Genomic DNA, 112151 nt, shown 5'->3' with positions numbered 1-112151 from the left:
GCTCATTCATGGCGGGCTGCGCTATCTCGAGCAGTATGAGTTCCGGCTGGTCGCCAAGGCCTTGGCGGAGCGGGAACGGCTGATGCGTGCGGCGCCGCACCTCATCCGCCCGCTCGAGTTCGTTTTGCCCCATGATCGCGGCATGCGGCCCATGTGGATGATGCGCATCGGCCTGTTCCTTTATGATCGGCTGGGCGGGCGCAGCAGCCTGCCCCGCTCGCGGGCGATCAGGCTGGCCGGGGATGGCTATGGCAGCGCCATTCAATCTCGGTTTGGCCACGGCTATGTCTATGCCGATTGCTGGGGCGACGACAGCCGCCTCGTCGTCGCCAATGCTCAGGATGCCGCCGAGCATGGTGCGACGATCCTCACCCACACAAAATGCCTCTCCGCGCAAAGGGATCAGCACGGCTGGCGCGTGTCCTTGCAGGGCACTGACGGCACGCCGTTCTCCGTGACGGCGCATGTGCTCATTAACGCCACCGGCTCCTGGGCCGCTGATTTCCTGCCCGAGCGGGCCGGCATCACGGGCGCCGGCACATTGCGGCTGATCAAGGGCAGCCACATCGTCACCCGCAAGCTGTATGAGGGCGACCATGCCTATATCCTGCAGAATCCGGACAAGCGCATCGTCTTTGCCATTCCTTATGAAAACGACTTCACGCTGATCGGCACGACGGATGTGGAGTGGCAGGGCGCGCCGGACGTCGTGACGATTGATGCGGCGGAAACGGATTATCTCTGCGACTCCGTGAACCGCTGGTTCGCCACGCAGATCACGCCGCAGGATGTGATGTGGAGTTTTGCCGGCGTGCGCCCGCTCTATGACGACGCGACGACCAACGCCTCGGAGATCAGTCGCGACTACGTCCTCTCGCTGGATCATGCCGGGGGCGCGGCGCCGGTGATGAGCGTTTTCGGCGGCAAGATCACCACGCACCGCGCGCTGGCCGAAGAGGTGATGGACAAGCTCGCCCGGCACCTTCCGAACCAGCGACCGGCCTGGACAGCCGCCGCTCCGCTGCCCGGCGGCGATCTGGGTACGGGAGGGCTGGATGGCCTCATTGCCGACCTGCGGGAAAAGTTTGCTTTTCTCGGCGAAACCACCATCCGCCGCCTGGCGGAGAGCTATGGCTCACGCATCTTCAAGCTGCTCGCAGGCGTGAAGACGGCCGACGATCTCGGGCAGCATTTCGGCGCCGGGCTCACCCAAGCCGAAGTGGATTATCTTCTCGCGCATGAATGGGCACGCTCGGTCGACGATATTGTCTGGCGTCGATCGAAACTTGGGCTGCATATGCGCAGGGAAGAGGTGGCGGTGCTGGAAGCCTATCTCGCGAACCATGCGAGGGTGGACGTCAACGCCGTCGGATAAATGACAATCGATAAACGTGGAGGGGCCAATGTCACCGGGGAAGGCATTTATTGGAGAACTGATCTCCGAATGCATTGCAGTGTTCATCATCATCACCATCGGCTGTTCTGCCGCCGCGATGTATTTTCTCTATGATCCAAGCCCTTACAGCACAGCCTATTTCGGGGTGTGCATCACCTGGGGCCTTGCCGTCACCATCGCCATCTATGTGACGGGCGCCGTCTCCGGCACGCACGCCAACCCGGCAGTCACCCTCGCGCTCATGATCTATCGCGGCTTCCCCGGGCGCAAGGTCGTGCCGTTCTGGCTGGCGCAAATCCTCGGCGCGTTTCTGGGTGCCGCCGTGGTCTACATGATGTTCTCGCCGGTGATCGATGCGTTCAACGCGACGCAGGGGGTGGAGCGGGCGGCCGGTGGCGGCGCCGGCGTGTTCTTCACCGCGCCGGGCGCGCACATCACACCGATCCGGGCGTTCTTCAACGAGATCGTGCTGACCGGCTTCCTGCTGCTCGGCATCTTCGCGATCACTGAGGAATATAACACGCAGGCGCCCGAGGCCAATTCGAGCGCGCTCATCATCGGCCTGCTGGTTGCCATGATCGGCGGCGGCGCGGGATATCTGGAAGGGTGGCCGATCAACCCCGCGCGCGACCTTGGCCCCCGCATTTTCGGCTATCTGGCGGGCTGGGGCGAATCCGCTTTTCCGGGGCCGGGCAATTACTGGTGGGTGCCCATCGCCGGCCCGTTCTGCGGCGGCGTGCTGGGCGCCAGCGTCTATCATTGGCTGATCCGGCCGTTCCTGCCCGCACGCCACAAGCGCGCCGTGCAGGAGACGATCCCCGCCGAGGCTGACGCGGCCAACTGACAATCGCGCCGCGCAGCCGGCGACCACAGGAGAGCAATCATGGCCCAGCCACCCTATATTCTCGCGATCGACCAGGGCACGACCTCGACGCGGTGCATCCTGTTCGATGCCGCCGCCAATCCAGTCGCCACGACGCAGCGCGAATTCAAGCAGCATTATCCCAATCTCGGCTGGGTAGAGCATGATCCCGAGGACATCTGGACCGACACCGTCGCCATGATGCAGGATGTGGTGGCCAAGGCCGACGTCGATGTCGCGGATGTCGCCGCGATCGGCATCACCAACCAGCGGGAGACCGTCGTGGTGTGGGATCGGGCGACCGGCAAGCCCATTCACAACGCGATCGTCTGGCAGGACCGGCGGACCGCCGATGAATGCGCGCGGCTGAAGGACAGCGGCGCCGAAGAGATGGTCACCGCCAAGACGGGGTTGCTGATCGACCCCTATTTCTCGGCGACCAAGGCCGCGTGGATATTGGACAATGTCGCGGGCGCCCGCGCTGCCGCCGAGCGCGGCGAACTGGCGTTCGGCACGATCGACAGCTTCCTGCTCTGGCGGCTGACCGGCGGCACGGTCCACGCAACCGACCCCACCAATGCGGGCCGCACGTTGCTGTTCAACATCATGGACCAGGCCTGGGACGACGAGTTGCTCAGCCTCTTCCGCGTGCCCGCCGCGATGCTGCCTGAGGTTCGGGACAATAGCTGCATCTTCGGCCAGTGCGATGCCGAGATTCTCGGGAAGGCCATCCCGGTCGCGGGGATGATCGGTGATCAGCAGTCCGCGCTCTTCGGGCAGGGCTGCTTCCGCACCGGCATGGCGAAATCGACCTATGGCACGGGCTGCTTCGCGCTCATGAACATCGGCACGGAGCCGGTGCTCTCGAAAACGCGCATGCTCACCACCCCGGCCTATCGCTTGGCCGGAACGACGACCTATGCGCTGGAAGGCTCGATCTTCGTCGCCGGCGCGGCGGTCAAATGGCTGCGCGACGGGCTCAAGATCATCACCCATGCCTCGGAAACGGACGGCATGGCCACCCGCGTGCCGGACAGTCATGGCGTCTATATGGTGCCCGCCTTTGTCGGCTTGGGCGCGCCTTATTGGGATCCGCACGCGCGCGGACTGATCTGCGGCCTCACGCTCGATGCGACCGACGCGCACCTGGCCCGCGCCGCGCTGGAATCCGTCGCCTATCAGACCATGGACCTGATCGACGCCATGAAGGCCGATGTCGGCGAAGGCGAAACTGCCTTGCGCGTCGATGGCGGCATGGCCGTCAACGACTGGCTCTGCCAGTTCCTCTCCGACGTGCTGGTCGCGCCGGTCGAGCGGCCCGCCATTGTCGAGACGACGGCATTGGGCGCGGCGTTCATGGCCGGGCTGGCGACCAGCGTGTGGAGCGGTCTGGATGACCTCGACCGGATCTGGACCCGCGAGCGGCGCTTCGAGCCCAAGATGCCGGAAGCAACCCGATCGGCCGCCGTCGATGGTTGGCGAAAGGCGGTCGAACGCGCCATTTCCTGAGTTGCGCTTTCGCCCCGCTGTTCCATGCCACGAAGGGCCGGCCGCGCAGCCATCACGGCCCCCCCGTGATGCCGTGCGCCCGGCTACAAGGACGCTTGCAACTCAAGGATCGAAGCGTCAGAACGCCGGCATGACGAGCGCATCCAACACCCGCCACCGCCAGATCCTGGATCTGGCGCGCCGCAACGGCAAGGTGACGGTGGAGGATCTCGTCGGCCGCATGAATGTGACGCCCCAGACCATTCGCAAGGATCTCAACGATCTGTGCGAGCGCGGTTATCTGTCGCGCGTGCATGGCGGCGCCATTCTCGGCTCTGGCGTCGAGAATCTGGAATATGAGGCCCGCCGCCGCCTGTCCGTGGCCGAGAAAAAGGCGATCGGCAAGGAGGCTGCGGCCCGCATTCCCGATGGCGCCTCCTTGTTCATCAATATCGGCACGACGACCGAGGAAGTCGCGCGGGCGCTCGCCGGCCGCAGCAATCTGATGGTCCTCACCAACAATCTGAACGTGGTCGATATCCTCTGCCGTAACAGCGCGATCGACCTGATCGTCGTCGGCGGCCGGGTGCGTCATGCCGATCGCGCTGCGGTCGGCCCCACTGCGGTCGATTTCATTCGAAACTTCAAGGTCGATTTCGCGGTCATCGGCGCGTCCGCCATCGATGAGGATGGCTCGTTGCTGGATTTCGACCTGAACGAGGTGCAGGTCTCGCACGCCATCGTCGAGAACTCGCGCTCCGTCATCCTCGTCGCGGACAGCAGCAAGCTTACCCGCAGCGCCCCGGTCCGCATCGGCCACATCAGCGCCGTCGACATATTGGTGACCGACTATCTCGACAGCCCGGAACTCGCCGCAGTCTGCGCCGAGCATAATGTCGAGGTCGTCAACGCAATGCCCGAAAGCGCCACGACGGAGTAAGGCGCAGCGCAGGAGGTTCGTGGGGTTGGCTCCCCTCCTCTTCCGAGGAGAGGCTCAAGATCCCGCCTAGGCCCTCACTGCCCGCGCGACGGCCGCTTCGACCACGGCGCGATGGGCTTCCACAACCGGTTCGAGCAGCGCGGCATCCACCTTGTCGATCGTATCGTCCTCGACATGGCACCAGCGATGGATGCCCAGGCCGGCGAAGGCATTCACATAGCCCCGGTCGATGATGGAGGACAGCTCACCCGCGCCGCCGACGACTTCGATCGGCCGCTCATACCCCACAAGCCCGCGAAACGCCTCAGTGGTCTCTGCCATCAAGCCCGGCGAGGTCATGAGGACGCGCTGCGGATCGGCGCAGGAGAGAAGCTGGTGATTGCGGCTCAGCACCTCATAGGCATCGCGGGTAGCGAGCCCGGCCCCCAGATGGGTCCAGATCTGTGTCTGGGCGGCTGGCGGCCCCTCGGAGAGAGAGTGGTGCGTGCCGGCGAAATCGAGCTCATGCCCGCCGGCGTTGATGGCGAAGAGCGAATGATCCGGGTAGCGGATCGCCGCCCAGCGGCACAGCTCGAGAAAGGCGGCAGTCCCGGGCGCCCGCTCGCCGACGCTGACGCCCCAGCCCGAGCGGGGCGTGGAGAAAGCCAGCCACTTGGGGCCCGCCTCGCGCCGCGCGATGATATTGCTGCTGTGGCCGGTCGCGCTTTTCCCCGTGAGAATGAGGGTCAGGGGTCGGCGCGCGGCAACGGCCTCGGCGATGATCGGAAGGTCGCGCGGCGCCATCAGCGCGATGGGCACGTCCGCGATGGGCTTCAACCGGGTGTTGAGCGCCACGATGCTGCCGGTCGGCCCGGTCGTCACGATGACGATCGCGGCCGGCTTGTTCGGAATGACCCGATCCAGCATCGGCTTAACCTCGCCCGAGAAAATCGCCGCGTGGCGACCATAAGGCAGGACGACGATGGCGATCTTCCCGGCGACGCCCTGCGCCTCGAACGCATCACGGACCAGAACGGCCGGGGCGGTAATGCCCTTCGCAGGCGTGGAGACGACGACCGGCTGCGCGGCCACCGCGACCCGCTTGTCCCCGGCGCGCAACTCCGTCACCGCCGGCTCGAATGTGGGGATCGGGAATTTAACCTCATCGACCTTGAAGCCGACCGTCGCGAGGCGCTTGCCGATCCACGCCGCGGTGGCAAGATCGCCCGCAGAGCCCGAGACCTTGCTGCCGAACGAGGCGTAGGTCTCCATGTCTTCGCGCAGCTGCTTTTGAAGCGGAGACGCGAAGGGCGCGGCGCCGGTGGGTGCCGGAGCGGATGCAGCCGAGGCCGGCGCTCCGCCAGCCCAGACGGCAACGCCCGCCAGCCCGACAGAAGCCTGAAGCATATCACGCCTGCTCTGCATCGATGTGTTCCTTCTATGGGTCGCCCGCAGGCGCTGGTTCAGTTGGCCGGGTCCGCCCGGTCCCAGGGCGCGACGGGCTGGGTGAAGGCGAGGAGATCTTCGATCAGCGCCTGCACCAGCGGCAGGCTCATTTTGACATTGGGAACCAGGGCTTTGAGCCAGAGAGATTTGACTGGAAAGTCCGGCAGCAATTGCACGAGCCGGCCAGCGCGCACGGCCTCCCGCGAGACGAACTCGCTCAGCATGACGATCCCCGCGCCCCTCAAAGCGGCATCGCGCAGGACGATGGCGGTGTTGACCGCAAAGCGCGAACTGACATCGACCGCCAGATCGCCTGACTCGCTTTCGAAAACCCAGGTTCCCCCAATCGACTGCGAGTTGAGGCAATCATGCTCGACCAGCTCGCGCGGATGCTTGGGGTGTCCCCGCCGGGCCAGATAGGACGGCGCGGCGCAGATCACCATCGGATGCTCGCACAAAGGGACATCCATCACACCGGCATAAGAGGCGGCCATGGCGCCGATCGCCAGATCGAAGCCCTCCTCGATGGGGTTCACGGAGCGATCGACCAGCATGAGATCGATGCTGACGCCGACATGGCTCTGCACGAAATCCGCGAAGAAGCGGCCGAAATAGCTGCTGGCCACCGTGGTCGGGCATTTGATCCGCAGATGCCCGTCCAGCGCCTGGCGGGATCGACGCGCGCCGGCGACGACATCGTCGGTCTGGCGCACCAGCGCGCGGATGCGCGGCAATTGGCGCTCGCCAAAGGCTGTCAGCTCGGCCTTGCGCGGGGTCCTGACGAACAGCACCGCGCCCAGTTCATCCTCCAGCCTCCCGATCCGCTTGGACATGACCGACGGCGCGATATTGAGCTTGCGCGCGGCAGCGGCGAGGCTGCCGCATTCAACCACGGCCAGAAAGGCGCGCATGTTGAGCAGCGTATCCATCAGGGCGCGCTCACGAATGGCCGCCCGCGCGTCATCATTTGAAAGTCACTCGCGCCACCGCAATCCCCTTCTCGCCGGAGACGGCATAATAGAGATAGATGCGGCCATCGTCGTTGAAAACGCCGGGATCACGCAAGGCATGCTCCGCGCCCGTCGCCATGCCCCCGCGCGAGGAGACCAAAGGCAGATTGGCGCCTTCATAGGCCTTTTCCGGGCGCATCACTTCCGTTGGCGTCGAGGCTGTCCACTCCGACCAGTCGGGCCGCAGATCGACGCTGGCATGGAGGATGCGTTCGGGCGAGTCCCCTACATTGGTGTAGAAGACATGCAGCGTATCGCCGATGCGCGTCACGCCGGCATGACGCATCTCATCGAGAATGCGCGGGCCGGCTTCGAACGGCGGCAGGAGCGATGCCGACCGGAAGAACTGGCCACTGCGCAGCCAGACCGGATAGGCGCTCGCCTTGTCGGCCATGCCCAGGCCGTAGCTGCTGCCCTTGTAACTGAACACGCGAATATAGGGCGCCCCGAACGCGCCGGACGCAGCGGTAAAGCTCAGACCATCTGGCGACGTCGCAACAAAGCTGCGCTGGGCGTAGGGCCGGCCGCCATAGTCGCCGCCGGGCATCTCGGTGGCGCCATGATAATAGAGCACGATCCGTTTATTCTCTTCATCCACGACGGCATCGGGAGACGAGATGTGGTGCAGCGCCGAGGTCTGCTCCAGCCGCAATGTGCCATCTTTATAGACGGTCCAGGGGCCTTCGGGCCGATCGGCATAAGCCAGGCGGATGTAACCGCCGCGGTGATGGCCGAAATACATATAATATTTGCCGAGCGGATTCTTGATCCAGCTCGGCACCCGGATCACCGAGGGGCCGTTGATATTGTTGCCCAGATCGCCTTCCAGCCCCGGCATGTCCGGATAGATGACGGGGCCTGAGCCGATGCGCTCCGCCACCACAGCCGAGACTTTGACGCTCTCGGTCGAGCGCGATGTCGGCGCCTGAGCCGTCGCGGGAGAGGTACTGGCGAGGATCGGAGAGATCAGGAGACCGGCCAGCAACCCGGCATATATTCGCTTCGTCCTGTTACCGCTGCGCATCTCTCTGATCCTCTCCATCGTCTCTATGGGCGCCTCAGGCCTGCCGGCTGGCTGCCTGCGCTGTCTGGCTCATCTCACCGGGCTGGTCATGCAGGAACACGCCCTGCCTGCGCAACTCTGCCTGCAGGCTGGTCACATCGAGCGCGCGGGGCTGGACGCCGGCGTTCACGCTGAGCGCGGCTGCGGCGCCAGCGGCCTGTCCGGTCAGCCAGCATTGCGGGATCTCGCGCATGAAGCCATGCGAGTTGGCATCGCAGCTGATGTGCTTGCCACCTGCGAGCAGGCCATCGAGCTTGCGCGGCACCAACGCACCATAGGGCACCGAGATCACCGGATATTTGAGGCTGACCGAGGGGCTGACCCCGACCTCGTCAGGCAGCGCAATGCCATCCGCCCACTGGCTGCGCAGGATCTTGCCCATGCCGGCCAGACGCCTTGTGTGCCGCACGCCAAGCTGCGAGCCGCTCTGCAGCATATAGCATTGCTCGAACCCCGGCGCATGGGCGAGGAAGAATTCGCAATGCGTCTGCATGAACCGGTGCGAGCGGATCTCCAGCTCGGTCTGGTCGTCGACATCCAGCGCCGACAGGCCGGACTGGCGTGGGCCGAGGAACAGCGCGATGTCGTTGCGCCAGGAGACATAAGGCGGCTGGAAGAAGCCGAGCCGCTCACGGCCGAGCTTGGCGAACTCGGCATATTGCTCGGGCTCATTGGCGCGGAACGCCAGCCAGCGGTCCATGTCCACACCGCCCAGCATGAAGCCGGTGTTGGCGCTGTGGTGGACGTCGCCTTCCTCGATATCGGTGTCGAACTCGGCGCCGGCGCGCGCGAAGATGTCGCCATCGCCGGTGGTATCGACCACCACCTTGGCCCGCAGCGCCTGACGCCCGGCCTTGGATTCGAACACCACGCCCTCGACCTTGCCGTCGGCGACCATCGGCACTGCTGCCCAGCTGTGGAACACCAGCCGCACGCCGGCCGCCAGCAGCATCTCCTGGCTGATCAGCTTCAACCGCTCGGGATCGAGCGTGGGCGACCAGCAGACCGTGCCGTGGAAGGCCGCAGTGCGCTGGCCCCAGTAGCTCGCCTTCTTGGGATCGCGCGAGCCCCAGTCGGCGCGCGGCGGCCCGGCGAGGCCCGCGGCGGGCAGGCGCCCGAGCACATCATTGGCAAAGCCCTGGATGACCTGGCGGCCGGTCCAATCGGTCATCCGGTCGATCCAGATGACGAGGCCGCCGGTGGAAAGGCCGCCCAGATGATTATAGCGCTCCATCAGCACCACATCGGCCCCGGCCTGCGCCGCCGCCCATGCCGCCGCCGTGCCCGAAGGCCCGCCGCCGACCACCAGCACGTCGCAGCTATGATACACCGGGATCTCGCGCGCGGGCTCGACCCAGGTCCCCGTGCCATTGGCCCGCGGCAGCACCCGGCCACCCGTCTCGAACACGTCAGAGGCCAGAAAACGATCCTCCGACTGGCGAACTTCCTGAACTTTAGGTCTGTCCATAATCGGCGAACCATATCCTTTCTGGGGAGGGATGGCGCTGCGGGCGCCATCCCATGAGTGTTGGTGAAGCGCGGGCGCCCTTACATCTTGAACCGCAGACCGACGCGGAATGCGCGCCCGACCTGATCGAACAAGGGCGATGCCTGATCCGGGAAGGGCGGCGCGACATTGAAGATGTTGTTCAGGCGAATGAACATCTCCCGGCTCCGATCGGCGTCCCGCGAGACATCGACCGTGAACGTCGCGTTGGTGTAGAAGGTGTTCTTCGTATCGTTGAAGTTGATGCTGTTCAGCGTGCCAGTCCCGACAACGAAATCATTGTCGATCTTGCCGCCCTGCAGCCAGCGCAGGTCCAGCGTGCTCGTCAGGCGGCCCAGTTCATGCGTGACGAGGCCGGACACGCGCCAGTGCGGCGTCACATATTCGCCTGCCCGTTCTTCCGTGCTGGCGGTGGACACGGCCGTGGTGGCCAATGTGTCCAGATATGTCCCCAGCAGGCGAATGGAGAGCGACCCGGCGCCCTGACCGAAGATGTTCTCCAGCGAGGAGCGATAGGCGGCTTCGAAGTCGACGCCCTTGGTCTTCAGGCGATCCAGATTCTCGAAGCGGACCGTCACACCGGTGATGTCGCCGGCCGGGGCACCGCCAGAGGTCGTGACGAGACTGCAGAAGTCGGAAATGCCGTCCACATAACAGCGCTCAAGCACCTCGTTCGCGGAGATCGTCCCGATCACGCCCTTGATGTCGATATCGTAATAATCGACCGAGAGACGCAGGCCGTCCAGCCAGCGGGGCTGATAGACGATGCCCGCCGTGAGCGTATCGGCTTTTTCAGGATCGAGATTGGGATTGCCCAGAGATGCGACCTCGACCGTGTAGTTGGTCGACCGGCGCGGATCGCGAATGTTCTGGCGCGCCACCGTCGTCGGCGCGAACAGCTCGGCAAAATTGCCCGCCCGGATGTCGCGGGACCGCGTGGCGCGAAGCCGCAGCTCGCTCGACAATTCCCACGTGCCGCCGACCTTCCAGGTCGTGACGCCACCCGATGTGCTGTAATCCGTGTAGCGCGCGGCGAGGTTGAGATCGAACGAGCGAATGAACGGCAGATCCTTCAACAGCGGGATCGCCAGTTCGCCGAACACTTCCTTCACATTGTAGCTGCCGGAGATCGGCTGGCGCGCGCCGCTCTGCCACTGGCCGGCCTGCGAAATGGCGTCCACCGTCGCATCGATCGACTCTTCGCGATACTCCGCGCCGAACGCGGCGTTGATCGGGCCGGCCCAGCCCTCGAACAGCGCACCATTAGCGCTGAACGCAGCGACTTGCTGCTTGGTGATGAGGTCGAAGCGCGACGTGCCTGTGATGTAGGCAATGGCTTCCTGCGAAGGCGATCCAAAGCCAAACAGATTGAGCGGCGCGCACGCCGGGTCGTCATTGAGCGGATTGGCATCGGCATTCACGCGACAAACGATGTTGCTGCCAGAGCGCACGGCGTCGATCGCCTTGCGATAATTGATCATGTTGATCTGGCCGACATACTCCTGGACGAAGTGATTGCGGCCATATTGGTAATAAGCATCGAACGACCAGTCCCCGAGCGTGCCTTCCACGCCGACGACCCCGCGATAGACCGACGGCGAACCGACATGTCCGCGCACGGCGCCCAGGCCCTGCTCACGCAGAGAGCGACCGAAGTTGAAGCAGGTGACGCCGGCGGCAAGCGCACGCGTGCGGAAGTCGTCGCTCAGATAGGGGTTGGTGATCGGCACCAGCACATTGCCGGTCTGCCCGCCGGGAATGGTGGTCGCCGAACAGGTGGGGTTGCCGGTGACGGAGCCCTGCTGGCGCGGCTCGGCGAAATAGCCATTGGTGATCGACCGCGCGAAGCTGCCTTCCGCAAACAGAGTGAGGTTGTCTACCACCTCATAGGAGACGCGGGCCATCGCCGAATAGCGCTCGACCGGCTGCTGGAGGTTGCCGCCCGGATTGATGATCTCGGTGTAGTTGCTCGTGCCGCCGATCATCCGGTTGCCGAAGACTTCGCCATAGCCGAACTGGCCGGTCTGCTGCCCCGGGAGGAAGGTCGTGCCACGCAGCGGACCGCTGGTGATCAGGCCACCTTCCCACAGGTCGGTGCGGCGCACGTCGTCCGCGTAGATGGTCGCAGGCAGGCCATTTTGCGCATAAGCCGAGTTGCCGGCGACGCCACGGCTCACCCAGGGGCGCGGACGATAGGGCGTCTGGCCGATCCCCTCATTCTTGGAATATTCGCCGCCGATCAGAATATGGCCGCGCCCGCCGCCAAAGCTGGTTCCGGCCGCCAGCCCTGCCAGCACGTTCTGGGCATCGCCATATTGCGAAATGCCGCTCTGAACCGTGCCCTCGACGCCTTGGAGTTTGGACTTGAGAATGAGGTTGATCACGCCGGACACGGCGTCCGACCCCCAGGACGCCGAGGCGCCGCCGGTGACGACTTCCGTGCGTTCGATGAGAATGGCCGGGATGACGCCGAGGTCGACCGTACCCTCCGGCGCAGTCGCGACATGGCGGCGGCCATCCACCAGCACCAGCGTGCGCTGCGCGCCGACATTGCGCAGATCGGCAACCACCGTCGCGGATGACAAGGCCCGCGCAACGCCGTTGCCCGTCGTCGAGAAGGCCGGGATGAGGCGGAGCGCGTCATCGACCCGCGTCGGCGCCACGGATTGAATTTGCGCGGTGCTGATGACCGAGGTCGGGGTCGGCGCCGTGAACCCGCTCGCCTGAATGCGTGAGCCGGTGACGACGATGTCCTGATCGGCCGCTGCGCCGGCAGAAGAGGCCGCACCGGTGCCTTCCGGCTGCGCGCTCGTAATCTGAGCCGTCGCCGGCTCGGCGGCATCGTCGCTCACCTGCGCCAAGGCGCCGCTGAGGGGGCATACCATGGCCGCAATGCAAACGCCCAAATGGAACCGCGAACGGGCTGCGCTGATAGCTTTCATCTGATCCTCTCCCTGCTCAAGCTCTTTTTGCGCATCGCCAGACCGAAGATTCGAACCAGTAGAGCTGGGTTCGACACGATTCCCGTCGGGGCTGAGCGCGATAGCATCTGCGGTACGCGCGAGAGGACCAGTTCAGAAGGCCATGTAGCTTTGGCGGTGCATTCTCGATTCGAGAATTGTCAGTGGCGCGTCGGCCTCCCGGGGCGGTCACCGCGAGCAAAAACATCTTCATGAAGCGAGCGGCCTGCCGTCTCCGGCATGAAGTGCAGGGCAACCAGCCCGACCAGACAGGCCAGCATCATATAGAAGGCCGGCATCAGCTCGTTCCCGGTCAGCGTGATCAGGCCGCTGCCGATGGCCGGCGCCGTGCCGCCGAAGATGGAGGTGGAGACATTATAGGCGATGGCGAAGCCCGCGAACCGCGCGGCGGTTGGGAACAGCGCCGGGAATGTCGCCGAAATCGTCGCCAGCTGGGGCACATAGAGGAGGCCGAGCAACACGAATGCAATCGTGGCGCCGAGGAAGCCCGTGCCCATGAGCAGATAGAGCGGCACAACACAGACCAGCAGGCCGATGAGCGAGAAGCGCCACATTGGTTTGCGCCCGATCCGATCCGAGAGCGACCCGGCGAAGGGCAGGAACAGCATCATGAACAGCATGCCGATAATCGGCACGATCAGCGCATGTTGCGCGGTGAGGCCGATGCGCCGCTCGAGATAGGTCGGCATGTAGCTGAGCAGCGTATAGTTGACGACATTGAGCGCGACGACCAGTCCGCCCACGACCAGCATCGGGCGCCAGTGGCTGTGCATGAGCTGGCGGAGCGAGACCGACGGCCGCTCTTCGCTCTCATGAGCGCGGAAGACCGGCGTGTCCTCCATGCGCGAGCGCAGATACATGCCGACAAGCCCCATCGGCCCCGCCACCAGGAACGGAATGCGCCAGCCCCATTCATACATTTGCGCCTCCCCCAGCAGCATCGAGAAGCTCAGCATGAGGATCGCGCCGAAGGAGAAGCCGGCCAGCGTGCCGAATTCGAGAAAGCTGCCGTAAAAGCCGCGCCTTTTGTCGGGCGCATATTCCGCCATGAAAGTCGCCGCGCCGCCATATTCGCCGCCCGTCGAGAAGCCCTGCACCATCCGCAGCAGGATGAGCAGCACCGGCGCCCAGAGGCCGATGCTGGCATAGGACGGGATGAGCCCGACCGCGAGGGTGGCGCCCGACATCAGCAGAATCGTGAACGCGAGGACCGACTTGCGCCCCAGCCGGTCGCCCAGCGGTCCCCAGAACAGCCCGCCGAGCGGACGCACCAGAAAGGAGATGGCGAAGGTCGCGAGCGCGAACAGCACCGCATCATCCAGATCGCCCGGGAAGAGCGCAGCCGAGATATAGGTCACCCCATAGGCATAGATGCCGTAATCGAACCATTCGGTGGCGTTGCCCAATGCCGAGGCCGCGATCGCGCGGCGCAGCGTGGCAGTCTCGACCGGCTGGTCGGGGGAGGCTGGCAGGGGGGATGCGGTCATTCGGTGTGTCCGTCGACAGTGTTGGGGTCCAGCAGCGAGGCCATGGGGGTGGTGCGCGGGACGATCTGGAAATCCTGCTGGTCGGGCGCCGGCACAGGCGGGGTCGATGCCTGCCGCCAGAGGCCGAAAGCGAGCGTCAGGCCCGCGCACAGCGCGATGAAGAAGAACAGGCCGCCCACGGGCGCCGCGCTCATCAGCAGCGCCGCACCCAGCGGACCGGCGGCAGCGCCGGCCGAGTAGAGCAGCACCAGCCGCCCGCTCGCCGCGACGCGCTCGGCCGCCAGCAACCGGTCGTTGCAGTGCGCGACGCAGAGCGGATACAGCGCAAAGCTCAGCCCACCGAATAAGGCGCCGAGCACCAGCAGGTCCAGCCCGCGCGATGCCAGCGTGGCGAGCATCAGGCTGACGACCAGCGTCGCGGTGAAGCAGCCGACGATGACGCGCCGCCGGTCCAGCCGGTCGGACAGGCGGCCCAGCGGCCATTGCAGGGCCACGCCGCCGAGGATCACGATCATCATGAACGTGGCCGTCGCGCTCAGGTCCAGCCCCAGCCGCCGTACATGGACTGCCGCCATGCCGTAAAAGGCGCCGAGCATCAGGCCGGTCGCCACCGCACCGACCGTGCCCAGCGGCGAGGCTGCGTAGAGTCCTCGTATCGTGAAGGCCTCCGCATCCACCGGCGCCGGCGCGCTGCTGCGGGTGAGGCAGAGCGGAATGATCGCCAGCGAAATGAGAATGGACGCGAGCAGAAACGGCGCGGCCGGCAGCGTACCACTGGCACCGAGCAGCAGCTGGCCCACTGCCTGCCCGAGATAGAGCGCGACCATATAAGCCGCGAGGATGCTGCCGCGCGTCTCCATCTCCGCCCGGTCGTTGAGCCAGCTTTCGAGGCAGATGAAGACCCCGGCCACGCACAGGCCGTCGATCAGGCGCAGGCCTGCCCAGAACGGCGCGGACTGGATGAGGGCATAAGAAAGCGTGCTCGCCGAAAGCAGCGAGACGAACACCGCAAAGGCGCGGATATGCCCCACCCGCCGGACGATCTCGCCGGCCCGCAGCGCGCCGACGACCAGCCCGGCGAAATAGGCCGTGGCCACCACGCCGATCACGATCGTGCCCGCCCCGGCCCGCTCCAGCCGCAGGCTGATCAGCGTCGACAAAAAGCCACTGCCCGCCATCAGCATGAAGATGGCGAGCAGGAGGCTGCGGACGGGCTGGATCGCGGTGAGCATCAGGAATGGAGCAGCGCGCGGATCAGGCCGCGCGCCGGCCCTCCGTCATGGCCGCGTCACCTTCCACCAGGGCACGGTGCAACGCGCCCACCGCCGTGTCATAATCCTCGACCGCGACGACGAACTGCACGTCGACATTGCGGATCTGGTGCTGCATCGCGATGATCGGCACGCCTTCATCCGCGAGCGCGCGCAAGGCATCGGCGAGCAGCCCCGCCCGCGAGATATCGCTGCCGATCACCGAGACGATCGCCACTGGCTGGGCCGAGATCGCCGCATCCGGGTAGCGCCCCTGCAGATCGGCGATCACGCGCTTCACCGTCGGCGCATCCGTCGAGAGATAATGGGTGATCGTGTTGGCATTGGAAGCCTTGCTGACGATCCACGCGCCATGGCGAGTCAACGCCTCGAGGATCGCGGCGTCATAGCCCTTCACCCCGACCATATCCTGCTCGAAGAACTGCAAAGCCTGCGCCTGGCGCACGCCGGTCACGATTTCGACGCGCGGCGTATCGGAGACATATTTGCCGCAGATGAGCGTGCCGCCATCCTCCCGGTCGAAGGTATTGCGCACGCGCAGCGGGATTTCCGTCTGGCGCAAGCCCCGCCCGGCGCCGGGGTGAATGGCCTCCATGCCCAGATTGGCGAGCTGATCGGCAACGTCATAATTGGTGCGGCCGATCTTGCGGGCCTTGTCCGTCCCGACGAGGCGCGGGTCGGCGCTCGAAAGGTGGAATTCCTTGTGGATCACGGCCTCCCGCGCGCCGGTCAGCACCGCGATGCGCGAGAAGGTCATTTCCGAATAGCCACGGGCATAGAGCCGCACCATGCCCTCGCTGCACCCCGCATAGCCGGTCACGATAGGCAGGGTGGTCGTGAGATCGATGGACGCGAAGGCCTGCAGGATGCGCTCGTCCAGTTCACGCATGTCCTGCTGGTCCCACAAGGTGAGGTCGACGAACGCGGCGTTGACGCCCCGGTCGCGCAGCAGCAGCGCCGTTGAATGCGCGCTGTGCGCCTCGCCGAGGCCCGCCAGCAGCTCGCGCACCGTCACCAGCTGCTCCTTGAGGCAGAAGCGGCCATGGCTGCGCAGCCGCGCCAGATCATCGAGGCAGGCTGAGACGGTGGCGATCCGCATCTCGACAAAGGCATCCGCTTCGGCGAGGCTTTCTTCGCGCACGAACATCCCGGCGTTGCGCGTCTTCATCGCGTCGCGCACCGCGTTCATCGCGTGGCGCCAGCCATCGGCATCGTCATCCGCGACGAAGCGGGCATAGACCCCCGGCTCGCCGCTCTTCTTGTGCTCCAGCAGCAGGTCGGTCATGCCGGCATAGGCCGAGACGACGAAGATGCGGTTGTAGAGATCGGCGCCCTTGCGGCCGGCGATCAGCACATTGTCGAACAACGTCGTCGTGGCGGCCATGGATGTGCCGCCGATCTTTTCCACACTATGGCTCATGCCAGCGCCTCCTCCATCAATGGTCCCTTCACAGGCGTGATCGCCTGCGGCTCGCCCCGCGCGGCAATGAAGGCCGGGCGCGGCGTCTCGACGCCGAACGGCGCGACCAGCCGGTTGCAGACGGCATTGTAGACCAGAAAGGCATTGGCCCTCGGGAAGGGCGTGATGTTGCCGTTCGACCCATGCATGATGTTGCAGTCGAAGATCACCACGGATCCGGGCTTGCCGGTCGGCGCGACGATACCGAACGTGTCGGCCAGCTCGGCGAGATTGTCCTCGTCCGGCACACCATATTCCTGCTTCTTGAGCGACTGGCGATAATGGTCCTGCGGCGTTTCGCCGACGCAGGTGAGGAACTGGCGATGCGATCCGGGGATCAGCATCAGCGGGCCGTTATGCGGCGTGTTTTCTGCCAGCAGCACGGACATGGACAGGGCCCGCATGCGCGGCATCCCGTCTTCCACATGCCAGGTCTCGAAATCGCTGTGCCAGTAGAATTCCTTGCCGCGAAAACCGGGCTTATAGTTGAGCCGGGACTGGTGGATGTACACCTCATCGCCCAGCAGGAAGCGGGCGACCTCGGCCAGGCGGGCATCGGCGGCCAGCCGCCCGAGCACCGGGCTTTGCGCATGGATGCGGAATATGGAGCGGATCTCGCGGCTGCCCGGCTCGCTGATCACCGTTTCGTCTTCCAGCGCATCGGGATCGGCCAGCAGCTTGCCGGCATGGCGCTGGAGGAACGCGACTTCCTCGTCGGAAAACAGGTCTTCCAGCACCAGATAGCCGTCGCGGTCGAAGCGCTCGGCCTGTGCGCGGCTGATGGGTGAGTCCTCGCTCCAGTCGCTGTGAACGACGGGGTCGAGGCGCGGCGAAAAGGCCGCCACGCTGTCATGGCGGGATGGGTAGAGGTCTTGCATGCTTCTCCCCCTTCTAATGGTTGAAAGCTGGTTCAGTCGGCGAGCGCGGGCTCGCGCGGGGCGCTGGGGTCGGCGGGATAGGCACCATGTTCGTCATGGACTTCCTTGCCGGTCACCGGCGGATTGAAGGTGCAGGCGCACAATATGTCCGTCTCCGGGCGCACGATGTGCCGGTCATGGTCGTTGAGGGCGTACATGACGCCGGGCGAAAGCTTGTGCGTAACGCCGGTGCCCAGATCCTCGATGGTGCCGGTGCCTTTGAGGACCAGCACCGCCTCCAGATGGTTCTGGTAGTGCATGTGCAGTTCCTCACCCGCGTGCATGGTGGTGACGTGGAAGGAAAAGCCCATATCGTCGTCCTTCAGGAGGAGGCGTGCGCTCTCCCAGCCCTTGGACTTCACGTTGCGGTCCGTCTTGCGGATGTCCTGCAGCTTACGAACGATCATAGTGCGTATCTCCTCTTACTCTGCGGCGACGCCATAAGGGACGCTGAGCGCGGACCGGATGCTCTCCTCGAGAATGTCGAGGCCGGCCGACAGCACGTCGTCGTCGATCACGAGAGGCGCGAGCACCTTCACGATCTCGTCATGCGCACCGCTGGTTTCGATGATGAGCCCCTGCGCAAAGCAGGCGGCGGTGATGGTTTCGGCGACCTCGCCCGATCCGACATCGATGCCGCGCATCATGCCGCGACCGCGGGTGGAGAGGCCGTGTTCGGCGGCCATCGCCTCCAGCCGCCGCTCCAGCAGCGCGCCGCGACGCGCGATGTCCCGCTGGAATGCATCGTCGCTCCAGAAATGGCGGATCGCGGCGGTGGCGGTCACGAAGGCATGGTTGTTGCCCCGGAAGGTGCCATTATGCTCGCCCGGCGACCATTGATCGAGCGCGGGGCTGAACAAAGTGAGCGCAAAGGGCAGGCCCATGCCGGAGAGCGATTTCGCCATCGTCACGATGTCCGGCGTGAAGCCCATGCCCTCGAAGCTGAAGAAGTTGCCGGTGCGGCCGCAGCCCGCCTGAATATCGTCGATAATCAGCAGCGCGCCGTGGCGCTTGGCGATCGCCGCGATCTTGCGCAGCCATTCCGGCGACGCGACATTGAGCCCGCCCTCGCCCTGCACCGTCTCGACGAGAATGGCAGCCGGCGCATCGAGGCCGCTCGACGGATCGGAGAGGCGCCGTTCCAGCAGTTCGGCCGTGTCGACGTCCGGCCCATGATAGCCATCATAGGGCTCATGCGCGACATGGCTCAGCGGCACGCCGGCGCCACCGCGCTTGGCGGCATTGCCGGTGCAGGCGAGCGCGCCCAGCGTCATGCCGTGGAAGCCGTTGGTGAACGCGATCACCATCTCGCGACCGGTGATCTTGCGGGCCAGCTTGATCGCCGCCTCGACCGCATTGGTGCCGGTCGGCCCGGTGAACATGGCCCGATAATCCAGCCCGCGCGGGCGCAGAATAACCTCCTCCAGCGCGGCGAGAAAATCCGCCTTCGCATCGGTGTGGAGATCGAGGCCATGGGTGATGCCGTCGCTGGCGACATAATCGACCAGCGCGCTTTTGAGCACCGGATGATTATGGCCATAGTTGAGCGTCGAGCAGCCCGACAGGAAGTCGAGATAGCGGCCGCCCTGATTGTCGTGCATCCAGACGCCCTGTGCGCGGTTAAACTGGCGCGGCATGGCCCGCGCATAGCTGCGCACGCCGGATTCCCGCCGCTCATAAATGGCGGTGTCGGGTTTGCGGGCCGTGGGGTGGGGCAAGATGTTGGCGGTCATGCTGTCAGCGTTCCTTCTTCTGTTGCGGCTGCCAGATGAGACAGCGGGCCGAGGCGTGCCTGCCACTCGGTGGCGTGCGCTCCGGCAAAATGTGGTTCGCGCTCGAAGCGCGCGGTCTTCTCGATGGGGACGTTCCACCGCCGCGCCAGTCCTTCGAACAGCGCCCAGGATGCGCGGTTATCCTGCGTGATCGTGGTCGTGATGTGGGTCACCCCATCCTGCTGCGGGCGCGCCAGCAAGGCCTCGATCATCCGGCCTGCGAGGCCGTGGCCCCGCATGGCGGCGGCGATGGCCACCTGCCAGACGAACAACGTCTCGGGCGAGCGCGGCACACGATAGCCAGACACCCAGCCCGCCAGCGCGCCATCGTATTCCGCGACGGCACAGCTGTCGGCGAAATCGGTGCATTGCAGGAGGTTGCAATAGGCGGAGTTCGCATCCAGCGGCGGTGATGCGGCAATCAGGGCACTGACGGCAGGCCCGTCCGTGGCGGCGGGCTTTCGAAGCGAGATAGATCGCCCCTCGCGATCTAAAAAGTGCGCAGAAGCCCTTGGCGGCTCAAGAGCCGCTGTAGCTTGTCGATCAAAGATTGTTTATCTCCCGAATTATTTTTCTGAGACGCGACGCTGTGCAGAGCGTCGTTCGGCGCCATATATGGCACTTATCTCGCTCACTTCAACCGGAGGAGGCAAATTTTAGTTCATCTGATAAAGCATAAACCCGCCCACTCCCGTCGTTCCGGCGAATTGGCGTGGGGCGCGCCTTGCGCTATCGACACGGCATGAACCTCGATATTGCTTCATCCACTTTGCGCGCCTTGCGACGGATTCTGCGCGCCACGGAGATCGGCAGCCGCCAGCTCGCCACGGCCACGGGCCTCACCCCCTCGCAACTGCTGGTGCTGCGAGAAATCGCCGCCGCCCCCTCCGCCACGCCAAGCGCGATTGCCCAATCGCTGCAGTTCAGCCAGGCCACCATCACGGCGATCGTCGACCGCCTTGTCGCCTTGGGCTTTGTCCAGCGGGAGCGCAGCGAACGCGACAAGCGGCAGTTCCATCTGCATGTTCTGGCGGCGGGAGAAACGGCTCTCGCAGAAGCGCCCGATCCCCTTCAGGCGACCTTTACCGAGCGCTTTTCAGCCCTGCCCGTCTGGGAACAGGCGATGGTCCTCGCCGCGACCGAGCGTCTCGCCATGTTGATGGACGCCGAACATATCGACGCAGCGCCTTTGCTCGACAGCGGCCCGATCGACCGGGCGCGGCCGCATTCATCCTGAGCGCTGATTCCGGCGCTTACAGAGCCTGCCGGACTTCCGCCATGGCGCGGGCGATGGCCGCCTTCAGCTCACCCTGCGAGAAAGGCTTGCCCAGCTTGACGACGTTGAGGCCGCTATCCGTCGGCACCTCACCATAGCCCGTGGCGAGGATGATCGGCAGGCGAATGTCCTCCGCCATCAGCTGCATGGCAAGCTGCACGCCGGTCATGTTCGGCATGGCCTGATCGGTGACGAGCAGGTCGATGCCCGGATTGTCCCGCAAGATCTTGAGGGCATCGGCCGCACAATCGGCTTCCCACACCTGATGACCGAGATCTTCCAGAAACGCCGCCGTGTTCATCAGGATGAGCGGATCATCGTCCACGGCGAGAATTTTGAGCGGGCGAACCGTGCCGTCCGCAGACAGCGCCGGCTCCGCCTCCCGTGCCGGCCGGTTGGCATCGTCGCTGGAGACAGGGAACCAGAGCGCCGCCGTCGTCCCGATGCCAGGCGCGCTCGTCAAGGTGAAGGTGCCCCCGAGCTGGCGCACAAGGCCATGGATCATCGACAGGCCAAGGCCCGTTCCCTTGCCGACGCCCTTGGTGGTGAAGAACGGCTCGGTCGCCCGCGCCAGCGTCTCGGCATCCATCCCCGTGCCCTGGTCTATGACCAGAATGCGCACGTAGCTGCCCGGCGCCAGTTCGGCCGATTCGCCCGGCGCGATCCGCTTGGTATCCGTCTCGATCCGGATCGCGCCGCCATCGGGCGAGGCGTCGCGCGCATTCACCAGCAGGTTGAGCAGCGCCATCTCGATCTGGTTGGCATCGGCGACGATGAAGGGGCCGTTCGCAACGCCGTGAAATTCGAGCGGCCAGAGCGGCCCCAGCGTCCGCTGCGCCAGTTCCTTGAGCCCGTCGAGCAGCGAGGAGACGTTGACCGGTTCGGGCGAGAGGTCCTGCCGCCGCGCAAAAGCCAGCATGCGCTGGGTCAGTGCGGCGCCGCGCTCGGCGCCCTGCTGGGCATTGTCGAGGAGTCGCTTCGACATCGGGTCATCGGGGATCCGCTTGCCGAGCAGCGAGAGGCTGCTCGTGATGGCCATCAGCAGATTGTTGAAATCATGCGCGACGCCGCCGGTCAGCTGGCCGATGGCTTCCATCTTCTGGCTCTGCCGCAGCGCATCTCGCGCCGCTTCGAGTTCCGCATTGCGAGCCTTGGTTTCGCTGAGGTCACGGCCGACCGCGACGAAATTCACGCCATCGGGCTCCGGCGCGACGGTCCACTCGATATGCTTCCAGCCGCCATCGCGCGTCGCAATGCGGTTCTCGAACCGCGTGGGCTCCCCGGTTTGCGCCATGCGCTCAATGGCTTGCAGCGTCGGTGGCATGTCTTCGGGATGCATGAATGTCGCGTAACCGCGGGTAAGCAGTTCGGCTTCGGTCCAGCCGAGCACCTGCGTCCAGGCGGGGCTCACGGCGGACATCATGCCGGTGAAATCGGCGCGCGCGAGCATATCCTGCGACAAGGTCCACAGCCGGTCCCGCTCCGAGCGCGCGCGCTCCACGGCGACCTTGACGCGTTCGCCCACCTCCTGAACGAGCGTTTCCTCCTCCGCCGTCCACACGCGCGGCGTGGCATTCTGGACCGCGAGCAAGCCCACCCACTGCTTTTCCTCGAACAGCACCACGTCCACAAAGGCGCCAACCTCGCGCGCGCCAAGGCCGGCCTTTGCCTCGGCGCTCAGGCGCGCGTCGGCCTGCACATCGCGCACCACCACGGGCGTGCCGACGCGATAGGCGTTCAGCAGATCCGGGCCGAAGGCTTCGAGCGAATGTTCGCCGACGATCGATCCGACACCGCGATGATGATCACGCTCGACTGTCATGCGGCCGTTCGTGATTTCCGCGTAGAACACCCGGCTGGCCGAGAGATACGCGCCAAGGCGTTCCGCCGTCAGGGCAATGACGTCGGCCGGCGTGGTCAAAGGGCGCAACGCGTCGGACAGCGACATCAGGAATGCGGTCTTGCGCTCAGCCGCAACGCGTTCGGTCGTTTCGGCGAGAATGCAGATGACGCCTGCCGGTTGCCCCTGCTCATCGAGCACCGGCGAATAATCGAGGTCCATCCACACCTGCTCGGGCCGGCCGTGGCGGTGCAGCGTCAATTCCTGATCGCGATAATGGAGCGTCTTGCCGGCCAGCCCGACCTTCATGACATTGTCGTTGAAGTCGGCGACCTCGCCCCATCCTTCCCGAACATTGGAACCCAGAAGCTCGGGGTGGCGCCCGCCCGCGAAGCCGGAATAGGCGTCGTTATACAGCATGACGCCTTCCTCGCCCCACAACATCACGATCGGCACCTGCGAGCGAAGCAGCAGCGAAACGGCGCATTTGAGGCAGGGCGCCCAGTCTTCGATCGGACCGAGTGGCGTGGCGCTCCAGTCCCTGTCCCTGATCAACGCAGCGCACTCGCCCCCGCCAGCCAGGAAGGCCAGATCGGCAGAGGCCAGATGTTGAGCGCGCGCAGGCATATTCTGGAGCATTCGTATCGAGATCCTATCGAGGGCCGCCCGCGAGATTTTGCCATCTTCGCCGATACGCCAAGGTCTGACGGTTTATCTCACCACCTACGGTCGCGAAATGCCATTTTGTACAGAGTTTGCTCAGCGCGTTCACCCAAAGACTAGCCTGTGCCCGCTCTGAAACAGGAACAGGCTACAAACAGCAGAAATCTCGGGCCGTCTTGGAATGCAGAGGAGCCAAAAATGGCGGGCGCTGCGGCGTCATCCGACTCAGATGAGCCTGGACGGGAGGAAGTCTTCAGGGCGTACGCCCCACCCAGACTCAGTCCGCGTCGATCATGAACAGCGTGTTTTCCCGATATTTCGGGTCCATGCGGTCGAACAGCGGGTGGACATCGAACGTGGTCTCAAGAACGTCCAGTTCGCTCAGGCCAGCCAGATTGTAACTGCCCACCTTCGGTTCGCGCGGCTCGGCGCCGTCGCGGGTGATGGTGATGGCATCGATGAAGTAGCTGTCGTTGCGCTTGTAGAGCACATGCGGCGCGAGCACGAGCGCCAGCTTGTTGTAGCGGGCGGAAAGACAGCGACGCAGCGCGATCGCTTCAAAGATGCGACTATTGTCCATGGCCGGGCCATTGGCCGGTTTGTCGCCGATTATCAAGGCCCATGGCGCGTTTTGCCGGGCGGGCGCGTTGCGCGCCGTGCAGCCCGCGCACCGTGCGCGCCTTCACGATGCGCAAAGGCGGCGGCGCGCATCCTCATATTCCGTGGCGAATCGCGCGATGAGTGTAGCGGCCGGCACCACATCGGTGACCGCGCCAATGCCCTGGCCGGCGCCCCAAATGTCCTTCCACGCCTTGGCGCCTGTCGCCGCAGCGAAGTCCATCGCCGATGGGTCGCTTGCGGGCAGCGCGTCGGGGTCGAGCCCCTGTGCGACGATGGACGCGCGCAGATAATTGCCGGAGACTCCCGTAAAGTAATCCGAATAGACGATGTCCGCCGCCTGCCCGTCCACGATGCCCTGCTTGTAGGCGGCGCTGGCCCGCGCTTCCGCCGTGGCGATGAAGGCCGAGCCGATATAGGCAAAGTCCGCGCCCATCGCCTGCGCGGCAGCGATGCCGCTGCCCGTGGCGATGGCGCCGGAAAGGGCGATCGGCCCGTCGAACCACGCCCGCGTCTCTGCCACCAGCGCGAAAGGCGACTGGCTGCCGGCATGGCCGCCTGCGCCCGCCGCCACCAGGATCAGGCCATCCGCGCCCTTTTCGACCGCCTTGTGAGCGAAGCGCTGATTGATGACGTCATGGAACACGAGCCCGCCCCAGGCCTTCACCGCTGCATTCACCTCCTCATTGGCGCCCAGCGACGTGATGATCAGCGGCACCTTGAAGCGAGCGCAGATCGCGAGATCCTCCATCAGGCGCGGGTTAGAGCGATGAACGATGAGATTGACGGCAAAGGGCGCGGCCGGCGCCTCGGGGTGGGCGGCATCATGCGCCGCAAGTTCGGTGACGATGCGCTCCAGCCAGTCCTCGAGGCGGTCCGGCGCGCGCGCATTCAGCGACGGCATGGCACCGATGATGCCCGCCTTGCACTGCGCGATCACCAGATCGGGATTGGAGATGATGAACAGCGGCGCGCCGATGACGGGCAGACGCAAACCACGGCGAAGGCTCTCGGGAACGGACACCAGTTTCTCCTCTCCCGCCCGGCCTGACATGGCGGCATGCACCCGTCAATGCCGGCGAAAATCGCATCGTTACCGTTTCGTTTACCATCTGCGCGCTACCGCTACGGCAGGGCCAATCGAGGCAAAGGGGGTAAGCGGCATGGGACAGACAAGAACGATGCGGGCAGGCCTGACATGGGCCGCGCCGGATGTGACGAGCTTGCTGGCGCGGTTGTTCGGCCGCACGAGTCGCGCGCAGGCATCGGCTCAGAGTCAGGCCGTACCCTCCGCATGGAGCCCAAGGCCGGCGCCTCGCCTTCGTAAGAACGACGACCTGCCCGCCACTCCGGATGTGGCGGAGACAGCGCCGACGCCGCGCCGCCCGGCCCTCATGCTCGTCACCGAGACCAACGCGCTGCCCGCATGGGCGTCGTTCAGCGCGATCATGCCGGCGCCACTTAGCGATCTCGAGGTCAGCGCGCTGGCCGCTGCGCACTGGCCCCGCATCCGCCCGATAAGCGATGAGGCTGCCATCCGCGTCGGCAGCGACACGATGGAGGAGGACTCCGCCGCGATGCAGGCTGCGCTGAGCGAGGCGCTCGCCCGCCTGCGCGCGCTGACCATCCAGTCCCGCCACTGACAAAGCCGCACCGCACGCTGGTCACCAATCTTCAATCGTGAGGACCGCCAGCACCATCTCCACCCCGCCATCCTGCCCATCCATCACGGAATCGACCGCCAGATCGACGACAATGTGATGGACAAGGGCGATCTCTGCGTTCGGCAACGTCTTGGTCAGCGCCGTCGCCCTGTCCCACGCATCCGGACCTGCGAGGTGCAGCACGATCCGATGCTGCGCGCCGACGAACGTCGCGCTGCACCAGGGGCGCTGTCCGCCATCCTCCACAGCGCAGCCCGGGCCTGCCAGCGCCTGCAAGGCAGCCAGCAGACGGCCGTGACAATCGCGCCGCGTGCTGCGGGGCGGGGCAGCCTTGCGAGGCAACGAGCTGGCCATGGCAGACGAATGAGCCGGCCTGGATCTCAACAGCGCTCTCATTGCGCACCTTCTTCATAAATGTTCATGAAATGTTCTACGCGGCGCCGCGTGCGTTCGGAGGGTTCACGCCCCCGACGCAGATCATGCACGAAACGGGGATCGCGCACGCATTCGCGACCGAAACGGGTTGCCGCCATGCCTGTGCGGCGCAGGAACAACTCTATGGATCTCAGGACCGTCATCGCCAACCGAACCTCCTCACTGGACTCGACAATAGGAAGACCCCTAGGTTCTAAAGTTATTTCCTACTTGTCTAGGAAAATTCCTATGTGTAGTGTTCCGCAATGGGCAGCGTCGATGCGAGAGCTAATCTGGAGCGGCTGATTCAGGAGCGTGGGGAAAGCTATGGCAGCATTTCCCGCCTGCTCGGTCGCAATCCGGCCTATATTCAGCAGTTCGTGAAGCGCGGCTCGCCCCGCAAGCTGGACGAGGCCGATCGCCAGTTGCTCGCCCGCTTCTTCGGCGTCGAGGAGGCGCTGCTCGGCGGCTCTTCAGCGCTGGCGCCCGCCCCGATGAGGCACAGCGCCACCCTGCCGCGCGGCCTCATCGCGGTTCCTCGCCTCGCTCTCGGCGCTTCTGCCGGCGTCGGCGCGCTGGTCGAGGATGAGGCGGCGGCCGGCGCGCTAGCCTTCGACATGCGCTGGCTGAGGGCCCTGGGCGGCCAGCCCGATCAGCTCTCCATCATCCGCGTCGATGGCGAATCGATGGCCCCCACGCTCAGCGATGGCGACGACATCATGGTCGATCGGGCCGACGGCATCGATCGGCTGCGCGATGGCATTTACGTGCTGCGCATGGATGATGTGCTCATGGTCAAGCGCGTCGCGCTGGCGCCCCGCCGCGGGCTCTTCTCGATCCGCAGCGACAACCCGCTCTACCCGACATGGGAGGATGTCGACCCCGCCCTCGTCAATATCGTCGGTCGCGTGATCTGGGCCGGGCGCCGGGTGGGCTGATCGCCTCGCCCGCTATCCGGGTCGACCGCGGCGCGCCAAGCGGCACGGCCTGATTTCGCTCGGCTCGACACGGCGTTCGCCGGGCTCGAAACGCGCCAGATAGCCGCCCGCCGCCGTCCGGCCTTCCATGCCGACGAAGCGGAAGCCGATCGCTTCGAACTCGCAGCGCAGCAGCGCCGGCGGCGTGCCATGATGCTCGGTCGGGCGGTCGATATCGACCACCACCACCTGCCCGCCGGGCTTGAGCGCGGGATAGAGCCGCCAGAGAAAGGCGTAGGGCTCGGCGATCTCATGATACATGTGCACCATCAGCACCCGGTCGAAGCTGTGCTCCGGCAGGCGCGGATCGTCCGGCGTGCCGAGCTTGACGCTGACATTGTCCCGATTCTCGCGGGTCACCCGCTGGCCGAGCTGGTCGATCACCTCGGCGATGATGTCCTGCCCGAGCACGCGGCCCCTCGGCCCCACGCGTGTGGCGAGCCGCACGGTGTAGTATCCCTCGCCCGCGCCGATGTCGGCCACGGTCATGCCCGGCGCGATGCCGGCGCGGTCCATGATCTCCTCGGCCTCGTTGACCCGGTCGCGCGCCTCCTCCGTGGACCAGCGCGTCGAGATGATCGGTGCGACCGGCCGGTCGGCGCGGGGGAAGGCTTCGGCCGTGTCAGGCCGGCCACTGGACGCCGGCGCGAGCGAATCGCAGCCCGAGAGCAAGGCAGGGCCAAGCAGCAGGACCAGCGCGGCTGAGCGCCGCGCATCCCGCCCGCGCAGCATCAGTCGACATCCTCGACGTCGACCTTCTCCCCGGTCACCTTTTGGCTGAGCGCGGCCGCCATGAACGGATCGAGCGCGCCGTCCAGCACGTCATCCGGAGCGGTGGAGGTGACGCCGGTGCGCAGATCCTTCACCAGCTGATAGGGCTGCAGCACATAGGAGCGGATCTGGTGGCCCCAGCCGATCTCGGTCTTGGCCTGATAGTCGGTGTTGGCTTCCGCCTCGCGCTTCTGCAGCTCCGCCTCATAGAGGCGCGCCTTGAGCATGTTCATCGCGGTGGCGCGGTTCTTGTGCTGGGAGCGGTCGTTCTGGCTCGCCACGATGATGCCGGACGGCACGTGGGTGATGCGCACCGCGGAATCGGTGGTGTTGACGTGCTGACCGCCCGCGCCGGACGCGCGATAGGTATCGATCTTGAGGTCGCTTTCCTTGATCTCGATCTCGATATTGTCGTCGATCACCGGATAGACCCACACCGAGCTGAACGAGGTGTGGCGCCGGGCGGAGCTGTCATAGGGGCTGATCCGCACCAGCCGGTGCACGCCGCTCTCGGTCTTGGCATAGCCATAGGCATTCTCGCCCTTGAGCAGCAGAGTGGCGGACTTGATGCCCGCTTGTTCGCCCGCCTGATACTCGATCATCTCGACCTTGTAGCCGCGCTTCTCGGCCCAGCGCTGATACATGCGCAGCAGCATTTCCGCCCAGTCCTGGCTCTCGGTGCCGCCGGCGCCGGCATGGATTTCCAGATAGGTGTCGTTGCCGTCCGCCTCGCCGGAGAGCAGCGCCGTCACCTTGTCCCGGTCGGCCCGCTCGGCCAGCGCGGCGAGGCCGGCAATGCCTTCATTGGCCATCTCCTCGTCACCCTCGGCATCCGCCATGTCGATCAGCTCGACGGTATCGTTCATCTCGGATTCGATGGCGCGGGTCGCGTTGATGGCTGCGTCGAGCCGCTGGCGCTCGCGCATCACATCCTGCGCCGCCTTGGGATCATCCCACAGCGTCGGATCCTCCACGCGGGCGTTCAGCTCATCGAGGCGGCGCAGCGCGCGATCCCAGTCGAGGAACCGGCGCAGCAAATCCAGCGCTGCCTGAATGTGGTCGACATGGGCCTGCGCTTCGGCACGCATGAGAAATCTCCGTCAAGTCCGTGGCCAGATGGTGGGCCGAATGCAGCCCGATGCGACGCCGCTTCCCCCCGGTCAAGGGGCGAGAAGGCCGGCCTTGGCACAGCGGGCGGAAAGTTGCTCTCAGATCAACGACTGATCGGGCGGATCGGATGCGGCGGAATCGCCCTGCCGCGCGCGGCTGCGCTGCCGCCAACGATGGGCCACCCAGCCGCGCCAGCCGAGGTGGACGAGGCAAAAGCCCAGGATCGATGCCACAATGGCGAACAGCAGAAGCCCCAGCGCGGTGGGCGCTGCAAAATCCAGCGCGCGCGCGCCAATGGAACGAATCATCGTGTCGCCGCTTGCCGAGAGCCGGTCGCCCAGCACCCCATGCCCCACCTTGTACGCTGCGAAATAAATGGGCGGGAAGGTCAGAGGATTGGTGACCAAAGTCGCGCATGCGGCAGTCAGCACATTGGCCCGAGCGGAAATGGCGAGCATGGCCGCAACCGGCGTCTGCCCGAAGGGAATCAGGAAGCCCGCGAACAGACCCAGCGCGACCCCGCGCGCTGTCGACCGCCGGTTGAAATGCCAGAGCAGCGGGTGCGCGATCCGGTGGGCGAACGGCTTCATCCACCGATTCGACAACAGGCTTTCGCGGGTCGGCAGGCGGCCGATCAACCAGCGCTTCAAGACGGGTCCTCCATGACAGGCGACCTGTCTAACCCATCAAGGCTGAGCATCGCGTGAACGCGGCGCACAAGGACGGGACAAGTAACGGGCCAGACAAGCGATATAGGTCGCCGGGCCCGCGGCTCAATAGATGCCGCCCTGCTCCCCGGCGAAATCGCGGCTCACATCGCGGCGGGCCGCGGCGGGCTTGTCCTCGCGCGCGCGCTCTTCCAGCTCATCGCGCCGCATGGAAATGCGCGGCTCGGTTTCCGGCTTGAACGCTTCCCAGATGATCGCGGTGCGCGGATCGTCCGAAGGCCAGCCGCCATAGACGCGCTTGCCGCTGCGCCGGTCGACCCGCACCATGCGGACGCCTGCCGGCGCCACGAACGGCGTTTTGGGCATATCCTTGAGAATGGGCGCCATGGCCGACTTCCAGATCGGCGCCGCCAGCGTGCCGCCCTGGGCATAGCCGCCCATGTTGCGGGGCTGGTCGAAGCCGACATAGACGCCGGCGACGATGTCCGGAGATCCGCCCACGAACCAGACGTTGGTCGGGCCGTTGGTGGTACCGGTCTTGCCGAACAGCGGCCGGTCCAGATCGCGCAGGCTGGTCGCGGTGCCGCGCTGGATCACGCCTTCGGTGATGTGCACCATCTGATAGGCGGTCATCGGGTTCATCGCCTGCCGCCCGCCATGGGCGAAGCGCGGCATGGCCTTGCCGTTCCAGTCATCGGCATTGCAGCCCTGGCAGGGTTTCCAGTTGCGCGGCCAGATCACCTGGCCGTTCCGGTCCTGCACATAGTCCATCACCTTGGGGGTGAGCTGGCGGCCGTGATTGGCGAGCATCGCATAGGCATTGACCATCTTCTCGACAGTCGTCTCGCCGGCGCCGAGCGCGAAGGCGAGATAGGGCTGGTAATCGCCGATGCCCATCGCCTTGATCGTGCGGACGACGCGGTCCATGCCGGTCTGCGCTGCCGTGCGCACCGTCATCAGGTTGCGCGATTGCTCGATGCCCCAGCGCATCGTCTGCGCGCCACCGCCCCCGCCGGAGAAGTTGCGGAAACACTTCTGCCCGAGATTGGCGCCCTGCCACACGCAGAAGGGGCCATCGACGATGATCGAGGCGGGCGTCATGCCATTGTCGAGCGCGGCGGCATAGACGAACGGCTTGATGGTCGAGCCGGGCTGCCGCATCGCCTGCGTCACGCGGTTGTAGGAAGACAGGCGCGCATCGAACCCGCCCTGCATGGCGAAGACGCGGCCGGTGTGGACGCCCTCGATCATGAAGCCGCCGGAAACCCCCGGAACGTTGCGCAGCGCATAGGCATTGCCTTCGGGCTTCACCGCGATGACGTCGCCGGGCTTGAGCGAATCGAAGGTCGGGCGGCCATTGCGCCGGTCCGCCAGCAGCGCCGATGAACGCGGCAATGTGCCGGTCTGGCCACCGGGCAGGCCGAGCGAGGCGCTGCTGCCGGACTTGTCCAGCACCACCGCGACGGTCCAGTCCGCATAATCGATGCCGAGATTGGACGCGGCGAGCTCGCTTTCCCAGCGATCCAGATTGTCGATCTTCGCGATCGGCCCGGACCAGCCCTTGCCCGAATCATAGCGCAGCAGTCCCTCGCGCAGCGCCCGTGCCGCCTGCTCCTGCATGAAGGGCGAGAGCGGCGAACGCACCCACAGTCCACCCGCATAGACGCTGTTGGGGCCATGCTCGGCAGCTTCGCCAAACTCCGCGATCAGCCGCCGCCGGATTTCCTCGATATAATAGCCGCCCACAGCACTGTAGCCGCTGCCGCGTTGCCGCACTGCGCCGAGCGGCTGCGCACGCGCTTCCTCATATTGTCCCTGCGTTATGAAGCGATTGCGCAGCATCTCGCCCAGCACCCAGTTCCGCCGCTCGAGCGCACGATCCATGTGCACTTCCGGGCGATAGTTCGCCGGACCTTTCGGCAGGATCGCGAGATAGGCCGCCTCGTGCAGCTTGAGATCGCCCACATCCTTGTCGAAATAGGCGCGCGCCGCAGCCTGCACGCCATAAGCGTTGCGGCCGAGGAAGATCTGGTTGAGGTAAAGTTCGAGGATCTGCTGCTTGGTCAGCACGCTTTCCATGCGCCAGGCGAGGATCGCTTCCTTGAGCTTGCGCGTATAGCTCACCTCATTGCCGACTAGCAGGTTCTTGGCGACCTGCTGGGTGATCGTGGAGGTGCCGCGCGGCGTCTGCCCGCTCATCAGGCCCTGGAATGCGGCGCGGGCGAGCCCCGGATAATCCAGGCCGTGATGACTGAAGAACGTCCGGTCTTCCGCAGCCAGATAGGCATTCACCAGCATCGGCGGGAAATCGGAATATTGCAGTTGAACGCGACGCTCACGCGCGAAGCTGTAGACGGGCTGGCCATCGATATCGCGCACCACCGTCGGCAGCGGCGGCTGGTAATCGAGCAGCGTGCGCGCATCGGGCAGATCGCGTGCGAACAGCAGCCAGAAGAGGAAAATCGCGCCAATGAAGGCCAGCAGCGCATAAGCCAGCCAGCGCCAGCGCCGCCGCTTCATCATGTCGCGCAGGCGCGCGCGCACGGCGTCAAGACGCCCGCCCCGCTGCAACCGGAAGCTCGTCGCTTCGTTTGTCGCTTCTTCCATGCGCGCCACCTAGACCAATTCTGCCGCGTGAGGGAACCGATTTTGCGGCAGGGTGCGCGCAAATCTGGAATTCAGCGCTGCACCGATTGCCGGGCGAAATAGACCGAGACAGCGGCGGCAACGCCCTTGGCCAGCTGCAACCGCCCATCGCGCGTCGCCATCCAGCCGGCCTCGGCATTGTTGCTAACATAGCCGGTTTCCAGCAGCACCGAGGGCGTGTCGGCCGATTTCAGCACCACCAGCGAGGCCTGCCGGTGATAGGGCGTGCGGAAGCGGAAATGCGGCAGCCCCTCGCGATGCAGGATCTCGGCAAAGCGCGCCGAGGATTCCATCGTGTCCCGCCGCGTCAGATCGATCAGGATCGAGCTGACCGCCGTGCTGGCGCCCGAGAGGTCCACGCCATTGATGATATCCGTGCGGTTCTCGCGCGCCGCCAACCGCGCGGCCTCGCGATCGGACGCGACATCGGACAGGGTGTAGACGGTGGCGCCGCGCGCCTCCCCGTCCTGCGCGGCGTCCGCGTGAATCGAAATGAACAGCCCGGCGCCCAGCTTGCTGGCGATGCTGTAGCGCTCCTGCAGGATGAGGAAGCGATCGTCCGAGCGGGTGAGAGCCACGCGGATGCGCCCAGTCTTGAGCAGTTCGTCCCGCACAGCCTGCGCGATGGCCAGCGTCAGATCCTTCTCGCGAATATCGAGGCTGGCATTATAGGCCCCGGGATCGTGCCCGCCATGGCCGGCGTCGATCACCACCAGCGGGCGGCGCGGGTCTTTCGGCCCTTCGATCGTCGGCAGGGGCACGGCCGGCGCAGCATCCGGAATGCGCACGACAAGGCGCGGCCCCTTGAGCGGGCGGCTCATATGGTTTGTGAGGTCGCCAGCGCCGGACGCAGGGGCCGAAGCCACAAGCACCTGCCCCCCGTCCGACGGCGCGGCAAGGCTCAGCACAAGAGCAGAAAATGCGGTCACCAGGGCCATGGAAGGCGACTTTTGCCGCCCATGCGCCGCCAGCGCCAGCCAAAAGTTAACCGGCCGGCAAGGCTCTTGCGTGCAGGGTGCCGCCGCGCTGGCAAGCGGCCTGGCTTGGTCTGGCAGCGCGGGGCCTTCTGCTTTTCCACGTTGCTCTGCGGAGCAAGCCCTGCTAGCGCTTCGTTCTCCCGGACAACCCGCTGTGCCCGACTGGCGCGCGGTGGGGATTTTTCCGGTTAATCATCGCCTTCTGGGCGATCCGACAGGTTGATGTTGCATGGGGCATGGCTTGATGAGCTTGGAGCGCGCGAAAGCGGGCCTTCAGCCGCGAGCACTGTTCAAGCCGGTATCCGCAGGACGCGGACATGCCCAGGCGACAGACACGCAATCCTTTTTTGAAAACCGGGGTTTTCAGCGCCGCTGCCGTGTCGACACGACACGCAAGAGCGCGCCCCCCTACATGACACCGGGTCGCCATCCCCGCTTGCGGCGCATGGCGATGACCGGCTGGAGAGACTTTAATGACAATGCGTATGCTGATCGATGCGCGCCACCGGGAAGAGACCCGGGTCGCGGTCGTAACGGGGAACCGGATCGAGGAGTTTGATTTCGAGAGCGCTGAACACAAGCAGCTCAAGGGCAATATCTATCTCGCCAAGGTTACCAGAGTCGAACCCTCGCTGCAGGCGGCGTTCGTCGATTACGGTGGCAATCGCCACGGCTTCCTCGCCTTTTCGGAAATTCACCCGGATTATTACCAGATCCCCCGCGAGGACCGTGAGGCGCTGCTGGCTGAAGAAGCCGCACATGCCGCCGAAGAGGCTGCCCTGCGCGGCGATGTCGACGACGAGGATGATCATGGCGAGGACGGCGTAGAAGTCGTCGAGCGCCCGAATCTCGACGAAGACGAAGAGAGCGAAGGCGAAGCGCCGGCCCGCAAGCAGAACGGCAAGGGCAATGAGCAGGCCGCAGAAGAAGTGCGCCGCAAGCGCATGGCCCTGCGCCGTCGCTACAAGATTCAGGACGTCATCAAGCGCCGCCAAGTGCTGCTCGTCCAGATCGTGAAGGAAGAGCGCGGCAACAAGGGCGCGGCGCTGACCACCTATCTCAGCCTCGCCGGCCGCTATTGCGTGCTGATGCCCAACACCAGCCATGGCGGCGGCATCTCGCGCAAGATCAGCAATGGTGCGGATCGCAAGCGGTTGAAGTCCATCATCGCCGAGATGAAGCTGCCCAACACCATGGGCTGCATCGTGCGCACGGCGGGCCTCTCGCGCACCAAGACCGAGATCAAGCGCGACTTCGACTATCTCGCCCGCCTGTGGGACGAGATTCGCGAGAACACGCTCAGGGCCGCCGCGCCGGAGCTGATCCACAATGACAGCGACCTCATCAAGCGCGCGATCCGCGATATCTACCACCGCGATATCGAGGAAGTGATCGTCGAGGGCGATGAAGGCTATCGCCAGGCGAAGGACTTCATGAAGCTGCTGATGCCGAGCCATGCCCGGCGCGTGAAGCAATATGCCGATCCGGTCTCGCTGTTCCAGCGCTTCGGGGTCGAGGACCAGCTCGCCGCGATGTATAATCCGGTCGTGCAGCTCAAGTCCGGCGGCTATCTGGTCATCAACCCGACCGAGGCGCTGGTCTCCATCGATATCAACTCGGGCCGCTCGACGCGCGAGCACAGTATCGAGCAGACCGCCACGGCCACCAATCTGGAAGCTGCGCGCGAGATCGCCCGCCAGCTGCGCCTGCGCGACATGGCCGGCCTCGTCGTCATCGACTTCATCGACATGGAGCACAACTCCAACATCCGTAAGGTCGAGAAGGCGATGAAGGAGGCGCTCAAGGACGATCGCGCCCGCATCCAGGTGGGCCGCATTTCCGGTTTCGGCCTCATGGAAATGAGCCGCCAGCGCCTGCGCACCGGCGTGCTGGAAGCCTCGACCCGGCCCTGCCCCCATTGCGAGGGCACCGGTCTCGTCCGCACGGCATCCTCGGCGGGCCTCTCGGCCCTGCGCATGCTGGAAGAGGAAGCCGCGCGCGGTCGCGGGAGCCAGATCACCCTGCGCGCCAGCCAGGAAGCGGCCTTCTACGTGCTCAACAACAAGCGCCGCGAACTCGATGAAATCGAGAACCGCTATGGCGTGACCATCCTCATCCTGCCCGATGGCGAGATCGAGGGCGCCCGCATGTCGGTCGAGGCCAGTGGCCCGCGCCCGACCATGCAGGTCAGCTATGCCCCCGTCATCACCGAAGAGGTGGAGGACGAAGAGGACGAGATCGAGGACGTCGAGGAAGAGGAAGAGGTCGCTGAAGAGCGCCAGCCTCGCGCAGACGACGAAGGTGGCGAGGGACGCAAGCGCAAGCGTCGCCGTCGTGGTCGCCGTGGCCGGCGTGACCGGGACGACCAGTCGCCGCAGGACAGCGATGGCGCTGCGTCCGACGAGGATGACGACGCGCAGGCCGATGCCGATGAGCGCGATGACGAGCAGGCCGAAGCCGGCCCGTCCGAATCGAGCGAGGCCGAAGGGTCTGACGAGGCACCGCGTCGCGGCCGCCGTGGTCGCCGTGGCGGTCGTCGCCGGCGGGGCGGACAGAGCGACGGTGCAGACAATGGCGCCGAAGCCAGCGAAGGCGCGACGGACGACGCAGCAGACGCCGCGCCGGTCGAATCGGCGGACGCTGCTGAGGCAGTGCAGGAGACGGTCGAGCCCGCATCGCCCGAGCCTGCTGCCGACGCGGAAGAAGCGCCTGCGCCCAAGCGCCGCCGCCGCACCCGCAAGGCTGCCGAAGCCACGGATGAAGCCGTGACGGTGGAAGTCTCGCCGGAACTGGCGGAGACTCCGACCCCCGAAGCGCCTGCTGCGGAAGCACCGACCGAGGCCGCCGAAGAGGCACCGGCACCCAAGCGCCGCACGCGCCGCAAGACGACCAAGGCTGCAGAAACGCCCGCCGCGACCGAGGGTGAAGCCCAGCCCGAAGCTGAGGCAAGCACCGAGGCGGCAGAAGAGGCGCCCAAGCCCGCCGCCAAGCCGCGCGCGCGTCGCAAGCCCAAGACCGTCGAGGCCGCCACCGAGGCGCGCGAGACGCTGGTCGCGGATGCCGCCGACACGGCCACGGACGCTGATGCGTCGGCGCAAGCCGATGGCGACAGCGCTGAAACGCCCCGTCGCGGCTGGTGGCAGCGCACGTTCGGCGCGTGACGCACACCGCCCTGCGGTCTGAGAACCGGCATGATGGGTCGCCCGATCCGTCATGCCGGGTTCAGGCTCGCCGGGCTAAGGGGCCGGTCATGGATCGGCCGCTCTCCCCTCCCCGGCAGCTTGCCGGCCAGCTCAAACCCCATCATGCCCGTGAGGCGGCTGTCGCGCCCTGGCTGATCGGCCGCCTTGTCGCCGTTCTTGCGCTGCTGAGCCTGCTCGCCGCGCAGCCCGCCCTGGCCCAATCCGTCCTGCGTGATGCCGAAACCGAAGCGCTGATGCGCGATGCCTCCGTCCCGATCATCCGGGCCGCCGGGCTCGATGAGCGCAATGTGCAGATGCTGGTGATCAACGATCCCAGCCTCAACGCTTTCGTCGCGGGCGGACAGATCGTCTGGTTCCACAGCGGCCTGATCGCCGAGGCCGATGATCTCAATCAGGTCCAGGGCGTGATGGCCCACGAGCTCGGCCATATCGAGGGCGGCCACATCGTGCGCTTTGCCGATGGCGCGCGGGAAGCGACCGGCATCCAGCTCGTCTCGCTGCTGCTCGGTGCGGCGGCGATGGCAGCGGGCGGGGGCGAGGCCGGCATGGGCATCATGGCGGCCGGTCAACAGGCCGCCATGGGCCGCTTCCTCACCTTCACCCGCACGCAGGAATCGAGCGCGGACGCCGCCGGCGCGCGCTATCTCAAGGCCGCAGGCATCAGCGGCAAGGGCAGCATCGCCTTCTTCCAGAAGCTGCAGAATCTGGAATATCGGCTCTACGTGCCGCAGGACACCTATGTCCGCACCCACCCGCTCTCGCGCGACCGCATCTCGGCCCTGACGGCGCTGTATGAGAATGATCCGGCCTGGAACAAGCCCACCGATCCGGCGCTGGAAGCCCGCTTCCAGCGTGTGCGCGCCAAGCTGATCGGCTTCGTCAGCGAGCCGGAAAAGACCCTCAAGCTTTATCCGCCCTCGGACCAGAGCCTGCCCGCCCATTATGCGCGGGCCTATGCCTATCATAAGAGCGCCTTCACCGAGAAAGCGCTGGCGGAAGTCGATACCCTGCTCAAGGCCGCGCCGCACGACCCCTATTTTCTGGAGCTGCAAGGGCAGGTCATGCTCGAATCCGGCAAGCCCGCCGATGCCATCCCGCCGCTGCGCGAGGCCGTGCAGCGCACCAATGGCGAGCCGCTGATCGCCGCGATGCTCGGCCATGCCCTCGTCGCGACCGAGGATGACAGCCATCTCGATGAGGCCGAGCGCGTGCTGCGCAACACGGTTGCGCGGGATCGGCAGAATCCGTTCGCCTGGTATTCGCTCGGCGTCGTCTATCAGCGCAAGGGCGACACCGCCCGCGCCGCGCTCGCCACGGCCGAGCGCTACTCGATGGAAGGGCAGGACGCGCTCGCCCTGCGCCATGCCGATGTGGCACTGGCCGGCATCCAACCCAATTCACCCGATTATCTGCGGGCGCAGGACATTGCGATGGCCAGCCGCGCCGCCATGGAAAGGACACGAAAGAAATGACGAACAAGGCAGGCGCGGGCGCGCTGTTCCGCGCAGCCGGGGTGATCGTGTCCGCGCTGGGCACCCGCACCGGCGAGCGCAAGCGCGGGCGGATGGTAATTCCGGCTCTGGCCGTTGCGCTGCTCGCCGGCGGCGCGGCGGTAACCTATGCGGCGACCAATCAAAGCCCAGCCATGCCGACGGCGGACCGCGCCGCCATCGAATCGGTGGTGCGCGACTATATCCTCGAACATCCCGAGATCATTCCGCAGGCGATGGAACGGCTGAAGGCCAAGCAGACCGCCGGCACCGTCGATCAGAACCGGTCCGCGCTGGAAACGCCCTATCCGGGCGCATGGGAAGGCGCGGCCCAGCCCAAGGTCACCCTCGTCGCCTTCATGGATTATGCCTGCGGCTATTGCCGCGCCGCGCTGCCGCATATCGAGGAACTGGTGAAGGCCAATCCCGATCTGCGCGTGGTCTATCGCGAACTGCCGATCATTGCCGATGGCAGTGCCAATGCGGCGAAGGTCAGCCTGCTGGCCGCCAGCGAGAACAAGTTCATGGCCTTCCACAAGGCGATGTACGCGGCCGGCGGCGTCTCCTCGGACGCCATCCTCAAGGCCGCGCGCACGGCGGGGCTGGATGCCGACAAGGCGAAGGCCGCCATTGCGGCGAAGGGCGGCGATGATGAGTTCATGAGCAACATCCGCCTCGCCCAGGCCCTCGGCGCCGAGGGCACGCCTTTGTTCGTCGTGGGCGATCAGGTGTTCAACGGCCTTGTCGGCACCGAGACGCTACAGGCGGCCGTGGACAAGGCGCGCACCAAGGGCTGATTGACCAGAGACGGCTTGGGTCGGCGCCGTTCAGGGCTCCAAGCCGGACGTTGGAGGCCCCCTCCGCTGCCAAGAGGGGGCCTCCCTTTGCACTGGCCTCCAATGCCCGGACGGTGGGACGAGAGGCGCGCAAAGTGACGGTCAGGACTTGGTCCTGATTCCGATCAGTGCGTAGAGCGGGCAGAAGCTGACGAACGCGGTGAGCAGCGGCACCAGGCCGATCCAGCCCCAGGACGTTCGCGGGCCGACAAAGACGAGCGCGATCAGCCCGAGGCCAATCAGGATCCGGATGGTCCGGTCCAGTCGTCCGATGTTCGCAGCCATGGCCACAGCCCTCTCACCATTTCATCTGATGGTGATGCTAAGCGGGTGGCGGGCGCCTGACCTTGATGAAGATCAAACAGGCCCGGCGTTCAGTCCAACAAGCGCAGCGCGTAGATTTTGGGCCAGTTCTTGCCGGTGACGTAGAGAAGCTGCGCCTTGGCATCCCACGCGATGCCGTTCAGCACGCCCTCGCCGCTCGCGCTCATATTCTTCGCCACCAGCGGTTGCAGGTTGATCCAGTCGTCGATCTTGCCGCTGGCCGGATCGATGCGGGCAATGAGCGGCGAGAACCAGATGTTCGCGTAGAGAACGTCGCCGACTTGCTCCAGCTCGTTGAGAAAGCGCACAGGCTCGCCTTCCCATGTGACGGTGACGCGGCGCTGCTCCTTGTAGCTCTCGGGATCGAGAAAGCGCAGGTCCGGCGTGCCATCGCTCATGATCAGCGCGTGGCCATCATGAGTGAGGCCCCAGCCCTCGCCGGTGTAGCGGAACGAGCCGATCGGCTTCAAATCCTTGCGGTTCCAGACGAAGCCGGTCTCGTCCTTCCAGGTGATGCTCACGATCCGGTCGCCCCAGATCGTACTGCCCTCGCCGAACACATCGGCGCGCATGGGCCGCCGCTGTAGGATCTTGCCGTCGCTCAGCCGCATGATCCGCACATCTGACTCGCCGACTTGGCCGGTGGTTTCGTAGATCAGCTCGCCATGGATGGTGAGGCCCTGGGTGAAGGCTTTTGTATCATGCGGCAGTTCGCGCACGATCTCCCATTTGATCTCCGCCTGCGCTGGCCCCGCGCTGAAGACGAGGACGAAGAGCGAGACCAATAGCCGCTTCATTCGGCGTCTTCCGCGAGCGCGTCGGCCTGCCAGTCCGGCAGCGTGATCCCCTCGAGCGAATCGACCGGACGATGATCCACCGCGAGCCCCAAAGCCGGATAGGCAATGCGCAGCCGGGCCGGGTCGGACCGGTCAAGCGGCACCACCACGAGCCGCCGGTTCACCTTGTTGCGATAGTGCATCCGCGCGGTATTCTCCTGCCCGACATAGCAGCCCTTGCCATAATCCACGCCGTGCAGCTCTTCCGCGTTGCACTCCAGCCAGAGCGTCTTGTCCTCGCCCAGCTCCGCCACGCCCTCGGGCACGCCCTGAGCCAGCCGATGCGCGCGATAGAAGTCCGAAGCGTCGCCCTCCCGCGCTGGGGCCAGCCACCGCCAGCCCAGCGCGGCGAGCCGGGGGTCGGCGGATGCCCCCTCGACCGGATCGGCAGACCAGTGGGCAGCAAGCCCTTCCTCTATCCCGATGGTGACGGGGCGGCGCAGCCGGTACAGCGTCAGCCTGCGGGCGAGCGCCTCGGCGCGCGATGCCTCGCAATCGATCAGCACATCCTCGCCGCCCGCCGGATCGGCCCAGAGGAGCATATCGTAGAGCGCCTTGCCCTGCGGCGTGAGCAGCCCGGCATAACGCGGCGCGCCCGGCTGCAGGCCGAGCACATCCTGCGTGAGCAGGCCTTGCAGGAACGGCCGCGCCTCCGCCCCGCCGACACGAAGGATGGCCCGATCGCGCAGCGTGGTTGCGAGGGGCGGCGTGGCAAGGGGGGTGGTGGCGGACATGCGCTTTAGGTAGGGGGAGAGGAGCACCAAGCCAAGAGAGGTTCGCGCGATGGCCCAGACATTCGACCTGCTGCTGAAGGGCGGCACCGTCCACCTCCCGAGCGGCCCCGCACGCGTGGACGTGGGAGTCAATGCCGGCAGGATCGCCGCGATCGGCACCAGCCTTGGCGATGCGGGCGAAACGATCGACTGCGCCGGCCTCGACGTGCTACCGGGCGTGATCGACAGCCAGGTCCATTTCCGCGAACCCGGGCTGGAGCATAAGGAAGATCTCGAATCGGGCAGCCGTGCCGCGGTGCTGGGCGGCGTGACCGCCGTGTTCGAGATGCCGAACACCAATCCGAATACGGACACTGCCGAGCGCGTGGCCGACAAGCTCAAGCGCGCCCATCACCGCATGTGGTGCGACCATGCCTTTTATGTCGGCGCGACCGGCGACAATGCCGAGCAGCTCGGCGAACTGGAGCGCATCCCCGGCACGGCGGGCGTCAAGATATTCATGGGCGCTTCCACCGGCAGCCTGCTCGTCGCCGAGGACGAGGCCCTCGCGCGGGTGCTCGCCCATGGTCATCGCCGCGTCGCCGTGCATTGCGAGGACGAGGCGCGGATGAATGCGCGCAAAGATGAGCGGATCGAGGGCGATCCGGCCAGCCACCCGGTCTGGCGCGACGATGAAAGCGCGATGATGGCCACCCGCCGCATCGTGAAGCTGGCGCGCGAAGCCGGCCGCCGCATCCATGTGCTGCACGTCACAACGCCCGCCGAGCTGGAATTCCTCAGCCAGCACAAGGATGTCGCGACCTGCGAGGTGACGCCGCAGCATCTCACGCTGGCGGGCGAGGATGCCTATCCGCGCCTCGGCACCTATGCGCAGATGAACCCGCCGATCCGCAGCGCTGCCCATCGCGAGGGGCTGTGGCACTGGGTCGGCCAGGGCGTGCCCGATGTGCTCGGCTCCGACCACGCGCCACACACCAAGGAAGAAAAGGCCAAGACCTATCCTGCCAGCCCGAGCGGTATGCCCGGCGTGCAGACTTTGGTGCCGCTTTTGCTCGATCACGTGGCGAACGGCCGCCTGACGCTGCAGCGCTTTATCGATCTGACCAGCGCCGGACCGCAGCGCATCTTTGGCCTGGTCGGCAAGGGCCGCATCGCGACCGGCTATGATGCCGACTTCACCGTCGTCGACCTCAAGGCGCGCTGGACGATGGGCGCGGACTGGATGGCCTCGCGCTGCGGCTGGTCGCCGTTTGAGGGCATGAGCGTGACCGGCCGACCGGTCGGCACCATCGTGCGCGGCCATCGGGTGATGTGGGACAACCAGCTCGCCAATGAGGCGGTGGGCGAACCGGTGCGCTTCGAGGCGACCGAGTTCCCTGGCCACTAAGGCGAAGGCAAAAGGGGGAAGGCGGGGCGATGGCGACAACGCGGAGCACCACGAGACGCAAGGCGCCCCGGCGCAAGGGCCTGCGCTTTCCCGGCAATCCCACCAGCCTGCCGGGCAAGCTGTTCCGCTGGCTGCTGATGCTCATCCTCGGCTTCATCGGCATCTCGTTGCTGCAGGTGCTGGTCTATAAATTCGTGCCAGTGCCGGTGACGATCACCATGCTGATGGACAAGAACGGCATCACCAAGGACTGGACGCCGCTTTCGGACATGGATCCCGACATGCCGCGTGCCGCCATTGCGGGCGAGGACGCCAAATTCTGCCAGCATCACGGCTTCGACACCGATGCCATCCGCCAGGCCATGCAACAGAACGCACGCGGCGGGCGCATTCGCGGCGGCTCCACGATCAGCCAGCAGACCGCCAAGAATGTCTTTCTCTGGCAGGGCGGCGGCTTCTTCCGCAAAGGACTGGAAGCCTGGTACACAGTGCTGATCGAGGCGATCTGGGGCAAGCGCCGAATCATGGAAGTCTATCTCAACGTCGCCGAGACGGGCATCGGCACCTATGGCGTGCAGGCCGGCGCAATCCGCTATTTCAACCATGGCGCAGACAGGATGAGCCGCACCGAGGCCGCCCGCATCGCGGCGGTCCTCCCCCTGCCCAAAAAGCGCGGCGCCATCGCCCCCACCGGCTTCACCCGCCGCCACGGCAACAACATCGCCCGCTGGATCGGCCATGTGAAAGCCGACGGACTGGATGCCTGCCTGGATCTGAACTGAGCGGGCAGACGCTGTTCCCGCACAAAGAGCAAATAAGCCGCGCAACAAAAAGGGCGGAGGCATCGCTGCCCCCGCCCTTCCGGTTTCTATTCGCGGCAGATCAGAAGCTGAAGCGCGCGCCCACGCGGACCTGATAAACCGACTGACGGGTCTGAACAACTTCCTGCGGCGTTGTGGGAGAAGCATAGCGGTACTGTGTACATGCGGCGTTGCCGCACGTCACGGTAACCACTGCAGCTTGATATGGGAACGCGACCTGACGAAGCTGCCCCCAGTCCCGATTCAGCAGGTTCAGAACATTCTCGATGTCCGCGAACAGCGTAATCCGCGACCGACCGACAACCGCCGGGATCTCCTGCTCCATGTGAAGATCGATCTTCGTGAAGCTGGGCGAGCGTCCGACGTTCTTCGGTGCAGTTTGACCCTGGAAGTTCTTAAGGACAGATCCGTTCACGAGATCGCGAACAGCCTCGTACACAGCAGTGCTGGCATATACCACATTTGCATCGGCCGTCTGGCTGCTCACATTCGGGACATAGAGGAGATGACGACCGCCCGTGCGGTTGATCCCGTACAATTGCGAGACGCCACCAACAGCCGATGCATCGTTCATGGTGTAGCTGAATGCACGACCGTCACGCGTCTCGCCGAAAAGCTGGAAGCGCGTCTTGTAGTCGCCGAAGAACGCATGCTCGAAGCCGGCATAATATTTGAACTGCCATTTGATCTGGTCGTTGGCGGTTCCGTAAGCCGGATAATTGGGATCCACGTACACAGCATTGGTAAAGTTGGATCCCGGCGTGGAAGAAGTCAGAGGGCTGAGTTCCTTGACATCCTGCCAAGTGTAGCTGCCGCCGAACGAAAAACCGTTCTGGAACGATTTGTCGAACCGGACCACACCGACGATACTCCGCCCCTGATCGCCGTTCGTGAGCATCAGGTCTTCATTGCTGTCGGTCGGGCCAACCACGCTCACATATTTGGGGCGGCCATCCAGAGTGATCGCGCCCGTCTTTACAAACCGGGCATTCGTAACGACCAGCGCGTCCTTGACCCGCGTGTAGAGCAGATCCGCACCGAATTTCCAGCCATCGCCCAGCGCGCCAAAATCGGCACGGTAGTCAGCGGACAGGCTGAATTTCCACTGGCTCGGCAGTTTCAACTCAGGATCGAGGAGCGCTGTAGAACCGGTCGTGCCGGCAGATGCGTTTGAAACCGCGTCCATCACGGCTTGTGCGACACCTTGGCCTGTCACGTTCAGCAGACCAGCCGCCGGACCACCTGTCACGGCACCGGCGGCATTGCGCTGGATGGTCAGGCTGGACGTCACGATGCCGGTGTTGCTGTAGCTGTTGGAGACCCACACGTCCGGTGAACCGCCTCCGAACAGGCCGCCGCCGCCGCGCACGGACAACCGGTCATTTACCCGCCAGTCGAAGCCGACGCGTGGTTGCAAGACATCGCGTCCACCAAGCGTGGCCGTGTTGGTGAAGCCCAAACGATTATAAACATTGGAATTCAACGGAACGGGCGTGTTCATGTCATACACGTCCCAACGCACGCCATAGGTGAAAGTGAAGTCAGGCGTGACTTCCCAGTCGTCCATGATGCCGAACGTAAACATTGTATAACGGAACTGTGCAGCAGCGTCCGAAAGCTCCTGAGAGCGCGCGCCCTGATAGCGTAGCGCGCTTGCACGCCGGTTTTGGAAGTCTTGGATCGAATCGAAGTAGTAAGTACCCAACGCATGCTGGAGGAACGCGTTATAGGTCTTCACATTCTCGAAGCCTGCCAGCAGCCGTACACGGTGGCTGTTCAGGTTAAGCTCACCGAGGAACTGCCCCGAAAAATTCTCGCTTTCCAATGCATTGAAGTGGCGCGAGGCATCCGGACCGATGTTGATAACGGGAACACCACTGGTGCAGGTCGTCGGAGAGGCCGAGACCGCCGGGTCAACCTGCGATGTCTCATCAGCGCAGATCGAGAACTGGGAGAAATTCGCGCCCTGCGTCGGGTTCTGACCGCGTGTGTACTTACGATAGGCGACGCGCGCCTCAGTCGAGAAGGTGTCCGACCAGTCACTGTTGAGCTGGAAGACGCCGGAGTGGACCTTCTCGCTCAGAATATAGTTGTTCGATGACAGCCCATATTGCGGCCGGGTCGCGCTGAACTCCGTACCTGAGTAGAAGTTATTGTCCCGCCCGGTCTGCACATAGAACGAGCCGTCGTTATGGATATAGGTCAGGGCAGCGCGGTGATTGTCGGACAGGTTCGCGTCGAGCTTTACGACAACCTTGTCGTCCCGCTCTGTGTTGCTCGTCGGGACGCCACCCGCGTCATAATCGTAGACGCTCTGCGCAATGCCGGAAATCCGATCGAGCAGGCCTTGCGTGACGCCCTGAACCTCACTGCCGAAGCCCCCACCGATAGGCCCGATATTGATCGGCGTCGATTCACGCGCACGCTCGCCGGAAACCATGAAGAACAGACGGTCGGGGATGATCGGCCCGCGCAGCGTCGCGCCATAGACGCGGCTCTCGAAATCGAGATTGAGGGGCCGGTCCTTGGTGCGGTTGCCGGTCAGACCGTCGCTACTGAAGCTGTAGAAGCCGGTGCCATGCCAGTCATTGGTACCTGAGAGCAGCACCACATCGATGGCGCCGCCCTGCAAATCGCCGGCCGAGATGTCATATGGCGCGACCTTGACCGAGACCTGACCGATCGCATCGAGCGGAACCGGGCCACGACCGGTGGGCAAGCCACCATTGTTCAGACCGAAGTCGTCGGAGAACTGCACGCCGTCGACCGAGAAGCGGTTGAAACGGGGGTTCTGGCCGGCGATGGAAACAGCGCGGCTGTTCGTGAGATCGAGCGTGGCGAAAGCATCGCGACGAACCACGTCGCGAATATCGCGGTTGACCGAAGCGACACCCTCGATGTCATCGCGGGTAAACGCGCTGGCGGGACCCTGGCTGTAAGAGCCTGCGCCGGTGACGGCGGAGGCTGTCACGACGATGGTCTCACCCTCGGCTGTGAGCGCGATGGGCAGACGGAAGGTCTGGCCGGCCGTGAGATTGGCATCCGTGACGGTCGCATCGAGATAGCCCGGCGCACTGACCATGATGGTGTAAGGCCCACCAATGCGCAGGCCGCTGGTCGAGAAGCTGCCGTCGGCGCCCGTCGTGGTGCGCGAGACGGTGCCCGAGGGGACGTGCGTCACGGTGACGGCGGCACCGGCGACCGGCGCGCCTTCCGCCGTGACCGTGCCGCGCACGGACGAGGTGGTTTCCTGCGCATGGGCAGGGCTGAGCGCCACGCAGGTGGCGATGCTCGCGGCCGAGGCAGCGAGGAAGAAGCGGAAGTTGCGCATCGAAGATCCCCTTTAGATCATCACGAAAACTGGTCTTGAGCCGTCCTGTTCACGGCTGCCTTCACCCCTCTGGGCTCGGACACATCCTCTCGCCTGGTCTGCGATCCTTATGTCAGCGCCCGTGTCTGGCGGACGTGACTCAATTATGACGATGGCGGGTTCATACTGGCGACCGGCCCATTCTCGCCATTGCGAAATGAGCGGTATGTACCCGAAATAAGGAGCAAAATTCCGCAAACCGCTCATTATGCGGCAATAAAATCGCGCGATATCAATGGCATATTGTGCAGTGCGGCATCCATGCAACGCTCGCGCAAAATCTTGCCATAAGATGAACGGATCGGCGGCCCGATCAACCGTCTGGGCTGCCCGCGAGGCTCAGTCGCGCGAGATGATGGGCCGCTGCACAAGCGGACGCGAACAGGGGAAGATGAAAAGCACGAGCAGCAGCCAGATCAGGCCGACCGCCCAGCCGCCCGCCACATCGCTCGGCCAATGCACGCCGAGCCACACCCGGCTGGCCCCGGTGGCGAGGATCATCGCGGCGCAGATCCATGTCACCACCCGGCTTCGCGCCAGCAGCGCGATCGCACCATAGAGCGCCATCGTACCTGCCGCATGGCCGCTGGGGAAGCTGGTGCCCACGGTCTCGATCACGCTCGTCGGCATATAGGGGATCATCATCATCGGGCGCGGCGCGTTGAAGCCGAGCTTCACCACCCCGATGACGAGCGCGGTCCCCACGCCCGCGACCAGCAGCGGGATCAAGCGTTCGGGATGCCCCAGCTTGATGAAGACCAGCCCCACCGCCAGCACGATCAACGTGCGACCGCCCACCGCGCCCAGCCGGTCCAGCGCCACCGCGCCATGCGTCACCAGCCCCGCACCGCGCACGCCGTGCAGCTTGCCCGCCAGTCCCATCAGCCGCTCATCAATGGGCGCGAACAGGCCGGTGGGCTGGAGGAATCCGATGGCCGCGACCAGCAACGCCAGGCCGAGCGCAAAACTGAGCGCGACGCCCGGAGTTGGCAGTTGCCGCATCCGCCTTTGGATCAGATGTGGAGCGCCCGCCCATAAGCGGCCAGCACGCTCTCGTGCATGGATTCGCTGATAGTCGGGTGCGGGAAGACCGTCTGCATGAAGTCCTGCTCCACCAGCTCGGCCGTCTTGCCGATGGTATAGCCCTGGATCATCTCGGTCACCTCGGCGCCGACCATATGCGCGCCGAGCAGCTCGCCGGTCTTGGCGTCGAACACGGTCTTCACGAAGCCTTCCGCCTCGCCGAGCGCGATCGCCTTGCCATTGCCGATGAACGGGAAGGTGCCGACCTTGACGGTATAGCCCGCGTCCTTGGCCTTCGCCTCGGTCAGGCCCACCGAGGCGACCTGCGGCTGGCAATAGGTGCAGCCCGGAATGTTGAGCGGGTCCATCTCATGCGGGTGGACATCCTTGTTGCCCAGCGCCTGCGCAATCGCCTCGGCGGCGGTCACGCCCTCATGGCTGGCCTTGTGCGCGAGCCATGGCGGCGCGGTGACATCGCCGATGGCCCAGATGCCATCGACGCCGGTGCGGCACAGGCCGTCGGTCTTGATATGGCCGCGCTCCAGCGTGACGCCCAGCGCCTCCACCCCGATGTTCTCCGTGTTCGGCACGATGCCGATGGCGACGATGCAATGGCTGAACTCGCTGGTCTCGCTCTTGCCATCCTTGCCCTTGATGGCGGCGGTGACGCCACTGTCGCTGGCCTTGAGACTCTCCAGCGAGGCGCCTGTGACGATCTTCATGCCACGCTTGGTGAGCTGCTTTTCGAGGAACGCCGAGACATCCTTGTCCTCGACCGGCACGATACGGTCCATCATCTCGACCACGGTCACATCCGCGCCCATGTCGTTATAGAAGCTCGCGAACTCGATGCCGATGGCGCCCGAGCCGATGACCAGCAGCTTGCCCGGCATTTCCGGCGGGGTCATCGCGGTGCGATAGGTCCAGATACGCTTGCCGTCCGCCGGCGCGAACGGCAGGTCGCGTGCCCGCGCACCGGTCGCCACGATGATGTGCTTGGCCGCCAGATCGGTCTTCTTGCCGTCCTGGTCCGTCACCGAGAGCTTGCCCTTGCCGGTGATCGTGCCGGTGCCCATGTGCACGGCGACCTTGTTCTTCTTCATCAGGTGCGTGACGCCGGCGTTGAGCTGCTTGGCGACACCGCGCGAGCGCTTCACCACCGCCTCGATGTCCGCGCTGATTTTCTCAGCGGCCAGGCCATAATCCTTGGCGTGGCTCATATAATGGAAGATCTCGGCCGAGCGCAGCAGCGCCTTGGTCGGGATGCAGCCCCAGTTGAGGCAGATACCGCCGAGCAGCTCGCGCTCCACAATGGCCGTCTTGAGGCCAAGCTGGCTCGCGCGGATCGCCGCGACATAGCCGCCGGGGCCGGAACCGAGAACGATGACGTCATAGGATTCAGACACGAAATGCTCCATTCAAAAGCCCCTCTCCCCTTGAGGGAGAGAGGTCTAAAATGACCAACTGCGCCTTCATTGCGCGTTCGCCAGGGGCGGCACCCTGCGGGGGCGGCGCACTTCGTCGATGGCGACGAAGATGAACCGGGCCTGCGTGACCTTGTAGGTTTCCTCGCTGTGCCGCGCGCGGCGCCAGGCTTCGACCTCAATGGTCATCGACGTGCTGCCCACCTTCACGAGCGTCGCGAAGACGGAGACCTCGTCCCCCACCAGCACCGGGCGGTGGAACTGCATGCCTTCCACGGCGATGGTGACAGCCCGGCCCTTGCTGTGCCGCGAGGCGACAAGCGCCGCCGCCATATCCATCTGGCCCATCAGCCAGCCGCCGAAAATGTCCCCATAGGGATTGGCATCCGCCGGCATCGCGGTGATCCGCGTGGCGGGCGCACCTTCCGGCAGGACATCCTCGTCAGCGGCCATGGTGCGCTTACGCCACCAGACCCAGCGGCGCCTCTACCAGTTCCTTGAACACCTTCATCAGCTCCGCGCCGTCCGCGCCATCGATGGCGCGATGGTCGAAGCTGCCGGTGGCGGACATGACGGTCGCGATGCCAAGCGCATCGTCGATCACATAAGGCCGCTTCTCGCCTGCGCCGATCGCCATGATCATCGCCTGCGGCGGATTGATCACTGCCTCGAACTGCTTGATGCCCATCATGCCCATGTTGGAGAGGCTGGCCGTGCCGCCGGTGAACTCTTCCGGCTTGAGCTTGCCTTCCTTGGCGCGGGTGGCGAGGTCCTTCATCGCGGTCGAGATGGCGGAGACGGACTTGGCGCCGGCATCGGTGATGATCGGCGTGATCAGTCCGCCCTCGATGGACACCGCCACCGAGATGTCGGCCCGGCTGAACTTGAGCAGCTGGTCGCCGGCGAACTGCACATTGCACTTGGGTACGGCGATCAGCGCCTTGGCCAGCGCCTTGATGAGCAGATCGTTGACCGAGAGCTTCACGCCCTGCGATTCGAGCGCCTTGTTGAGATCGCCACGCAGCTTGAGCAGCGCATCGAGGCGCACATCCACGGTGAGGTAGATGTGCGGCACCTGCTGCTTCGATTCGGTGAGGCGGCGCGCAATGGTCTTGCGCATGTTCGAGAGCTTCTCGACCTCGTGCGGAATGCCGAAATCCTGCGCGGTCGCGGCCACCGGGGCAGGCGCGGCCGGAGCAGACGCTGCGGGCGCCGCGGACGGGCTCGCGGCGGGCTTGGGCGCGGTGCTGCCGGGCTTCACCCCCTCCAGATCTGCCTTCACGATGCGGCCATTGGGACCAGTACCGGAAACCGCAGCCAGATCGATGCCGCTGTTCGTGGCGATGCGGCGGGCAAGCGGGCTCGCCTTGACGCGATCTCCAGAGGAGGCAGCGGCCGGCGCAGCGGTCGATTTCGCGACTTCCGGCTCCGGCTTGGGGGCGCTGGCGGCTTCCGGCTTCTTCTCCGGAGCGGCGTCGGCCTTGGGCGCGGGCTTGGCTGCAGCGGGGGCATCGCCGCTCGGCACGTCCTCGCCTTCCTCGACCAGCACCGCGATGACGGTGCCAACCTTCACATTGTCGGTCCCTTCGGCGACGAGGATCTTGCCGACGACCCCTTCGTCCACGGCTTCAAATTCCATGGTGGCCTTGTCGGTCTCGATTTCGGCGAGCAGATCGCCAGACGAGACGGTGTCGCCTTCCTTCACGAGCCATTTCGAAAGCGTGCCTTCCTCCATGGTCGGCGAGAGGGCGGGCATCTGGATATTGATCGCCATGGGGGCCAGGCTTTCCTGTTTTTCGGGTTGGACAATCACCGGCCACCTTCACGCTTTGCCCGTCGGGGTCAAGGCCATCCCTTGCATCCAGACCGAATTTCCCGCACCTACCGAGCCGGTTTCTTCGGGGGAGCAGGCGATGATGCGGACTTATCTCGTCGTGGTGGACGAAAGCAGCGAGGCGGAATCGGCCCTGCTGTTCGCCGCGCGCCGCGCTGCCAAGACGGGCGGCGGCGTGCATATGCTGGCGCTCGTGCCCAAGACCGAGTTCGTCCAATGGGGCGCCGTGCAGGCGACGATGGAGGAGGAAGCGCGCGCCCGCGCCGAGGCTCTCGCGGCCAGCGCCGCCGGCACGCTGATGGCGGAAGCCGGCATCCAGCCCGCAATCACGGTCAAGGTCGGCGATCCCGTGGCATCGGTGAAGGAGATGCTGGCCTCGGGCGAAACGGTCGCCGCGCTCGTGCTCGGCGCCGCGCCCAAGGGTGCGCCCGGACCACTGGTGGCGCACTTTGCCGGCAATGATGCCGGCACACTGCCCTGCCCGGTGATGATCATTCCCGGATCGCTGAGCCGCGAGGATATCGAGCGGCTGAGCTGAGGGTCCGCTGCCGCCAAGTCAAATCAAAGCCGTGCTCCTGCGAAAGCAGGAGCCTAGGGCGGCGAGGTTCGTCGGTTGAGCCCTGGGCTCCTGCCTTCGCAGGAGCACTGTTAATTTCATTACGACAATGAAAAAGGGGCCGACCTTCGCCAGCCCCTCCTTCAAAATCCGATTGCGGCGGGTTCAGCCCGGCTGATTGGCCCGTTCGGCGCCATTGCCGTCCAGATTCTCCGCGACGAACGCCCAGTTGACGTGCTTCTTGAGGATCGTGTCCGCGAAGTTGGGGCGCGCGTTGCGATAATCGATGTAATAAGCATGCTCCCACACATCGAGGATGAACAGCGGCGTATCGCCATGCGCCACCGGGCAATCGGCGTCGTGATAGCTGGTCACTTCCAGCTTGCCGTCCTTGAGGATCAGCGCGGCCCAGCCGCTGGCGAAGTGGCCGACGGCTTCCGCCTTCAGCTTCTCGATCAGCGCGTCGGTCGAGCCGAAGCCTTCGTTGATGAGATCGGCCAGCTTGCCGCTCGGCTGCTGCGTCTCGGGCGAGAGGCACTGCCAGAAGAAGCTGTGGTTCCAGATCTGGCCGACCTGGTTGAACAGCCCGCCCTTGGAGGACTTGATGAGCTCCACGAGCGACTTGCCCTGCAGGGCCGGATCGGCGGCAACCAGCTCATTGGCCTTCGTCACATAGGCATTGTGGTGCTTGCCGTGGTGATAGTCGAAGGTCTCGGCCGACATGTCGTCGCCAAAGGCGGTCTTGGCATAGGGAAGGTCGGGCAGTGTGAATGCCATGGCGCTAATCTCCTCTTGGTGCATTAAAGTCGTTCTGCAGGCGAAACGCGCAGGCGCGCGATTCGTGTCGGTTGCCCGCAGCAGATGGCGCGTAGACCGGCAGCTTTCCAGTCATCTCTCCCGATCAGCGCCAAATATAATTTCGATATGACAGCGGCGCGACTTTGGCATAGCCTGTGCGATGGCCGATAACCGGCTTTAGGGGAGGGTGCGGTCAAAGCACCCGGCAAACGACTGGGGGAGCATCATGACGAAACTGTTCGGCAATCTGCATCTCGTCCTGCTGATCGGGGTTATTCTGACCCTGGCTGTCATTTACGGCATTGGCCCGAATGGCGAATCCGTCTCCGCCGCCTTGCGCTGGCTGCACACCTTCTTCGGCATTTTGTGGATCGGCCTGCTCTATTACTTCAATTTCGTGCAGATCCCGACCATGCCCAAGGTGCCGGCAGAGTTGAAGCCGGGCGTCTCCAAGTTCATCGCGCCCTCCGCGCTGTTCTTCTTCCGCTGGGCCGCGGCGCTGACCGTGCTGACCGGTTTGCTGGTGGCATGGCGCACCGGCTATCTGCACGAGGCGTTCGCGTTCAAGGCACCCTATCAACTGATCGGTCTGGGCATGTGGCTCGCCGTGATCATGGCGATCAATGTGTGGTTCGTGATCTGGCCGGCGCAGAAGAAGGCGCTGGGGCTGGTGGCCGCCGACGATGCGACCAAGGCCAGCGCTGCCACGCGCGCGATGATCTTCAGCCGCACCAACACGCTGCTGTCGATCCCGATGCTCTACTGCATGGTCAACTTCAACGGCGGCTGAGCGGCCGGCGCCCTGCGCGAGGCGGCAAGCGCCTCAAAGCAGGGCGTGTTTCTTCAGGCAGTGCCGCAACTGGTCGTAGGAGAGCCCGATCGCCTTGGCCGTGGCGCGCTGGTTGAAGCGGTGGCGCTGGAGCGCATGGCGCAGGATCGCGGCCTCATGCGCGTCGACAGCGCCGCGAAAGTCGGCGACATCGTCCAGCGCGATCAGCAATCGCCCGTCCTCGGCCGCGCCCTCCTCTGAAGGACCGGCAACAGGCGCCGCGCTGGCGGCAGCGGGCTTGCCCGGCATCGGCTGCGGCTTCCATGGCGAGGCAAAAGGATCGAGCTGGATCTCGTCGATCGGCCGATCCGGATCGGGCCAGCGATATACGGCGCGCTCGACGACATTGCGCAGCTCGCGCACATTGCCGGGCCAGCGATAGGCGTTGAGCGCCGTCATCATCCGCTTGGAAAAGCCCGGCCAGGACGACCAGCCGCATTCCGATGCCATCTTGCGCCCGAAATGCTCGACCAGAACGTCGACATCGCCCTCGCGGCCGCGCAGAGGCGGCAGGGTAATCACCTCGAAGCTCAGCCGGTCGAGCAGGTCGGCCCGGAACCGCCCGGCTTCCACCGCATCGGGCAGATGCTCGTTGGTCGCCCCGACGATGCGCACATCCACGGTGAGCGGCCGCGAACTGCCGATGCGCGTCACCTCGCCATATTCCACGGCGCGCAGCAGCCGCTCCTGCGCCGCCATGGAGAGCGTGCCCAGTTCATCGAGGAACAATGTGCCGCCATCGGCCTCCTCGAAGCGACCGGCCCGCGCCCGCGTCGCGCCGGTGAAGGCGCCAGCCTCATGGCCGAACAGCTCGGCCTCGATCAGCATCTCGGGCAAGGCGGCGCAGTTCATGATGATGAGCGGTCCATCCCAGCGCTGGGAAAGGCGATGGATGCGCTCGGCGATCAGCTCCTTGCCAGTACCCCGCTCGCCGATGACCAGCACCGGGCGGTTGAGATCGGCCGCGCGGCCGGCCTGCTCGACCGCATCCAGAAAGGCGAGGGATTCCCCGACAAAATGCGTCGTCTTTTCCATTCCCAACTTTTAGGGATATTTCCCAACTCATTGCAACAAACAATGCTTCGCGCGCACCTCGGCCGGGAAGAAATTGGCGAAAATCCGGGCTTATCAGAAATTGGCACGCCCCCTGCAATGCATTGGGCAATCCGCCAATGAGCGGGATTTGAAGGCCTAACCAGGATCAGGAAGAGACCGCCATGTTGAACACAATCGACCGCTTCGGTGCCCAAACCGCCGCAACGCTTCTCACCCTCATTTTCAGCGCCATCATGGTGATCGGCGCTGTCGGCCCTGCTGTCACCGGCAACTCTGCCGCCACGACTGCAGCGGCTCTGGACAACACACCGGACAAGCCGTCACAATCCCTTGTGTGACGGCTTCAAGGTCGGGGCAGCACACCCCCGCTGCCCCGACCGAACCGCCTCAGTTGGAGTATGTACATGAGTATTTTCTCTCGCACCCGGGACATCGTTGCCGCCAACGTGACCGATCTGCTGGATCGCGCCGAGGACCCGGCAAAGATGATCCGCATGATCATCCTCGAAATGGAGGAGACGCTGGTCGAGGTGCGTGCATCGGCAGCGCGGACCATCGCCGACCAGAAGGAGATGCGCCGCCACATCGCCAAGCTCGACGCCCTGCAGGAAAGCTGGGTCGATAAGGCGCAGCTCGCCCTCTCCAAGGATCGCGAAGACCTTGCCAAGGCCGCGCTGGTCGAAAAGCAGAAGGCCGGCGACATGGCCGAGCAGCTGCGCGGGCAGATTGCCATGCTGGATGAGGCGCTGGCCGCATCCGAAGAGGACATCGCCAAGCTGCAGGCCAAGCTGCGCGAGGCGCGCGTCCGGCAGAACAGCCTCGTCGCCCGCATGGAGAGCGCACAGACGCGCCGGCGTGCGCGCGAGATGTACAATGGCGAGCGCGTGCAGGATGCCTTCTCCCGCTTCGAACTGCTGGAGCGCCGGGTCGATCTGGCCGAAGGCGAGGCCGATGCCATGGGTCTGGGCGGTCAGCCCAAGACGCTGGAGCAGGAGATCGCCGAACTTCAGTCCGCCGACAAGGTGGAAGCCGAACTCGCGGCGCTCAAGGCCGCGCAAGCCAGGAAGGATTGATCCATGGAGGACGTCTTTCTGCCCATCGTCATCTGCGGCATGCTGTTCATCGGCATGCCGTGGCTGATCTTCCACTATGTCACCAAGTGGAAGCAGGCGCCCAAGATCACCGATGAGGACGAACGGCTGCTCGATGAGATGCACATGCTCGCCCGTCGCCTGGAGGAGCGCCTCCAGACGGTCGAGCGGATCATCGCCGCCGATAATCCCGATTTCCGTCCAGCCCGCCCGAGCGCGAGCGACGATCCCTATTTCGACAGGAGGAACTGAGATGTCCGCCCGCCGCACCAAATTCTACCTCGACAAGAAAAATGCCAAGGCCATGGGCGTGTGCGCCGGCATTGCCGACTATATGGGCATCGACGTGCTCTGGGTCCGCATTGGCGCCGTGCTCGTTACGCTGGCCGGCGGCTTCCCGTGGACGGTGATCGCCTATCTGCTCGCCGCATGGATGGCCGAGCCCAAGCCGACCGGCCTCTATGCCGACCGGGAAGACGAGCGCTTCTGGCAGGGCGTGCGTACCAATCCGGCGCGCTCCACCCGCGATGTGCGCAGCAAGTTCCGCGACATCGACCGGCGCCTGTCCGACATCGAGACCTTCTACACCAGCCGCAACACCCGGCTCGCCGACGAGATCGACAGCCTGCGCTGACAAGACGCGCGAGGCGAATGAGAGGCGCAACAGCGCTCGATTACAGGGAAATTTGAACCATGGATCCTATCACCGCGGACGCCGTCGTCGAATCGATGCCGCTCATCGTCGGCGCCAGTTCACTGCTCGGCCTGCTGGCCATCGCCGGATGGGTCTTCAACACATGGCTGCGCGTCCGGCACGGCTATCCGCTCGAGAACAGCTGGGGCAAGGCGGTCTATCCGCAGAAGAATGAGGAGCTGAGCGAGCGCATCAAGCTGCTCAGCCAGGAGAATGCGCAGCTGCGTGCCGAGCTTGGCGCGGTCAAGGATCGGCTGGCCAATGTGGAGCGCATCGTGACCGACAGCGCCCTTCACCTGACCAACGAGATCGAGAGCCTGCGCACCCCCTCCAACTGATCGCCATTCAACTGGCCGGGAGCCCATCATGCCTGCTTCAATGCTGTTATTCTTCATGATTGTCGTCGGCATCCCGGTCATCGGGGGCATCTGGAGCAAATATATGCGGCAGAAGATGAAGCTCCGCGAGCGCGAGTTGGACGTACTCGGCACAGACCGCAGAAAAGGCCGCACAATATGCCGCGCAGGTCGAGCGGCTGGAGCAGCGGGTGCGCGTGCTGGAGCGGATCGTGACCGATCGCGGCGCCGCCCTCGCCCATGAAATCGACCAGCTCGGCGGCGCTGAATCCGCCCCGCACGAAATCCCCACGCGGACCGACCACTAAGACATCGACAGGAGGAGATAGAGTCATGACCGATCTTGACCTCGTGAAGCACGCCATGACCATGATAGCGCTAACTTTATCATTCGCACTTGTCGCCCTGGCCATGCTCAAGGGCTGGAACGGATGGCTGGCGCTCAAGCGGGCGGAGCTGGACATGGCCCCCAGCCGCGCCGCCCCGCGCGCGCCGACCCCGGACGCACCCCTGGCCAGCGGGCTGATAGAGATGGTCGACCTCAAGGAGCGCGTCCGCAAGCTGGAAGCCATCGCCGCCGGCATCGACGTCTGACCCAAAGAGTTTCACTGGCCTCCCGCGCGCCGCGACCTATATGGGCGGCATGACGACATTGCAGACCATCCAGGACGATTACGAACTGCTCGAAGGCGATGAGCGCTACCGGCTGCTGATCGATCTGGGCCGCGAACTGGAGCCGATGCCGGACGCATTGAAGACGGACGCGACGCTCGTGCGGGGCTGCTCCGCCTCCGTCTGGGTCTACCCGACACGGCTGGACAATGGCGCGCTGCATTTCCTGGCGGACAGCAACGCGGCCATCACCAAGGGCATCATCGCCCTGGTCCTTCTCACCGTGCAGGATCGGATGCCGGCGGAGGTCGCGACGTTCGATATCGAGCAGGCGCTCGCACCCTTCGACCTAAAGCGCCAGCTCTCGTCCAATCGCACGCAAGGGCTGCCGAACATGATCGCGCTAATCCGGGAAACGGCGACTCGCCTGCAGGCGGAGGATGCTGCCGGTTGAAAAGGGGGCGGTTGACAGGCTCACGTCACAGCTTGCAGGTTGGGCGCCATGCCGGTGAGCGGTTTTCACCGCAGTGTAATTGGAATGCGGCCTCCGTCACGCACAGGGCGGGCGCCAGAAGAAACAGGTGGCGCATTGATTGATCCCAAGCATTTCCGCGACGTTCTCGGCAGTTATCCCACCGGCGTATGCGTCATCACCTCAAACAATGCGGACGGTCAGCGCTGGGGCCTCGCAGTCGGCACTTTTTCTTCGATCTCGCTAGATCCGCCGCTGGTCGGCTTCCTGCCCGACAAGCGCTCGGGAAGCTGGGCCAATATCGCCACCACCGGCCGCTTCTGCGTGAATGTGCTGGGTAATGCCCAGCTGGAGACCTGCCGGCGATTCGCCTCAAGGCATGACGACAAGTTCGAGGGCATGGCCCATGGCACCAGCCCCGGCGGCCTGCCGATCCTCGATGGCGCGCTCGCATGGATCGAATGCGCGATCGAAAAGGTCGTGGAATTGGGCGACCATCTTCTCGTCGTCGGCGCGGTGCAGGCCATGGAGCGTGCGCCCGAGGGATCGCCGCTGATCTTCTATCGCGGTGGCTATCACCGGCTTGTCGATCTGGAAGAAGCCACCGCCTGACCGGCTCACGCCCGGCCGAACGGCAGGATCGCCTCCAGCTCCGGCAAAGACGGCTTGCCCGGCACCTGCCGACCGCTGCGCATCAGGAAGACATGGCGGACGATCTCCGCCTGCTGCTCGATCCCGTAGCGCGCGAACGGCTTGCCCGGCTGGAAGTCGTAATCATAGCGGCAGAACGGGTGCCGCCGCACCAATAGGTTGGTCCCGGTCTGGTGCTGCCAGACATGCGTCATTTCGTGAATGAACAGCCCTTGCGCCGCCAGATCGCCGGCACCGAAGCAATCGCAGTAGCTGCGCCCCTGCGGATGGAAATGAATATGCCCGCGCGGCGCCATGACGATGGCACGCGGCTGGAAAGGCCACCATTTGCGGTTGCGAATTCGCACCTCATCGAGCGCGATCGCATCGCCGAACATCCGCTCGACCAGCGCGCGCTCCGGCTGGGATAGCGGCCGATCGACGGCGGCAACGTGCGGGGATGGGAGGGCCATGCAGCCGAGATAGGCGCCCTTGCCTCACCGGCAAGGTCCGCCCGCCCCGGCGCATGCCCGCCGGCCGTCACTCGCTCTTGAGATCGAGAACCGAAACCGCCGCCAGAATGACGCCAAAGACCGCAACCATGCCGATGAAGGTCAGGACCGGCCACTGCATAAGAAGGTTCATCGCGAATGCTCCTGCAAACCATGTGATGAGCCCTCTTTTCACCGAACGGCGCCGCCGACATTGATCGGCATCAAACCCGCGCGCCCGCCCCGTCCCGGCGGAATTTTTTACGGATGATCACAGCTCCCCTCTTCCCGTGCGCAAAAACCGACAATCTTGCCCAAGTCTGACAGGTCCATTCATCGGGCGGTCATCTGGGCTGACTTAGAAAAGCGATGTGGCGCGGGGACTGACCTCGGGATTCCCCCCTGTTGCCCGGGCTTCGCCCCGCACCACATGCGCAAAAATTCAGGCGCTTTCTTCGAGCCCCCGCTCCATGCCCCCCGGAGCGGGGGTTTTCGATGTCCGCGCGATCCGCCCGGCCTGATGCCGCGGCGCACAGCCGCTCGAGTCAAAATAATCGCTTCGCGGCTTGGGTTCGGCGCCGAGGGCGGCTAGGGACTTTGGCCATGTCGACCAAGCAGACTCTCAAGATCGCCTCCTGGAATATCAACAGCGTCCGCGCCCGCCTCGAAATCGTCGAGCGCTTCCTTACCGAGTATCAGCCGGACGTTCTGTGCATGCAGGAGACGAAGGTCGTGGACGGCTCCTTTCCGGAGGGCCTGTTCCGCCGGCTCGGCTATAATCATCAGGTGCTGCACGGCCAGCCGATGCACCATGGCGTGGCCATCGTCAGCCGCATTCCGGTGCGTGAGGACGAGCGACTCGATTGGCAGGCCAATGGCGAGGCGCGCCACATCGGCGTGCGGCTGGAAAACGGCCTGCGCATCGAGAATGTCTACGTGCCCGCCGGCGGCGAAGAGCCGGACCGCACGATCAACCGCAAGTTCGGCCAAAAGCTCGATTTTCTGCAGCGCATGATCGACTGGTCGGGCAAGCTCGGCGGATCGACCCTGCTGCTCGGCGACTTCAACGTCGCGCCGCTCGAGTGCGACGTGTGGAGCCACAAGCAGCTCATCAACGTCGTCAGCCACACCCAGATCGAGCGCGACCTGCTCGGCCATCTCCAAAGCTCGCACAACTGGATCGACCTTGGCCGGCGCTTCGTGCCCGCGCCCGAGCGGCTCTACACCTGGTGGAGCTACCGCGCGCAGGATTGGGCAAAGTCGGATCGCGGCCGTCGGCTCGATCATATGTGGCTGAGCCCCGATCTCGCGGAAACGGCGGTCTCGCATCAGGTCGCCGAGGATTGCCGCAGCTGGACGCGCCCCTCGGACCATGCCCCGCTGATCACGGAATTCGCCTTCTGATGGGCGCGCGATAATGGACGGGCGCGCTGCGGCTCGCGCCATCGATGCCCTTCGGCGCGGCTGGCCCATCCGGCTGGTCGATGCAGGTGGGGCGCTGACGCTGCTGCCTGTGGAAGGCGCAACGCCAGCCAGCCTCTCCTCCTTCGACCCGGTTGCAGAGGCACCGCTGCTGCTCTCCGCAGCGCGGGCCGTCACGCTCAAGCTCGCCAACCAGCGGGAGGCGGCGGACCCGCAAGCGCCGGCGCTCATCGCCCGCGAGCGCTGGATCGATTCGCCCGCCGCCGCCATGGCCATTGCCGATCCGGTGCGTGATCTCGCGACGCCGCTCAAAGGCCCGTTCCGCGCCCTGCCGGTGCCGCACCCGGCCCTGGCCGCCGCAGCCCTTACGCTTGCGCGCCTCGCCGGCATGTTGCCCGCCTTCTTCATCGGCTCCGAGGACGCCGAGGCCGAGGTGCAGCTGAGCGCGGACGACATCGCCACTTATGCAGACCCGACCCGGCTCGCCATCGCCGCCCGCGCGCGGCTGCCCGTCGAAGCCAGCGTGGATGCGCAGATCGTCGCCTTCCGCTCGCCCGAAGATCCGCGTGAGCACATCGCCCTCGTCATCGGCGAGCGTGACGGCAGCGCCCCGGTCGTCCGCCTGCACAGCGAGTGCCTGACCGGCGACGTGCTCGGCTCGCTCAAATGCGATTGCGGCCCGCAATTGCACGGCGCTCTGCACGAGATCGCCCATGCGCGCTGGGGCGTGCTGCTCTACCTCCGGCAGGAGGGGCGCGGGATCGGCCTCATCAACAAGCTGCGTGCCTATCAGCTGCAGGATCAGGGCTTCGACACGGTGGACGCCAATGTCCGCCTGGGCTTCGCCATCGATGCGCGCGATTTCGGCGTCGCGGCACGCATGCTCGATCTGCTCGGCATCGACGAAATCCGGCTGCTCACCAACAATCCGGAGAAGGTCGCCGGCCTCGAATCGCAGGGCATCCGCGTTGCCGAACGGCTGCCGCTCGCTTTGCCCTCCAACCCCCATAATGAGCGCTATCTCGCCACCAAGCGGGACCGCACCGGCCACCAATTGTGAGCGACGCGCCGGCCATTCTGGTCGATGGCGCCGCTGGCCGGCTGACCATCGGCGGCTGGTCCTGCGCCTGCGTCATCGGCAAGGGCGGCCTTATCGCTGCGGCGGACAAGCGCGAGGGCGATGGCGCCTCGCCCATCGGTGACTGGCCGGTTCGCGCCGCGCTGCTCCGCCCCGGTCGCATCGATGCCGCTCAGGCGCCAGCAATCCCGTGGCGCTGGGTCCGGCCGGACGATGGCTGGAGCGACGATCCCGCCGACCCTGCCTATAACCGGCCCGTCCACCTGCCGCGCCACACCAGCCACGAGCGGCTTGCGCGCGAGGATAAGGCCTATGACGTCATCATAGTCCTTGGCCATAATGATGCGCCGCCAGCGCCCGGCATGGGCAGCGCGATCTTCTTCCATCAATGGGTAATCGGCGAGAATGGCCAGCCCAAGGCGACCGAAGGCTGTGTCGCCATCGCCCCGGAGGATATGGGCACCGTCCTTGGGCTGCTTCGCCCTGGCATGATGCTCAGATTGCGATAGCACCTTCAGCCGCGTTCAACGGCTCGTCGCGAAACCGCCCGATGGTAAGCAGCGCTTAACCACAGGGGCCTCACCTGCCGGGACGACCACAAGGTGATTCATGAACGCATATCTCGAAGACGGGCGGACCGACGCAGCATGGCAAGCCATTTGCCGGTCCCAGGGCGTCATCGAATTCAGCCCCGAAGGCACCATCCTGTGGGCCAATGACGTGCTGCTCGAGACATTGGGCTACCGCCTCGATGAGGTGGTCGGCGAGCATCATCGCATCTTCTGCACGCCATCCTTCGTGCGCTCCACTGACTATGCGGCCTTCTGGCGGACACTGACCTCAGGCGCGTTCCACGCCGGCCGCTATGAGCGGCGCTCACGAGGCGGCGCGTCCGTCTATCTTCAGGCCACCTACAATCCCGTTGTCGATTGTCAGGGCAGACCGGTGCGCATCCTCAAGATCGCCTCCGACGTCACCCGGCAGGTCCAGCTCGAACAGGAAGTGCAGGCCCGCTATGAGGAAAGCCAGCGCTTGCAGGGTGAATTGCAGCGCGGCAATGCGCGGCTCCAGTCCACCATGGCCGAACTGGCGGCCATCGTGACCACGATCGGCGCCATCGCGAACCAGACCAACCTGCTGGCGCTCAACGCGCGCATCGAAGCCGCCCGCGCCGGCGAGGCCGGTCAGGGTTTCGCGGTCGTCGCCAATGAGGTGAAGAAGCTGGCCGGGGACACCCGCCTCGCGACCTCCCGCGCGGTGGACATGATGAAGCACAGCATCGCGCCGGATATCGCCGCCTGAGCTACTCCGCCGCATCCTCCAGCGATGCGCTGGGTTCGGATGCCGCCAATCCCGCCTCCGGGTTCATCCGCTCGGCCTGCTGGCGCATCCACATCTGCGCATAATGGCCGCCAAGCGCGAGCAATTGCGCGTGCGTGCCCTGCTCGACCACGCGGCCGTCATCCATCACGATGATGCTGTCGGCATGGACGATGGTCGAGAGCCGGTGCGCGACGATGATCGTCGTGCGCCGCGCCGCCACGTCATCGAGCACGGTCTGGATCGCCGCTTCCGTGCGGCTGTCGAGCGCACTGGTCGCTTCGTCGAGGACCAGGATCGGCGGATCTTTCACCAGCGTGCGCGCGATGGCCACGCGCTGCTTCTCGCCCCCGGAGAGCTTGAGGCCGCGCTCGCCCACCCGCGTGTCATAGCCCTTGGGCAGCGAGTCGATGAAGCGGTCGATCGCCGCCCCGCGCGCGCCGGCCTCGATGTCCGCCTGCGTCGCGCCGTCGCGGCCATAAGCGATGTTGTAGCCGATGGTATCGTTGAACAGCACCATGTCCTGCGGCACGATGCCGATGGCGGCGCGCAGCGAGGTCTGTTGCACGCGCGCGATATCCTGCCCGTCGATGAGGATGTGGCCGCCCTGAATATCGTAGAAGCGGAAGAGCAGCCGCGCGATGGTCGACTTGCCGGCGCCCGAATGCCCGACCACCGCCAGCGTCGTGCCCGCCAGCACGTGGAAGCTCACGCCCTTGAGGATCGTCCGGTCGGGATCATAGCCGAACACCACGTCCTCAAAGCGGATATCGCCCGCCGTCACCGCCAGCGGCGGCGCATCGGGCACGTCCTTGATCTCGGTCTCGGTATCGATCAGCCGGAACATCGCCTCCATGTCGATGAGGCCCTGCCGGATGGTGCGATAGACCATGCCAAGCAGATCGAGCGGGCGGAAGAGCTGCATCAGCAGCGCATTCACCAGTACGACATCGCCCGGCGTGAACCGGCCCTGCGCCCAGCCCCACACCGTAAACGCCATCGCCCCGCCCATCATCACATTGGTGATGAGCGCCTGGCCGATGTTGAGCATCGCAAGGCTGTTATTGCTCTTGGTCGCGGCGTTCATGTAGCTGCGCTGCGCAGCCCCGTAGCGCGCGGCCTCGCGGTCCTCCGCCGTGAAATATTTGACCGTCTCGAAGTTCAGCAGGCTGTCCACGGCATGGGCCGTCGCCCCGGTATCGAGATCGACCATCTCCCGCCGCAGCGCGTTCCGCCATTCGGTGATCTTCTGCGTGAAGGCCGTGTAGAGCGCGATCATCACCAGCGTGCCCGCCACCAGCCCGAAGCCGAACTTGACCTGGAAGATGATGCACACCGCGATCAGCTCGATCGCCGTCGGGGCGATATTGAAGAGCAGGAAGTGCAGCATCGTCTCGATGGACGTGGTGCCCCGCTCGATGACCTTGGTGACGCCGCCGGTCTTGCGGTTGAGGTGGAAGCGCAACGAGAGATTGTGCAGGTGGCGCAGCGTCTGTTCGGCCATCAGTCGCTGGGCATTGCGCCCGACCCGCTCGAAGGCGACATTGCGTAGATTATCCGAGACGACGCCGCCAAAGCGCGCGCCGGCATAAGCCAGCACCAGCCCCAATGCGACGGCCACCCCCGCCTGCATCCCCGGCCCCATCCGGTCGATGATACCCTTATAGGCGAAGGGCATGACCAGGATGATCGCCTTGCCCAGCAACACCAGCACCAGCGCGACGATGATCCGCGCCTTGAGATTGGGCTCACCCGCCGGCCAGAGATAGGGCAGAAAACGCCGCAACGTCGCCCATGCAGGCGGCGTGGGCAGATCCTTATCCTGATTGTCCGGTGGCATGGATGCCAGTTAGGCGCGCGGCAACCGCTTGCCAAGGGCGGTGATCACCCGAATGCGCAAGAGCGGCCCTGCCCCACTCACGCCCGCGCGCTGAAGACGCTCCAGCCGGTCGCTTCGGCCAGCCGTTCGAGCGCGCGCGTGCCGAGGTGGGAGTTGCCGCTTTCGTTGAGGCCGGGCGACCAGACGGCGATGCTCGCCTTGCCGGGCACGACGGCGAGAATGCCACCGCCGACGCCGGATTTGCCCGGCATCCCCACCCGAAAGGCGAAGTCGCCGCTGGCATCATAATGGCCGCAGGTCAGCATCAGCGCGTTGATGCGGCGGGCGCGGCGGGGTGAGACCACGCGCCCGCCCGCCGGCTGGCGTCCATCCAGCATGAGGAAGCGGCCGGCCTGCGCCAGTTGCACGCAATCCATGGCGATGGCGCATTGGTGGAAATAGCAGCCCGTCACCAGTTCGACGGGATTGTGGATGTTGCCGAAGGCCCGCATGTAATTGGCCAGCGCGATGTTCCGGTAGCCCGTCTCCGCCTCGCCGCGCGCCACGCTTTCATCGATGGCGATGCTGTCATCGTCCGCCAGATAGCGCACGAAGCGCAGCAGCGCGCCGATGGACTCGCGCGGTTGATGGCCGGAGAGATTGACGTCCGCCACCACCAGCGCACCGGCGTTGATGAACGGATTGCGCGGAATGCCCTGTTCGGCCTCGAGCTGGACGATGGAGTTGAAGGCATTGCCCGAAGGCTCGCGGCCGACGCGCTTCCAGAGCTGGTCCCCCACCTTGCCGAGCGCCATGGTGAGCGCGAACACCTTGGAGATGGACTGGATCGAAAAGCTGGTCCGCGCATCCCCGCCGACGGCGATGGTCCCGTCCGCGCCGACAATGGCCATGCCAAACTGGTCGGGGGACACGTTGGCAAGGCCGGGGATATAGGTCGCGACGGCGCCGCGATCCCGTTCGGCCGCCATGGCCGCGACGATCTCGTCGACGATTGTCTGCAGGTCGCCAGCCATCGGAGCGATCAATGGATGACGATATCGGCAGGCTCCCGCGGCAGCTCATCGCGGGAGGTGCTGGCGATCACCTGCGCCGCGACCAGATCGCCCACCACATTCACCGTGGTACGGCACATATCGAGGAAGCGGTCCACACCCAGCACGAGCCCGATGCCTGCCGGGGGCACGCCCACGCTGGCGAGGATGAGCGCGATCACCGGCAGCGTGCCGGCCGGAACGCCCGCCGTGCCGATCCCGCCCATGATGCAGATGAGCATCACGACGAGCTGCTGGCCGAGCGACAGATCAACGCCGAAAAATTGCGCGAGGAACAGCACCGTCACGCCCTCGAACATGGCTGAGCCATTCTGGTTGGCAGTGGCGCCGATGGTGAGCACGAAGCGGGAGATAGGGCGCGGGAGCTTCAGGCCCTCCTCGGCGACCCGCAACGATGTGGGCAGGGTCGCATTGGAAGAGGCCGTGGCGAAAGCCATCACGCTGGCTTCTTGCGTCTCGCGGAAGAAGGCGATGGGATTCTTGCCGGCGATGAACTTGAGGATGAGCGGAAACACGCCGAACATCTGCAGGCCGAGCGCCAGCAGCACGACAAAGACAAAGGCGGAAAGACGCCCGATCAGTTCCCAGCCAAACAGCGCCGCCAGATTGAACATGAAGCAGAAGATGGCGATGGGCGCGAGCTTGATGACAAGGCCGATGAGCCGCATCGAGACCTCGAAAATGCCTTCGAACCCGGCCTTGATCGTCGCGGTCTTCGCTGGATCGACCAGCAGGAAGCCGACGCCGAAGAAGAGCGCGAAGAACATCACCGCCAGAATGTCGTTCGCGCTCATCGCCGCGACGAAGTTGGTCGGCACGATCGCCAGCACCGCCTCGACGCCGGTTTTGGACTCGCCGGCCTGCGCCACGATGGAGGCCGCCCCTTCCGAGGATTGCGCGATCATGCTCCGGGCCAGCGCCGGATCGATGCCGCCGCCCGGCTGGAGCAGATTGACGAGTGCCAGAGAGATGGCGACCGAAATGCTGGAAACGACGACCGTGTAGAGCAAGGTGCGCAGGCCCACGGTCTTGAGATGCCGCGCCTCCCCCATATCCGCGACGCCCACGATCAGCGCCGAGACCAGCAGCGGAATGATGAGCATGAAGAGCAGGCGCAGGAAGATCTGGCCAATGGGCTGCGTGACATAAGTGGTGACGAGCGCCACCCAGGCCGCGTCTGCCGCGACGCTGTGGACGATCAGCCCCAACACCAGCCCCGCCAGGAACCCGCCGAGCATCCAGTATTGCAGGCGCGTTTCCTTGCGGTCTTCGCCCGCGCTGGCTTCGGTCATGCTCGATCCCCTTTTGGTGTTGCGAAGCAGGCTAACAGTGCGGGGAGCGCATCGCAAATACGCAAAAAGCCACTCAGCATCCCAGAAGATGCAACGCCACCTCGCGCTGATGCGGGGCACGGCGATGCTCGACCAGATAGATGCCCTGCCAGGTGCCGAGCGCCAGCCGCCCGCCGATCAGCGGCACGCTGAGCGAAACGCCGGTCAGTACGGCCTTGAGATGCGCCGGCATATCGTCCGGCCCTTCATCGTCATGCAGGTAGCGCTGGTCCTCGGGCGCCATCCGCGCCAGCCAGGCGAGCAGATCCTTCTGCACCGCCGGCGCGGCATTTTCCTGAATGGTGAGCGAGGCGGAGGTGTGGCGGCAGAAGACGGTAAGCAGGCCTTCGTCCATGCCCTGCGCCAAAGCCCAGCGCGAAACCTCGCGGTTGATCTCCACCATGGCCTGCCCCGGCGTCGCGATACGCAGGACCGTGCTGGCCTGCCGCAGATCAGCCATGACCGGCGGGCGCAAAGATCATGAGCAGCCCTCGACCCACTGGACCTGCTCCCACTGGCCGATGCGCCAGCTCTGCACGGTCTTGCCGTCCGTCTCCGCGATCAGCCCCGTCGGCGCATTGGCTCGATGGAACACCAGATAATGGCCGGTCGGGCCGGTATAGGGATGCGGCTGCACCTCGGCCGAACCGAGCCGCTTGATCGCCTCGGCTTCGCTCTGGCCCACGCGCAGGCCAAATGGTCCCTCATGCTGCGCATCGGAGACATCGACCCGCACGACATGGTCGCCATCCAGCATCACCGCCGCGTCCGGCCAGCCCTTGAAATGCGCATAGGTGCAGGTCGAGCCCGGCATGGGATCATCCCGCCCGGCGACCGCGAGCCCTTGCGCGGCCAGCTCGGCGAGGGTGGCGCCGATGCGGATCGGCCCGACCTGGTCGAGCGTCTCTGCCTCCGCCGGCTCCTCAGCCGCATTCGCCGCGGCGGCGCTGTCATTGGCCGGCACAGCCATGTTGCGACCCGCCTGCGCGCCATTGTCCGGATCGGCAGGCTGGGACTGACAGGCGGCAAGGCTTGCCAGAGCGAGGATTGCGAGGGCCGTCCTCATCCGCATTGCGCCCGGTGGAGCAGCGCCTGATCGGCCAGCACCAGCGCCATCATCGCCTCGACCACCGGCACACCGCGAATGCCGACGCAGGGATCATGGCGACCCTTGGTGCGGATGTCCGCTGCCGCACCCTCGCGCGTCACGGTTTCCTGCGGAATGAGGATCGAGCTGGTCGGCTTGAACGCCACGCGCACCCGGATCGGCTGACCGGTAGCGATGCCGCCGGCGATGCCGCCTGCATGATTGGCGAGGAACACGGGGCGCCCGTCGTTGCCCGGGCGCATCGGGTCGGCATTCTCCTCGCCGCGCAGCCGCGCCGCCGCAAAGCCGTCGCCAATCTCCACGCCCTTCACCGCGTTGATGCTCATCATCGCCGCCGCCAGTTCGCTGTCCAGCTTGGCATAAAGCGGTGCGCCCCAGCCGGCGGGCACGCCCATGGCGACGCATTCGACCACCGCGCCGAGCGAGGAGCCATCCTTGCGGGCCGCATCGACAAGCGCTTCCCAGCGCGCGGCCGCAGCCGGGTCCGGGCAGAAGAAGGGATTGTTGCCGATCTCACTGGCATCGAATGCGGCAGGATCGATGGCGTCTCCGCCGATCTCGCTGACATAGCCAAGGATCTGGACCTGCGGCACGACCAGCCGTGCCACGGCACCCGCCGCGACCCGGCTCGCCGTCTCGCGCGCCGATGAGCGCCCGCCGCCGCGATAATCGCGCAGGCCATATTTGGCATCATAGGCATAATCGGCATGGCCGGGCCGATAGGCCTGCGCGACCTCGGAATAGTCCTTGGAGCGCTGGTCAACATTCTCGATCATCAGGCTGATCGGCGTGCCGGTCGTCTTCCCCTCGAACACACCGGAGAGGATGCGCACCTGATCCGGCTCCTGCCGCTGGGTGGTGAAGCGCGATGTGCCCGGGCGGCGCTTGTCCAGCCAGGGCTGCACATCGGCCTCGCTCAGCGTCAGTCCCGGGGGGCAGCCATCCACCACGGCGCCGATCGCCGGGCCATGGCTCTCGCCCCAGGTGGTGAAGCGGAAGACCCGCCCGAAACTATTGAAGCTCATGCCATTCTTTCCAGCTCAGCCGCCAGGGCAGCGCAGACGGCTGCGCTGCCGCTCATCCCTTGTCGAGCGCGATATCCGGCGCGTCCTCGGCCTTCATGCCAATGACGTTATAGCCTGCATCGACATGATGGATCTCGCCGGTCACGCCGGAGGCAAGATCAGACAGCAGATACAGCCCGGCCCCGCCGACATCCTCGATGGTGACGTTGCGGCGCAGCGGCGAGTTCAGCTCGTTCCACTTGAGGATATAGCGGAAGTCGCCGATGCCCGATGCCGCGAGCGTCTTGATCGGCCCGGCCGAAATCGCGTTCACGCGGATGTTCTGCGGCCCCAGGTCCATGGCGAGATATTTGACGCTGGTTTCCAGCGCGGCCTTGGCGACGCCCATCACATTATAATGCGGGATCACCTTCTCGGCGCCATAATAGGTCAGCGTGACGATCGACCCGCCTTCGCTCATCATCGGCACCGCGCGCTTCGTCACGGCGACGAGGCTGTAGGCCGAGACGTTCATCGTCAGCAGGAAGTTTTCCAGGCTGGTGTCGACATAGCCGCCGCGCAACTCGTTCTTGTCCGAGAAGCCGATGGCGTGGACCACGAAGTCGATGGTCGGCCAGCGCGCGGCCAATCCCTCGAAGCAGGCATCGACCGACGCCATGTCCGACACGTCGCAGGGCAACAGAAAATCGGAGCCGACTTCCGCCGCCAGCGGGCGCACGCGCCGCTCCAGCGCCTCGCCCAGATAGGAGAAGGCCATTTGTGCGCCCTGCGCGTGAAGTGCCTTGGCAATACCCCAGGCCAGCGACTTGTCGTTGGCCAACCCCATGATGAGGCCGCGTTTGCCGGCCATAAGGCCTGTCATGATGTTGGATCCTCCGTCTCTTCCGCCGGTTCTTCCCCGTCCGGGAAATCAGCCAGCGCGGCGTTGAGTTCGGCGCCAATTACCACGCCAAGCCCAATGATGAAGAAAAAAATGAGCGTGATCATCGCGCCCGCCAGACCGCCATAGGTCAGGCTGTAGCTGGTAATGTTGGAGAAGAAGAGCGGCAGCAGCAACGAGGTGACATACCACCAGCCCGCCGTGAACGCCGCGCCCGGCCATTTCGGGAAGCGCTTGGCGCGATAACGGCTCGGCGTCAGCGCCGCGAAGATGAAGTAAAGGGCAAGATAAAGGATGATCGCCGGCACGAAGCGGGTGGCGGTCAGAATGGCGAAAGCCTGGTCGCTGCCGGGCAGCAATTGCTCGACGATCGTCTCCGCCGCGACAAGCAGGACCTGCAGAGACAAAGCGAGCAGCGCGCCAAAGACGCTGAGCACGATGATCCCCATCGCGCGCAGCCGGTAATGCCAGAAGGGCGATGTCGAGCGCGTGCCATAGGCCCGGCGGAGAATGTCGCGGATCGTCTCGATCAAGCTGCCCACGGTCCACAGGCCGATGATGGCACCCAGCCAGAGCAAGGGCCCGGTGCGCGCCTCCAGCACATCGACGATCGCCGGCCGCAGCACCTGCGCAACGCTCGGCGGCACCGTCAGCAAAAAGCCATTCACCGTTTCGAGACCGGCGCGGGTGCGCCCGAGGATCTGCGCGATCGCCGCAGCAAGGATGAAGAAGGGAAAAACCGCGACCAGCGTCAGATAAGCGAGATTGCCGGCATGGATGAAGCCGTCATTATAGACGCCGACCGCAACGCGCTTGACCACGGCCAGGGCCCGGCTCGCCCAGCGACTCCGCTCGATTTCCGCGCGCAGGCGCTCCCCCCGATCGCGCAACCGGCGACGGCGCGCTTCAGGCGATTGCGGAGAGGGATTGGTCAGCACGCCCGATCTCTAGAACAAAGCGGCAGGCGAGGGAATCGCGCACATGCACCCCTCGCCCCCGGCCATAGCGCAGGGCTTGCCCGCGCCGGGATCACACGCCCAGATGCGTCCGCAACGGCCGCGTGTCGCTCCAGCTCTCCACGAAAGACTTCAGCGCGGCATCATGGCCCGGCACGTCGATCATCAACGTGACGAGCTGGTCACCGCGACCACCGCTTTTGCGATGGAAACCCTTGCCCTTGAGCCGCAGCGTCTGCCCGGAATGCGCGCCGGCCGGAACAGCGAGCATCACCGGCCCATCGACCGTGGGCACCTTGACGCGCGCGCCGGCAACGGCCTCGTTGAGGCTGATCGGCAGGTCCAACCGCACATTGTCGCCATCGCGTTTGTAAAAGGCGTGATCGCCGATCTCGATGGTGACGATGGCATCGCCCGCGCCCGCCGGGCCGGGCTGGCCCTTGCCGCTCAGCTTCATCTGGGTGCCGTTCTCGACACCGGCAGGGAGCTTGAGATCGATGGTCTTGCCGTCAGCGAGCGTGATGCGCTGCGGCGCCAGCGTCGCGGCATCGGTGAACGGCACGGACAGGCGATAGGCCATGTTGGCGCCCCGCTGCGGCGGTGGCGCACCGCGCCCGCCAAAGCCGAAGCCGCCGCCCGGTCGCCCGCGTCCACCGCTGAACAGCCCCTCGAAAATATCCGAGAAGTCCGCGCCGCCGGCCCCGAACTCAAAGCCTTCCGGCCCGCCGCCCTGCGAGCGGCCCCCGCCCTGTCCGCCAAAGCCGAAGGGATGCGTGGGGTTGCCGTCGGCATCGATCTCGCCCCGGTCGAAGCGGGCACGCTTGTCCTTGTCGGACAGCAGATCATAGGCGCGCGTCACCTCGGAGAATTTCTCCGCGGCCTTGGGATTGTCCTTGTTCCGGTCCGGATGCAGCTCCTTGGCGAGCTTGCGATAGGCGGACTTGATCGCCGCCTCGTCCGCACTGCGGGGGACGCCCAGCAGCGAATAGGGATCAGCCATGTCGTTCTACCCACCCGTTCACGAAGATATCATGCCTCATGGCATTCATCTGGCGATTGCGGCGCGGCGCCGCAAGTGGGGATTGGCGTGCGGCTAGGGCCGATCGACATTCAGATGATGACGTGGCGAAAATGGTGATTTTTCGTGACCCGGAGCGCAGCGTACTCAAGGTACGTGAGCACCGGAAGCACGGAAAATCGCCATTTGCAGGCCGTCAGAGCTGAATGTCGATTGGCCCTATCGCGCGGCGACGCGTGCCGGGCCGTTCGGAAAGCGCTCGAACATCGCCTCGGCGAGGCGCGTGGCGATCGCCTGGTCGCTCCAGCGCGAATCGCCCTCGCGCGTCGCGATCTCGGCCCGGCCTTCCCACAGGGGGGCGCCGGTGGCCTTGTCGAGGATGCGCGCTTCCATCCGGGTGGAGACCAGCGCCTTGCGCGGCTTGGAGAGATCGACCGCGAGCGCCATGCCCATCGTCGATCCATAGGTGCCGGTTCCGACCATCATTTCGCCGCTCACCGGCTTGCGCTTGGTCTCCTCGGGCACCAGCACCTCGCGACGAATGCGCAGTTCGGTCACCTGCCCGCTCTCGCCTTCGCCATGCGCCAACGTATTATAGCCGGCCTTCACCAGCTGATCAATCACCGCCGCTTCAAAGGGGGCGGTGCCCGCGACGTCATCGACCGCGCCGGTCAGCGTGGAAACCTGAACCGGTCCGCTGCCGAGCCGCGCGGCCTCGCCCTCGGCGGTGAACTGTGCGGCATCGACCTGCCCTTCGCGCGAGTCACGGCCGCTGCTCACCAGAGGTGCACGCGGCGAATCGATGCGCGAGCCGCCCCAGCGGTCCGGACCGCGACCCCATTGGGCGACGCCCGGCGACGCGACAGCAAGCAAGGAAGTGGCGGCGATCAGCCGGACGAGGGGAGAGACGATCATCAATGTCCTCTTGCGCAGGGATTGTCCCGCGCCAGTCCACCCCACTGGCCCGGCATCGGCACGGGAACTTTATGGCACGGCGCCTTGCGCGCGCATGAATGAAAGGCGGTCGACCATCGACAGGAGAGTTTCCACGCGCGGCCGCACAGGCTAGGTGAAGCGCATGACGACACAGACCGCGACCTCATCCGAGCCGACCACGCTGACGGACAACCCCTTCGCCCTCTTCGCCCAATGGATGGCCGACGCCCGCGCCAGCGAGCCCAATGATCCCGAGGCCATGGCGCTCTCGACCGTCGATGCGCAGGGCCGCCCCTCCACCCGCATGGTCCTGCTCAAGGGCTATGGGCCGGAAGGCTTCACCTTCTATACCAATTTCGAGAGCCGCAAGGCCGGGGAACTGCTTGCTCATCCCGAGGCGGCCTTGCTGTTCCACTGGAAGTCGCTGCGGCGGCAGATCCGGATCGAGGGACCGGTCGGCCCGGTGGATGCCGCGACGGCCGACGCCTATTTCGCCTCGCGCCCGCGTGTGTCGCAAATCGGCGCCTGGGCATCCGATCAGTCCCGGCCGCTGGATGCCCGCGAAACCTTCGAGGATCGCATCAGGGAGGTCGAGGCGCGCTTCGCCGGCGTCAACGTGCCCCGCCCGCCGCACTGGTCGGGCTTCCGCCTTGCCCCGCGCGCAATCGAGTTCTGGCTGGACCGGGCCTTCCGCCTCCACGAGCGTCGCCGCTACGAGGCGGACGGCGCGGGTCGCTGGGCCGCGCAGATGCTCTATCCATGAGGCATGGCCGGTGAGTGCGGCGACGCCTGCGGCGCGCGAGGATCATCTCGCCACGACCGGCGCGATCAATCGCAAGGCCGCGCTCGCCAGCGTCGCCGTGGCGCTCATTCTCGCGGCGGCCAAGAGCTGGGCCGTGCTGCGCACCGAGTCCATCGCCATGCTTGGCTCATTGGCGGACACCGGGCTGGATCTGGTCGCCAGCCTCGTCACGCTCTTCGCCGTCCGCCTCGCCGCGCGCCCGGCGGATTACGACCACCGGTTCGGCCACGGGAAGGCGGAGGCTCTGGCCGCATTGTTTCAGGTCTCGCTGATCAGCGTTGCCGCCGTGCTCATCATCCTGCGCTCGGTCGAGCGGTTCGGCAGTGCCGGCACGCCCACGGCGATCGAATATGGCATCGGCGTCTCCATCCTCGCCATCGTGTTGACCATCCTGCTCGTCAGCTATCAGGCACGCGCGATCCGGGCGACGGGATCGGTCGCGATCAGCGCGGACAGCCTGCATTATCGCAGCGACCTGCTGCTCAACGGCTCGGTCATCCTCGCGCTGGTGCTGGAAACGGCGCTGCACCTGCGCGGCGCCGATGCACTCTTCGGCCTCGGCATCGGCCTGTGGCTCGCCCTCAGTGCGGGACGGACGGCGATGCACGCCATTGGCGAGTTGATGGACAAGGAATGGCCGCTGGAAAAGCGCCAGCGCTTTCTCGACATTGCCGAGCGGCACCCGGCCCTGCACGGCATCCATGATTTGCGCACCCGCAGCAGCGGATCGCATGACATCGCCCAGTTCCACATCTGGCTCGATCCGCACATGACCCTGAAACAGGCGCATGAGGTGATGGAGGACATCACCCGCGCCCTGACCGCCGACTTCCCCGGTCTGGAGCTGATTATCCACCCCGACCCCGCCGACCAGCCGGAAGGCGGTGACCTGCTCACCCAGCAGGATGCCCGCACGGTGCTCGTCAACGAAGCCGCCGCGAGCGGCAAGGCGCCCGGACCGGAGACGCCGGCCCCATGACGGCAGCGCCGATGATCCTCCCTTTCGTCCAGGTCGATGCCTTTGCGCATGCGCCGTTCACCGGCAACCCCGCCGCCGTGATGCCGCTGGATCACTGGCTGGCGGACGATGTGCTGCAGGCGATCGCGCAGGAGAATAACCTCGCGGAGACGGCCTTCACCGTGCCGCTCCCACCCGGCGCCGGCGCGGACTATGACTTGCGCTGGTTCACGCCGACCGTCGAAGTGGCGCTGTGCGGCCACGCCACGCTGGCGAGCGGCCATGCCCTGATGGGCGCTGCGCGACAGAGCCTGCGCTTCCGCACACAGCAGGCCGGGGATCTGGTGGTCGAACGCGTGGCGGGCGATGAGGGCGACGCCTACCGGCTCGATCTGCCGGGCATGACCACCGCGCCAGCCGATCTGGCAGAAATCGCCGCCCTGCTCGGTGGCCCCGCGCCGCAGGAGACGCACGCCCGCGACGGCGGCTATCGCCTGCTCGTCTATGCGGACGACGCGCAAGTGCGCGCGCTGCGCCCCGATTTCGCGGCGCTCGGCAAGCTCGGCAATTTGCTCATCATCGCCACCGCGCCGGGCGCCGAGACCGATATCGTCAGCCGCGCCTTCGTGCCGGGCGCAGGGATCGACGAAGACCCGGTGACCGGCTCGGCCCATTGCCTGCTCACGCCCTATTGGAGCGACCGGCTCGGCCGCGACCGCTTCACCGCCTATCAGGCCAGCGCGCGCGGCGGCTATGTCGACTGCGAACGCACCGGCGACCGCGTCATTCTCACCGGTCGATGCCGCACCGTGATCGAGGGGCAGTTTTTGCTCTGAGTGCAATCCGCGTCAGGAGAAGCGCCGAACCAGCCGCGCCATGGCTTCGCGCAGGGCGTCCATGTCTTCCTCGCGGGTGATGCCCAGGCGCACGATGACCAGTCGCTGCTCGGGCGAAACCAGGACGAACTGGCCGCGCTCGCCAACCGCCGCCATCACGCCCGCACTGGCCTGGCCCGGAAAGAGCGGTGAGGGGTCGCCACCCCGGTTGAGCCAGAGATGCCCACCAAATGCGGCATGCGCAGGCGATGGCGCCGTCATGAAATCGAACCAGGGGTCGGCGATGAGCTGGCGCCCCGCGACATGGCCGCGCTGGCGGATGAGTTCGCCGATCGTCGCATAGTCGCGCGCCGTCATATGCATCATCAACGCGCCCTCGAGCGTCCCGCGCGCATCAAATTCCGGCACGAAGTCCTTGAGCCCGAGCGGTTTCGCGAAGCGGGCATCGAGAAACCGCGCCATGGCAGCGCGGCGGGCGAGCGGGTCCTGATTCGCAGTCAGCCGGTCCGTCATGATGCCGGTGAGGATCATGGTGCTGCCCGCGCTCGGCGCGAAGGTCGCGCCCGGCGCCTGCACCAGCGGCTTGGCCGCCGCGAACGCCGCCTGATCCGTGCTCCCCTCGCCGGCGAGCATGGCGAGCGTGTCGCTCGGCTCGCCTGGTTGCCAATCTTCGCGATATTGCAGGCCACTGCTCATCTGCAGGAGGTGCCGCAAGCTGATCGCGGCGCGCGGATCGCCGGTCTGTCGCCAGGCGGCCACGGGGGCCGGATCGTCCAGCGCCAGCAGACCATCGGAGACCATCATGCCGGCGATGAGGCCGGTGACCGTGCGGGCAATTGACCAGCTTAAAAAGCGGCTCTGCGGCGTGAACCCATCGGCATAGCGCTCGGCGACAATCTCGCCCCCGCGCATCACGATGAGCGCGCGCGTCTCGCCCACGTCTGCGCCATCGCCGGGATCGAACAGCGGGTCCACCGCCTCGCGCAGCGCCATGGCGGAGAGGCCGGGGCTGTCCTTCAGCACGGCATAGCGGCTGGCCGGCACGTCCTGCGACGCACCCGCCCCGGCGAGCATCAGGCTGGCGGCGGTGACGCACAGCCAGCGGGAAAGGCTTTTGATCTTCATGGCGCGCGGCCTTATCACGCAGCGCGATGAAAGGGGATAATCAGATGTGGGGGCAGCGCGATCCTCTCAAGCGCAAGGCCATGATGAAGCGCGCGAGCGGCTGGCTCGCCCTGCTGCCGGTGGTTCTGGTCGCCTTCTGGGTCGCGGTGAGCTGGCCCGGCTGGCAGCGGGAGGCCGACCAGGCCGCCGGCCTCGCCGCGCGCCTGGGCTGCTCGTGCCGCTATGTCGAGAATCGCCCGCTCGAAAGCTGCCAGAGCGATCTGGCCGGCGTGCCGTGGATGGCGCTCGTGCGCTATGAGGATGCGCCCGAGGCCCGGCGCCTGACCGCCAAAATACCCATGCTGGCCACGCGATCCGCGCGACTCAAGCCCGGCTTCGGCTGCATGCCCGAGCGCTGAGGGCGGGGTGGACCGACACGTCTCCCCTCCTCTTCAGAGGAGGGGCCGGGGGTGGTGGCGATGCGCCAGCATCGCAAAGTCAGTAAATAGCAAAGTCAGTAAATAAACGCGAGGGTGCAACACCACCCCAACCCCTCCTCGAAAGAGGAGGGGCTAAATCGCCTCAATGCGCCCCACGCATTTTTTGCACGAGGTGAACAATCGCCGCCACCACCAAGCCGACGAGGAAGCCGAACAGCGCCGCCAGCATCGCGCTGATCGTCCAGACAATGACCGGCGCGTGGCTCACCGCTTCAGCAATGGCATGCTGGCCATGGGGCAGCACAGCCAGCGGCGTGCCTTCCAGCCCGTGCAGAATGATCCCGCCGCCGACCCACAACATCGCCACCATGCCGATCGATTCGAGCATGCTCAGCACGCCCGGCATCATCCGCACCAGCCCGCGACCCACCCGCTGGACCAAAGGGCCGCCGGTCTTGGCGAAGTGCAGGCCGATATCGTCGAGCTTCACGATCAACCCGACCACGCCATAGACGCCCACGGTGACGAGCAGGCCGACGACGGCGAGGACCAGCGCCTGCGTCAGCAGCGGGCGGCTTGCCACGTCCGCCAGAGCAATCGCCATGATCTCGGCGGAGAGAATGAGGTCGGTGCGGATCGCGCCAGAAACTTTCGCCTTTTCCAGCGCCTTGGCGTCGCCATCGGCGGGGAGTGCGTCCTCCTCTTGCGCATGGCCGCCCCGCAGCATCTCGATGATCTTCTCGGCCCCCTCGAAGGCGAGGAAAGTGCCGCCGACCATCAGCAGCGGCGTGATCGCTTGCGGCAGAAACGCACTGAGCAGGAGCGCGAGCGGCAAAAGGATGAGGAGCTTGTTGCGAATGGACCCAAGCGCGATGCGCCAGATCATCGGCAGCTCGCGCTGCGGCGAAAAGCCGGTGACGTAGGTCGGCGTCACGGCGGCATCGTCGACCACCACGCCGGCTGTCTTCATACTGGCCCGGCCGGCAGCGGCCGTCACATCGTCGACGGATGCCGCGGCAAGGCGGGCGATGGCGGCGACGTCGTCAAGCAGGGCGGCGAGGCCGGAGGCCATAAGGAATGCTCCTCGTCAGGATATTGCAGCCACCCTGCCCGATTTCCCGGCGAGCGGAAAGATCGGGCAGCGGGTCAGGCGGCAGGCTCGGGCGGCAACGACCAGTCGATCGCCCCCCGCCCCTGCGCGGTGAGAAACGCATTGGCCCGCGAGAAGTGCCGGCAGCCGAAAAATCCATTATGGGCCGAGAGCGGCGAGGGGTGCGGCGCCTTCAGCACCAGATGCCGCCCCCCGGCGCTCACATCCTGCACGAACGCCGCTTTCTTCTGAGCGTAGGCCCCCCAGAGCAGGAAGGCGACCGGCTTGTCCTGCGCGGCGACGGCAGCGATCACCGCGTCCGTGAACCGCTCCCAACCCTGATTGGCATGGGCGCCGGCCTTCCCGTTCTCGACGGTGAGCACGCTGTTGAGCAGCAGCACGCCCTGCTCCGCCCAATGGACGAGGTGACCATGGCCGGGCGGGGTAAAGTCCACATCGGTCCGCAATTCCTTGAAGATGTTGACGAGGCTCGGCGGCGGCCGCACGCCCGGCTTCACCGAGAAGCACAGGCCATGCGCCTGCCCCGGCCCATGATAGGGATCCTGCCCGAGGATCACCACGCGGACATCCGGCAGGGGCGTGAGGGCGAGCGCGTTGAACCAGTCGCTGCCGCGCGGGAAGATCTGCGCACCGGCCGCCTTGCGGGCCTGAAGAAAGGCCTTGAGCTGCGCCATGGAGGGCGCGGCGAACGCATCGGCCAGCGCCACCCGCCAGCTCTCATCGAGCGAGGCAGGGATGGAGGGCGGGGTTATGGCGGTGTCGGCATCGGCAGTCATTCGCCCGGCTTAGAGCATTTGCGGCGCCGGGCAAATCGGGCCGCAAGGGCACGAACGACAGACAGTCCCTGCCGGTTGACACGCAAGGCGATGAAACGCATGGGATTTTTCATGCGGACATGCATCAGGCATTTTTCCATCCGCCATCATGCGGGGCAGCTTCTCGCGGGCATCTAGCCCCGGGACCCGGCGCCGTGCGCGCCGGGCTCGGGGCCCTTTCGCCGAACCGCTGTGCGACGTTCCAGACGCGCGCGCCCCACGCCCGAAAGTCCGCATGATGCCACGCCACGCCATCCCAGTCCGCCACCCTTCCGGGGCCTGACCAGAGCACGCACACCGGCCTTCACCGCGCGCTGAGTCCTGCTCGGCCCGGCAATGTTCGGTCGCTTCGTCTCTGCCTGCCCCACGCGCGCCCTGTCGGCGCCGTCCAGCCCAGCCATCAAATTTACGTCCAGAGAAGAAAGACCAAACATTGCTGAGAATTGACGATAAGCTTCGCCCGGTCCTGCATGACGTCATCCGCCGCAATGGCGGCGAGCCGGAATTTCATCAGGCGGTGACCGAGGTGCTGGAAAGCCTCGGCCGCGTCGTCGCAAAGCGGCCCCATTATCTAGACAATGCCCTGATCGAGCGGCTGTGCGAGCCCGAGCGGCAGATCATCTTCCGCGTGCCGTGGCTGGACGATAATGGCCAGGTCCAGATCAACCGCGGCTTCCGCGTCCAGTTCAACTCGGCGCTCGGGCCCTACAAGGGCGGCATCCGCTTCCATCCCTCGGTCAATGTCGGCATCATCAAGTTTCTCGGCTTCGAGCAGACCTTCAAAAATGCCCTGACCGGCATGCCGATCGGCGGCGGCAAGGGCGGATCGGACTTCAACCCCCGCGGGCGCTCGCAGGGCGAGATCATGCGCTTCTGCCAGTCGTTCATGACCGAGTTGTTCCGGCATCTGGGCGAATATACCGACGTGCCGGCCGGCGATATCGGCGTAGGCGGGCGCGAGGTCGGCTATATGTTCGGCCAGTATAAGCGCCTCACCAACCGCTATGAGGCTGGCGTGCTGACCGGCAAGGCGCTGTTCCACGGCGGCTCGCGCGCCCGCACGGAGGCCACCGGCTACGGCGCGACCTATTTCGTCCAGCGGATGCTGGCGACCCGCAAGCAGAGCTTCGATGGCAAGCGCGTGACCGTGTCCGGCTCGGGCAATGTCGCTATCTACACCATGGAGAAGGTCATTGAGTTCGGCGGCATCATCGCGGCCTGCTCGGACTCGAACGGCTATGTGATGGACGAGGACGGCATCGACCTCGAACTGGTCAAGGAAGTGAAGCTCGTCCGCCGCGACCGGATCAGCGACTATGTGCGCCTCAAGGGCGGCAAGAGCCACTATGTCGAGGGCGGCTCGGTCTGGGACGTGCCCTGCGACATCGCCATGCCGTCCGCCACCCAGAACGAGCTGACCGGCAATGACGCCAAGACGCTGCTCAAAAATGGCGTCATCGCGGTGGGCGAAGGCGCCAACATGCCCTCCACCCCGGATGCGGTGCGGCTGTTCCAGGAAGCCGGCATCCTCTTTGCGCCCGGCAAGGCCGCGAACGCTGGCGGCGTCGCCACCTCCGCGCTGGAAATGCAGCAAAACGCCTCGCGCGATAGCTGGTCTTTCGAGAAGACGGAAAGCCGCCTCGCCTCGATCATGCACGACATTCACGATCGCTGTGCGGAAACCGCCGAGGAATATGGCGCCCCCGCCGACTATGTGCTGGGCGCCAACATCGCCGGCTTCGTCCGCGTGGCCGAGGCGATGGACGCGCTTGGGGTAATCTGACGCGGTAACGGAGGCTGCCGACGAGACGGTGGCCTCCGTGTCCGAATCAACTGGCTGGGACGATCTGGAAAATCTCGCCGTCGAAATCGACGATGAAGACGTTTCCGAGGGAATCCTTGCCGAACGCTACGGGCTGATCGATCGTGCCCACGTCCGGCACAAAATCGGCATTGCGGTTCTCGAAACCCGTCCCGTCCAGCAATGGCCCGTTCCGCAGCCGGTCGAACGGGACCGACCAGAGATTGCCGCTGACGAAATCGGCGAAAAGATAATGACCATTGAGCGCAGGAATCGACTGGCGATAGACCACGCCGCCGATCACTGACCGGCCCTGAAACAGCCCCGTCCCGTGGCCATAGTGCAATTTGGGCCCGGTCAGGGTGACATTCGCCGGGACCGCGCCCTTATAGGGGAGCGTGCCTTCCAGATAGGGCCAGCCGAGATTGTACGGCCCTTCTGCAATCGGCAGCACATTGATCTCCTCGCGCTGATCCTGACCGACGTCGCCGATGATCATGGTCGATCCTTCGAACCCGCCACGGAAAGGATTGCGCAGGCCCGAGGCAAAGACGGTAGGCGGCAGCCAATCTCGGATCGAAGCCCCGGCGTAGGGATCGGGATCGCGGGCCAAACGCATGATCTTGCCCAATCGCGAGCTTTGATTTTGCGCGTTATTATTGGGATCGCCTGCCCCGCCCCCGTCGCCGAGCCCGATATAAAGCACCCCGGCAAGGCTATCTCCGCCGGGGCCGAAATCGACCCACCCGCCATTATGATTGCTGAAGCCGGGGTGGGCTGCGGAGAAGATCGGGCGGAGAGGGCTGAACGAATCACCATTCCAGAAGGATCCATCCGAAAGAAGGGGGTGCTGTGTCAGATTGATAGTCCCAGCCGAATCAGTCCACAGCAAGTAGAGCGCGTAGGGATTCTGCGGAAAACCGCCTCCACTCTTGCCCACCGTAATTCCGATGAGGCCGCGTTCGCCATCGGTCGATAGGTTGTTGAGAGTCAGCACGAGCGTGCGCGCACCACTCGTCGTGTCCAGCCGATAGACGCGCCCCCCGCGCTCGGCGACGTAGACAAGGGCGGAACTGACCGGGCTGCGATACAGTGCAATGGGCTGACTGAAGCCCTGCGCGACGCGGCGGACGGCAATGCCCTCCCGATCATTGGCGACCGTGATGCGGACATCCTGCTGGGCGCTCGTGCGCCCGTCACTGGCGCTGAGCGCCACCTCATACACATTGTCGCCATTGGCATCGCCCGGCGCGTCAAAATTGGGAGCGGTGCGAAAGGCCAGATCGCCGGTGACGTTGATCGAGAACAGCGCTGCATCGGCACCGCCGGCGATGCTGATCGTGACGGGATCATTATCCGGATCGCTGGCGCGGGCGGCATAAGCAGCCGTGACGTTCTCGATGACCGAGACCGCGGCGGGCGACGTGAAAGCGGGCGCGCGATTGGATGTCGGTGTGGGGGTTGGCGTCGGCGTGGGAGTGGCGGAGTCATCGCCACCGCATCCGGCCAGCGCGAGGATCATGCACGACAGGATAACCGACCGCATCACTCGCTCCCGCCTGTTCCTTCAGATACGAGGAGATCGGCAATATCGCGCTAAGTCAAGGACAAGGCGGTGAAATGTGAGCCGGCGGGGGCGTGAAGATGCTGCGGAATGCGTGGACACAACAAAGGCCGCCGGAACACCGGCGGCCTTCGCATGTCTGATCCGATCAGCGCTGGTTCTGGCGTTGACCGCCGCCCTGCTGGTTCTGATCGTCCTGTCCGCCCTGCTGGCGACCGGACTTGTCCGTGTTGGACTGGTCCTGCTGGCCGCCTTGGCCGGGCTGGCGCTGTTGATCGTTCTGCTGGTTCTGGTTTGCCATGGTCCATCCTCTCTTGTCGCCCTTGATGGGCATGGGAGAGAAACGGATGGAAGAGCGGCCGGTGCCCGGCTTTGCGACGAATGCCGGAAAAGCGGACGAGTTGAAAGGAGCGTCGGACGGGCCGGGTAGGCCGTCAGCCGATCTGCTTCCAGGCCGACGCGATTTCCGCGATGAAGCCGTGAGCGCTCTCCATCAGGCTGGGATCATTGGCGACGGTCGCCTCCAGCGTCCGGCGGCGCGTCTCGCGGTAGATGGTCGCCAGGCTGATGGCGATCTCGCCACCCTGCTCGAAATCGAGGCTCGTCTCCAGCGCGTGGAGAATGGCGAGCGCGCGCGTCTGCCGGTCCAGGCATTTGTGGCGATCGCCGGCCTTGAGCGCCAGTGCGGCGGTATCCAGCGCGAGCAGCAGCTCGTCGAACAGGATGCGCACGAGCTGGTGCGGCGTGGCGCCCTCGACGCGGCTGCCGCTATCCACCGCCGCATAATGGCGGAGCGCGGCCATCGGCCTCATCGGATGCGAACCCATGTACATACAGCGTATCCCTTATTGGTGTGTCCAGCGTCTGCGTCCGGACCGTTAGTCGTTGTTCTTGCTCCAGATCTTGACCTGCTGCTCAAGATAGGACTGCGTGGCCTGGAACTGCAGCAGGCGCGTTTGCATCTTCGCGTAGGTCGCGGTGAGCTGGGTGCTGTAGGTGCTGCGCTGATCGCCCAGCTTCTCCAGCTCCTTCTCCAGCGCGGCCTTCTGCTTCCCGTAAATGGCTGCGGAACTGGCGAGCGGACCTTCGCTGCCGTTCACATAATCGGTGATGTCCTTGAGCGCCCCGGCAATGCCCGGCTGCGTCGCGCTGGGCACGGCGGGATTGAGCATCTGGGTGACGCCTTCGGGGTCAGCCGCCAGCGCCGCTTCGAGCCGCTTGGTATCCAGCGTGAGCGTGCCGTTGCGCTCGGTGCGCACGCCCAGGTCGCTCAGCGTGCGATAGGTGCCGCTGTCGGTCAGCGGCTGGGAGACGAGACCGGCGAGACGCCGCGACAGATCCCGCACGCCAAAGTCGCCCGAGAGCAGGCCGGCCGTATCGCCCTGCGCGACCGTCGCGTCGTTGAGGGCGCCCTTGAGCTGATTATAGGCGGTGACGAACTCGCGAACGAGATCGCTCATGGTGCTGGTCGGCTGGTCCGTGGCGAGGGTGATCGTCTTGCCCGGCTCCGCCTTGTTGAGGTCGATCTGGATGTTGGGGATGGCGGTGGTGATCTTGTTCGAGCCGAATTCCATATCGACATTGTCGATGCGGATCAGCGCATTCGCGGCGACCTGGCTCTGCGTCAGCGTCCCGGCGGCGCCATCCCAGACGAAGCGCTGGAGATTGGCATCCGCATCGGCCTCGGCAGTGAGCGTGAAGGCCTTGGCGGTGCCGGTCTCGCCCTTGAGCACGAGGCGCGCGCCGGATTGATCGGTGACGATCGAAGCCGTCACGCCGGCATTCGCGGCATTGATGGCCGAGGCAAGGTCAGCCAGCGTGCCGGTGCCGCCGACGGTGATCATCGTCTCGGTGCTGCCCACGGTGAGCTTGAGCGTGCCGGTGCCAGCGACGGCGGCGCTGTCGGCCAGCGCGGCGGACTGGAGTACCTGCCCGGCGGCAAGCTGGCGCACCTCAAGCTGCGCCGGCAGGCCCTTGGGCACGCCGCCCGGAATGAGCGAGACCGCCGCGATGGTCGGATCATTGGAGACCGGATTGCCACGATAGCCGGTGCCCTGCAGCAGGTCGGTCAGGGCCTTGGAGAAGGTCTCGAGCGAGCTTTTGGCGGAGGCCAGCGCCGACACGCGGGCACTGGCGGTATCCAGCCGGGACTGGACGGCACTCTGGCGCGGCTGGAACGAGGCATTGGTGAGATCGGACACCATCTGGGTGATGTTGATCCCGGAGCCGATGCCCAGTGCGCTCGCAATATCCGTCGCCATATCCGTCGTCCTTTCAAGGCTTCAGAACGGCAGCGGCGAGCGCGGCTTTAGTGCCACGGGCAAAGAATCAGGGCAGGCGCATTCAGTCGTCGAACAGCGGCGCGCTTGGCGCCGGAACCCTCAGTGCGAGGCGGCTTCCACCATGAGCGAGGTGACCGATGCCTGCGCCGCCTGGGCCAGCCCGGCCTGCCGCGCCACCGCCTGCGCCACATTGGCGACGAAGGTGACCATCTGCTCGTCGGTCGGCGGCATGGGGAGCATGACGACGGGGCTCGGCATCAATGAGACGATGGCCCGGTCGGCCAGTTCGACACTCGATTCAGCATTGCGGGCCGAGGGCTGGATATGCGCCAGCACATCGGCGATCTCGGCATGGATGCGGGCATAATCGGCAGCGGCGGCGGAGCGTTCGCGATCCCGCAGCAAGGCGGCGCGGGAAGTCTCTCCCTCTGCCCCGCCATGCATGGCACGGGATTGGGAAACGGCAGGCACAGCCAAGGGGCTGCGCTCCGTTGCGCTGGTCACCGGGGTGACAGCCCCGGCGCGGGGCAAGAACTCGTTCATGACACATTGCCTTCTAATGTGTCCCCATCAACAAAAGACGGACGAGTTCGGCTAAGCTTTAATTCACGATATTGCGCCCATCCGCATCGAATCGCATCGCATCGGGCAGATCGATGTGCGGACGGTCCATCTCGGTCGCCATGGCGTGCTCGATCCGGTAGACGAAGGCGAGGATGGCGGCGACGGCCATGAACAGCCGTTCGTCCACTTCCTGCCCCGCGCGCGAGGTGAAGTAGATGGCGCGGGTAAGCTCGGGATATTGCAGCACCGGCCGGCCCTGATCGGCCGCGAGCGTGCGGATCGCCGCGGCGATTTCATCGGAACCGCGCGCGACTACCACAGGCGCCGCATCGCGCCCCGGATGATAGCGCAGCGCGACGGCGAAGTGCGTCGGGTTGGTGAGCACCACCGTGGCCTCTTCCACCGCCTTACGCACCGAGCCGTTGAGCGTCTCATATTGCCGCCGGCGGATCGCGCCCTTGAGTTCGGGAGAGCCTTCCGTCTCCTTGTGCTCCTGTTTCACTTCCTGCTTGCTCATGTTGAGCCGCTTCATGCGCTGGAAGATCTGCGCCGGCACGTCGATGCCCGCGATGAGGAACAGGGCCGCCGCGAGCGCGAGCGTGACGACCACGAAGATGTGGCCCATCTCGCTCATCGCCGGCATCACCCCGGTCTTGGCCATGCCGTGAATCGCATCGAACTGCCGCCACAGCAGCACGCCGCCGATGCTGCCGAGCAGCACCACCTTGGCGAGGGATTTGACCAGCTCGATAATGCCCTGCATGCCAAAGATGCGCTTGAGCCCGTTGATCGGGTTCATGCGCTCCGGCTTGGGCACGAGCGCGCCGGTGCGGAAGCCGAGCGAGCCAAGCACGGCAGGCGCGGCAATCGCCGCGACGACCGTCGCCAGCAGCACGCCCGCGAGCGGCAGCGCGATGATGGCGAGCAGATGATAGGCGCGCTGCTCCGGGGCGAAGCCCGCAATATCGCCCTGATCGAACCGCAGGGCCTCGGCGAGCATCAGGCGGATGGCGTCGATCAACGCCGGCCCGGCAATCGCGAGCCAGCCGACGCCGGCCATCACCACCATGGCGGTGGAGAGTTCGCGGGACTGGAGAATGTCGCCCTTGCTGGCCGCGTCCGTCAGACGCTTGGCTGTTGGCTTCTCGGTCTTTTCGCCGCCGCCGGAGGCTTCCTGCGCCATGGTTCAGCCGCCCGCCAGCAAGCGGCTCATGTCGAGCCCTTGGCGCAAGGCGTCGCTGATCGCCTCGCCCATGACCGGCGCGGCGATGGCGAGCAGCACGAGGCCGGCCAGCAGCGTCGCCGGCAGGCCGACCGCGAAGAGATTGAGCGACGGCGCGGTGCGCGCGAGCATGCCCATGACGAGCTGGACGAGAATGAGCGTGAAGGTGACCGGCAGGGCGATGATGACGCCCGAGGCAAACATGGTGCCGCCGAACTGCGCGATGCTCTCGAACGCGCTCGCCGGCATGAGATTGCCCGGGGGCAGCGCCTTGTAGCTCATCACGACGTATTGGATGAGCAGCAGATGCCCATCCATGGCGAGCAGCAGGAAGGTAGCAATGATCGAGAGAAAGCGGCCGACGACCGGCGTTGGCTGGCCTGAGAGCGGATCGACCATGGAGGCAAAGCCGAGGCCCATGGCATTGGCGATCGTCTCGCCGGCAATGAACGCCGCCGAATAGCCGATCTGCAAGGCGAAGCCGAGGCTGAGGCCTGCAATCACTTCCGCCGCGACGAGGGCGATGCCGGCGATGCTGGCCAGCCCTTGTTCGGGCAGCGCAAAGGGGGCGCTGTTGAGCGCGGCAATGCCGATCGCGAGGCTGAGTATGATGCGCAGCTGCACCGGCACGGCGGCGGCGCCGAAGATCGGCGCGGCGAGCAATGCGGCGCCGGGCCGGATCATCGCCAGCATCCAGAGCCACAGCTGCGCCTCGAGGCCCGCAAATGCCGGTGCGATCATCTGAGCAGGTCCGGAATCCGCTCGAAGATCTCGCGCGTGAAATCGGCGATGAGCATCAGGATCGCCCCGCCGAACAGCGCCAGCGTCACCGCGACGATGATGAGCTTGGGCACGAAGGAGAGCGTCGCCTCGTTGATCGAGGTCGCGGCCTGGATCATGCCGATGATGACGCCCGCCAGCAGGGCCGGGATCAGGATCGGCCCGGTCGCGAGCGCGGCAACCCATAGCGCCTGCTGGGCGAGGCCGACGAAGAAATCGCCATTTTCCATGATGCGTCCCTTTCCTGCCCGCTCAGGTCGCGAACGAGCCGGCGAGGGAGCCCATGGTCAGCGCCCAGCCATCCACCAGCACGAACAGCAGCAGCTTGAACGGCATGGAGATGATGGTCGGCGAGAGCATCATCATACCGAGCGCCATCAGCGTGGAGGCGACGACGAGATCGATGATGAGGAAGGGCAGGAAGATCATGAAGCCGATCTGGAAGGCGGTCTTTAACTCGCTGGTGATGAAGGCCGGCAGCATGATCGAGAAGGGAATCTCCTCGGGCGAGCGGAAGGCCGGCACGTTGGCGAGGTTCTGAAACAGAGCGAGGTCGTTCTGGCGGGTCTGCTTGGCCATGAAGCCATGCAGCACCTTGCCCGAGCGGCTCACCGCTTCCTCGATGCTGATCTGACCCTCACCATAAGGCGTGTAGGCGCTGGCGGTGATCTGGTCGATCGCCGGGCGCATCACGAACAGCGAGAGGAACAACGCGAGGCCGACGAGCACCTGGTTCGGCGGCGTCTGCGCGAGGCCGAGCGCCTGACGGAGCAGCGAGAGCACGATGATGATGCGCGTGAAGCTGGTCATCATCAGCACCAGCGACGGCAGCACCGTCAGCAGGCTCATCAGGACGAGGATCTGCAGCGAGATGGAGAGCGGGCGGCCATCGCCCGAAACATCGTCGAGCGCGCGGGTCAGCCCGCCCGAGGCAGCGGCGGCACCTTGCGGCAGGGCACCGGTTGCCGGCGCCTGCACTTGCGGCGCGGGTGCGGCGACTGGCGCAGCGGGTGCGGCGGGCGCAGCTTGGGCGAAGGCGGGCTGCGTGAGGCTCAGCGTCGCTAGAAGCAGCGCGCAAAACAGCGCAGCGCCGATCAGCAAACCCGTGCTCCTGCGAAGGCAGGAGCCCAGGGCGGCAAGGGACAGCGACTGCGCCCTGGGCTCCTGCCTGCGCGGGAGCACTTGGATGGTCGCCAGAATATGGTCAACCATGACGGGTTTCGCTCTCCGCGATCTTCTCGACCTTGCCGCGCGAGACCGAGAGCAGCAGGCGCTTGCCCTCGAACTCCACGACCGCGAGCTTGCCGAGCGTGCCCATGGGCAGCACATCGACCAGCTTGACCATCCGATCGCGCTGGCCGGCGCCCAGCATGCCGGGCTGATATTTGCGCCACAGCCACAGCGCGCCATAAGCCATGCCGCCGACCAGCGGCAGCATGATGAGCAGCTTGAGGAAATACCAGGCGAGCGCGCTCATGCCCGGCGCTCAAGCCCGGCGAGGCGCGCCTCGGTGGAGGCGATCTCGACAATGCGCACGCCATAACGGCCGTTCACCGTCACCACCTCACCCCGGGCGACCAGCGTGCCGTTGACCATGATGTCCAGCAGATCGTCAGCCTGACGATCGAGCTGCACGACGCTGCCCTCGCCCAGATTCATGATTTCGGCCAGACGCAACTGGGTGGCGCCGACCTCGACGGACATGCGGACGGGGATATCGGCCAGCAGGGCCATGTTGCGGCCCAGACCCATGTCCACCGGTGCGGCGGCCTCAGCCCGGAGTGTTTCGCTCATCTCGCTCATTATGTTGGTCCTCAGGCCAGTTTTTCGATCATGAAGGCGGCACTGCCGTCCTGTTCGCCCACGGTGCCCTGCGCGAATACGCGGTCCCCGACGAGCAGCGGCAATTGCCGCGCGATGTGAATGGGAATGACGTCGCCGGGCTTCAGCGACATCAGCTCCGCCATTTTGAGATTGGGCCGCGCCAGCACCGTGCGGACGGGGAAGCGCACATCGTCCAGCCGGGTGGCCAGACGGGTCCGCCAGACCGGATCGGCCGGCCGCGCCTCGTCCCCCGCCTTGGGCGATCCGACGATCTCTAGCCCGCCAAAGCCGGCCTTGGGATAAATGAACTCGATGATGCGCGGGCGATGATCGCCCATGTCGACCTCGAACCCCTGCACCACGATGGCCGTCTCTCCGGGCATCAGCTGGGCATGGGCCGGATTGGTCTCGCGGTTGATGAGCGCCGGCTCCAGCGGGGCGATCTCGGCCCAGCATTCGACCAGCGCCGCGATGATGCCATCGGCAAGCCGGGCGCCGAGCCGCGTTTCCGTGGGCGTGAACTCGCGCTTGTCGCTGCTCGCACGGTCGCCCTTGCCGCCATAGAAGCGGTCGACCAGCAGCGAGACCAGCGGCGCGTCGATGCGCAGCACCACCGGCCCCTTGATTGGGTGCAGGCGATAGAGCGAGAGGCTGGCGAACTCCGGCGCGCTCGCATCCCACATCATGAACATGGTTTCTTCGAGCGGCAGCGCGGTGACCAGCGGACGCGCGCCCCCATAGGGCTCGATGATCGCGCGCAACCGGCGGCTCACCCGCTCGCCGAGTTTTTCCAGTCCGCTGATCGCGGCGACCGGCTCACTGGTCTGTCGCCCGAGCGCGAAAGGCTGCACGTCATTCATCGTTCATTGTCCCCGTCCGACCCCCGTCGGACACGGCGCTACTGAATAACGAAATTGGTAAAATAAACGTTATCAATGCCGCCGTAGCCCGTCTTTTCCTTCAAAACATCGTTAATAACGGTCAGAAGTTTCGCCTGGAGCTTCTCCTTGCCCTGCGGGGTCGAGAGGTCGAGCTCCTGCTCCTGCGCCATCATCATCAGGATGGCCGAGCGGATCGGCAGCTCATGCGCCTGCACCGCCTCGATCACGCGCTGGTCGTAATAGGTCGACACGGCGATCGAGACCTGCGCGAAGGAGTCACTGTCCGCGAGGTTGGAGGTGAACGGCGCCGGGATCTGGAAATAGGTCGCCTGATAGGCCGAGGCATTGGCCGGGCGGGGCAGATCCACGCCCTTGCCCTCGCGCTCCGGCGCGTGCTGCTCGGCGGCCTTGGCGGCCCAGGTCTTGGCGACCTCCTCGGGCTTCTCGCCGGTCAGCACCAGCTGCGGGCGAAAGGCGTCTTCCGCCGGCCCGCTTTCCTTGTGCATGGAGCCAGCGGCGAAGAACCCCGCCGCAGCGCCACCGCCACCCAGCAGCGCCACGGCGCCCAGGATGATGATCAGCTTCTTCTTGCCGCCGCCCTTCTTCTTGGCGGCGCCGGCGTCCGGTGCGTCACTCATCGATCGATCCCCTTAAGCAAAGCGCACATGCCCGTCGGCACTGTCGCGCGCGGCGACCCTGCTCTCATCGGGCTGGCGAGATTGTTCCCCGGCGACGCGCGTGAACGATGTCCCGCGATCGCCATCCTGTCTGCGACCCTGCTGCTGCATCTGGCTCGCCAGATCGCGCTGGGCCTGGCCCTGGGCCTGATTTTGCGCCTGATATTGGGCCTGGCTTTGCGCCTGCCCCTGATCGCGCGCGGCATCCGAGGAGGCGCCGGCCTTCTCGACCGTGATCTGCCCGAGGTGCAGGGTGGCAAGACGTGCATCGGCCTGCAGCGTGCCGCGCCCTTCGTTGAGGCGCCGTGCGGCTTCATCCGTTTCCGCTGTCAGGCGGATATCCATGGCGCCTGCGCCCTGGAACACATCGACCTCAAGCCGGCCCAGATGCGGCGGATTGAGCGAGAAGCGGCTATGCCCGCCGCCTTCCGCCAGCCCGGCAATTTCTCGCGCCAGCCGGTCGATCCACTGGCCGGAGACGCCCATGTCGATAACCTGTGCGCCCAGCGCCGAAGCTGCCGAAGGCGCTGCCTGGCCTGCGCCGCCACTGCTGCTGACAGCGCCGCTCTCGGTCGAGATGCCAACCGGCAGGTCGATGACGAAGCGCTGGGCCGTGTCTGGAGCCGGCGCCGCGGCCTTGCCGGTCGTTGCGCCCTGCGCCGCCAGAGCATCTGCCAGGCTGGCACCCTCCGCCTTTGGAGAGTCCGCGCCATCGGCCTTGGGGGCAGCGAGCGCTGCCACGCCGGCGGGTGCCGTCGCGCCATCCTGCGATGAAGCGGCGGCACGGCCTCCCTTGGGCCCGGTGCCGGCGGCAACATGGGCAGCCATGGCCGGCATACCGGGCGCGAGCGGGAAGGGAATGACCTGTGCCTGCAGCGGCTGCGCGGGCGCCGCAGCGTTGGTGGCGCCATCATCCGTCGCGGCCGTGTCACCGGCCTCGGCGTCTGCATTCGGCTCGCCCTCGGTCAACACCAGGGCGGCATCCTGGGGCGGCTGCGCTGTCGCAGCGCCCTGCTGGGCCTGCTGCGCCTGCAGCTGAGCCGCGACGGTAACAGCCTGCTGGGGCTGGCTCGCGAACCGATCGGGCGCTGTCAAAGCCAGCTTGTCACCGCCGACCAGCGCGAGGATATCGGCGCTGAAGCCTTCGTCCGGGGCACCGGCCGGTCCGGTCGTGGCAGTCCCGTCATTGTCGACGACAAGGCTGAGGCCCGCGCCCCCGGCCGCCGGAGCATTGCCGTTCAGCGCAGCCAGCTCGACAAGCGCAGCGAACTGCCCGCCCGTGGCGAGGCCCGGTTCCCCGGCCTTCGCATCGGCAGCCGGAGCGCGCCCCGTCATCATGCTGAAGAGCGACGTGATGTTGATCATTCTTCCAGTCCCCTGTTCTGCATCCGCCGGACGCGCGGCTGCGCGGCCAGCCGGGCTTCGCGCTGCGCTTCCCGTGCGGCCTTGGCCTTGTCCTTGAGGCGCTCAGCAATTTCGCGTTCACGATCCGCCACCACCCGTTCCGCATCGCGCGCGTCGATCCGCCGATTGGCATCGAACAGCGCGCCATCGAGCTGCCGGCCGGCGCGCTCCAGGCGGCTGGCCAGTTCGCGCCGCGCAGCGAAGAGTCCGCCGATCTGCTGCCCGCTCTGGCCGCACAGCTCTTCGCGCACCTGCGCGATGCGGCGGGCATTGCTGGCGATCTGGCTCGCCTCATCCTGCGCAAGCGTGAGCGCGGCGACGGCCTGATTGTGCTGCACGTCCCGCACCCGGACGAGGCGCTTGCGCGCGGCGACCATGCGGCTCATGCCCCGAACTCCGCGATCAGCGCGGCGGCGCTGGTGTCGACGTCAATCGTGGACTTGCTGCTCTGGCGCAGGAAGCCCAGCAACTGCTGCCGGCGTTCCACGGCCTCATCGATGGTCGGATCATTGCCAGGGCGATAGGCGCCCATCAGGATGAGATCGCGATTTTCCTCATAGGCCGCCCACAGCCGCCGATAATTGGCGGCCGCGCGCAGATGCTCGTCATCGACGATGTCCGCCATCACGCGCGAGAGCGAGCGCCCGACGTCGATAGCCGGGAAGATGCTCTGCTCTGAAAGATGCCGCGAGAGCACGATATGCCCGTCGACAATGGCGCGGGCGGTATCGACGATCGGATCGTCGGTATCGTCGCCATCGGCCAGCACAGTGTAGATCGCGGTGATCGATCCGCCCGAGCGGCTGTCCACGCCGGCCCGCTCGACAAGGCGCGGGATGAGCGACAGCGCCGAGGGCGGATAGCCCTTCATCGCCGGCGGCTCGCCCAGCGACAGGCCGATCTCGCGCTGGGCATGGGCACAGCGGGTGAGACTGTCGATAAGCAGCAGCACCTGTTTGCCACGGGCGCGGAAATATTCGGCGATGGCAGTCGCGCGGGCAGCCGCGCGCAGGCGCAGCACCGGCGGATGATCGGCCGGCACGGCGACGACGACGCTCTTGTTCATGAGCGCGCCGCCGATCTTGGTCTCGAGGAAGTCGCTGACCTCGCGGCCACGCTCGCCGATCAGGCCGGTGACGATCACGTCCGCCTCAGCGCCGGCGATCATCTGGCCCATCAACACTGATTTACCCACGCCCGAACCGGCCATGATGGCGATACGCTGGCCGCGACCGGCGGTCAGCAACGCATTCACCGCGCGCACACCGAGATCGAAGCGTTCCAGCACCCGGCCACGATCCAGCACATTGCCGCGCACCCCAGCGAGCGGCCACTGACCATTGGCAAGCACCGGCCCCTTGCGATCGAGCGGCTGTCCCATGGCATCGATGACGCGGCCGATCAGCCCCTCGCCGACCTGCACCATATTGGCGGCGCTGTCCGGCTCGACGCGCGCGCCATTTTCCAGCGGCGCATCCTGATCCAGCGGCACCAGCACGGCGCGGCTGCCCCGGAAGCCAACGACCTCGGCGCGCACCGACATGCCATCGGCTGCACGAATGCGCGCGCCGGCGCCGATGGGGCGGGAAAAGCCGGTCACTTCGAGCATCCCGCCATCATGGCCAACCAGCCGGCCGACATGGCGCGGCGCCTGATTGGGCACCTGCATATGATCGAGCAGGCGCGTGGCGCGGGCGAGTTCCGCCTGGATCACAGCCGGCCCTCCATATCGTCCATCAGCGCCTTGAGGCGCGCCAGGCGCACGTCCGGGCCATCCTCGATCCAGCCATCCGCCGTAGCGAGACGGACCGATCCGCGCGGCACATCGGCGCTGGCCGCGAGCGAGAAGCGCAGCGGCTCGGCCTGCAGCAGCGGCAGATCCTCGGGATTGACCTCCAGCCGGGCCTTGGCATCCTCGGTGTCGATGCAGGCGGCGACTGCCTCGCAGCGCGCCCGGAGCACATCGGCATCGATCGGCACTTCACCCACGATCTGGCCGACCAGACGGATGACCGCCTGGGACAGCAGCGTGGCGAAGGCGCCTTCATCCACTTTGCCGAGCGCCAGAACGGCGGCAGCCAGCTCCCGCCGCGCCGCATCGTCCTGCTCGGCGGCTTCGCGCGTGATGCGCTCGCCTTCCTGAAAGCCCTGCACGAAGGCATCGCGCGCGGCTTCCTCAATGGGGTCGACCGGCGCCTGAGCGGCCAGCGTCTCATCATAGCCGCCGCCCGGCCCGCTTCCGCCGGGGAAGGTCACATTCCAGGCCCGATGGCCCTGCTCCTCGGCATAGAGGTGGCGAAAGCCCCTGCCATCGCGCCCGACGCTGCCGAAATTGCCCCAGCTCTCCAGCGGCGCGGCGCCGCTGACGCTATCGGCCGACCAGATCCTAGACATAGTCGTCGCCCTTTCCGCCCAGCATGATCGCCCCTTCCTCGCCCATGCGGCGCGCCTCGGCGATGATCGCCTTCTGCGCTTCCATCACTTCGGCAAGGCGCATCGGGCCGCGCTCGTCCATCTCGTCCTGAATGGACTGGGCGGCGCGCTGCGACATGCAGCCCAGGATGCGCGTGCGCAGCGTGTCGCTCGCGCCCTTGAGCGCGACGACCAGAATGGCGTTGTCCACCGCCCGCATGAGCGTGCCCAAATCCTTGTCCGACAGGGCCTGCAGATTTTCGAAGACGAACATTTCGTCCTCGATAAGCTGCGCGACATTGCGATCCCGCTTGTTCAGCGCCTTGATGATGCGCTGCTCATGATCCTTGCGGATGTTGTTCATGATCGCGGCGGCCTCGCTGGTGCCACCGCGCTTGGTGGTGCCAGCGGAGGAGCGGCCCTGCGCCGGGCGGGAGGCGATGAGCTGCTCCAGCTCGTCCAGCGCCTCGGTGCTCACCGGGCCGAGCGTGGCGACGCGATAGACGACATCGTCCTGCACCTCGGCCGGCAGCAGCTGCAGCGTCGCGGCGGCGACGGCCGGGTCCAGATGGGCCAGCACGATGGCCATGATCTGCGGATGCTCTGGCTCGATGATCGCGGCGATCTCAGCCGGCTCCATCCATTTGAGCATCGAGAGCTTGGTCGAGCGCGTTGGCGGCGTGATCCGCGCGAGCATATTGTCCGCGCGGTCGGGCCCGAGCGCCTTGTGCATGGCGCCGCGGATATGCTGGGTGGCGCCGTAGCCGATGGTGGTGCGACCGCGCGCCTTGGAGACGAACTGGTCCAGCGCGGCGTTCACCTCGTCCACCTCGACATCGGCGACGTCATACATGGCGTAGCCGAGCTGGCGCACCTCGTCCGGCTCCAGCCGGGAGAGGATCTGCGCGGCTTCGTCTTCCTCGAAGAGCATCAGCAGCACGGCGGCAGCGGCGCTGCCGGTGAGCGGGCGAGCGGCTTCGACCTCAGCCATCGGCCTTCACTCCATCCTTGAGGAGATCGCGAACGACGAGCGCAGCGCGATCGGGGTCCTGCTTCACAAAGTTGCGGATCAGCGTGGCGCGATCGCTATAGTCGTGCGTGGCACTGATCATATCGAGGGTCACCGGCTGAGCGGGGTCATGCACCGCCGCCGAGGCCCGGCCGATCTCTGCCTGGATTTCCGTGCCGATCTGCTGGCCGATCTGCGCATCGAGCACCTGACGCTCCGCCTGCGCGGCGGACCAGCGCTTGAGCAGCGGACGGCCGATGCCGACCAGCAGCAGCAGCGCGACGAGCAGGGCCGAGACGTTGCGGGTGAGCATCGCCACCCAGGCTTCCTGATACCAGGGCGTCGCATCGGTGGCGGCATCCCCGGCGGCTTCGGCGAACTTGCGCGAGGAAATCGCCACCACGTCGCCGCGTGCCTGATCGAAGCCGATTGCGCCTTTGACCAGCGCCTCGAGCGCGGCAATCTCCTGCGGCGTGCGCGGCTTGCCATCGGTGCCCTGATCCAGCGCGACGGCGATGGACAGGCGCTGCACGGTGCCCACGGCGTCCCGCGTCACGGAGACTTCGCGGCCCAGCTCGAAGCTGCGGTTGAAGGTCTCGGTCGTCTTGAACGGCGGCATGCCGGGTGCGGGCGGCGTCTGCATGGCGTTGGCCTGTGCCTGCGCCTGCGTCGGCGGCGGGCCGCCCGGATCGGCGGGATTGACCGGCGGATTGGGCTGCAGCGCGCCGGGGATGCCGCCGGGTGCCGCATTCGCATTGCCCTGCGCATCCGTGTTCCAGCTGCCGGTTTCGGCACGCAGCCGGGCTTCGTCCTGCGGATAGGTTTCGCGCGTGGCCTGCCGCTCGGCGAAGTTCACCTCGGCATGCACCTCGGTCGAGAACTTGCCGGCACCGATGATCGGCGTGAGCAGCGCAGTCACAGCCTGACGGTAGCGATCTTCGATGCGGCTCTGGATCTGGATCTGCCGATCCGTCTCCGCGCCGGCCCCGGTCGCATTACTGAGCAGGCGGCCATTCTGATCGACGACCGACACCGATTCCGGCGCCATGTCGCCCACGGAGGAGGCGACCAGATGCACGATGGCCTCGACCTGCCCTTCGGACAGCGAGCGACCATTGGCCAGTTGCAGCATCACGGATGCCGTCGGGCGGGAGCGCTCGCGCAGGAAGATGCTCGGCGCCTCGACCGCGAGGTGAACCCGCGCCTTGGTGACCGCATCGATCGCCTCGATGGTGCGGGCCAGATCCATCTCGCGCGCGCTGCGCAGCTTCTCGCCCTCGACGGCGCGGCTCGCGCCCATCGGCATGGAGTCGATCAGCGTGTCGCCGGTCGGCGCGCTGCGGGGCAGGCCCTCGGCGGCGAGCTTCATCTTGGCGTTGAAATAATCGGTCTCGGCGACGGTGATCGCACCGCTCGTCTGATCGAAATTATAGGCGATGCCGCTCTTGCCCAGTGCCTCGGCCACGGCGGCCTGGTCGGCCTCGGGCAAGCCCCGGAACAGGTCGCGCTGCGGCGGTTCGCGCAGCGCCAGCCAGGCCAGCGCGGCGAGCGCAGCAACAGTAATCAGGCCGATCATCGGCAGGCTGCGCTGCACGGCGGGCTGCTGGAGCAGGCCCGTGAGGCGCAGCTTCATGCCCTGCGCGCCGGCCGCAAAGCCCGCGCCAGACCCGGAGAGGGCAGGCAAGCCGGACTGCATCGCTGCCTGGTTGCCAGTGGTGGTGGTGATGTTCGCGTCGCTCATCTCATTACACCGGCATGCTCATGATGTCCTTGTAGGCGGACAGGAGTTTGTTGCGGACCTGCAGGGTCGTCTCGAAGCCCACCGACGCCTGCTGGCGAGTCAGCATCACCGCCGCGATGTCCGTGGTCTCGCCGCGCTCATAGGCAGCGGTCGCGTCGCTCGACTGGGTCTGCAGCTTGTTCACGCCCTCGATGGCGCTGCGCATGGCGTCCGCGAAATCGGCGCCACCCGCAGGGCTGCTGGCGGGCGCGCCGCCGGTCGCGGCACCGGCGGCGCTTTTCGCGGCGTCCTGGATCGCGGAGTTACGCTGGAGAATGCTCTGGCGCAGGGCCAGCACGCTATCGACGGAAAGTCCCGACATGATGATGCCTCCTGCGCTCAGCTGGCCAGCGCGAGGTCACGCATTTCAGCGAGACGGTAGCGCAGGGTACGTTCGGAAATGCCAAGGATGCGCGCCGCGCGGGCGCGATGCCCGCCGGTATCGCGCAGAGCGAGGCGAATGGCGTCCATCGCCGAGGCGCGGGCAACATCCTGAAGACGAGCGCGGGCCGGCAGCGGCGCGGGCTCGGCCGGAACGGGCGCGGGCATGGCGTTGCCGGCAAGGCTGAGATCGCTCACGTCGATCTGGTCGCCTTCCCGCAGCACGATGGCCCGCTGCAGGACATTGCCCAACTCACGGGCATTGCCCGGCCAACTGTGCGCGGCGAGATGCCCCAGGGCAGCGGGCGTCGGCCAGGCAAAGCCGGACTGGCCGCCCTGATGACGCAGCAGAAACGAAGCGGTGATCGCCGGAATGTCACCCGGACGGCTTGCGAGCGCGCTCAGGTGCAGCGGCATCACGTTGAGCCGCCAGTAAAGGTCCGCACGGAACCGACCGGCGTCGGCTTCCGCCGAAAGATCGCGGTTGCAGGCGGCCACGACGCGCACATCGACCGGGACCGGATGCGTCGCGCCGACGGGAAGCACTTCGCCTTCCTGCAGCGCGCGCAGCAGCTTGGCCTGCAAAGCCAGCGGCAGTTCGGCGATCTCGTCGAGGAACAGCGTGCCGCCATTGGCAGCGAGGAACAGGCCGTCGGACGACGCGCCAGCACCGGTGAAGCTGCCCTTCTTGTGACCGAAGAGCATGGCTTCCATCATGGTTTCCGGCAGCGCCGCGCAATTGACGGCGATGAAATCCTTGTCGGCGCGCGGGCTCATATCATGAAGGAAGCGTGCAATGCCCTCCTTGCCTGTGCCGGTCTCGCCCTGAACGAGCACCGTCGCATCGCTGGCGGCGATCCGCTGGGCGAGGCGCATCAGCATGGCGCTGCTCTCATCACCCACCGCCGGCATCCGCGCCGGGCGGAGCAGTTCGGCGATCAGGGCAAAGGCCATCGCCTTGTCCTGCGCACCGAAGGCAATGCGGGCGGGGAAGCCATTGGAGGCGGGCATGAAGCGCGGCGCGCCCTCGCGCCACTCGATCAGCAGGTCACGACATGTGGCATCGGCAATTTCCTCGGCGAGGAGAATGCGCTGGATCGATTTACCACGCGGCGTGTCCGCGCCTACCGTTCGTACAGAAAAGCAGGCAGTATCGAGCCACGCGTCCAGATCCGGCAACAGCCGCTGTACGCGCTGACTCATGTCGACATGCAACATGCGTAAGCCCCCGTTTTGGTCCAGTCCGGGCTCTTGCGAGCCACCCCCGTCTTGCCCGTTAAAAGTGATAAAAAATGCTTAGCATTCGGTTAACGACGGCGAACCATTGCCGCAGTGCGGCAGGATTTTGCCGACCGTCTGAAGGCGCGAAAATCATGTCGCGCATGACGTGCAGAGCTCCACTTTCCCTCTCGACGAACCCTGCCCGGCGCGCTTTGTTGCAAAATATATCGTTTTATTTCATAATATTAATCGGCGTCTCGGGGAAATTTGAGACGGTCACCTAAAGCTCCTGAGGCCTTATCCGTTCTGTGGTTTCGAGGCCGCCACCGCCAAAGGGCAGCGACCCTCAGTGAAGCGGGAAAGGAAACCACATGACTGTTATTGCATCCAACGTGTCCGCGATTCGGGCCCAGAATGCCTCGGCCGCTGCGAATCAGGGCCTGTCGCAGGCCATGGAGCGCCTGTCCTCCGGCAAGCGCATCAACACCGCGAAGGACGACGCCGCCGGCCTCGCCATCGCCACCAAGATGACCGCCGAAGTCCGTGGCCTCGCTGCCGCACGCCGCAACGCCAATGATGGCCTCTCGCTGGCGCAGACCGCTGAAGGCGCGCTGGGCGACATCTCCAACATGCTGGTCCGCATGAAGGAACTGGCTGTGCAGGCGAAGAACGGCACCAACGACACCGCCGCTCGTGACAATCTGCAGGCGGAAGTCACCGCGCTGACCGACCAGATCGCTAAGGTGCAGGGTCAGGAGTTCAACGGCGTGGCGCTGTTCAGCGCGACGGCCACCTCGATCCAGGTCGGCACCGGCTCGACCGACACTGTCTCGGTTGACACCTCGACCGTAACGACGGCGCTCACCGCGCTCGCCACCGCCGCACCGAACATCGGCGGCGCCGGCACGACGATCGGTGCAGCGATGACCGCCATCGACACCGCGATCGAAGCGGTTGCTACCGGCCGTGCCAATCTGGGTGCCACGCAGAGCCGCCTCGAATCGGCTGCCAGCAACCTGACCACCACGATCACCAACCTGTCCGACGCCCGTTCGCGGATCGAAGACGCCGACTTCTCCGAGGAATCGACGGCGCTCGCCAAGAACCAGATCCTCAGCCAGGCCTCCACGGCGATGCTCGCTCAGGCGAACCAGAGCCAGCAGGGCGTGCTCAGCCTGCTCCGCTAAGGGCAGCACCTAAGATCGGACGGCGAGGGTACTGGTCCACACTCGCCGGCCCGGTTGACCCCCGGCACCATAGAGTCCCCATCGTGCCGGGGGTCAGCATCCCCAACAGGGAATATGGAAACCCTCCGCTCCCCCGGGCGGAGGGTTTCTTCTATTGTAGGCGAGCGGGGCGCCAGCCCCCGGCGGATGATCAAGGGGCCTGATCAAACAGCCATCTGTAGTGAGCCGTCAGGCCGATGCGTATGCGGAGGTGTAGGGGCGGGCCGCAAGGGGACGGCCAGCCATGGCCCCTTCCATTGCACCACCACTCCGTTCGCTTCGAGCGAAGTCGAGAAGCATTGCGCACGACGTGTCTGCGGCATAGTTGCCCGCCCTGCCGGTAGTCGAAGGGCTCGACACGAACGAGAGGTTAGGCGACGTGGACAATTCCGAGGTTGGGAAAACAGTGGCGGTTCCGCTCTGGTCCAGCACGTGGACTGCCAAGGCCCCACCTCCGTTCGTCCTGAGTAGCTGCTGAGCCTGTCGAAGCGGCGTATCGAAGGACCGCGCCACCCATCCGGGCAGAGCGCTATTCCTCCGTGGTAATCAACACCGCTTCGCCGACCACCAGAAAGAGCAGGAACGGCGCCCAGGCCGCCAGCATCGGGGGGTACACCCCCAGATTGCCCATCGAGAGCGCGAAATTGTCGGCCACGAAGAAGGCGAAGCCCAGCGCCATGCCGATCACCGCGCGCACGAACAGCTTGCCCGATCGCGCAATACCAAAAGCGGCAACCGAGCCCAGCAACGGCATGAGCAATGCCGACAAGGGCCCGCTGATCTTGTGCCAGAGCGACCCTTCGAGCGATGCCACGGGGCGCCCCGCCTCGCGCAAGGTATCGATCGCCTCGCTCAGGTCGGCAAAGGACATGGCATCGGGATCGACCGAAGACAGCGTGAACTGGTCCGGCGTGACCCCCTTGCCGACCACCATCCGGTCGACATGTCGGCTGACCCCGCGCACGACATCGAACACGCGGATATCCTCAAGCAGCCAGCCATCCGGGGTAAAGCGCCCGTGCTTGGCATAGACGATCGAGATCAGGGCATTGTTATGCCGGTCATAGACGTTCACATCCTGCAGCCGCACGGCGTTGCCGCGACCAGTGATCGTCCCGGCCCGGATGAGGTCATCCTCGTGCCGCACCCAGACGTTGCCCTTGACCCCCGGGTCCGAGGGGATGGGACCGAACTTGGCGGCCTCCCAGGCGGTGAGCGTCGCGGTGGCGCGCACCACTACCCGCTCGTTGAACACATAGCTGATCGCCGCCACGGCAAGACTGGCCAATATGAGCGGCGCGAGAATCTGGTGGGCCGAGAGCCCGCCCGACTTCATCGCCACCACCTCGCTATTGGCATTGAGCGTCGCCAGCGTGATCAGCGTGCCGAGCAGCACCGAAAAGGGCAGGAAGCGGGAGATGATCTGCGGCGCACGCAGGCTGACATATTGCCACAGCTGCGCATCGCCATTGCCGGGATAGGCCAGCACCTTGCCGGCCTCGCTCAGCAGATCGAGCATCTGCAGGATCAGCACCAGCATCGCCAGCATCGCCAGGCAACGCAGCAGGAAGGTCTTGCCCAGATACAGCGCCAGCGCGCGGGAAGGGAAGAAGTTGAGCAGCATGGCCTATCCCCGATGTGCCTTGCGGTAACGCCGGTCGCCGAACCATTTGAGCAGCGACTTGAACAGGCCGAGCAGCTTGGCGAACTGACGATCCAGCGCACCGATGGGCTGGCCGCCGGGCACATAGGCGGTCTGATAATAGAGCCAGGCGATGATCCCGGCGAAAATGAGGAACGGGCCCCACAGGCCCAGGAACGGATCGATCCGGCCCAGTGCGCCCAGCGACTGCATCGTCTGGTTGATCTTGTGATAGGTGACGATGAAGACGATCGACAGGAAGACGCCGAGCGCGGAGGTCGAGCGTTTCGGCGGGATCGCGAAGGCAATCGCCGCGAGCGGCAGCAGCATCATCATCGCCACTTCCACGACGCGGAAATTGAAGTTTGACCAAGCCTGCGCCCGGCCCAGCGCCGTATCGCGGGTGAGGCCGGCGCGGAACAGCTCCGGCAGGCTCAGCTCCACATCGCCATCGCCGCGCGTACGGAACTCCTCGATCTTCGGCAGCGAGATCGGCAGATCGTGGTTGGAGAAGGAGAGGATGCGCGGCTCGGTGAAGCTCGGAGAATTATGCACCAGCACGCCATCTGTGAGGCGCATGATGATCGTATCGGGGTCGTCGGTCGCCAGGAACTGGCCGCGCGCCGCCGTGACCGCCAGCGACTGGCCGCCGTCGCTATCCATGCGCGCGAAGATGCCGCTCAGCTTCTTGCCTTCGTCCTCGCTCTCCTCGATTCGGATGGTGATGCCATCGCCCAGCTTGGTGAACTCGCCGACCTTGATGGAGGCGCCCAATGCGCCCGAGCGCAGCTCGAACCGCAGCCGCTCATAGGCATATTTACTGTCCGGCTGGATGAAGCCAACGATGGTCAGGTTCAGGATCGCCAGCGCAATGGCATACATATACGGCACTTTGAGCAGTTTCGTATAGGAGAGGCCGACGCCGCGCAGAATATCCAGCTCGGAGGACAGAGCCAGCTTGCGGAACGCCAGCAGGATGCCGAGCATGAGGCCGATGGGAATGCCAAGGCCAAGATATTCGGGCAGGAGATTGGCGAGCATCCGCCACACCACGCTCACCGGACCGCCCTCGGTCGCGACGAAGACGAACAGCCGCTGCATCCGGTCCAGCACCAGAAGCATCGCCGCAACGATGAGGCTTGCGAAAAGCGGGACCGCGATCAGCCTCGCCATGTAGCGGTCCAGAGCGGTCAGCATGAGAGTCCGCAGGTTCCTTGAGCCGGTTCAGGTGGCCCGGCCGGAAGGTCCGGACACGGCAAGGCCGTAAGCGGGATGCGCCCGCGCCGCAACCTTAGAGTGTGTGAACGCCCGCAAGATCATAGCGCCGCGCGTCAGCCGGAGCCGCGAAGGCGCCCGGTCGTGCGACCAGCGGGCGGTTTGACCGGGCCCTCACACAGGCCCGGCCGGTCGATCAGCTAGCGATGGCGCCCGTCATCCGGCCCGCCGTCGCAAACATCTCGAGAATCTGGCCGACCTGCTCGCTCGAATGCTCGGCACAGAGCGAGCAGCGCAGCAGGAAGGTGCCGGCCGGTGTCGCGGGCGGACGGGCCATGTTCACATACAGCCCCAGCTCCAGCAGCGCCTGCCACATCGCCACGGCCTGCGTCTGGTCGGTAAGGATGACGGCGATGATCGCCGATTGCGGCGTCTTGGTGCCGAGCGTGAAGCCGAGATCAATCAGCCCCTTGTGCAGGCGGCGGCTGTTCTCCCACAGATGCGCGCGCTTCTCGCTGGCGTGCATCAGCTTGCGGATCGAGGTCGCGGCGGTGGCGACGACGCTCGGCGGCAGCGAGGCGGTGAACACATAAGGCCGGCAAACGAGGCGCATCACATCGAACTTGGGATGATCCGAGACGCAGAAGCCGCCGACCGTGCCGACCGATTTGGAGAAGGTGCCGACGACGAAATCGATCTCCTTCTCGACGCCCTGCTCCTCATAGACGCCACGGCCATTGGGGCCGAAGAAGCCCATGCCATGCGCCTCATCGACGAGGATCATGCAATTGGGGTGCTTGCGGATTGCGGCAACCATGTCCGGCAGCGGCGCGACGTCGCCGAGCATCGAATAGACACCTTCCAGCACGACCAGCTTGAGCGCATCGGCCGGCAGGCGCCCGAGGCGCTTGTCCAGATCCTCCACGCTGTTGTGGCGGAAGCGCACGATCTCGGCATTGCCGAGTGCGCAGCCATCATAGATGCTGGCATGGCTGTCGGCATCCAGCACGATATAATCGCCCTTGCCGGCCAGCGTGGAGATCATTCCGAGATTGGCCTGATAGCCGGTCGAGAACACCATGGCATGCTTGGTGCCGTAGAAGTCCTTGAGCGCATCCTCGCAGGCCTTGTGGGTCTGGTAGGTGCCGTTGAGCACGCGGCTGCCGGTCGTGCCCGATCCGAACTCGTCGAGCGCCTTCTTGCCCGCCGCCACCACATCCGGGTCGAAGGTCATGCCCATATAATTATAGGTGCCGAGCAGGATCGTCTCCTTGCCCTTGATCACCGCAAGCGTGGGCGACTTCACTTCGTCCATCACGATGGCGAAGGGATCGCGCACGCCGGTCGCCAGCAGCGCCTCGCGCTCGGCGATCAGGGGATCGAACTTGGAGAACAGGTCCTTGTCGGCCTCCGCCACGCGCATGGTGGTTTCCGCCCCGTCGATCACGCTCGCCATGGCTTCAGCCCTCCGCCTTCAGCTTCATCACCGCATCTACCAGCTGGCCGACCGTCTCGATCTCCGCCTGCATGTTCATGGTGATGATGATCTCGAACTCGTCCTCGATGGCGGCGACGAAATCCATGACGGTGAGGCTGTCCCACTCCAGGTCGCCGGCGAAGGTGGTGCTGTCACTCAAGGCGACGCCCTTCTTGTTGAAGGGTTCGATCTGCGCTGCAATCTGCGCGTAGACGTCCTGACGGTCCGACATGGCTGCGACTTTCTTTCCGTAATAGCCCGATAAGGCCCTGTTGCGAGCCGAATGCCCGCTTCGCCCTGCCTATGGCAAGCGAATAAGGCGGGATTCGGGCATCAGCGCGGCAGCAGGCCCTTGTCGCGATAGGCCTGCGCGGTCATGGCAAGACCCGCCTCGGTGGCGATGGCCGGGCGCCAGAGATCGCCCGGCGGATGCAGCGCCGCCTTCGACACCCAGTCGGCATGGCAGAAATAAGCGGCGCGGTCGGGCGTCAGCCGCGCCTTGTCGCCGCGCAGCAGCCGGTCGATGCGGGCGCCGAGGCGGACCAGGGCGGACGGCATGGACATGGTTCGCACCGAGGCACGCCCCACGGCGCGGCCAATGGCACGAGCGAAATCGACATGGCTCCAGCCCTCGGGCGTGCCATCGTCCACCTCATAGATTTTGCCCTGCGTCTCGCCGCACTGCCGAGCGCCGAGCCGCACCAGCAGCTCCGCCAGATCATCGACATGGATCGCCGAGAGGCGCCCGCCCGGCGGCAGCAGCACGAAGCCGCGCGTCGCCATCTGGAACAGCTCCAGCAGCTCGGCATCACCCGGACCGTAGATCGCGGGCGGGCGGATCATCGTCCAGTCGAGCCCGCTTGCCTGCACATGGCGCTCGGCTTCCGCCTTCGACCATCCGTAATCGGAGAGCCCCGGCTCGCGCGCCGCGAGGCTGGAGACATGGACGAGCCGCACCACGCCCGCACGCTGCATGGCGGCGATCACGGCAGCGGTGCCGGTGGCATTGCCCGCCTCGAACCCGGCACGGGTCGGTGCATTGACTACGCCGGCAATGTGGATGACGGCATCCGCGCCGGCGACCAGCGCATCCAGCGCGGCGGCATCCTCCAGCGAGCCGGCAATCCAGCTTACGCCCTCGCGCGGCGGCTGGGGACGGCGGGTCAGCGCGCGCACGGCATGGCCGGCGGCCAGCGCCTTCTCCACCGTCGCCTTGCCGACAAAGCCGGTGGCGCCGGTGAGGGCAAGGGTGCTCAGAGCAGCACCATATAGCTGCGGTGGACCATCGCGGCGCGCGGGGTGCCGCCCAGCAGGCCGGCAACCTCAGCGCTGCGCTTGCCGATGATCCGCTCGGCATCCTGGCTGTCATATTGCGCGAGGCCGCGCGCGATCACCGCGCCATCCGGCCCGACGATGTCGATCACGTCGCCGCGCGCATAGACGCCGCTCGTCCCGGTGACACCGGCCGGCAGCAGGCTGCGGCCCTTGCGCAGGGCTTCGCTCGCGCCGGCATCGACGCTGAGCTTGCCTTTGACGGTGAGGCGCCCGGCCAGCCAGCCCTTGCGCCCGCCGCGTTTGGCCGAGGCGCGGAACAATGTGCCGCGTCCGCTGCTCTGCCAGTGGCCCAGCGGCGCATCGACCCGGCCGGAGATGATCGCCAGATGCGCACCGGCGCCGGTCGCGATCTGCGCGGCTTGCAACTTGGAGATCATGCCACCCGATCCCATGCCCGAGGCGCTGTTGCCATCGCCCATGGCCAGCACGGCGGCGTCGATCTTCTCGACCAGCGGGATCAATGTGGCATCGGGATTGCTGTGGGGGTTCGCCGTGTAGAGCCCGTCGATATCGGAAAGCAGCACCACTGCATCCGCGCCTGCCGCTTGGCCGATGCGCGCGGCCAGCCGGTCATTGTCGCCAAAGCGGATTTCCTCGGTGGCGACGCTGTCATTCTCATTGACCACCGGCACCACGCCGAGGCCCGCGAGCCGGTCCAGCGTGGCGGAGGCATTGAGATAGCGGCGGCGATCCTCAAGGTCGCCCAGCGTCACCAGCATCTGCGCGGCGGGAATATCGTGCCCGGCAAGCAGGTCGGCCCAGACCTGACTGAGCGCGATCTGGCCGACGGCGGCCGCAGCCTGCGCATCCTCCAGCGTCGCACGACCGCCCTTGGCGAGGCCCAGACGGCGCGCGCCGAGCGCGATGGCGCCGGAGGACACGACGATGATCTCCTGCCCATCGGCGCGGCGGGCCGCGATCTCGTCGACAAGGCTGGTGAGCCAGTCGCGCCGCACGGAGCCGTCCGGGGCGACGAGCAGCGCCGAGCCGACCTTGATGACGATGCGCCGAATGGCGGCGGGCGGGAAACCGGTGAGGGCGTCAGTCATGATGGGTATCCCCAACGCACTCTTCTCTCATGCCCAGAACAAACCCACCGTTCGTGTCGAGCGAAGTCGAGACACGCGAGGACAGTGCCAGCCGTGTCTCGACTTCGCTCGACACGAACGGCGCGGGGGACAGGGGAAAAGCCCCTCCTCTTCAGAGGAGGGGTTGGGGTGGTGCTGAACGATGGGGCGTGAGCGCCGCGCAGTCGACACCGGCGCATCATCACCCCCGCCCCCTCCTCTAAAGAGGAGGGGAGATACATCCTCAAATGGGGGACCATGGCTTGTCCTCCACCTCACCTTCCTGCGCGGCCTTCTCCTCGGCCTCGGCGCGGTGAACCTCGCCCAGCATGGGCAGCACGGCATCGAGCAGCGCCTCCATGCCCTCGCCGGTCGCGCCGGAGATGATGAAGGCCTTGCCCGCGCCGGCCTTCTTCAGGTCCTTGGCGACATCTTCCATCAGCTCCTGCCCAAGCAGATCGCCCTTGTTGAGCGCGAGAAGCTGTGGCTTGTCCTCCAGCCCCTCGCCATAATTCTCCAGTTCGGTCTGCACGATGCGCCAGGCCTCGACCGGATCGTCCCCGGTCGCGTCGATAAGGTGGATGAGCACCCGGCAGCGCTCGATATGCCCGAGGAAGCGGTCGCCAATGCCTGCGCCTTCCGAGGCGCCCTCGATCAGCCCCGGAATATCGGCCAGCACGAATTCGCGCCCCTTGTGCAGCACCACGCCGAGCTGCGGCTTGGTCGTCGTGAAGGGATAGGCGCCGACCTTGGCCTTGGTGTTGGTCACCTGATTGATGAAGGTCGACTTGCCGGCGTTCGGTAGCCCCACCAGCCCCACATCGGCCAGCAGCTTGAGGCGCAGCCACACCCAGCGCTCCTCGCCGGGCCAGCCAGTGCCATGCTGACGCGGCGCGCGATTCGTGCTGGTCTTGAAGCTGGCATTGCCGCGGCCACCATCGCCGCCGCGCAGCAGGACGATCCGCTGGCCGGGCTCGGTAAAGTCGGCCAGCACCTCGCTATAGCCTTCTTCATCCGGCTCGGAGATGACCTGCGTGCCCACCGGCACCTTGATGACGAGATCATCGCCGCCCGCACCGGTGCGGTCGCCACCCTCGCCATGGCCGCCGCGCGGCGCCTTGAAATGCTGGGTGTAGCGGAAGTCGATGAGCGTGTTGAGGCCGGGCACCGCCTCGAAGATGATGTCGCCACCCTTGCCGCCGTTGCCGCCATTGGGGCCGCCATATTGAATATATTTCTCGCGCCGGAAGCTGACCGCTCCCGGCCCGCCCGCACCCGAGCGAATGAAAATCTTGGCCTGATCTAGGAAATGCATCGGCCGCCCATAAGGCCTTTGCCCGCAAAGGTGAAGCGCGGCCTCATACGGGCCCGCCTTCCCATGCTTCCATTTCTCCGGCGAGGCGTTACCTCAGCCGGGTTCGACTGGTGAAAGGCACGCGCGTGACCGTCATAGCAGCACGGCGATATCGCAATGGCGAGGTTGTGGGGGATGTCGACATCCACTGCCCCCGCCATGACCGGCTGCCGGCAGGCGAGTTCGTCTGGATCGGCCTGCATGAGCCGGATGCCGAAGAACTGGCCCAGGTCGGCACCTGTTTCGGCCTTCACCCGCTCGCGCAGGAAGACGCGCGCAAGGGCAAGCAATTGCCCAAGCTTGAGCTGTATGGTGACCAGCTCTTCCTGATCCTGCGCACGGCGCATCTGGAAGGCGACCTCATCGGCTATGGGGAGACCTCCGTCTTTCTCGGCGCGGACTTCATCGTCACCGTGCGCCACGGTTCGGCGCGGGCGCATTCGGAGCTGCGCGCGCGGCTGGAAAGCGCACCAGCCGCCCTGGCCCACGGCCCGGATTATGTGCTGCACGCGATCATGGACTTCATCGTGGATGGCTATTTTCCGGTCGTCGATGCGCTGGAGGAACAGGTGCTGGCGATGGAAGCCGCCGCCGGCGAGGCCTTCCTCGACTCAGACCAGATCCGCCAGATTTTCGCGACCCGCCGGGAGATCGTCCGCTTCCAGCGCATCCTCGGGGTGATGAGCGACGTTGCCGGGCGCATGGTCAATCATGTCCAGCCGAACATCGATGAGAACATGCTGCCCTATTTCCGCGACGTGCTGGATCATGTCCGGCGGGTCGAATATCGCGTCGCCGGGCTGCGCGACTATCTGACCTCCGTCGCGGAAACGAGCAGCCTTCTGGAGCAGCGCCGACAGGGCGACATCACCCGGATGCTGGCGGCTTGGGCCGCGATCCTCGCCGTGCCCACCGCCATTGCCGGCATCTACGGCATGAACTTCAGCAACATGCCCGAATTGCAGTGGCGCTACGGCTATTTCATCGTGCTGGGCGGCATCGCGATCATCTGCGCGCTGCTATATCGGCGCTTCCGCAACCTCGGCTGGCTGTGAGCGGTCCATGGCCGCGCTCGGGGCGAGCACGGCCATGGACTTCAAACGCGTCGACAGCACGCGACTTTCAAGCTGCGACGGGCTCGCGATCCGCATAGATTTCCACCGCCACGTCCTCGCGCATGTCGCCTTCGCCGCCCTCTTCGTAGAATTGGCAGAGATCGGCGCGATTGCGGCCACGGCTGTGGCGCGGCTCGGGGCGGCCCGCCGGACGGAAGCCGAGCTTGCGCAACACCCGGCCGGACGCCGGATTGTCGGTGAAATGGCTGGCGCGAATGTTGCGCACGCCCGTCGCGCGGGCGATCTGCATCACGGCCGAAGCCGCTTCCGTCGCGAAACCCAGGCCCCAATAAGGGCGCGCGATCCAGTAGCCCAGCTCCAGCGCGCCATCGTCTTGCGTATGGATGCCGCAGGAGCCGATGAGACGCGGTACTCCCTGCGTGCGCTTCATCACCAGGAACTTGGGCTGCAGCGGATCGTGATCGCCGGCGAGGAAATCGACCGCATCGTCCAGCGTATAGGGCCAGGGTGCGCGGGCAAGATTCCGCACGATCGCTTCATCCGCGATGGCGGCATAGAGCGCCTGCGCATCTTCCGGCCAGCCGGGCCGCAGCAGCAAACGGGGGGTACGTGCAAACATGGTCTTGTCTCCGGTTCCGGGGCGCTCTGCCGCAGACAGATGACGCCTGTGAGACAGCCTTGCGAACGCTGCGAGCAACCGTGCTCCTGACGCGCCGAGGTCTATCGAGGGTCCAGGGAGAACAAGAAAAAAGGGAGGAGGGGCGATCCCTTCTCCCTTGGTTTCAGATGAACCGGCACCGGCTCACCAAGGGATCGTCCCGCTGGACGATCCCTGTCATGAATCGTCCGATTATTCCGCGGCTTCCGCCATCACGTCCACGGACACAAATTTGCGACCGAGCTTGCCGTCGTGGAACACCACGCGACCTTCGGTGAGCGCAAACAGGGTGTGGTCCTTGCCGATGCCGACATTGCGGCCCGGGTAGAACTTCGTGCCGCGCTGACGGACGAGAATATTGCCGCCGAGCACGCTCTGGCCGCCGAACTTCTTCACGCCAAGGCGCTTCGATTCTGAATCGCGACCGTTGCGCGATGAACCGCCAGCTTTTTTATGTGCCATGGTCTAAACTCCTCGAAACTTTCAGAGCATTTTCAGCAAAGGTCGAAACCGGTTTTGCGTCCGAAAATGCGCAATCAACCAAATTCAGGCTCAGGCTTCGGCGGCTGCCGGAGCGGCGTCGGCCTTCTTGGCGGCGGCCTTCTTCTTCGGCGCTTCGCCGCCGATCGCCACGATCTTGAGGATCGTGTGCTGCTGGCGATGGCCGTTGCGACGACGGTAATTGTGCCGACGACGCTTCTTGAAGACGATCACCTTCTCGCCCTTGGCTTGGGCAATGATCTCAGCCGAGACCGTGAGGCCCTTGCTGTCCTTGATTTCCAAGCCGTCACCCGCGAGCAGGACATCGTCCAGCGTGACGGTTTCGCCGGCTTCACCAGCGATCTTCTCGACGACGATCTTGTCTCCGGCGGCGACGCGATATTGCTTGCCGCCCGTACGCACGACAGCGAACATGGGCTTAACTTCCATCAATCAAATGCTTGGCGCGAACGGCATGGCACAGCCATTTGGAGCTGTCCGCGCGGGAATGTGGCCCCTTAGTGAGGGTCGCCGGACCTGTCAACGGAAAGACTCGGATTTTCGCCGCGCAACCTCACGCGCCGCGCCATCAAACCTGCAACGGGCACCGCCTGCGCGCCATGGTTGAAGCGCTTCTCCCGCCACCCTAAATGAAAGGCATCATGCTGCGCCGACTCACCGCCTTTTTCGCCCTGATGATTCTGGGCTCCGCCGTCAACGCGCAGGCCGACCCGCGCGCCTTCCCGTCGCTGGCCAAACGTCCGGTCGAAAGCCGCGACCGCACGGTGCCCCCGGCACCGGCGATCCAGCCTGCCGCCACGGACCCGGCGCTCGCCACGCAGGTGGATCGCTTCACCCGCGATGCGGGCAGTGCCGACACGGCCTTTCAGAGCCTGCTCGCCGGCAGTCGCGCCAGCGTGGCAGCAGGGGCAGGCGCAGCGCCCAACAGCGAATCCTGGGTGACCGCCCAGACGGCAATCAGTGCGCTCGACAGTGCCCGTTATGAAAGCGTCGCCGCGCTCGCCGCGCTCGATACGCTGTTTGTTGAGCGGCAGGACGCGGAGGATGCCGCCCGTGTTGCCGCAGACCTCGCCGTCATCGATCCGGCCCGCTTGCGCGTCCTGGCAATGGTCGACGCGCAGAATGATGCGCTCGACGCCCTCAGGCGCCAGCTTCCGCAGCCTTGAGCGCGGCGGTGTGCAGCGCCGCCTCCTCGACATAGGCCTCTACGCCGCGCCGCATTCCGTGCAGGTCGGCCTCGCCGAGATCGCGCATATATTTGGCCGGTCGCCCGCTCCACAGCTGGCCTGAGGGCATGCGCTTGCCGGGCGTGAGCATCGCGCCCGCCGCGAGCATCGCATCCCCCTCGATCACGCAGCCGTCCATCACGATGGCGCCCATGCCGACGAAGGCGCGATTCTCCAGCGTGCAGCCATGGATGATAGCCATATGCCCGATCAGCACATCGTCGCCGATGATCGCCGGATGGCCCCCATCGCCGAAATCGCTCTCGACATGGACGGTGCTGCCATCCTGAATGTTCGAGCGCGAGCCGACGCGAATGGCGTTGATGTCCGCCCGCAGCACGCAATTATACCAAACGCTGGCCTGCGGGCCGATCTCGACGTCGCCGATGATGACGCAGCCCGGCGCCACGAAGGCGGTCTCGTGAATCTTCGGCGTCTTGCCGTTGAAGGGAAGGATAAGAGGCCTGGTCATGACTTGTCCTCGCTCAGCGCCGTCCAGTCCGCGCGCCGCATCTCATAGATGATCGTGGGATTGTCGGCAGCGGGATAACGGCTGTCACCATAGTCCAGATCGGCACGGCGCCGCATCCCAAGCTTTTCCATCAGGCCCCAGGAGGGCGGATTGCTGAGCGAGGTCTGCGCGAAGACCGCCGGCAGATCCCACGACCCGAACGCCCGCGCCAACATCGCCCGCGCAGCCTCCTGCGCATAGCCCTTGCGCCAACAATCGTGCCGGATGATCCAGCCGATCTCCCACTGCCCGGCCAGCTCGTCGGGGGCGTCCGGCGAATCGATGACGCCAAGCCCGCAATCGCCCAGCAGCAGCCCGTCGGACTTGCGCTCGATCATCGCCAGCGAGATGCCCTTGGCTTCCCAATCGGCCGCGATCCGCGCGAAATTGTCTGCAATGGCCTCCGCCGGTCTGGGGCCGCCCAGATAGGCCCGCACTTCCGGCGTGTTCATATGGGCAAGCCAGACCGCCTGATCGCCCGGCCGCTCGGTCCGCAGGATCAGCCGCTCGGTTTCAGCGATCATTCTGGCCATGGCGTTCCCTCACTGGCCGGCTCAGCCGCCCAGCAGCCGGGCGGCATGCAGCGCATGATAAGTGAGCACGCCCGTGCAGCCCGCCCGCTTGAAGCTCATCAGCGTTTCCATCACCAGCGCGTCGCGCTCGCCCGCGCCGACGGTCACGGCAGCCTCGATCATCGCATATTCACCGCTCACCTGATAGGCGAACACCGGGATGTTGAAGGCATCCTTCACCCGCGCGACGATATCGAGATAGGGCAGGCCGGGCTTGACCATCACGCTGTCCGCGCCCTCGGCAATGTCCGTCGCCACTTCCCGCAGCGCCTCGGCGCCATTGGCCGGGTCCATCTGGTAGCTCTTCTTGTCGCCCTTGAGCAGCCCGCCCGAGCCGACCGCATCGCGGAACGGGCCGTAGAAGGCGCTCGCATATTTGGCGGCATAG

The 112151-nt window shown here is 65.7% G+C and carries 114 protein-coding genes and 1 pseudogene (2 of these 115 cut by a window edge); 35 read left to right on the top strand and 80 right to left on the bottom strand.

Annotated elements, in window-relative coordinates:
- The 4 genes from glpD to M2336_RS04900 form a co-directional block, all read left to right on the top strand.
- Positions 1–1375 carry the 3' portion of a glycerol-3-phosphate dehydrogenase gene (gene glpD, locus M2336_RS04915; RefSeq protein ID WP_264574191.1) on the top strand. Its footprint begins 143 nt before the window's first position, so only the last 1375 of its 1518 coding nucleotides appear in the window; its start codon lies off the left edge, out of view; it ends in the stop codon at positions 1373–1375.
- Between the two features lie 28 nt (positions 1376–1403).
- Entirely contained in the window at positions 1404–2240 is an 837-nt protein-coding gene (locus M2336_RS04910; protein WP_264592593.1) for an MIP/aquaporin family protein, read from the top strand.
- Between the two features lie 39 nt (positions 2241–2279).
- Positions 2280–3767, top strand: a complete 1488-nt coding sequence (glpK, locus tag M2336_RS04905; RefSeq protein WP_264574189.1) for a glycerol kinase GlpK — start codon at positions 2280–2282, stop codon at positions 3765–3767.
- A gap of 130 nt (positions 3768–3897) precedes the next feature.
- Complete coding sequence (locus tag M2336_RS04900) at positions 3898–4686, top strand: DeoR/GlpR family DNA-binding transcription regulator (protein WP_181560822.1); 789 nt, start codon at positions 3898–3900, stop codon at positions 4684–4686.
- 66 nt (positions 4687–4752) lie between these two features.
- Here M2336_RS04900 and M2336_RS04895 read toward each other — a convergent pair whose 3' ends face one another.
- The 12 genes from M2336_RS04895 to ectA all read right to left on the bottom strand — a co-directional run bounded on the left by M2336_RS04895 (position 4753) and on the right by ectA (position 20051).
- Positions 4753–6072, bottom strand: a complete 1320-nt coding sequence (locus tag M2336_RS04895) for a hypothetical protein (protein WP_264592592.1) — start codon at positions 6070–6072, stop codon at positions 4753–4755.
- Between the two features lie 56 nt (positions 6073–6128).
- Positions 6129–7040, bottom strand: a complete 912-nt coding sequence (locus tag M2336_RS04890) for a LysR family transcriptional regulator (RefSeq protein ID WP_181560824.1) — start codon at positions 7038–7040, stop codon at positions 6129–6131.
- A gap of 34 nt (positions 7041–7074) precedes the next feature.
- On the bottom strand, positions 7075–8145 hold the full coding sequence (locus M2336_RS04885) for a hypothetical protein (RefSeq protein ID WP_264574187.1): 1071 nt from the start codon (positions 8143–8145) through the stop codon (positions 7075–7077).
- A gap of 34 nt (positions 8146–8179) precedes the next feature.
- On the bottom strand, positions 8180–9652 hold the full coding sequence (locus M2336_RS04880) for an FAD-dependent oxidoreductase (protein WP_264574186.1): 1473 nt from the start codon (positions 9650–9652) through the stop codon (positions 8180–8182).
- An 80-nt stretch (positions 9653–9732) separates the two neighbouring features.
- Positions 9733–12633: a TonB-dependent receptor plug domain-containing protein gene (locus M2336_RS04875; RefSeq protein WP_264592591.1), complete on the bottom strand. Its 2901-nt coding sequence runs from the start codon at positions 12631–12633 to the stop codon at positions 9733–9735.
- A gap of 179 nt (positions 12634–12812) precedes the next feature.
- The gene (locus M2336_RS04870) at positions 12813–14159 is read right to left on the bottom strand and encodes an MFS transporter (protein WP_264574184.1); all 1347 of its coding nucleotides are present in this window, start codon (positions 14157–14159) and stop codon (positions 12813–12815) included.
- A complete protein-coding gene (locus M2336_RS04865) occupies positions 14156–15391 on the bottom strand; it encodes an MFS transporter (RefSeq protein WP_264574183.1) in 1236 nt (411 codons plus the stop codon). The genes M2336_RS04870 and M2336_RS04865 overlap by 4 nt, the downstream gene beginning before the upstream one ends.
- A 22-nt stretch (positions 15392–15413) precedes the next feature.
- Positions 15414–16850 (bottom strand): aspartate kinase, encoded by a 1437-nt coding sequence (locus M2336_RS04860; RefSeq protein WP_264574182.1) that lies wholly within the window; start codon positions 16848–16850, stop codon positions 15414–15416.
- Positions 16847–17767, bottom strand: a complete 921-nt coding sequence (gene thpD, locus M2336_RS04855; RefSeq protein ID WP_264574181.1) for an ectoine hydroxylase — start codon at positions 17765–17767, stop codon at positions 16847–16849. Before thpD ends, M2336_RS04860 begins: the two co-directional genes overlap by 4 nt.
- 32 nt (positions 17768–17799) lie before the next feature.
- Complete coding sequence (locus M2336_RS04850; protein WP_264574180.1) at positions 17800–18213, bottom strand: ectoine synthase; 414 nt, start codon at positions 18211–18213, stop codon at positions 17800–17802.
- Between the two features lie 15 nt (positions 18214–18228).
- Positions 18229–19539, bottom strand: a complete 1311-nt coding sequence (ectB, locus tag M2336_RS04845; RefSeq protein WP_264574179.1) for a diaminobutyrate--2-oxoglutarate transaminase — start codon at positions 19537–19539, stop codon at positions 18229–18231.
- Positions 19536–20051 (bottom strand): diaminobutyrate acetyltransferase, encoded by a 516-nt coding sequence (ectA, locus tag M2336_RS04840; protein ID WP_264574961.1) that lies wholly within the window; start codon positions 20049–20051, stop codon positions 19536–19538. Before ectA ends, ectB begins: the two co-directional genes overlap by 4 nt.
- A 269-nt stretch (positions 20052–20320) precedes the next feature.
- Here ectA and M2336_RS04835 point away from each other — a divergent pair, with 269 nt between their 5' ends.
- Entirely contained in the window at positions 20321–20815 is a 495-nt protein-coding gene (locus tag M2336_RS04835) for a MarR family winged helix-turn-helix transcriptional regulator (RefSeq protein ID WP_264574178.1), read from the top strand.
- Between the two features lie 16 nt (positions 20816–20831).
- Here M2336_RS04835 and M2336_RS04830 read toward each other — a convergent pair whose 3' ends face one another.
- The 3 genes from M2336_RS04830 to M2336_RS04820 all read right to left on the bottom strand — a co-directional run bounded on the left by M2336_RS04830 (position 20832) and on the right by M2336_RS04820 (position 24999).
- Positions 20832–23321, bottom strand: coding sequence for a PAS domain S-box protein (locus tag M2336_RS04830; protein WP_264574177.1), 2490 nt, complete (start codon positions 23319–23321; stop codon positions 20832–20834).
- A 313-nt stretch (positions 23322–23634) separates the two neighbouring features.
- A complete protein-coding gene (locus tag M2336_RS04825; RefSeq protein ID WP_181560836.1) occupies positions 23635–23937 on the bottom strand; it encodes a hypothetical protein in 303 nt (100 codons plus the stop codon).
- 102 nt (positions 23938–24039) lie between these two features.
- Positions 24040–24999 (bottom strand): NAD(P)H-dependent flavin oxidoreductase, encoded by a 960-nt coding sequence (locus M2336_RS04820; protein ID WP_264574176.1) that lies wholly within the window; start codon positions 24997–24999, stop codon positions 24040–24042.
- Between the two features lie 139 nt (positions 25000–25138).
- Between M2336_RS04820 and M2336_RS04815 the strand changes: the two genes are divergently transcribed.
- Positions 25139–25618, top strand: a complete 480-nt coding sequence (locus M2336_RS04815) for a hypothetical protein (RefSeq protein ID WP_264574175.1) — start codon at positions 25139–25141, stop codon at positions 25616–25618.
- A gap of 21 nt (positions 25619–25639) precedes the next feature.
- On the opposite strand, the gene M2336_RS04810 is transcribed toward M2336_RS04815, so the two are convergent.
- On the bottom strand, positions 25640–25993 hold the full coding sequence (locus tag M2336_RS04810) for a hypothetical protein (RefSeq protein WP_264574174.1): 354 nt from the start codon (positions 25991–25993) through the stop codon (positions 25640–25642).
- A gap of 38 nt (positions 25994–26031) precedes the next feature.
- On the bottom strand, positions 26032–26217 hold the full coding sequence (locus M2336_RS04805) for a hypothetical protein (RefSeq protein ID WP_181561545.1): 186 nt from the start codon (positions 26215–26217) through the stop codon (positions 26032–26034).
- 102 nt (positions 26218–26319) lie between these two features.
- On the opposite strand from M2336_RS04805, the gene M2336_RS04800 reads away from it, so the two are divergent.
- Positions 26320–26991, top strand: a complete 672-nt coding sequence (locus M2336_RS04800) for a helix-turn-helix transcriptional regulator (RefSeq protein ID WP_264574173.1) — start codon at positions 26320–26322, stop codon at positions 26989–26991.
- 12 nt (positions 26992–27003) lie between these two features.
- Here M2336_RS04800 and M2336_RS04795 read toward each other — a convergent pair whose 3' ends face one another.
- The 5 genes from M2336_RS04795 to M2336_RS04775 form a co-directional block, all read right to left on the bottom strand.
- The gene (locus M2336_RS04795; RefSeq protein WP_264571472.1) at positions 27004–27762 is read right to left on the bottom strand and encodes a class I SAM-dependent methyltransferase; all 759 of its coding nucleotides are present in this window, start codon (positions 27760–27762) and stop codon (positions 27004–27006) included.
- Positions 27762–28889 carry a peptide chain release factor 2 gene (prfB, locus tag M2336_RS04790; RefSeq protein WP_181560842.1) on the bottom strand — a complete coding sequence of 376 codons (1128 nt, stop codon included), beginning with the start codon at positions 28887–28889 and terminating at the stop codon, positions 27762–27764. Before prfB ends, M2336_RS04795 begins: the two co-directional genes overlap by 1 nt.
- Positions 28890–29009: 120 nt before the next feature.
- The gene (locus M2336_RS04785) at positions 29010–29561 is read right to left on the bottom strand and encodes a DUF2062 domain-containing protein (RefSeq protein WP_264592590.1); all 552 of its coding nucleotides are present in this window, start codon (positions 29559–29561) and stop codon (positions 29010–29012) included.
- A gap of 123 nt (positions 29562–29684) precedes the next feature.
- Positions 29685–32186, bottom strand: coding sequence for a penicillin-binding protein 1A (locus tag M2336_RS04780; protein ID WP_264592589.1), 2502 nt, complete (start codon positions 32184–32186; stop codon positions 29685–29687).
- Between the two features lie 71 nt (positions 32187–32257).
- The gene (locus M2336_RS04775; protein ID WP_413716177.1) at positions 32258–33163 is read right to left on the bottom strand and encodes an N-acetylmuramoyl-L-alanine amidase family protein; all 906 of its coding nucleotides are present in this window, start codon (positions 33161–33163) and stop codon (positions 32258–32260) included.
- 512 nt (positions 33164–33675) lie between these two features.
- Here M2336_RS04775 and M2336_RS04770 point away from each other — a divergent pair.
- The 3 genes from M2336_RS04770 to M2336_RS04760 all read left to right on the top strand — a co-directional run bounded on the left by M2336_RS04770 (position 33676) and on the right by M2336_RS04760 (position 38692).
- Positions 33676–36363 carry an Rne/Rng family ribonuclease gene (locus M2336_RS04770; RefSeq protein ID WP_264574169.1) on the top strand — a complete coding sequence of 896 codons (2688 nt, stop codon included), beginning with the start codon at positions 33676–33678 and terminating at the stop codon, positions 36361–36363.
- Between the two features lie 89 nt (positions 36364–36452).
- On the top strand, positions 36453–37877 hold the full coding sequence (locus M2336_RS04765) for a M48 family metalloprotease (protein ID WP_264574168.1): 1425 nt from the start codon (positions 36453–36455) through the stop codon (positions 37875–37877).
- Positions 37874–38692, top strand: a complete 819-nt coding sequence (locus tag M2336_RS04760; protein WP_264574167.1) for a DsbA family protein — start codon at positions 37874–37876, stop codon at positions 38690–38692. The genes M2336_RS04765 and M2336_RS04760 overlap by 4 nt, the downstream gene beginning before the upstream one ends.
- 141 nt (positions 38693–38833) lie before the next feature.
- On the opposite strand, the gene M2336_RS04755 is transcribed toward M2336_RS04760, so the two are convergent.
- From M2336_RS04755 to M2336_RS04745, 3 genes are all read right to left on the bottom strand, one after another.
- A complete protein-coding gene (locus tag M2336_RS04755; RefSeq protein ID WP_264574166.1) occupies positions 38834–39016 on the bottom strand; it encodes a DUF2892 domain-containing protein in 183 nt (60 codons plus the stop codon).
- 89 nt (positions 39017–39105) lie between these two features.
- Positions 39106–39852: a glutaminyl-peptide cyclotransferase gene (locus M2336_RS04750; protein WP_264574165.1), complete on the bottom strand. Its 747-nt coding sequence runs from the start codon at positions 39850–39852 to the stop codon at positions 39106–39108.
- The gene (locus M2336_RS04745; protein WP_264574164.1) at positions 39849–40625 is read right to left on the bottom strand and encodes a YgfZ/GcvT domain-containing protein; all 777 of its coding nucleotides are present in this window, start codon (positions 40623–40625) and stop codon (positions 39849–39851) included. The genes M2336_RS04750 and M2336_RS04745 overlap by 4 nt, the downstream gene beginning before the upstream one ends.
- Positions 40626–40674: 49 nt before the next feature.
- On the opposite strand from M2336_RS04745, the gene M2336_RS04740 reads away from it, so the two are divergent.
- Positions 40675–42012 (top strand): dihydroorotase, encoded by a 1338-nt coding sequence (locus tag M2336_RS04740; RefSeq protein ID WP_264574163.1) that lies wholly within the window; start codon positions 40675–40677, stop codon positions 42010–42012.
- Positions 42013–42041: 29 nt separating this feature from the next.
- Positions 42042–42794, top strand: coding sequence for a monofunctional biosynthetic peptidoglycan transglycosylase (gene mtgA / locus M2336_RS04735; RefSeq protein ID WP_264592588.1), 753 nt, complete (start codon positions 42042–42044; stop codon positions 42792–42794).
- A 100-nt stretch (positions 42795–42894) separates the two neighbouring features.
- On the opposite strand, the gene M2336_RS04730 is transcribed toward mtgA, so the two are convergent.
- From M2336_RS04730 to M2336_RS04710, 5 genes are all read right to left on the bottom strand, one after another.
- Positions 42895–46164 (bottom strand): carboxypeptidase regulatory-like domain-containing protein, encoded by a 3270-nt coding sequence (locus M2336_RS04730; RefSeq protein ID WP_264592587.1) that lies wholly within the window; start codon positions 46162–46164, stop codon positions 42895–42897.
- A gap of 378 nt (positions 46165–46542) precedes the next feature.
- Positions 46543–47205 carry a phosphatase PAP2 family protein gene (locus M2336_RS04725; protein WP_264592586.1) on the bottom strand — a complete coding sequence of 221 codons (663 nt, stop codon included), beginning with the start codon at positions 47203–47205 and terminating at the stop codon, positions 46543–46545.
- An 11-nt stretch (positions 47206–47216) separates the two neighbouring features.
- Positions 47217–48632 (bottom strand): dihydrolipoyl dehydrogenase, encoded by a 1416-nt coding sequence (gene lpdA / locus M2336_RS04720; protein WP_264592585.1) that lies wholly within the window; start codon positions 48630–48632, stop codon positions 47217–47219.
- Between the two features lie 66 nt (positions 48633–48698).
- Positions 48699–49103 (bottom strand): acyl-CoA thioesterase, encoded by a 405-nt coding sequence (locus M2336_RS04715; RefSeq protein ID WP_181560855.1) that lies wholly within the window; start codon positions 49101–49103, stop codon positions 48699–48701.
- Between the two features lie 7 nt (positions 49104–49110).
- Positions 49111–50424: a pyruvate dehydrogenase complex dihydrolipoamide acetyltransferase gene (locus tag M2336_RS04710; RefSeq protein ID WP_264574158.1), complete on the bottom strand. Its 1314-nt coding sequence runs from the start codon at positions 50422–50424 to the stop codon at positions 49111–49113.
- A 142-nt stretch (positions 50425–50566) separates the two neighbouring features.
- Between M2336_RS04710 and M2336_RS04705 the strand changes: the two genes are divergently transcribed.
- Positions 50567–51022, top strand: coding sequence for a universal stress protein (locus M2336_RS04705; protein ID WP_181561548.1), 456 nt, complete (start codon positions 50567–50569; stop codon positions 51020–51022).
- 183 nt (positions 51023–51205) lie between these two features.
- Here M2336_RS04705 and M2336_RS04700 read toward each other — a convergent pair whose 3' ends face one another.
- The gene (locus tag M2336_RS04700) at positions 51206–51817 is read right to left on the bottom strand and encodes a superoxide dismutase (protein ID WP_264574157.1); all 612 of its coding nucleotides are present in this window, start codon (positions 51815–51817) and stop codon (positions 51206–51208) included.
- Positions 51818–52064: 247 nt separating this feature from the next.
- Between M2336_RS04700 and M2336_RS04695 the strand changes: the two genes are divergently transcribed.
- Entirely contained in the window at positions 52065–52628 is a 564-nt protein-coding gene (locus M2336_RS04695) for a urate hydroxylase PuuD (protein ID WP_264574156.1), read from the top strand.
- A gap of 33 nt (positions 52629–52661) precedes the next feature.
- Here M2336_RS04695 and pspF read toward each other — a convergent pair whose 3' ends face one another.
- Positions 52662–53702, bottom strand: coding sequence for a phage shock protein operon transcriptional activator (gene pspF, locus M2336_RS04690; protein WP_264574155.1), 1041 nt, complete (start codon positions 53700–53702; stop codon positions 52662–52664).
- Positions 53703–53884: 182 nt separating this feature from the next.
- On the opposite strand from pspF, the gene M2336_RS04685 reads away from it, so the two are divergent.
- The 9 genes and pseudogenes from M2336_RS04685 to M2336_RS04645 all read left to right on the top strand — a co-directional run bounded on the left by M2336_RS04685 (position 53885) and on the right by M2336_RS04645 (position 57560).
- The gene (locus tag M2336_RS04685) at positions 53885–54061 is read left to right on the top strand and encodes a hypothetical protein (protein WP_264574154.1); all 177 of its coding nucleotides are present in this window, start codon (positions 53885–53887) and stop codon (positions 54059–54061) included.
- Between the two features lie 66 nt (positions 54062–54127).
- Positions 54128–54796 (top strand): phage shock protein PspA, encoded by a 669-nt coding sequence (gene pspA, locus M2336_RS04680; RefSeq protein ID WP_264574153.1) that lies wholly within the window; start codon positions 54128–54130, stop codon positions 54794–54796.
- A 3-nt stretch (positions 54797–54799) separates the two neighbouring features.
- Positions 54800–55066, top strand: a complete 267-nt coding sequence (gene pspB, locus M2336_RS04675; RefSeq protein ID WP_181560862.1) for an envelope stress response membrane protein PspB — start codon at positions 54800–54802, stop codon at positions 55064–55066.
- 1 nt (position 55067) lies between these two features.
- Entirely contained in the window at positions 55068–55448 is a 381-nt protein-coding gene (gene pspC / locus M2336_RS04670) for an envelope stress response membrane protein PspC (protein WP_181560863.1), read from the top strand.
- Between the two features lie 95 nt (positions 55449–55543).
- Positions 55544–55846: a cell division protein ZapB gene (locus M2336_RS04665; protein WP_181561549.1), complete on the top strand. Its 303-nt coding sequence runs from the start codon at positions 55544–55546 to the stop codon at positions 55844–55846.
- A 103-nt stretch (positions 55847–55949) separates the two neighbouring features.
- Positions 55950–56172: pseudogene (locus M2336_RS04660) on the top strand (hypothetical protein).
- 25 nt (positions 56173–56197) lie between these two features.
- Entirely contained in the window at positions 56198–56458 is a 261-nt protein-coding gene (locus tag M2336_RS04655) for a hypothetical protein (protein ID WP_264574152.1), read from the top strand.
- Positions 56459–56498: 40 nt separating this feature from the next.
- Positions 56499–56930, top strand: a complete 432-nt coding sequence (locus tag M2336_RS04650) for a SufE family protein (RefSeq protein WP_413715179.1) — start codon at positions 56499–56501, stop codon at positions 56928–56930.
- A 135-nt stretch (positions 56931–57065) separates the two neighbouring features.
- Positions 57066–57560 carry a flavin reductase family protein gene (locus M2336_RS04645; protein ID WP_264571491.1) on the top strand — a complete coding sequence of 165 codons (495 nt, stop codon included), beginning with the start codon at positions 57066–57068 and terminating at the stop codon, positions 57558–57560.
- A gap of 5 nt (positions 57561–57565) precedes the next feature.
- Here the strand turns inward: M2336_RS04645 and M2336_RS04640 are convergent, their stop codons facing one another.
- Positions 57566–58051 (bottom strand): vgr related protein, encoded by a 486-nt coding sequence (locus M2336_RS04640; RefSeq protein ID WP_264574151.1) that lies wholly within the window; start codon positions 58049–58051, stop codon positions 57566–57568.
- A 621-nt stretch (positions 58052–58672) separates the two neighbouring features.
- Between M2336_RS04640 and M2336_RS04635 the strand changes: the two genes are divergently transcribed.
- From M2336_RS04635 to M2336_RS04620, 4 genes are all read left to right on the top strand, one after another.
- A complete protein-coding gene (locus tag M2336_RS04635; RefSeq protein WP_181560868.1) occupies positions 58673–59473 on the top strand; it encodes an exodeoxyribonuclease III in 801 nt (266 codons plus the stop codon).
- A 13-nt stretch (positions 59474–59486) separates the two neighbouring features.
- Complete coding sequence (gene ribA, locus M2336_RS04630) at positions 59487–60551, top strand: GTP cyclohydrolase II (RefSeq protein ID WP_264592584.1); 1065 nt, start codon at positions 59487–59489, stop codon at positions 60549–60551.
- A complete protein-coding gene (locus M2336_RS04625) occupies positions 60548–61078 on the top strand; it encodes a L,D-transpeptidase family protein (RefSeq protein ID WP_264574149.1) in 531 nt (176 codons plus the stop codon). The genes ribA and M2336_RS04625 overlap by 4 nt, the downstream gene beginning before the upstream one ends.
- 100 nt (positions 61079–61178) lie before the next feature.
- Entirely contained in the window at positions 61179–61871 is a 693-nt protein-coding gene (locus M2336_RS04620; RefSeq protein ID WP_264574148.1) for a methyl-accepting chemotaxis protein, read from the top strand.
- A gap of 1 nt (position 61872) precedes the next feature.
- Here the strand turns inward: M2336_RS04620 and M2336_RS04615 are convergent, their stop codons facing one another.
- The 10 genes from M2336_RS04615 to M2336_RS04570 all read right to left on the bottom strand — a co-directional run bounded on the left by M2336_RS04615 (position 61873) and on the right by M2336_RS04570 (position 72014).
- Positions 61873–63729: an ABCB family ABC transporter ATP-binding protein/permease gene (locus tag M2336_RS04615; RefSeq protein WP_264592583.1), complete on the bottom strand. Its 1857-nt coding sequence runs from the start codon at positions 63727–63729 to the stop codon at positions 61873–61875.
- 77 nt (positions 63730–63806) lie between these two features.
- Positions 63807–64742: a glutaminase gene (locus M2336_RS04610; protein WP_413715958.1), complete on the bottom strand. Its 936-nt coding sequence runs from the start codon at positions 64740–64742 to the stop codon at positions 63807–63809.
- An 8-nt stretch (positions 64743–64750) separates the two neighbouring features.
- Positions 64751–66073, bottom strand: coding sequence for a dicarboxylate/amino acid:cation symporter (locus M2336_RS04605; protein ID WP_264574145.1), 1323 nt, complete (start codon positions 66071–66073; stop codon positions 64751–64753).
- 73 nt (positions 66074–66146) lie between these two features.
- On the bottom strand, positions 66147–66563 hold the full coding sequence (locus tag M2336_RS04600; RefSeq protein WP_264574959.1) for a secondary thiamine-phosphate synthase enzyme YjbQ: 417 nt from the start codon (positions 66561–66563) through the stop codon (positions 66147–66149).
- A 27-nt stretch (positions 66564–66590) separates the two neighbouring features.
- Complete coding sequence (locus tag M2336_RS04595) at positions 66591–67178, bottom strand: hypothetical protein (protein WP_264574144.1); 588 nt, start codon at positions 67176–67178, stop codon at positions 66591–66593.
- Positions 67175–68245: a chorismate synthase gene (gene aroC, locus M2336_RS04590; protein ID WP_264574143.1), complete on the bottom strand. Its 1071-nt coding sequence runs from the start codon at positions 68243–68245 to the stop codon at positions 67175–67177. The genes M2336_RS04595 and aroC overlap by 4 nt, the downstream gene beginning before the upstream one ends.
- Positions 68246–68297: 52 nt before the next feature.
- A complete protein-coding gene (gene fabI, locus M2336_RS04585) occupies positions 68298–69107 on the bottom strand; it encodes an enoyl-ACP reductase FabI (protein ID WP_181560875.1) in 810 nt (269 codons plus the stop codon).
- Positions 69104–70060, bottom strand: a complete 957-nt coding sequence (locus tag M2336_RS04580; protein WP_264572320.1) for a YihY/virulence factor BrkB family protein — start codon at positions 70058–70060, stop codon at positions 69104–69106. The genes fabI and M2336_RS04580 overlap by 4 nt, the downstream gene beginning before the upstream one ends.
- Before the next feature lie 94 nt (positions 70061–70154).
- Complete coding sequence (locus tag M2336_RS04575; RefSeq protein WP_181560876.1) at positions 70155–71081, bottom strand: DnaJ C-terminal domain-containing protein; 927 nt, start codon at positions 71079–71081, stop codon at positions 70155–70157.
- Positions 71082–71318: 237 nt separating this feature from the next.
- Entirely contained in the window at positions 71319–72014 is a 696-nt protein-coding gene (locus tag M2336_RS04570) for a DUF4136 domain-containing protein (RefSeq protein WP_264574142.1), read from the bottom strand.
- 163 nt (positions 72015–72177) lie between these two features.
- Here M2336_RS04570 and pdxH point away from each other — a divergent pair, with 163 nt between their 5' ends.
- From pdxH to M2336_RS04555, 3 genes are read left to right on the top strand one after another with little or no spacing between them, the layout of a single operon-like run.
- The gene (pdxH, locus tag M2336_RS04565; RefSeq protein WP_264592582.1) at positions 72178–72798 is read left to right on the top strand and encodes a pyridoxamine 5'-phosphate oxidase; all 621 of its coding nucleotides are present in this window, start codon (positions 72178–72180) and stop codon (positions 72796–72798) included.
- 10 nt (positions 72799–72808) lie between these two features.
- Positions 72809–73816, top strand: coding sequence for a cation diffusion facilitator family transporter (locus M2336_RS04560; protein WP_264574140.1), 1008 nt, complete (start codon positions 72809–72811; stop codon positions 73814–73816).
- On the top strand, positions 73813–74631 hold the full coding sequence (locus M2336_RS04555) for a PhzF family phenazine biosynthesis protein (RefSeq protein ID WP_264574139.1): 819 nt from the start codon (positions 73813–73815) through the stop codon (positions 74629–74631). The genes M2336_RS04560 and M2336_RS04555 overlap by 4 nt, the downstream gene beginning before the upstream one ends.
- A 12-nt stretch (positions 74632–74643) precedes the next feature.
- On the opposite strand, the gene M2336_RS04550 is transcribed toward M2336_RS04555, so the two are convergent.
- The gene (locus M2336_RS04550; RefSeq protein ID WP_264574138.1) at positions 74644–75756 is read right to left on the bottom strand and encodes a serine hydrolase domain-containing protein; all 1113 of its coding nucleotides are present in this window, start codon (positions 75754–75756) and stop codon (positions 74644–74646) included.
- Positions 75757–75800: 44 nt separating this feature from the next.
- On the opposite strand from M2336_RS04550, the gene M2336_RS04545 reads away from it, so the two are divergent.
- Entirely contained in the window at positions 75801–76154 is a 354-nt protein-coding gene (locus tag M2336_RS04545) for a hypothetical protein (RefSeq protein WP_264576878.1), read from the top strand.
- A gap of 163 nt (positions 76155–76317) precedes the next feature.
- Here M2336_RS04545 and M2336_RS04540 read toward each other — a convergent pair whose 3' ends face one another.
- Both M2336_RS04540 and ung read right to left on the bottom strand, forming a co-directional pair.
- A complete protein-coding gene (locus M2336_RS04540) occupies positions 76318–77247 on the bottom strand; it encodes a DUF808 domain-containing protein (protein WP_264574136.1) in 930 nt (309 codons plus the stop codon).
- A gap of 74 nt (positions 77248–77321) precedes the next feature.
- A complete protein-coding gene (ung, locus tag M2336_RS04535) occupies positions 77322–78062 on the bottom strand; it encodes a uracil-DNA glycosylase (protein WP_264574135.1) in 741 nt (246 codons plus the stop codon).
- 472 nt (positions 78063–78534) lie between these two features.
- On the opposite strand from ung, the gene gdhA reads away from it, so the two are divergent.
- Positions 78535–79884, top strand: a complete 1350-nt coding sequence (gene gdhA, locus M2336_RS04530) for an NADP-specific glutamate dehydrogenase (RefSeq protein ID WP_264574134.1) — start codon at positions 78535–78537, stop codon at positions 79882–79884.
- Positions 79885–79930: 46 nt separating this feature from the next.
- Here gdhA and M2336_RS04525 read toward each other — a convergent pair whose 3' ends face one another.
- The 21 genes from M2336_RS04525 to M2336_RS04425 form a co-directional block, all read right to left on the bottom strand.
- Positions 79931–81448, bottom strand: coding sequence for a PQQ-dependent sugar dehydrogenase (locus tag M2336_RS04525; protein WP_264574133.1), 1518 nt, complete (start codon positions 81446–81448; stop codon positions 79931–79933).
- Between the two features lie 166 nt (positions 81449–81614).
- Positions 81615–81767 (bottom strand): hypothetical protein, encoded by a 153-nt coding sequence (locus M2336_RS04520; protein ID WP_264571511.1) that lies wholly within the window; start codon positions 81765–81767, stop codon positions 81615–81617.
- Positions 81768–81900: 133 nt separating this feature from the next.
- Positions 81901–82269, bottom strand: coding sequence for a flagellar export chaperone FliS (gene fliS / locus M2336_RS04515; protein WP_264574132.1), 369 nt, complete (start codon positions 82267–82269; stop codon positions 81901–81903).
- 75 nt (positions 82270–82344) lie between these two features.
- Positions 82345–83727 carry a flagellar filament capping protein FliD gene (gene fliD / locus M2336_RS04510; RefSeq protein WP_264574131.1) on the bottom strand — a complete coding sequence of 461 codons (1383 nt, stop codon included), beginning with the start codon at positions 83725–83727 and terminating at the stop codon, positions 82345–82347.
- A gap of 120 nt (positions 83728–83847) precedes the next feature.
- Positions 83848–84291 (bottom strand): hypothetical protein, encoded by a 444-nt coding sequence (locus M2336_RS04505; protein ID WP_264574130.1) that lies wholly within the window; start codon positions 84289–84291, stop codon positions 83848–83850.
- A gap of 58 nt (positions 84292–84349) precedes the next feature.
- Entirely contained in the window at positions 84350–85495 is a 1146-nt protein-coding gene (locus M2336_RS04500) for a flagellar biosynthesis protein FlhB (RefSeq protein WP_264574129.1), read from the bottom strand.
- Between the two features lie 3 nt (positions 85496–85498).
- Entirely contained in the window at positions 85499–86275 is a 777-nt protein-coding gene (gene fliR, locus M2336_RS04495) for a flagellar biosynthetic protein FliR (RefSeq protein ID WP_181560890.1), read from the bottom strand.
- Positions 86272–86544, bottom strand: a complete 273-nt coding sequence (fliQ, locus tag M2336_RS04490; RefSeq protein WP_181560891.1) for a flagellar biosynthesis protein FliQ — start codon at positions 86542–86544, stop codon at positions 86272–86274. The genes fliR and fliQ overlap by 4 nt, the downstream gene beginning before the upstream one ends.
- A 22-nt stretch (positions 86545–86566) precedes the next feature.
- The gene (gene fliP / locus M2336_RS04485) at positions 86567–87415 is read right to left on the bottom strand and encodes a flagellar type III secretion system pore protein FliP (protein ID WP_413715957.1); all 849 of its coding nucleotides are present in this window, start codon (positions 87413–87415) and stop codon (positions 86567–86569) included.
- A 103-nt stretch (positions 87416–87518) separates the two neighbouring features.
- A complete protein-coding gene (locus tag M2336_RS04480; protein WP_181560893.1) occupies positions 87519–87791 on the bottom strand; it encodes a flagellar biosynthetic protein FliO in 273 nt (90 codons plus the stop codon).
- A complete protein-coding gene (gene fliN / locus M2336_RS04475) occupies positions 87788–88117 on the bottom strand; it encodes a flagellar motor switch protein FliN (protein ID WP_181560894.1) in 330 nt (109 codons plus the stop codon). The genes M2336_RS04480 and fliN overlap by 4 nt, the downstream gene beginning before the upstream one ends.
- Positions 88118–88128: 11 nt before the next feature.
- Positions 88129–88998, bottom strand: a complete 870-nt coding sequence (locus M2336_RS04470; protein ID WP_264592581.1) for a flagellar motor switch protein FliM — start codon at positions 88996–88998, stop codon at positions 88129–88131.
- A 38-nt stretch (positions 88999–89036) separates the two neighbouring features.
- Positions 89037–89657 (bottom strand): flagellar basal body-associated protein FliL, encoded by a 621-nt coding sequence (gene fliL / locus M2336_RS04465; RefSeq protein ID WP_264571515.1) that lies wholly within the window; start codon positions 89655–89657, stop codon positions 89037–89039.
- A gap of 12 nt (positions 89658–89669) precedes the next feature.
- Positions 89670–91061 (bottom strand): flagellar hook-length control protein FliK, encoded by a 1392-nt coding sequence (locus M2336_RS04460; RefSeq protein WP_264592580.1) that lies wholly within the window; start codon positions 91059–91061, stop codon positions 89670–89672.
- On the bottom strand, positions 91058–91486 hold the full coding sequence (locus tag M2336_RS04455; RefSeq protein WP_181560898.1) for a hypothetical protein: 429 nt from the start codon (positions 91484–91486) through the stop codon (positions 91058–91060). The genes M2336_RS04460 and M2336_RS04455 overlap by 4 nt, the downstream gene beginning before the upstream one ends.
- Positions 91483–92814 carry a FliI/YscN family ATPase gene (locus tag M2336_RS04450; RefSeq protein ID WP_264574126.1) on the bottom strand — a complete coding sequence of 444 codons (1332 nt, stop codon included), beginning with the start codon at positions 92812–92814 and terminating at the stop codon, positions 91483–91485. The genes M2336_RS04455 and M2336_RS04450 overlap by 4 nt, the downstream gene beginning before the upstream one ends.
- Positions 92811–93494, bottom strand: coding sequence for a flagellar biosynthesis protein (locus M2336_RS04445; RefSeq protein WP_264574125.1), 684 nt, complete (start codon positions 93492–93494; stop codon positions 92811–92813). The genes M2336_RS04450 and M2336_RS04445 overlap by 4 nt, the downstream gene beginning before the upstream one ends.
- On the bottom strand, positions 93487–94503 hold the full coding sequence (gene fliG, locus M2336_RS04440) for a flagellar motor switch protein FliG (protein ID WP_264571519.1): 1017 nt from the start codon (positions 94501–94503) through the stop codon (positions 93487–93489). The genes M2336_RS04445 and fliG overlap by 8 nt, the downstream gene beginning before the upstream one ends.
- Positions 94496–96262 (bottom strand): flagellar basal-body MS-ring/collar protein FliF, encoded by a 1767-nt coding sequence (gene fliF, locus M2336_RS04435; RefSeq protein ID WP_264574124.1) that lies wholly within the window; start codon positions 96260–96262, stop codon positions 94496–94498. Before fliF ends, fliG begins: the two co-directional genes overlap by 8 nt.
- Positions 96263–96266: 4 nt before the next feature.
- Positions 96267–96623, bottom strand: a complete 357-nt coding sequence (gene fliE, locus M2336_RS04430; RefSeq protein WP_181560903.1) for a flagellar hook-basal body complex protein FliE — start codon at positions 96621–96623, stop codon at positions 96267–96269.
- A gap of 17 nt (positions 96624–96640) precedes the next feature.
- Positions 96641–97900, bottom strand: a complete 1260-nt coding sequence (locus tag M2336_RS04425; RefSeq protein WP_264574123.1) for a sigma-54 interaction domain-containing protein — start codon at positions 97898–97900, stop codon at positions 96641–96643.
- Between the two features lie 374 nt (positions 97901–98274).
- Between M2336_RS04425 and M2336_RS04420 the strand changes: the two genes are divergently transcribed.
- Positions 98275–99090, top strand: coding sequence for a flagellin (locus M2336_RS04420; protein WP_181560905.1), 816 nt, complete (start codon positions 98275–98277; stop codon positions 99088–99090).
- A 568-nt stretch (positions 99091–99658) separates the two neighbouring features.
- On the opposite strand, the gene lptG is transcribed toward M2336_RS04420, so the two are convergent.
- The 7 genes from lptG to obgE all read right to left on the bottom strand — a co-directional run bounded on the left by lptG (position 99659) and on the right by obgE (position 107180).
- The gene (gene lptG / locus M2336_RS04415) at positions 99659–100753 is read right to left on the bottom strand and encodes an LPS export ABC transporter permease LptG (RefSeq protein ID WP_264574122.1); all 1095 of its coding nucleotides are present in this window, start codon (positions 100751–100753) and stop codon (positions 99659–99661) included.
- Positions 100754–100756: 3 nt separating this feature from the next.
- On the bottom strand, positions 100757–101968 hold the full coding sequence (locus tag M2336_RS04410) for an LptF/LptG family permease (protein ID WP_181560907.1): 1212 nt from the start codon (positions 101966–101968) through the stop codon (positions 100757–100759).
- A 214-nt stretch (positions 101969–102182) separates the two neighbouring features.
- A complete protein-coding gene (gene spt / locus M2336_RS04405; protein ID WP_264574121.1) occupies positions 102183–103442 on the bottom strand; it encodes a serine palmitoyltransferase in 1260 nt (419 codons plus the stop codon).
- 4 nt (positions 103443–103446) lie between these two features.
- A complete protein-coding gene (locus M2336_RS04400) occupies positions 103447–103695 on the bottom strand; it encodes an acyl carrier protein (RefSeq protein WP_181560908.1) in 249 nt (82 codons plus the stop codon).
- 101 nt (positions 103696–103796) lie between these two features.
- Positions 103797–104720, bottom strand: coding sequence for an NAD-dependent epimerase/dehydratase family protein (locus tag M2336_RS04395; RefSeq protein WP_264574958.1), 924 nt, complete (start codon positions 104718–104720; stop codon positions 103797–103799).
- Entirely contained in the window at positions 104717–105847 is a 1131-nt protein-coding gene (proB, locus tag M2336_RS04390) for a glutamate 5-kinase (RefSeq protein WP_264574120.1), read from the bottom strand. The genes M2336_RS04395 and proB overlap by 4 nt, the downstream gene beginning before the upstream one ends.
- A gap of 262 nt (positions 105848–106109) precedes the next feature.
- Positions 106110–107180 (bottom strand): GTPase ObgE, encoded by a 1071-nt coding sequence (obgE, locus tag M2336_RS04385; protein WP_181560910.1) that lies wholly within the window; start codon positions 107178–107180, stop codon positions 106110–106112.
- A gap of 125 nt (positions 107181–107305) precedes the next feature.
- On the opposite strand from obgE, the gene M2336_RS04380 reads away from it, so the two are divergent.
- Complete coding sequence (locus tag M2336_RS04380) at positions 107306–108274, top strand: magnesium and cobalt transport protein CorA (protein ID WP_264592579.1); 969 nt, start codon at positions 107306–107308, stop codon at positions 108272–108274.
- Between the two features lie 67 nt (positions 108275–108341).
- Here the strand turns inward: M2336_RS04380 and M2336_RS04375 are convergent, their stop codons facing one another.
- The 3 genes from M2336_RS04375 to rplU form a co-directional block, all read right to left on the bottom strand.
- Positions 108342–108914 carry a GNAT family N-acetyltransferase gene (locus M2336_RS04375; RefSeq protein ID WP_181560912.1) on the bottom strand — a complete coding sequence of 191 codons (573 nt, stop codon included), beginning with the start codon at positions 108912–108914 and terminating at the stop codon, positions 108342–108344.
- A gap of 231 nt (positions 108915–109145) precedes the next feature.
- Positions 109146–109415: a 50S ribosomal protein L27 gene (gene rpmA / locus M2336_RS04370; protein ID WP_181560913.1), complete on the bottom strand. Its 270-nt coding sequence runs from the start codon at positions 109413–109415 to the stop codon at positions 109146–109148.
- A gap of 90 nt (positions 109416–109505) precedes the next feature.
- Entirely contained in the window at positions 109506–109868 is a 363-nt protein-coding gene (gene rplU, locus M2336_RS04365; RefSeq protein WP_264593247.1) for a 50S ribosomal protein L21, read from the bottom strand.
- A gap of 227 nt (positions 109869–110095) precedes the next feature.
- Between rplU and M2336_RS04360 the strand changes: the two genes are divergently transcribed.
- Positions 110096–110620, top strand: coding sequence for a hypothetical protein (locus tag M2336_RS04360; RefSeq protein WP_264592578.1), 525 nt, complete (start codon positions 110096–110098; stop codon positions 110618–110620).
- Here M2336_RS04360 and M2336_RS04355 read toward each other — a convergent pair.
- The 3 genes in view from M2336_RS04355 to hemB are tightly spaced (at most 21 nt apart) and all read right to left on the bottom strand, a layout consistent with a single transcriptional unit that may run on beyond the window.
- On the bottom strand, positions 110595–111152 hold the full coding sequence (locus M2336_RS04355; RefSeq protein ID WP_264592577.1) for a gamma carbonic anhydrase family protein: 558 nt from the start codon (positions 111150–111152) through the stop codon (positions 110595–110597). The genes M2336_RS04360 and M2336_RS04355 overlap by 26 nt on opposite strands.
- Complete coding sequence (locus M2336_RS04350; protein WP_264592576.1) at positions 111149–111724, bottom strand: GNAT family N-acetyltransferase; 576 nt, start codon at positions 111722–111724, stop codon at positions 111149–111151. The genes M2336_RS04355 and M2336_RS04350 overlap by 4 nt, the downstream gene beginning before the upstream one ends.
- 21 nt (positions 111725–111745) lie before the next feature.
- Positions 111746–112151, bottom strand: partial view of a porphobilinogen synthase gene (gene hemB / locus M2336_RS04345; protein ID WP_264593246.1) — the end only. Its footprint extends 590 nt past the window's final position; the window shows 406 of its 996 coding nt (coding positions 591–996); its start codon lies off the right edge, out of view; it ends in the stop codon at positions 111746–111748.

This window comes from Sphingobium sp. B1D7B, from assembly GCF_025961965.1.
Classification (GTDB): domain Bacteria; phylum Pseudomonadota; class Alphaproteobacteria; order Sphingomonadales; family Sphingomonadaceae; genus Sphingobium.
Note: the sequence above shows the minus strand (reverse complement) of the source record. Positions and strands in the feature narration are given on the sequence as shown.

Excerpts from the sequence above, each read along its gene's own strand:
- M2336_RS04910 (WP_264592593.1), top strand. The coding sequence starts at position 1,404 with ATGTCACCGGGGAAGGCATTTATTGGAGAACTGATCTCCGAATGCATT.
- glpK (WP_264574189.1), top strand. The coding sequence starts at position 2,280 with ATGGCCCAGCCACCCTATATTCTCGCGATCGACCAGGGCACGACCTCG.
- M2336_RS04900 (WP_181560822.1), top strand. The coding sequence starts at position 3,898 with ATGACGAGCGCATCCAACACCCGCCACCGCCAGATCCTGGATCTGGCG.
- M2336_RS04895 (WP_264592592.1), bottom strand. The coding sequence starts at position 6,072 with ATGCTTCAGGCTTCTGTCGGGCTGGCGGGCGTTGCCGTCTGGGCTGGC.
- M2336_RS04890 (WP_181560824.1), bottom strand. The coding sequence starts at position 7,040 with ATGGATACGCTGCTCAACATGCGCGCCTTTCTGGCCGTGGTTGAATGC.
- M2336_RS04885 (WP_264574187.1), bottom strand. The coding sequence starts at position 8,145 with ATGCGCAGCGGTAACAGGACGAAGCGAATATATGCCGGGTTGCTGGCC.
- M2336_RS04880 (WP_264574186.1), bottom strand. The coding sequence starts at position 9,652 with ATGGACAGACCTAAAGTTCAGGAAGTTCGCCAGTCGGAGGATCGTTTT.
- M2336_RS04875 (WP_264592591.1), bottom strand. The coding sequence starts at position 12,633 with ATGAAAGCTATCAGCGCAGCCCGTTCGCGGTTCCATTTGGGCGTTTGC.
- M2336_RS04870 (WP_264574184.1), bottom strand. The coding sequence starts at position 14,159 with ATGACCGCATCCCCCCTGCCAGCCTCCCCCGACCAGCCGGTCGAGACT.
- M2336_RS04865 (WP_264574183.1), bottom strand. The coding sequence starts at position 15,391 with ATGCTCACCGCGATCCAGCCCGTCCGCAGCCTCCTGCTCGCCATCTTC.
- M2336_RS04860 (WP_264574182.1), bottom strand. The coding sequence starts at position 16,850 with ATGAGCCATAGTGTGGAAAAGATCGGCGGCACATCCATGGCCGCCACG.
- thpD (WP_264574181.1), bottom strand. The coding sequence starts at position 17,767 with ATGCAAGACCTCTACCCATCCCGCCATGACAGCGTGGCGGCCTTTTCG.
- M2336_RS04850 (WP_264574180.1), bottom strand. The coding sequence starts at position 18,213 with ATGATCGTTCGTAAGCTGCAGGACATCCGCAAGACGGACCGCAACGTG.
- ectB (WP_264574179.1), bottom strand. The coding sequence starts at position 19,539 with ATGACCGCCAACATCTTGCCCCACCCCACGGCCCGCAAACCCGACACC.
- M2336_RS04835 (WP_264574178.1), top strand. The coding sequence starts at position 20,321 with ATGAACCTCGATATTGCTTCATCCACTTTGCGCGCCTTGCGACGGATT.
- M2336_RS04830 (WP_264574177.1), bottom strand. The coding sequence starts at position 23,321 with ATGCCTGCGCGCGCTCAACATCTGGCCTCTGCCGATCTGGCCTTCCTG.
- M2336_RS04825 (WP_181560836.1), bottom strand. The coding sequence starts at position 23,937 with ATGGACAATAGTCGCATCTTTGAAGCGATCGCGCTGCGTCGCTGTCTT.
- M2336_RS04815 (WP_264574175.1), top strand. The coding sequence starts at position 25,139 with ATGGGACAGACAAGAACGATGCGGGCAGGCCTGACATGGGCCGCGCCG.
- M2336_RS04810 (WP_264574174.1), bottom strand. The coding sequence starts at position 25,993 with ATGGCCAGCTCGTTGCCTCGCAAGGCTGCCCCGCCCCGCAGCACGCGG.
- M2336_RS04805 (WP_181561545.1), bottom strand. The coding sequence starts at position 26,217 with ATGACGGTCCTGAGATCCATAGAGTTGTTCCTGCGCCGCACAGGCATG.
- M2336_RS04800 (WP_264574173.1), top strand. The coding sequence starts at position 26,320 with ATGGGCAGCGTCGATGCGAGAGCTAATCTGGAGCGGCTGATTCAGGAG.
- M2336_RS04795 (WP_264571472.1), bottom strand. The coding sequence starts at position 27,762 with ATGCTGCGCGGGCGGGATGCGCGGCGCTCAGCCGCGCTGGTCCTGCTG.
- prfB (WP_181560842.1), bottom strand. The coding sequence starts at position 28,889 with ATGCGTGCCGAAGCGCAGGCCCATGTCGACCACATTCAGGCAGCGCTG.
- M2336_RS04780 (WP_264592589.1), bottom strand. The coding sequence starts at position 32,186 with ATGGAAGAAGCGACAAACGAAGCGACGAGCTTCCGGTTGCAGCGGGGC.
- M2336_RS04775 (WP_413716177.1), bottom strand. The coding sequence starts at position 33,163 with ATGGCCCTGGTGACCGCATTTTCTGCTCTTGTGCTGAGCCTTGCCGCG.
- M2336_RS04770 (WP_264574169.1), top strand. The coding sequence starts at position 33,676 with ATGACAATGCGTATGCTGATCGATGCGCGCCACCGGGAAGAGACCCGG.
- M2336_RS04765 (WP_264574168.1), top strand. The coding sequence starts at position 36,453 with ATGGATCGGCCGCTCTCCCCTCCCCGGCAGCTTGCCGGCCAGCTCAAA.
- M2336_RS04760 (WP_264574167.1), top strand. The coding sequence starts at position 37,874 with ATGACGAACAAGGCAGGCGCGGGCGCGCTGTTCCGCGCAGCCGGGGTG.
- M2336_RS04755 (WP_264574166.1), bottom strand. The coding sequence starts at position 39,016 with ATGGCTGCGAACATCGGACGACTGGACCGGACCATCCGGATCCTGATT.
- M2336_RS04750 (WP_264574165.1), bottom strand. The coding sequence starts at position 39,852 with ATGAAGCGGCTATTGGTCTCGCTCTTCGTCCTCGTCTTCAGCGCGGGG.
- M2336_RS04745 (WP_264574164.1), bottom strand. The coding sequence starts at position 40,625 with ATGTCCGCCACCACCCCCCTTGCCACGCCGCCCCTCGCAACCACGCTG.
- M2336_RS04740 (WP_264574163.1), top strand. The coding sequence starts at position 40,675 with ATGGCCCAGACATTCGACCTGCTGCTGAAGGGCGGCACCGTCCACCTC.
- mtgA (WP_264592588.1), top strand. The coding sequence starts at position 42,042 with ATGGCGACAACGCGGAGCACCACGAGACGCAAGGCGCCCCGGCGCAAG.
- M2336_RS04730 (WP_264592587.1), bottom strand. The coding sequence starts at position 46,164 with ATGCGCAACTTCCGCTTCTTCCTCGCTGCCTCGGCCGCGAGCATCGCC.
- M2336_RS04725 (WP_264592586.1), bottom strand. The coding sequence starts at position 47,205 with ATGCGGCAACTGCCAACTCCGGGCGTCGCGCTCAGTTTTGCGCTCGGC.
- M2336_RS04715 (WP_181560855.1), bottom strand. The coding sequence starts at position 49,103 with ATGGCCGCTGACGAGGATGTCCTGCCGGAAGGTGCGCCCGCCACGCGG.
- M2336_RS04710 (WP_264574158.1), bottom strand. The coding sequence starts at position 50,424 with ATGGCGATCAATATCCAGATGCCCGCCCTCTCGCCGACCATGGAGGAA.
- M2336_RS04705 (WP_181561548.1), top strand. The coding sequence starts at position 50,567 with ATGCGGACTTATCTCGTCGTGGTGGACGAAAGCAGCGAGGCGGAATCG.
- M2336_RS04700 (WP_264574157.1), bottom strand. The coding sequence starts at position 51,817 with ATGGCATTCACACTGCCCGACCTTCCCTATGCCAAGACCGCCTTTGGC.
- M2336_RS04695 (WP_264574156.1), top strand. The coding sequence starts at position 52,065 with ATGACGAAACTGTTCGGCAATCTGCATCTCGTCCTGCTGATCGGGGTT.
- pspF (WP_264574155.1), bottom strand. The coding sequence starts at position 53,702 with ATGGAAAAGACGACGCATTTTGTCGGGGAATCCCTCGCCTTTCTGGAT.
- M2336_RS04685 (WP_264574154.1), top strand. The coding sequence starts at position 53,885 with ATGTTGAACACAATCGACCGCTTCGGTGCCCAAACCGCCGCAACGCTT.
- pspA (WP_264574153.1), top strand. The coding sequence starts at position 54,128 with ATGAGTATTTTCTCTCGCACCCGGGACATCGTTGCCGCCAACGTGACC.
- pspB (WP_181560862.1), top strand. The coding sequence starts at position 54,800 with ATGGAGGACGTCTTTCTGCCCATCGTCATCTGCGGCATGCTGTTCATC.
- pspC (WP_181560863.1), top strand. The coding sequence starts at position 55,068 with ATGTCCGCCCGCCGCACCAAATTCTACCTCGACAAGAAAAATGCCAAG.
- M2336_RS04665 (WP_181561549.1), top strand. The coding sequence starts at position 55,544 with ATGCCGCTCATCGTCGGCGCCAGTTCACTGCTCGGCCTGCTGGCCATC.
- M2336_RS04655 (WP_264574152.1), top strand. The coding sequence starts at position 56,198 with ATGACCGATCTTGACCTCGTGAAGCACGCCATGACCATGATAGCGCTA.
- M2336_RS04650 (WP_413715179.1), top strand. The coding sequence starts at position 56,499 with ATGGGCGGCATGACGACATTGCAGACCATCCAGGACGATTACGAACTG.
- M2336_RS04640 (WP_264574151.1), bottom strand. The coding sequence starts at position 58,051 with ATGGCCCTCCCATCCCCGCACGTTGCCGCCGTCGATCGGCCGCTATCC.
- M2336_RS04635 (WP_181560868.1), top strand. The coding sequence starts at position 58,673 with ATGTCGACCAAGCAGACTCTCAAGATCGCCTCCTGGAATATCAACAGC.
- ribA (WP_264592584.1), top strand. The coding sequence starts at position 59,487 with ATGGACGGGCGCGCTGCGGCTCGCGCCATCGATGCCCTTCGGCGCGGC.
- M2336_RS04620 (WP_264574148.1), top strand. The coding sequence starts at position 61,179 with ATGAACGCATATCTCGAAGACGGGCGGACCGACGCAGCATGGCAAGCC.
- M2336_RS04615 (WP_264592583.1), bottom strand. The coding sequence starts at position 63,729 with ATGCCACCGGACAATCAGGATAAGGATCTGCCCACGCCGCCTGCATGG.
- M2336_RS04610 (WP_413715958.1), bottom strand. The coding sequence starts at position 64,742 with ATGGCTGGCGACCTGCAGACAATCGTCGACGAGATCGTCGCGGCCATG.
- M2336_RS04605 (WP_264574145.1), bottom strand. The coding sequence starts at position 66,073 with ATGACCGAAGCCAGCGCGGGCGAAGACCGCAAGGAAACGCGCCTGCAA.
- M2336_RS04595 (WP_264574144.1), bottom strand. The coding sequence starts at position 67,178 with ATGAGGACGGCCCTCGCAATCCTCGCTCTGGCAAGCCTTGCCGCCTGT.
- aroC (WP_264574143.1), bottom strand. The coding sequence starts at position 68,245 with ATGAGCTTCAATAGTTTCGGGCGGGTCTTCCGCTTCACCACCTGGGGC.
- fabI (WP_181560875.1), bottom strand. The coding sequence starts at position 69,107 with ATGACAGGCCTTATGGCCGGCAAACGCGGCCTCATCATGGGGTTGGCC.
- M2336_RS04575 (WP_181560876.1), bottom strand. The coding sequence starts at position 71,081 with ATGGCTGATCCCTATTCGCTGCTGGGCGTCCCCCGCAGTGCGGACGAG.
- M2336_RS04570 (WP_264574142.1), bottom strand. The coding sequence starts at position 72,014 with ATGATCGTCTCTCCCCTCGTCCGGCTGATCGCCGCCACTTCCTTGCTT.
- pdxH (WP_264592582.1), top strand. The coding sequence starts at position 72,178 with ATGACGACACAGACCGCGACCTCATCCGAGCCGACCACGCTGACGGAC.
- M2336_RS04555 (WP_264574139.1), top strand. The coding sequence starts at position 73,813 with ATGACGGCAGCGCCGATGATCCTCCCTTTCGTCCAGGTCGATGCCTTT.
- M2336_RS04550 (WP_264574138.1), bottom strand. The coding sequence starts at position 75,756 with ATGAAGATCAAAAGCCTTTCCCGCTGGCTGTGCGTCACCGCCGCCAGC.
- M2336_RS04545 (WP_264576878.1), top strand. The coding sequence starts at position 75,801 with ATGTGGGGGCAGCGCGATCCTCTCAAGCGCAAGGCCATGATGAAGCGC.
- M2336_RS04540 (WP_264574136.1), bottom strand. The coding sequence starts at position 77,247 with ATGGCCTCCGGCCTCGCCGCCCTGCTTGACGACGTCGCCGCCATCGCC.
- ung (WP_264574135.1), bottom strand. The coding sequence starts at position 78,062 with ATGACTGCCGATGCCGACACCGCCATAACCCCGCCCTCCATCCCTGCC.
- M2336_RS04525 (WP_264574133.1), bottom strand. The coding sequence starts at position 81,448 with ATGCGGTCGGTTATCCTGTCGTGCATGATCCTCGCGCTGGCCGGATGC.
- M2336_RS04520 (WP_264571511.1), bottom strand. The coding sequence starts at position 81,767 with ATGGCAAACCAGAACCAGCAGAACGATCAACAGCGCCAGCCCGGCCAA.
- fliS (WP_264574132.1), bottom strand. The coding sequence starts at position 82,269 with ATGGCCGCGCTCCGCCATTATGCGGCGGTGGATAGCGGCAGCCGCGTC.
- fliD (WP_264574131.1), bottom strand. The coding sequence starts at position 83,727 with ATGGCGACGGATATTGCGAGCGCACTGGGCATCGGCTCCGGGATCAAC.
- M2336_RS04505 (WP_264574130.1), bottom strand. The coding sequence starts at position 84,291 with ATGAACGAGTTCTTGCCCCGCGCCGGGGCTGTCACCCCGGTGACCAGC.
- M2336_RS04500 (WP_264574129.1), bottom strand. The coding sequence starts at position 85,495 with ATGGCGCAGGAAGCCTCCGGCGGCGGCGAAAAGACCGAGAAGCCAACA.
- fliR (WP_181560890.1), bottom strand. The coding sequence starts at position 86,275 with ATGATCGCACCGGCATTTGCGGGCCTCGAGGCGCAGCTGTGGCTCTGG.
- fliQ (WP_181560891.1), bottom strand. The coding sequence starts at position 86,544 with ATGGAAAATGGCGATTTCTTCGTCGGCCTCGCCCAGCAGGCGCTATGG.
- M2336_RS04480 (WP_181560893.1), bottom strand. The coding sequence starts at position 87,791 with ATGAGCGCGCTCGCCTGGTATTTCCTCAAGCTGCTCATCATGCTGCCG.
- fliN (WP_181560894.1), bottom strand. The coding sequence starts at position 88,117 with ATGAGCGAGATGAGCGAAACACTCCGGGCTGAGGCCGCCGCACCGGTG.
- M2336_RS04470 (WP_264592581.1), bottom strand. The coding sequence starts at position 88,998 with ATGAATGACGTGCAGCCTTTCGCGCTCGGGCGACAGACCAGTGAGCCG.
- fliL (WP_264571515.1), bottom strand. The coding sequence starts at position 89,657 with ATGAGTGACGCACCGGACGCCGGCGCCGCCAAGAAGAAGGGCGGCGGC.
- M2336_RS04460 (WP_264592580.1), bottom strand. The coding sequence starts at position 91,061 with ATGATCAACATCACGTCGCTCTTCAGCATGATGACGGGGCGCGCTCCG.
- M2336_RS04455 (WP_181560898.1), bottom strand. The coding sequence starts at position 91,486 with ATGAGCCGCATGGTCGCCGCGCGCAAGCGCCTCGTCCGGGTGCGGGAC.
- M2336_RS04445 (WP_264574125.1), bottom strand. The coding sequence starts at position 93,494 with ATGTCTAGGATCTGGTCGGCCGATAGCGTCAGCGGCGCCGCGCCGCTG.
- fliG (WP_264571519.1), bottom strand. The coding sequence starts at position 94,503 with ATGGCTGAGGTCGAAGCCGCTCGCCCGCTCACCGGCAGCGCCGCTGCC.
- fliF (WP_264574124.1), bottom strand. The coding sequence starts at position 96,262 with ATGAGCGACGCGAACATCACCACCACCACTGGCAACCAGGCAGCGATG.
- fliE (WP_181560903.1), bottom strand. The coding sequence starts at position 96,623 with ATGTCGGGACTTTCCGTCGATAGCGTGCTGGCCCTGCGCCAGAGCATT.
- M2336_RS04425 (WP_264574123.1), bottom strand. The coding sequence starts at position 97,900 with ATGTTGCATGTCGACATGAGTCAGCGCGTACAGCGGCTGTTGCCGGAT.
- M2336_RS04420 (WP_181560905.1), top strand. The coding sequence starts at position 98,275 with ATGACTGTTATTGCATCCAACGTGTCCGCGATTCGGGCCCAGAATGCC.
- lptG (WP_264574122.1), bottom strand. The coding sequence starts at position 100,753 with ATGCTGCTCAACTTCTTCCCTTCCCGCGCGCTGGCGCTGTATCTGGGC.
- M2336_RS04410 (WP_181560907.1), bottom strand. The coding sequence starts at position 101,968 with ATGCTGACCGCTCTGGACCGCTACATGGCGAGGCTGATCGCGGTCCCG.
- spt (WP_264574121.1), bottom strand. The coding sequence starts at position 103,442 with ATGGCGAGCGTGATCGACGGGGCGGAAACCACCATGCGCGTGGCGGAG.
- M2336_RS04400 (WP_181560908.1), bottom strand. The coding sequence starts at position 103,695 with ATGTCGGACCGTCAGGACGTCTACGCGCAGATTGCAGCGCAGATCGAA.
- proB (WP_264574120.1), bottom strand. The coding sequence starts at position 105,847 with ATGACTGACGCCCTCACCGGTTTCCCGCCCGCCGCCATTCGGCGCATC.
- obgE (WP_181560910.1), bottom strand. The coding sequence starts at position 107,180 with ATGCATTTCCTAGATCAGGCCAAGATTTTCATTCGCTCGGGTGCGGGC.
- M2336_RS04375 (WP_181560912.1), bottom strand. The coding sequence starts at position 108,914 with ATGTTTGCACGTACCCCCCGTTTGCTGCTGCGGCCCGGCTGGCCGGAA.
- rpmA (WP_181560913.1), bottom strand. The coding sequence starts at position 109,415 with ATGGCACATAAAAAAGCTGGCGGTTCATCGCGCAACGGTCGCGATTCA.
- rplU (WP_264593247.1), bottom strand. The coding sequence starts at position 109,868 with ATGTTCGCTGTCGTGCGTACGGGCGGCAAGCAATATCGCGTCGCCGCC.
- M2336_RS04360 (WP_264592578.1), top strand. The coding sequence starts at position 110,096 with ATGCTGCGCCGACTCACCGCCTTTTTCGCCCTGATGATTCTGGGCTCC.
- M2336_RS04355 (WP_264592577.1), bottom strand. The coding sequence starts at position 111,152 with ATGACCAGGCCTCTTATCCTTCCCTTCAACGGCAAGACGCCGAAGATT.
- M2336_RS04350 (WP_264592576.1), bottom strand. The coding sequence starts at position 111,724 with ATGGCCAGAATGATCGCTGAAACCGAGCGGCTGATCCTGCGGACCGAG.